Genomic DNA, 112,153 nt, shown 5'->3' on the forward strand with positions numbered 1-112,153 from the left:
TTCCGATCGCGCTCCGAGAAAAACATTCGTCCACCTCCGAAAGCGCGTCCGGGCCTCCTCGGGCAAGCCCAGCAGCTCCGAGATCATGGTCAACGGAAGCGGAAGGGCGAAATCCTCAATAATATCGGGCTTCAATTTTGCGCGCATCCGATCGACGAGATCCTCAGCCAGCACTTCGGCGCGGTTTCGTAACTGCTCGATGCGTGCACGACTAAACGCCTTGTTGATCAGGACCCGCAGCCTTCGATGTGCGGGGTCGTCCAGGTCCAGCATGTTTTCTGACAGCGTCCTAAGGCTCGCTGGTGTCCACCACGGAACAGACTTGGGCGAGCTCAGCCCTGCATTGCGCGGGTTCTTGACGAACCTGTCGCTGTCTTGCAGGCACAAGACTACGTTATCGTAACGTGTAATCAGCCACGCTCGCTTCAGGACGGGTACGCGAACTTCGAAGACCGGCGCCTCGCCGCGAAGAAACGCATAGAGCGGAAACGGGTCACGCTTGTGGGCGGCTGAGTAGATATCGACTTTTCGGGGGTCATTCATGGCGCTTAAAATCGGCAGGTCGTAGATGCTTAGTTCTTCCAGCCGTGCTACCAGTTCCCAGCACCCCTAGATACAAACCAAAGCAAGAATGTATTGCGTCGCAGTGCCCGTTCAACGATGAACGGTACGGGTCATTCGCGTCGTTTTGGCCGAACGTCAGCTATTTCCGGCGTAACCCCGCTAACTGACCCAGGGATGAGAATTGAGTGTGGGCGCAAAGGGCCAAGAGGCGACGTAACGCGTCCGGGTCAGCTCGGATCGAGTGGCCGGTCGGGGGACTTGGCTTCGTGCCACCACGCGCAACCTCGATTGGTCCAAGGGCGGCAACGGGAGTCTCTGCAGATGCGGCTGGTGCATTCCTCGCTACGGCACCACGCGGCGCGGTGGCAATAACGATCGTCTATCGACTCTATTTCCCGCGCCGGCGTTGCAAGGTCAATCTCGTTGGGTGATGATTAGTCATCTTTAACACGAACAGGAGCCACCATAAAGATTCAAGTCCGCAGCCTCGCGATGGCTGTTCCTATCGCAGTGGCCGCCACGGCCGAATCGTCTGCTGCGCCGATCAATGGCACGTTGATCAAGGCGGCGGTACCAGCCCGTGACGACGAACATGCGCTATCGAGTGCGGCGGGGCAGTCCACCTATAATGCGTACCGGGGGCTATCCCGTCTATAGTTCGTATTGGGGCTATCCGACCTATAATTCATATTAGGCCATTAGCAGACAAACGCAGGCGCAGCTGGATGTCCGCTAAGTGCAATCTTCCGGTTCGGCTGATTGGTTCAGCACAAGCCGCGCATAACGGCAGCAAAAGAATTGAGGAGAATGCACCATGGACAATCTCAAAACCTACTTGCCTCCGCTCGGACGTTTGTTGATGTCGAGCCTTTTTATCTGGGACGGCATCCGTCAGCTGCGCAGTCCGAGCATCTTCGCGCAGTATTTCGCGAGCGTACACGTGCCGCTACCCGCTATGGCAATTTGGATCTCGGTCATTATCCATCTTCTCGGGGGCATGGCTCTGCTAGTGGGTTTCAAGACTCGGTGGGCAGCTGCTCTACTCGCCCTATTATGTGTTGGCACTGGCTTTGGCGTGCATCTGCCGATCGGAGACCAAGACAACATGATCCATTTCTACAAGAATCTGGTGATGACGGGTGGGTTCCTCTACGTGATAGCCTTCGGGGCTGGTGCCGTCAGCATCGACGGCAAGGCCGGGTAGTGTATTCGCGCTCTTTGCCGTCATGTCGGAGATGGGTCATAGCTTTGATAATCGACCTGAACTCCGTCGTCGGTCAGGGTCATGTCATCGAGCGTAAAGGCGGATGCTGACTTGCTTCCGAGCTTCGACTTCCAATAGGCCGCGATGGACAGGCGTCCCGTTAGGCTTACGTGTTCGCAATCGCATACCAACGTCGAATTTCTACAGCGATTTCAACCTGATTTGCCCTGTCCAGCCTTGCCGCAAAAAACATTCCGCTTCCGCCGTCGGGCAAATCAGCACTATGACTCCGCGCATCTCACCCGAAATGAGGGGCGGATCGCGATCGTCACGAACGTTGCGGTGAGATGCGGTGGACGTGAAGCGTGTGACTGACGAGCACGCGCGTCACGGACGGCGAAGTCGTGTGGTCCTGGCGCCCCGACGCTGGCGCTAAGCTTTTTGCGCGAACAAAATTCGCACGAGAGGCGACGGTGGCAAGAAAGCCCGGTCACCGAGGAGAGCACGAAGTAAGCTGTAAAACCATCGCGCAGGGAATGCTGGAATGCTCCGGCTGTACCTGTGGTCCTACCCCCGTGCTTTTTGTTGCACGGGGCCCACGGGTGCGACCGGCACCCAGCATTCCCTGCGCCCTTGTTCGATTAGAGGGTGGAAAGTAGCGCAAACCTTGGACGCAATGCGCCGCGAGAATGCGGATTCATATCCGCTCATCACACTCCATCGTCATGCCCGCGAAGGCGGGCATCCAGTAACCCGCGGCGTCTGAGCGTAAGCACCACCGCCTCCGGATACTGGATCGTCCGCCTGAGCCTGTCATCGGGCGGCGCTTCGCGCCGACCCGGTGGCGGACGATGACAGCGGAGAAGCTGTTTGACAATTGAATCAGAAACCCCAGGCCATCCCGGCCTTCAGCCGGGACCCGCCCTTCTGCGGGACGACGCCCTAGGTCGTTATTGTGAGCGCCAGCGACTTGTCCGCCGTAGCTCACGAGCGAAGGCGGAAGAAAACCGTTTCTCCGCTTGCTGAGGCATGGATTGCTTCGTGCTAGCTCAGGCTGCGCGCGGACGGATCGAGAATGGCAGTGCTCGTATAACCGGCGATAAGCGCGTAGCCGCTCTGGTTGGGATGCAATGAATCGTTCATCGCGAACGAATTCCAGGTCCCGCCGAAGAGTCCCCAGATGTCGATGAAGGGCACATTGGCGGCGTAAGCGAGCGATTTCATATTGGCCACATAGGCCGCCTGCGTCGGGTAGGACGCATAAACGCCTGCCTCGGATGGAGCGCCGCTCATCAGGATCACGTCGCAGTTCACTGACTTGAGCGCATTGATCACCTTCGTCATGTTGGAGGTGACCGTCGAAAGCGGAATGCGATCGTCCCAATCGTTGATGATGCCGGCCTGGAATATCACCAGGTTCGGCGCTATCGCGGCGATAGCCGGCAACGTATTCCATGGGTAGCTGTCGATCACGAAATCGGCGCTGCCCCAGCGGCAGCCGCCGAGATTATAGACAGACACTTCCTTGATCGCCGAGTTGAAGCATCTCAGGCCGGTCAAATAGACGTCGTTTGCGTCGGCCTTCGGCAGATTGATGGTGTGGTGACCGGGCGTGCAGCTCGCGGTCGCCTTCATGAAGGCGTTAGCACCTGCGCAATCGATCACAGCCAGCGACGGCCCTCCGTCAACATCGATCGTGAAACGCCCGCTTCCCGGCGAGCGAGCGTACCAGACTTCAATGGTGTCTACCGGGTTCGTCGGCGTGAACGAATGTGAAGTCGCGCTTGGCTGGCCGTGGAAAAATCCTCCGCACAGCGTTCCGGAAGCACGTGTATTGCTGACCGCCCAACCGGCACGATGAAGCCGCGCATCGAAGGCATGAAGATCGCCGGCGGCCGCGCTGACATTGTTGTCACCCCATACGCTTGACCAGCTCCCGTTCGGGATCAGTCTTGCCAGTTGCGTTGGCCACGACAAGCTCTTGGCGTTGGAGGCGAGCTCATTGCTGGCGGCACCCTGGCCGGCCACCGTTGAATCGCCGAGGCAGCCGATGATCGCATCGGCCTCTCCGCGCTGTTGCGCCGCCGATGCTCTCTGCCAATTGATCAGGTTGGAGCCGGTAAAATTGTAAAAACCGGTGGGCAGCGGATTGCCGCCGCCGGGCAATACCTCGCCATAGGCCGCCGCCAGCACGCCACTTTGCTTTGGTAGTTGCATATAGGCCGCCAACGCCGCAGCGCCTGCGATGAATTCGCGTCGCCGCATCACGAGCCCCCCTGCATAATTGCAGGGGCTCTCATCAAAAACGCGCGCAGCTTGCCCATTGCCATTCCTGTGTTTGTAGGCAAATGAAAGACGCTGCTATACTTCTTCCGTAAACCTACGGATGTGGTCTTTCGTAGTTCCTACGGTCGGTTTGGGAATTTAGCCTTGGCTTGACCGAGCTAGGCTAGAGCATTTGAAACAATGTCTTCAATCGCTTTCTTCAGCGACTTGGATGGTTTTTCGCACTCCGCTGCGGTCGTCGGTTCGGATGCAGCCCGGAGCGTTGCCTGATGCAGCTCGATGTTCCCGCCGGATTAAGCCCCAACCGTGGGGGCCGATCGGTCGGTGACGCTGCCACGAGGGCGCCGTTTAAGGTCGCTGCGCCGCTGTGGCTGTTCTTGCTGTCCGTGAGCATCATCGTCGCAGCGTGGTGCTGGTTGGCGACCCCGGTCCCACTGGGACATGCGCCTGCCGATCTCGCGAAAAGGCTCGATTGTGTTTCCTACGCGCCATTTCGTGGCCACCAGACGCCGTGGAATTCTTCCGTCGTCATCAGCCCGGACCAGATCGCGCAGGATATCGCCGATCTTGCCAGGATCACCAATTGCATCCGCATCTACTCGGTCGAGAATGGCTTGGACAAGGTGCCGGAGCTCGCGTCAAAGGTGGGGCTGAAGGTGATCCTCGGTGTCTGGATCGGACGTGATCGCCTGAAGAATGCCAGCCTCATCGAAACCGCGGTGTCGCTCGCCAACCAATTTACCGACGTGGTCAGCGCCGTCATCGTCGGCAATGAGGTGCTGCTGCGGGGTGAATTGCCCGAGGCGGGCCTTCGCGAAGCCATTCGCTCCGCCAAAGGCCGTGTCAATGTCCCGGTGAGTTACGCCGACACCTGGGATTTCTGGCTGCGCTACCCGGAGCTCGGCCATGAGGTCGATTTCGTGACGATCCACGTCCTGCCCTATTGGGAGGACGTTCCGCCTCGCGCCGAGGACGCTCCCCTGCACGTGCTCGACGCGCGCAGCAAGGTCGCCCTCGCCTTTCCGGGAAAGGAGATCTTCATCGGCGAGGCCGGCTGGCCGAGCGGAGGACGCATGCGCAACGGTGCGCTGCCATCGCGCATCAATCAGGCGCGCTTCACCTTTGATCTTCTTGACCAGGCCAGTCGGGACAACGTTCGCATCAATTTGTTCGAAGCCTATGATGAGCCATGGAAGCGTCAGTGGGAAGGGACAGTAGGCGCGCATTGGGGCTGGCTCGATGGAGAAAGCCGCCAACTGAAATACCCAGCTGGATCCGCCGTCAGCAACTATCCGTTCTGGAAGATGCAGCTTGGCGCCGGGCTGGGTTTCTGCGTTGTCGTGTTCGCAACGGCATTGTTGACGCGCTGGCGCTCGGCTGCGCCAATGGCAATGCTGCGGTGGCTTGCAGTTGCGGCATCCGCCACCGTCGGCGGAGTCCTGCTAGGTGTGAGCGTCGAGAATGCGCTCTATGAAAGCTACGGCTTTGCCGGACTCATTCGGCAAGGATCGCTGTTGATTGGAGCAACGCTACTGCCGCTCCTATGCACGAACGCCTTGATGGCGGACCGCACACTCCCGGCCTTTGTGGAATTGATCGGACCACGCGAGATGCGAACACGATCCCTGCCGGCCCTGCTGCTCGGCGTTGTGCTTCTTGTCACTATTCTGGTCGCGGCGGAAAGCGCGCAGGGCCTTGTGTTCGATCCGCGTTCGCGCGACTTCCCATTTGCCAGCCTGACCATGGCGGCGGTGCCGATCTGGACGGTGACGCTGCTGAGCCGCCGAAAATTGCCGGTCTGCGCAACGTCCGAGGCGGTATTCGCAGGCCTGTTCGCGGCTGCCGCGCTCTATGTGCTGCTGAGTGAAGGCATTCAAAATTGGCAGTCCTTATGGTCCGCGGCTGCGTTCTTCCTGCTTGGCGGCGCGCTCTGGCGGTCGCGCTCGGCAGTCTTGAGCGGCATATCGGGCACGCCCCGTGCCGCCCAGCTTCTGACGCAAGTTTGATCCGGGAGTATACCGATGTCGTTCGGCAGACTTTCACGGCGTCATTTCGCCAGGCTCGCCGGAGGGGCGGTTCTCGGATTGTCGGCCACGCCGACCCATTCAGCCGATGCCGGCGGGACGCAGCAAGGCTTTCCGGCCGGCTTTCGCTGGGGCACGGCGACCTCGGCCTATCAGATCGAAGGTGCCGTCAACGAAGACGGACGCGGTCCGGCGATCTGGGATCGTTTTGCCCACATGCCTGGGACCATTATCGATCGCAGCAATGCAGATGTCGCGTGCGATCATTATCGTTTGTACAGGGACGACATCCAATTGATGAAGGGGCTGGGAGCCACGGCGTATCGTTTCTCGATCGCGTGGCCGCGAGTGTTCCCGGATGGATTGGGCACGCCAAATCCGAAAGGGCTGGACTTCTACGACCGGCTCATCGACGAACTTCTAGCGAACGGCATCGAGCCATTTGCTACGCTCTATCATTGGGATTTGCCCCAGGCACTGCAGGATCAATCCGGCGGCTGGATGTCTCGCGACACCGCGCGGGCCTTTGCGGATTACGCGGCTTATGTCGCGGAACGCCTGACCGATCGCGTCAGCCACGTCTTCACGATCAACGAATGTTCGAGGCTCGTGCATCTCGGCCATGGTCTTGGGATTGACGCCCCCGGTTTGAAACTGCCGCAAGCCGAGTTGAATCAGGTCCGTCACAACGTCGCGCTGGGGCATGGTCTTTCGGTGCAGGCGATCCGCGCGCGTGGCCGGCCGGGAACCAAGGTCGGACCCGCGGAGAACCTGGTCGTCTGCGTACCCGCAATCGATACACCCGCCAACGTCCGCGCTGCAGAAATGGCGACCCGCGAACTCAACGGCGGCTATCTGACCGTGATGCTCGAAGGACAGTACATCGACGGCTTTCTGGCTCAGGCCGGAAAGGATGCCCCAAAGTACACGGCCGAGGATCTCCGCATCATCTCGTCGCCGATCGATTTTCTCGGGCTGAACATCTACAAGCCCGACCATTACGTTCTGGCGGCCGACAATGAACGCGGCTTCACCTTGGCGCCGTTTCCCGCATCGTTTCCGCACATGGATGCGGATTGGTTGAGGTTCGGGCCCGAGGCGATGTATTGGGCGCCGCGTCACGCGGCGAAGCTGTGGGACCTGCGGTCGATCTATATCACCGAGAACGGGACATCGGCGACAGACGAACCCGCAGCGGACGGCAATGTCCACGACCTGGACCGGGTGATGTACCTTCGCAACTATTTGCAGCAGCTGCAGCGCGCGACATCACAGGGAGTGCCCGTGGCCGGGTACTTCCTGTGGAGCCTGATCGACAATTTTGAATGGGCGGATGGCTACCAGAAAAGATTCGGAATTTACCGCGTCGACTTCAGGACGCAACGCCGCACGCCGAAATTGAGCGCCTCATTCTATCGTGAGGTCATCAAGCAAAACGCGGTCGTCTGATACGGCGTCGTTCAGTGAGGGCTATTGTCCTTCTCGGGGGCATCCCCGTTCAAAACATTTCAAAATATTCGCGATGCTCCCAGTCCGACACTTCGGCCTGGAAGCGTTCGATCTCGGCGTTCTTGATATGCACGTAGTAGTCGACGAACTCGGCGCCGAGCGCCTTGCGGAAGAACGGATCGTCGCTCAGCGCGAACACCGCCTCGCGCAGGCTCTGCGGCAATAGCGCCGCCTTGGCCTCATAAGGCGTGTCGGCCGACGGGCCCGGGTCGAGCTTGCGGTCGATGCCGTCGAGGCCCGACAGGATCTGCGAGGCCATGTAGAGATAGGGGTTGGCGGCCGGCTCCCCGATCCGGTTCTCCAGCCGCGTCGCAGGATCGCCCGCGCCGCCGAGCACACGGATCATCGCGCCGCGATTGTCGCAGCCCCAGATCGCGCGGTCCGGCGCCAGCGAATAGGAGCGGTAGCGCTTGTAGCCGTTGATCGTCGGCGTGGTGAACACGGTCGAGGCGCGCGCATGCTCCAACAGCCCGGCGAGGTAGCAAGACCCGAACGGGCTCAAGGCCTGGTCGGTTTCCTTTGCCATGAACGCATTCTCGCCGCTTGCGCGCGACACCAGCGACTGATGCAGGTGCCAGCCCGAGGCAAAGACGTTCGGCAGCTTCGGCCGGCACATGAAAGTCGCGTGATAGCCATGCCGCCGCGCGATCTGCTTCACCGCCGCTCGGAACAGCACCATGGTGTCGGCAGGCTCGATCCCTGCCGTCGGCTGGAAGGTGAATTCGCACTGGCTCGGGCCGAACTCGACCTCGACCGAGCGCAGCGGCAAGCCGAGCGCGAGGACGTCGCGGCGGATGATCTCCAGCGCCGGCTCCATCTGGTCGTAGCGTTGCTCGGTCAGGTATTGATAGCCGTGCGAGAGCAGGCTGACCGAGGGCGGGCGGCCCGGTTGTCCCGCGTCCTCCGGCGCCATATGCGCGTCGTCGAGCTTGAAGAGATGGAATTCGACCTCGAGCCCGGCAACGAAGTCATAGCCGCGCGCGCCGAGCTGCTCGAGCACCCGGCGATAGAGATTGCGCGTCGCGAACGGCACCGGCCGGCCGTCGTTGAAATAGATGTCGCAGAGCAGCCAGCCCGTCGTGGGCGCCCACGGCAGTATCCGGAACGTGGTGGGGTCGGCCACCATCAATACGTCGGCGGCGCCTTCCATCTCCTTCATGCCGAAGCCGCCGCCGGCGGTGAACACCGGGAACACCGTCTTGTGCGAAGTGTCCTTTGCCAGCATGGTCGTGGTGATGGAGCAGCCGCTTTCGAGCCCGCGCACCGCTTCGCTTGCGATCAGCGTCTTGCCGCGCAGAATCCCGTGCTGGTCCGGAAACGACAGCCTGATGACCTCGAGGTTTTTCTCTTCGACCATGCGGCGGACGCGCGCCGCCGCCTCCTTCTGCTCATCCGACCACAGGCCGTGACGCTGGACAAAGCTCAACGCGTCATTCCCCCTTGCTGAGGCCGCCCGCTCACTCGGCCGCCGAAAGATGCCGCACCTTGCCGGCGATTTCGCTCGGCACCGGCGCGGCCCACGGTGCGCCGCGGCGTCGTTTCACGTCGACTTCCATCCAGTAGAGCTCCCAGCCCTGGGTCGGCCCGATGCCGTCCATGGTCGCGGGGCCCTGGATGCTGCGGGACGTCGCCTTATCGAGGAACAGCATCGGCTTCTCGCCGCCAGAAACCTTTTCGATCTCCTGCCGCAGCAGCCGGCGATACTGCACGATCGCCTTGTCGCTTTGGCCGAGATGCTCCCTGGTGCGGTCCTGGATCGCGCCCATCGATTCCACTGCCCACTGGTCGTGGACGTTGATGTCGTTGCCCATGCCGGTATAGGTCGCGGTCATCTGCTCGTGTGGGTCGAAGCCGTAATCGTTCGACCTGTTCTTGCGCGACTTGTAGTCGGGCAGCTCGTAGAGCTGGAGCCGCTGGTCGCGCATCTTCTTCTTGTCGACCGGCGCCGTGTAGCTGGTGAAGATCGCGTACCAGTAGCAGTTCTCGTCATCGACAGGCACATGCCACTGCGTGATCGTCATCTCCGTGCTCATCGGGATGACGAAGCCGTGCGGGAAAAGCTGGTTGGTCACCCGCACATGCGTGCGCTCTTCGTCGAGTTCGCGCAGCGCGATCAGCCGCAGGCCATATTCGGTGCGCTCGACATTGATGATCGGACGGTCGTATTCGCGCAGGATCTTGGTCATCGGCATCTCGGACCCCGCGGATGCGCCGCGGAACTGTTTGCCATAGGCGGTCGAGGTATCCTCGTCCTCGAAGAAGCGGTGCAGATAGGAGGCGTGCGAGGGATCGATGCCGACTTCGAGCGCCTGCAGCCAGTTGCAGTTCATGTGGCCCTTGAACGCGAAGGTGTGGCTATCGGGCGCCACGAAGCAGTCGATCTCCGGAAAGGCCGGTGGCTCGCCCTCTCCGAGATAGGCCCAGAGGATGCCGCTCTTCTCCACCACGGGATAAGAGCGCTGCCTGATGCCCTTGCAGAACTGCGAGCTCTTCGGCTCGGCCGGTGTCTCCAGGCATTGACCGGTGATGTCGAACAGCCAGCCGTGGAAAGCGCAACGCAGCCCGCCATGTTCCAGCCGGCCGAAGGCGAGATCGGCACCGCGATGCGCGCAATGGCGGTCGATCAGGCCATAACGGCCCTGCTCGTCGCGAAACAGCACGAGGTTCTCGCCAAGCAGCCTGACCGGCCGGATCGGTCGTGGCCCGTCAAGCTCATCCACCAGCGCCGCCGGCTGCCAGTACATCCGCATCAATTTCCCGCAGGGGTCCTTCGGCCCGGTGCGGGTGATCAGGTCGTTCTGCTCCTGGCTCATCATGGCGGCGATCCTCCCTGGACGCTCGGATTTGTTCGCCTATTGAACGAATGGGCGAATTATGACATGGCTTAATGGAGCGGCAAGCACAATTTTTGATCTGCGCCACCGGGACGGGCCTATGCCGAAGCTGAAGCGAGAGGATCGGGAAGAGCGCGCCACCGATTTCGTCGAAAGCCTCGACCGGGGCCTGCGCCTGCTCCAGATCTTCGGCACCATCGCTGGCCCCACCACGCTGAGCGATCTCGCGCGCGCCGCTGATCTGCCGCGCGCCACGGCGCGGCGTATCCTGTTCACGCTGGAGCGCGGCGGGTTCGTTGCCACCGACGGCAGGCTGTTCACGCTCACACCGCATGTGCTGACGCTCGCGGGATCATATCTGCGCTCGAACCAGGTGATCGCAGTGCTGCAGCCGGTGCTCGATCGCATCGCGAGCGCGGCGCAGGAGATCAGCTCGCTTGCCTTGCTTGATGGCGATGACGTGGTGTTCGTCGCGCGCGGCAGCCCGGCGCGGATGTTCTCCAGCGGGCTCGATATCGGCTATCGCCTGCCGGCTTTCTGCACGTCGGTCGGCCGCGCCATGCTCGGCCGCTTCAGCGACGAAGAACTGGCGATACGATTGAAGGCTATGCGCCGCGAGGCCCTGACGCCACAGACGGTGACCGACCCGAAGCGGCTGCTCGCCGCCATCATCGCCGATCGCGAAAAGGGCTTCTCACTTGTGGACCGCGAAGCCGAGCCGCATTTCCGCTCGATCTCGGTGCCGGTCCGCCGCTACGACGACACCATTGTCGCCGCCATCAACATGGGCGCCCATGTCGACCGCGTGCCGACGGAAGAACTGATCGAGCGATTCCTGCCGCTGCTGCGTGAGGGAGCGGAGGATGCAAAGGACAAGCTTCTCTGAGGCGCCTGTTGTCCTGTTACATCGCCACGCTGCGCAATCCGAAATTGCGTGCCTGGTTCTGCAGCACGGGCGTCACCGCTTCGATCAGCCGTGCGGCGGCGGCATCCACGGAAAGTCCGGCGGTATCGACCACGGCGGAAGCACGCGAATAGAGCGGCTCGCGGCTGAGCAAAATGTTGCGCAGTTCCGCCATCGCCGAGCGATCGTCGGCCATCGGCCGCAGGTCGCCTTGGCGGCGCACCCGCGCCATATGCTCCTCCGGCTCGGCCTTCAGCCAGATCGTGTAGAACGACGACAGGATCAGGTCGAAGGTCAGGGGCTCGGAGACGATGCCACCGCCGGTCGCCAGCACCATCAGCTCGTTCCGCGCCAGCAATTGCTTCAGCGCGGCCTGCTCCATGCGCCGGAAACCTTCCAGGCCGTAAAGCGCGATGATCTCGGCGATCGAGAGGCCGTTCTCGCGCTCGACTTCCTTGTTGAGCTCGACAAAGCTCCAGCCGATCCGCTTAGCCAGCATCTTGCCGAGCGTGGATTTGCCGGCGCCGCGCAGCCCGATCAGGGCAATGCCAGAGAATGAGGAGCGCCGCGGCGCGGATGCGCTGCCATCGACGAGGATGTCCTTGGCGTGGGCGATCTGCTCCGGCGTTGCCTTGCGCAGGAGGTCGCGGATCACGGCCCAGTCCGGCGCCGGCTCGGTGGAGGGAATCAGGTCTTCCAGATGCGCGCCCATCGCGTGCGACACCCGGCGCAGCAGCACGATCGAGACATTGCCCTTGCCGCTTTCGAGCTGCGCGATATAGCGTTCCGAAATTCCCGAAACCTTGGCGAGCACTTTCCGCGACATGCCGCGCAACGCGCGCATTGTGCGCACGCGCTGGCCGAGCTGTTCCAGGAAGTCGGTTTCGGGATCGCCTTGGTCTGTCATGTCCCCCCGCAAAGGAGTCGCAGGAAGAATAGTGCCGACGAGGATTGACAGCAAGCCGCTCCGGTGGCCTTCTATGAATTATAATTCTTAAAATCTGGGAGAGACGTCGTGACGCGCATGGGCGTGAGGAGCGGGGCATGAGCGGCACCTCCTACAATGCGGTGACCTGGCTGCTGGACCGCAATGTCGACGAGGGCCGCGGCGACAAGCTCGTGTTCGACGATACGGTCTCGCAACTCACCTATGGTGAGTTGCAGCGACAGACGCGGTGTCTTGGCAATCTGCTGCGCCGGCTCGGCGTCCGCCGCGAGGAGCGTGTGGCGATGATCATGCTCGACACGGTCGATTTCCCGATCGTGTTTTTGGGTGCGATCCGTGCCGGCGTGGTGCCGGTGCCGCTGAACACGCTGCTCACCGCAGATCAATATGCCTATGTGCTCGCCGACTGTCGCGCGCGGGTGCTGTTCATCTCCGAAGCGCTGCTGCCGGTCGTCAAAGACATCGTCGGGCGGATGCCCGACCTCGAGCATGTCGTCATCTCGGGTGCGGACGCGCACGGCCACAAGAAGTTTTCCGAGGAACTGGCGCGCGAGGGCGATGACTTCATGACCGCCGTGACCCATGCGGACGAGCCCGCGTTCTGGCTCTATTCCTCAGGCTCGACCGGCATGCCGAAGGGCGTGCGCCATCTACACTCTAATCTCGCGGCCACGGCGGATACCTACGCCAAGCAGGTGCTCGGCATCCAGGAGAACGACGTTTGCCTGTCCGCGGCAAAGCTGTTCTTTGCTTATGGCCTTGGCAATGCGCTCACTTTCCCGATGTCGGTCGGCGCCAGCACGATCCTCAATTCCGAGCGGCCGACGCCCGCGGTGATGTTCGCGCTGATGAACAGGTATCACCCCACCATCTTCTACGGCGTGCCGACACTGTTCGCCTCGATGCTGAACGATGAGGCGTCGAAGGCGACGCCCGCCGGCAAGCGGCTGCGCATCTGCACCTCCGCCGGCGAGGCGCTGCCGGAATCGGTCGGCAATGCCTGGAAGGCGCGCTTCGGCGTCGACATCCTCGACGGCGTCGGCTCGACCGAGCTATTGCACATCTTCCTGTCGAATGCGCCCGGCGACATCAAATACGGCTCGTCCGGCCGGCCCGTTCCTGGCTACAAGGTGCGCCTCGTCAACGAGGCCTCCGCCGATGTGCCGGATGGCGAAGTCGGTGAACTCCTGGTCGATGCGCCCTCCGCCGGCGAGGGTTACTGGAACCAGCGCAGCAAGAGCCGGCAGACCTTTGAGGGCCACTGGACCCGCACCGGCGACAAATACATCCGCGATGCCGAGGGCCGTTACACCTTCTGTGGCCGTAGCGACGACATGTTCAAGGTCTCCGGCATCTGGGTCTCGCCGTTCGAGGTCGAGAGCGCGCTGATCACCCATCCCGCCGTGCTGGAGGCCGCCGTCGTGCCGGAAGCCGATCGGGAAGGATTGCTCAAGCCGAAGGCCTTCGTGGTGCTTCGCGCGGATGCGAAGATTGATGGCCTGAACGAGGCGCTGAAGGAATACGTCAAGCAGAAGATCGGCCCGTGGAAATATCCGCGCTGGATCGACGTGGTCGAGAGCCTGCCCAAGACCGCGACGGGAAAGATCCAGCGCTTCAAGCTGCGCCAGTGAGCGCGCGCCAATTACGCCGTCATTCCGGGGCGCGCGAAGCGCGAGCTACGATGCGCAATTGCGCATCGGAGAATCTCGAGATTCCGGATCGGCTCGCTTCGCGATCCGTCCGGAATGACTGAGCAGGAACACACTATGGCAAACCTCGCACCATCCGGCTTCCTCCACATCGGCAGCTCCGATCTCGAATACCGCATGATCGGTCCGGCTCCCGACAGCGCGCCGACCATCGTGATGCTGCATGAAGGCCTGGGTTCGGTCGGGCTGTGGGGCGACTTCCCGGAAAGACTTCAGGCCGCAACCGGCGCCGGCGTGTTCGCCTATTCGCGCGCCGGCTATGGCGGCTCGAGCCCGGCGAAGCTGCCGCGGCCGCTCGACTATATGCACATCGAGGCGCAGGAGGTGCTGCCGAAGCTGCTGGATGCCATCGGCTTCCGCTGCGGGCTCCTGGTCGGGCATTCCGACGGCGCGTCGATCGCCGCGATCTATGCCGGCTCGCACCAGGATCATCGTCTGCAGGGTATTGCACTGATCGCGCCGCACTTCATCGTCGAGGACATCTCGGTGAACTCGATCGCGGAAATCAAGACGACCTATGAGACCACGAACCTGAAGGAGAAGCTGGCGCGCTGGCACAAGGACGTCGACAACGCCTTCTACGGCTGGAACGGCGCCTGGCTCGATCCGAAATTCCGCGATTGGGATATTTCCGAATTCCTTGCCTACATCCGCGTGCCCATCGCGATCCTGCAGGGCGAGGCCGATCAGTACGGCACGCTGCGCCAGGTCGAGATCGCCAAGGAGGAGTGCTACTGCCCGGTCGATGTCACGGTCATCCCCGGCGCGGGACATTCGCCGCACCGCGAGGCGCCGGAGGCAACACTCCGGGCAATCGCGGATTTCGCCGAGGCAACCTTACGAACCGATCAGCCGCAGATGGCCTAGATTACTGACCCGCCGAGCGATCTTCACGAACATGAAACAAAGTGCACATTATAACCTTGACAAAGCAGGCGGACCATAGGTAGGGTTCCAGCATTGGAGCAACCCTATGACCGACCTTCTCAAAAACCCGATCTTCCAAGACGAAACCGCCGCCCGCGAATGGCTTGAAGCCCGCGTCTGGGCGAACGGTCGGGTTTGCCCGCATTGCGGCAACGCGGATCAGGAGAAGATCACCAAGCTTGAGGGCAAGGCGCATCGCCCCGGCGTGTACCAGTGCAACGAACCGGACTGCCGCCAGCAGTTCACAGTAACCGTGAATACGGTGTTCGAGCGCTCCAAAATCCCGCTCACGAAGTGGCTCGCCGCGCTGTTCCTGATGACGGCTTCCAAAAAGGGAATTAGCGCCCATCAGGTGCACCGCATGCTCGGTATCAGCTACAAATCGACTTGGTTCATGATGCATCGCCTGCGTGAAGCGATGCGCGTTGGCGGACTGATGCCACCCATGGGCGAAGAAGGCGGCGCGGTAGAAGTTGACGAAACCTACATTGGCCGCCTGCAAGGCGTTAAGAAGAAGCGCGCGGGCGCGGCTCATAAGAACACCGTGCTTTCGCTGCTTGACCGCAAGACCGGCAAGGTCCGCAGCTTCCACGTTGCCAACGCGACCGTGAACGAAGTTGCTCCCATCGTGCGCGCCAACATCTCGAAAGAAGCGCACCTGATGACGGATCAGGCCAAGATTTATCTAAGGCTTGGCGCTGAGTTCTCGCGCCATGATAGCGTCAACCATCAGGAGGACGAATACGTTCGCCGCGATGGTGATACCGTGATCACAACCAACACCATTGAAAGCTACTCAGTGTTCAAGCGCGGCATGCTCGGCACCTACCAGCACTGCGCCGAAAAGCATCTGCATCGCTATCTGGCCGAATTTGATTTCCGCCATAATAACCGCATCGCGCTAGGTGTTGATGATACGGACCGCGCTAACGAACTCGCCAAAGGCATCGTTGGCAAGCGCCTTACCTATCGACGGCCTAACCGCTCCGACATTTAAACTTAACGCCAAACGCTTCCTGCGCTGGAAGCGCAAGCAGCCGAAACCGAAGCCCAAATTCGTCAAATACTGGCGCACCCGCTGAACCTGTTCATAAGTATACAGAACAGGGACGGCGACTCGACTCCAGAATGTGAAGGTTTCACTCTCGGAAGTTGATTCGGACGCCGCCCTTCGCGGGAGCGGCGTCCGATCCTGCAATCAACCTTGGAGCCGGTCGCAGGATGAAGGGTGGTAACAGTCAGGACATTGAGTCCTAACTTTCCTTTAGTCAATACCGGCTCCGTATCACAGAGGAGCCGAAAATGGCTTTCAACTTGTTTATCTCTTACGATCTCGACAAACCGGGTCAGTCCTATGACGCGGTGCATGAACGCATCAAATCACTTGGCCGCTGGTACCACGCTCAGCAATCGTTGTTTTACGTCCATACTGAATTCACCCCCGAGCAAGCCCATCGGCATGTGTTCGCGGTTATGGACCGCAACGATAGGCTGATCGTGGTTGATGCTACTGGGGCTTGGATGTATCCGGCCCCGCCCAGCGATGTCGAAGCCATCAATCGCGTTTGGTTCGAGATGGCATAAGCCGCCTGATCCTATCGATTCAAACATTTGAGCCTCCGAAGCCCGGCTCACTTGCCGGGCTTCTTCTTCGTTCTGCGTTTCTTTGTCGCCGTCTTTTTCGTTACCCGATGCTGCGGCGGGCTCTTCGCGACCACCTTCACGGCACGCTCAAAGCGCTCCATCGCGTCGGGATGAAACTCGATCTCTTTCTCTGACGAGGATTTTGCAATCATGCGCGCGGCGCCTCGGTACCTAAGACCAAAAACCAGGTTCGACATTCCCACGGAAATTACCCAAGAAGTGGGCAACTTGATAGTTCGATGGGCCTATCTTGAGCACTGTCTGCAAACGATTGTCTGGAATCTCGCCCAAGTTATTCAACCAATCGGGCGGCTAGCCATTCGCGAGCCGAGGGCAGAAGAGCGTGTACGCTTAATTAAGGACCTAGCCGAATTGCGAGGCATCGAAATTGACGAAACCGCCGCGAGAGCGATTGCCTCCCAATCGCGGGAACTTGCCCTGCATCGCGACGTTCTTGCCCATGGGCACTGGTTCTACGATGACGAAACCAAAAACTGGTGTGTTGTACTTTCGCGCGGCAAGTGGTCAGACGATGAGCCTCATCATCGCTCCCGCAGCGCGGTGCCCGAGGCTCTAAACGTCACAGACGTTGCTCTTCAAGGTATCGTAAAACAGCTAGAAGCAGTCATAAAACTTGCCGAGTTACTCTCTCAGCAGGTTGAGCAACAGATCGAGCCGCCGCCAGAAGTACCTCCCTCGCAATTTCCTCGTAGGAAACCCAAGCGAGGTCCAAATCCATCACAGCCGAAGCACCCGCGGAAATCATCGCAGGAGTAACCTGAATCTCGGGCGCGCCATCCCCTTGCGGGGCAGCGCTTGGACTAGATGTTGCCATGTGCTTTGTCAAGGTTATAATGTGCAACAAAGTGCATGTTCCCGCGTTTCCAGCTAGACCAATTCAAAAACATGCATTATTGTGCATGTCAAGATAACCAATAACGCACAAGGGTGGCTCATGGCCGGTGAGGATCGCGTGCTCGCAAACGGCGCGACATACATCGATTTTCAGACCGACCCGTCCCGTTATCGGCATTGGAAGCTCGATGTCGACGGCGCGGTCGCGACGCTGACCATGGATGTCGACGAGAATGCCGGCCTGTTCGAAGGCTACCAGCTCAAGCTCAATTCCTACGATCTCGGCGTCGATATCGAACTCGCCGATGCCGTCCAGCGGCTGCGCTTCGAGCATCCCGAGGTGAAGGTCGTCGTGATGCGCTCGGGCAAGAACCGCGTGTTCTGCGCCGGCGCCAACATCCGCATGCTTGCGGGCTCGACCCACGCGCACAAGGTCAATTTCTGCAAATTCACCAACGAGACCCGCAACGGCATCGAGGATTCCTCGGAGAATTCCGGCCAGCGCTTCATCACCGTCGTCAACGGCACCGCGGCCGGCGGCGGCTACGAGCTCGCGCTCGCGACCGACCACATCATCCTCGCCGACGACGGTTCGGCCGCCGTGGCGCTGCCGGAAGTGCCGCTGCTTGCGGTGCTGCCGGGGACCGGCGGGCTGACGCGCGTCGTAGACAAAAGAAAAGTGCGCCGCGACCATGCCGACTTCTTCTGCACCATCGAGGAAGGCATCAAGGGCAAGCGCGCCGTGCAGTGGCGCCTCGTCGACGAGATTGCGCCGAACAGCAAGCTCGAGGGCAAGCTCGCCGAGCGCGTCAAGGAATTCGCCGCCAGATCGACCCGCAACGGCAGCGGCAAGGGCATTGCGCTCTCGCCGCTCAACCGCGTGATCGACGACAACGGCATCCGCTATGGCTTCGTCAGCGTCGATATCGATCGCGCCGCACGGATCGCGACGATCTCGATTCAGGCGCCGGAGGCCGCGCCGCCTGCCGATATCCACGGCCTGATCGCGCAGGGCGCCGCGTTCTGGCCGCTGCAGGTCGCGCGCGAGCTCGATGATGCGATCCTGCATCTGCGCATCAACGAGCTCGAGGTCGCGATGCTGGTCTTCAAGAGCCACGGCGATTCCGCTCATGTCGTGGCCTATGACGACTTCCTCGAGGCCAACAAGGCGCATTGGCTGGTCAACGAAATCAGGCATTATTGGAAGCGCGTTCTGAAGCGCATCGACGTCACCTCGCGCACGCTGGTGACGCTGGTCGAGCCTGGCTCCTGTTTCGTCGGCACGCTCGCCGAACTCGTGTTCGCCGCCGACCGCTCCTACATGCTGATCGGCTCGCGCGACGGCGACAACCGCCCGCCGCCCGCGATCCAGCTCACCGCGATGAATTTTGGTCCCTATCCGATGAGCCACGGGCTCACCCGGCTGCAATCGCGCTTCCAGGCCGATCCGTCCGATCTGGAGCGTGCGCGCCGCGCAATCGGCAAGGCGCTCGATGCGGAGGAGGCTGAAGAACTCGGTCTCGTCACCTTCGCGCTCGACGATATCGACTGGGACGACGAGGTGCGCGTGTTCCTGGAGGAGCGCACCAGCTTCTCGCCCGACGGCCTGACCGGCATGGAAGCGAACCTGCGCTTCGTCGGCCCCGAGACCATGGAATCGAAAATCTTTGCTCGTTTGACCGCCTGGCAGAACTGGATCTTCCAGCGCCCCAATGCGGTCGGCGAGGAGGGCGCGCTGCGCCGCTACGGCACCGGCCAGAAGGCGCAGTTCGATATGACACGGGTTTAGAGCATGATCCGGAAAAGTGGAAACCGGTTTTCCGCAAAGATCATGCTCAAGCAAAAGAGATGAGATCGTGATCCGATTTTCTCTAATCGGATCATGATCGAGACCGGAGGTCCCCATGAACGTCAACATCATGAACGTCGACTACTCGACCAAGATTCCCAACAATGTGAACCTCTCGTCCGACCGCCAGGTCCTGAAGGCGCTCGAGGGCTGGCATCCCGGCTACATGGACTGGTGGAGCGACATGGGGCCAGAAGGCTTCCAGCAGTCGCTGGTCTATTTGCGCACCGCCTATTCGGTCGATCCGCGCGGCTGGGCCAAGTTCGACTATGTCAAGATGCCCGAATATCGCTGGGGCATCCTGCTGGCGCCGGAGGAGGAGAATCGCGTGGTGCCGTTCGGCGCGCATTATGGCGAGCCTGCCTGGCAGGAGGTGCCGGGCGAGCATCGCGCCATGCTGCGGCGGCTGATCGTGATCCAGGGCGACACCGAGCCTGCCTCCGTCGAGCAGCAGCGCCACCTCGGCAAGACCGCGCCCTCGCTCTACGACATGCGCAACCTGTTCCAAGTCAATGTCGAGGAAGGCCGCCATCTCTGGGCGATGGTCTATCTCTTGCAGAAATATTTTGGCCGCGACGGCCGCGAGGAGGCGGATGATTTGTTGCGTCGCCGCTCCGGCGACGTGGATAGTCCGCGCATGCTCGGCGCCTTCAACGAGGCGACGCCGGACTGGCTCTCCTTCTTCATGTTCACCTATTTCACCGACCGCGACGGCAAGATGCAGCTGCATTCGCTGGCGCAGTCAGGATTTGACCCGCTGTCGCGCACCTGCCGCTTCATGCTGACGGAAGAAGCGCACCACATGTTCGTCGGCGAGACCGGCATCAGCCGCGTCGTGCAGCGGACCTGCGAGGCGATGCGTGAAGCCGGCATCGAGGATCCGACCGATATCGCGAAAGTGCGGGCGCTCGGCGTGATCGACCTGCCGACCATCCAGAAGAAGCTGAACCTGCACTATTCGCTGTCGCTCGACCTGTTCGGCTCCGAGGTCTCGACCAACGCAGCCAACGCCTTCAACGCAGGCATCAAGGGGCGCTACAAGGAGACGACGATCGAGGACGATCATCAGCTGCAGAACTCGACCTATCCGGTGCTGAAGCTGATCGACGGCGAACTCAAGCTGGTCGACGAGCCGGCGCTGACCGCGCTCAACATGCGCCTGCGCGACGACTACACCCAGGACTGCGTCAAGGGCATGCTGCGCTGGAACAAGGTGATCTCGACCGCCGGCTACGACTACAAGCTCGCGGTGCCGCATGTTGCCTTCCACCGCGCCATCGGCGAGTTCAAGGACGTCGAGGCGACGCCCGAAGGCATTCTGATCGGCGACGCCACCTGGGAGAAGCGCAAGAACGAATGGCTGCCGTCGACGGAAGACGGCGAGTTCATCGTCTCCCTGATGAAGCCCGTCACCGAGATCGGCAAGTTCGCCTCCTGGATCGCGCCGCCGAAAGTAGGTATCGACAACAAGCCCGGCGATTTCGAGTATGTGAAGATCGAGTCGTGAGGCGTTACTGAGCTGTCATCACCCGCACTGAGCTGTCATCACCCGCGAAGGCGGGTGATCCAGTAATCACCGGCATCTCGAATCTCACAGACGTCACGGCGTACTGGATGCCCCGCCGGAGCCTGTCATCGGGCTCGCCGAAGGCGCGACCCGGTGGCGGGCATGACGTGCTGGTGTGGAGCGGCGACCGCGTGTCCTTGCCCTCAGCTGTCCCACCCGCTGCCCTTGATCCCGGCATTCGCATAGACGATGCCGCCGTCCACCGTGATGGTCGCGCCGACCACATAATCGCCGGCGCGGGAGGCGAGATAGATCGCAGCACCGGCCATGTCCTCGTCGGTGCCGACCCGGCCCAACGGCACGCGCGTCGCCACTTCGTCGGCATGGTCGCGCGCGGCGCGGTTCATGTCGGACTTGAACGGTCCCGGCGCAATTGCGGTGACCGCCACATGGTCCTTGATCAGCTTGACCGCCATCCGCCGCGTCAGGTGGATCAGGCCCGCCTTGCTCGCGGCATAGGAATAGCTCTCCATCGGGTTGACGAAGATGCCGTCGATGGAAGCGATATTGATCACCTTCGCCGGCCGCTCGGCGCTTGCGGCTGCGCGCAACGGCGCGGCCAGCGCCTTGGTCAGGAAGAACGGCGTCTTGATGTTGAGGTTCATCACCTTGTCCCAGCCGCTTTCCGGAAACTCGTCGAAGTCCGCGCCCCACGCGGCTCCCGCATTGTTGACGAGGATGTCGAGCTTCGGTTCGCGCTTCTTGATCTCGGCGGCCAGCATCTCGATGCCGGCGAGACTGGAGATGTCGATCGGCAGCGCGATGCACTCGCCCTCATATTCGGCTGAAAGCTCCTTTGCCGTTTCTTCGCAGGGCCCGGCCTTTCGCGCGGTGATGTAGACTTTGGCCGCGCCTTGGGCGAGGAAGCCCGCGGCGATCATCCTGCCGATGCCGCGCGAGCCACCCGTCACCAGTGCGATGCGGCCCTTGAGCGAAAACAGATCCTTGAACATGCGTCCCTCCAAATGCGTTGCCCGCGGTTGTGAAAGGAGCCTCGAGACGAGTCAACCATCGCGTCGTCCCGGCGAAGGCCGGGACCCATACCGCGAAATCTATCGATGAAGCGATCTGGCAGACGCCTGCGTTACACAACCGCGCCCTGGGGTTATGGGTCCCGGCCTTCGCCGGGACGACGGCTACGACGGCGGAGCTACGCCGCGTCGATGCGGCGGAAGCCGTTCCAGACGGCGGTGGCAGCGCCGGAGGTCAGGACGGGGATCATGCGTGCTTCCTGGTAATTACCATTGAGCGAGACGCGTTGCAGCGCGGTCAGGTGATCGGCGCTTTCCGGGAAGATCATGCCGGGCCGCGTCGTCACCGCTGTCTTGAAGCCTGCGGCCCTGGCGAGCGCGAATTCGCGCTGGCCGGCGGCGATCTTGTCGCCATAGGGATAGGCGAGATGCAGCACCGGCCGCGCCAACGCCGCTTCGATCCGCTCCCGGCTCGCCGTCATCTCGAACGCCGCCATTTCCTCGGGCTGCCGTGCGAGATTGCAATGGGTGACGGTATGCGCGCCGATCGTCACCAGCGGATCGTCGGCGAACGCCTTCAGTTCGTCCCAGGACATGCAGAACTCGCGCGCGATCGTCGTCTCGTCGACATCATGGCGCGCGCACAGCGCCGAGACCTCGCGCTCGACATCGTGCTCGTCCGGCAAGCTGCGCAACCAACCGTGCAGCCGCTCGAAGGCGGCGTGTTTCGCCTCCGCTGTCGAGGTATCGATCGGTGTCATCGTTCCGCCGATCGGCGCCTCGATCGCGGCCACCTTGGAGATCACCTGCTCCAGCGCGATCCACCACAGCCGCCCGGTCCCTGCGGCGAAATCGCTGGCGACATAGACAGTGAACGGCGCGTCGAACTCGCGCATGACAGGCAGTGCATGGTCGCGGTTGTCGCGATACCCGTCATCGAAGGTGAAGCACGCAAAGCGCCGCGCGAAATCGCGTTCGACTATCCGCCGGTGCATTTCGTCCATGGTAACGATGTCGATATCGAGCGAGCGCAGATGCTCCAGCATCGCGCGCAGGAACTCCGGTTCGACTTCGAGGTGATAGTTCGGCTGGAACTCGTCATTGCGGCGAGGCCGGACATGGTGCAGCATGAAGATCGCGCCGACGCCTGCGAAGATTGGTCGCAGCAGGAAATGGGCTCCCGAAAAATACAGCGCTTCGAGTCCGGCGCGGATAACGGTTTTTCTGAGCTGTTTTTTCATCCGCGAAATTGGCCGGCCGGTTGCATTACGGGTCGAAATTAGCGAACCACCGCTGAACAAACGGTTAGCCCTCCCGATTATACGCCGCTCTTCACCAGGCGCAGTATTTCGGGTTTGACAGTCAGCCAAGGGTTTGTTTTCTCTCTGGTTCTGGAGCCAGGACCCCGAATGCACGAACTTTTCAAGTGGAGTCGCAAGTGGTGGCCGGGCGTGATTCCGCTGGTCATCTGTTGGGGTATCGCGGCCTGGACCTCGACCGCAACCGTGGAGGCTGATCTCGCCGCGCGATCAAATGCCGCGCTCAAGGACACCATCCTTGACAAGCGCAGGATCGTGGTCGCCGGCCGGGACGTGACATTTGCGGCGGAAGCCTTCTCGGAGGAGGGCCGTCAGAGCGCGGTGGCCTCCGTTGAGGCGGTGCCTGGCGTGCGCCTTGTCAATGACGAGACGCGGCTCGTTCCCGAAGCAAAGCCATTTGTCTGGTCGGCCGATCGCGACGTCGTGCGGGTGACGCTCACAGGCAGTGCGCCGCTACCGTCGAGCAAGGGCAAGCTCCTCGAAGCCGCGCGCAGCGCGCTTGGTGGCGTGGAAGTTGCCGACCAGATGTCGCTCGCGCGCGGCGCGCCGCCACGCTTTGACAGCGCGGCGCTGCTGCTGCTCGACCAGATCGGCAAGTTGAAGGATGGCAAGATCACGCTGACCGACACCAAGGTCAACCTGTCGGGCATGGCGCGCGAGCTCGGCGGGCGGGAGGCAATTGCGGCGGCGATGCGGAATCTGCCCGAGGGCTATTCGGTTGCAGCCAATGACATCAAGGCGCCGCCTTACATTTTCCAGGCTTACAAGGACCCGGTCGCGGTGACGCTGACGCTCACCGGCAACGTGCCCGACAACAACGTTCACGCCGCACTCGTCGCGGCCGCCGGACGCAAGTTCTTCTCGGAGAAGGTTGTCGACAACCTCAAGGCGAGTGTGGGCGCTCCTTCCAGTTTTGCGAACGCTGTGGTGCCGGCGCTCGGCGCCTTGTCGCGGCTGTCGACCGGCACGCTCGTGGTGACCGATCGTGAGGTGAAGCTGTCGGGCGACGCGTTCTATGACGCCGCCGCCAACCAGATCCGCGCCGGCCTCGGCCGCGATTTTCCGCAAGGCTGGCAGTACAAGGCCGATATTTCGGTGAAGCCGGCCGCGTCCCCGGTGGACGCGACCGTGTGCCAGCAGCTTTTCGCCGAGCTCCTGTCGAAGGCGAGGATTCGGTTTGAATCGGGCAAGGCCGATATCTCCGCGGACTCCGCCGGCCTGCTCGACCGCCTCACCGAGACAGCGCTGCGCTGCCCGAATGCCACCATCGAGATCGCGGGCCACACCGACAGCGACGGCGAGGAGAGCGCCAACCAGGCGCTTTCGGAGCGGCGCGCGGAAGCGGTGATGGACTATCTGGTCAAGGCCGGCCTGCCGGCGACGCGCTTCCAGGCGGTCGGCTATGGCAGTACGCAGCCGCTCGCCGGCAACGACAGCGAGGAAGGCAAGGCGCAGAACCGCCGCATCGATTTCGTGGTGAAGTGATGGCCCATCTGGCGACATTCTTCTGGGGTTGGCTGCTCGCGGCGCTGTTGATCGGCTTTGCGATGGGCTGGATATCGGTGGTGCAGCGCGGGGAGGGCGTGTCACGAAAGCTAGCGCGATGGCTGGCGCTGCTTGCGGTGATCCTGATCGGGCTTGCGCTCGGCCACGTCGTTCCCGGCCGCTTCGGCTATTGGCTCGACCTGTTCCTGATCATGTTCGCGCTCTACCTCGCCGGCTGCTTGGTGGGATCGCGCCTGCGTGACTGGGTGGTGTCGCGCAGCCAGCCCGTCAGGTCAGGCGGCTAGGAGAGGCTACCAAGTTGCGGCTGCCAAACGAGGTTTTCGTGATCCCGATGGCCGCCGCCGGGACGTTCGGTCGCATCGGCGCTGACTGGCCGCGGCGAGCGCCAACGTGTCAAAGCCTTGTCGGATCGACGGGAATGCAGCAAAACTGTGCATCCGCTGTCATGAACTCCCCCTAATGTGTTGAAGATGCGCGTTTTATCGTCGCTAGACGAATTCCACTTCGACCCGAAACGCGCTACGACAGGCGGGAGGGAGCAGCGGAGCGTCGGCGGGGTTCGCCCGGTAGCCGTCGTCGCGGGATCGCAATTCGAGGTCTAGATGCTGGAAGCAATCCGCAGGGCGATCGCGTTTCTGCGCCAGAAGCAGGTCCTGCACAAATTGGGCGTTGCGATCAGCATCACCGTCATCGCGATCGCCTGCTATGTGCTCTATCACATGCTGCGCGGCATCGACACCAACGAGGTGCTCGAGGCCATCAAAGGCACCGAGCCGCGCCAGATCGCCCTGGCGGCGCTGTTCGTGACGGCCGGCTACTTCACGCTGACGTTCTACGACCTGTTCGCGGTACGCGCGATCGGGCACCGCCACGTCCCCTACCGCATCAACGCGCTCGCCGCCTTCACCTCCTATTCGATCGGTCACAATGTCGGCGCCAGCGTCTTCACCGGCGGGGCGGTGCGCTACCGCATCTATTCGGCCTGGGGACTGAACGCGATCGATGTCGCCAAGATCTGTTTCCTGGCCGGGCTGACCTTCTGGCTCGGCAATGCCGCGGTGCTCGGCATCGGGATTGCCTATCATCCGGAAGCCGCCGCTTCGATCGACCAGCTTCCGCCCTGGCTCAATCGCGTCGCGGCGTTCGCCATCATCGTCGCGCTGGTGGCCTATGTGGTCTGGGTCTGGACCCAGCCGCGGGTGGTCGGGCGTGGGCCGTGGACGGTGACGCTGCCGGGCGGGCCGCTGACGCTCTTGCAGATTTGCATCGGCATCGTCGACCTCGGGTTCTGCGCGCTGGCGATGTACGTGCTGGTGCCCGACGAGCCCAACCTCGGCTTCATCGTGGTGGCCGTCATCTTCGTCTCGTCGACGCTGCTGGGCTTTGCCAGCCACTCGCCCGGCGGTCTCGGCGTGTTCGACGCCGCCATGCTGGTCGGCCTCTGGCAGATGGACCGCGAGGATCTGCTCGGTGGCATGCTTTTGTTTCGGATGCTCTACTATATTTCACCCTTTGTCATATCTGTAATCTTGCTGACGCTTCGGGAGGTTATCCTGGGAGCCCGAATCAAGCGCCTGCGCCACTTGGCGGCTGGCCCCGATGCCGAACCGCGACATGAGGCTGTTTATGTCCGCGAGCGCGGAGACACCAGCGCCTGACGCCGTCGCCTGAACAGTCGCCTGAACAGGAAGAAGCCGGCTCAATGGCACTTCACGAATCCTCTTCCTCCTTCTTCTCGCCGTGGCCTGACCGGTTGCGCCATTCGGCTATTGTCCTGCTTGCCGCGGGGCTGGCGCTCAGCGTGCTGGTCGCGTTCGATGAACTCTCGCTGATCCGGGCGCTTGCGGTGTTTCTCTGCATCGCTGCCGCGGCGCTAGTGCCCTGGCGTCTGCACGATCCGGCGGCCTCGCGCGAGGATACCCGTAGCGTCAACCCCGTCGAGGCCGGGGCGGTTGCCGCCCTCGTTGCCGGCATGCCGGACCCGGCGGTGCTGCTCGACCGCGCCGGCCGCGTCATCCATCTCAATGCCGCGGCTGCCCAGCTTGCACCGGCGCTGCGCAAGAACGAGCTGGCCCAGTTCGCGCTGCGCTCGCCGGAGATCATCACCGCGCTGCGCGAGGCGATCGCCACCACCGAGCCGCGGCGCGCCGCCTATCTCGACCATGTCCCGGTCGACCGTTGGATGGAGCTGGTGATCACGCCGGTGCCGGTGCCGACCCTGTTTGGCGGCACCGACAAATGCATGCTGATGACCTTCCACGATCTGACGCCGCTGCGCCGGGTCGAGGAAATGCGCGCCGACTTCGTCGCCAATGCCAGTCATGAATTGCGGACGCCGCTCGCGGCGTTGTCGGGTTTCATCGACACCCTGCAAGGGCCGGCCAGGGACGATCCACGGGCGCGGGAGCGCTTCCTCGGCATCATGCATACCCAGGCCACCCGCATGGCGCGCCTGATCGACGATCTGTTGTCGCTGTCGCGGGTCGAACTCTCGGCCCATGTTCGCCCCGACACCTGCGTCGATCTGATCCCGATCATCCGCCAGGTCGCCGACGGCCTCGAGCCGTTGGCGCGCGAGCGGCAGGTCGTGATCGAGATCGAGTTGCCGGAGACGCCGGTGATGATCGCCGGAGACCGCGAGGAGCTGTTGCGGCTGTTCGAGAACCTGATCGAGAACGCCCTGAAATACGGCGCCTCGGGCGGCAGGGTGATCGTCTCGCTGAAGGAGGCCACCTCCGGCGAGGGCGCCCCGGAGATCCGGATCATGGTGCGGGATTTCGGTCCTGGCATCTCCCCAGAACACCTGCCGCGGCTGACCGAGCGCTTCTACCGGGTCGACGTCGGCGACAGTCGGGCCCAGGGCGGAACCGGGCTCGGATTATCGTTGGTTAAACATATTCTTAACCGTCATCGCGGCCGTCTCTTGATCGAAAGCGTGCCAAAAAACGGCGCTACTTTTACCGCCTGCTTTCCCCAGGTGAAGGCTGCTGCGGCGGCATAAAGTCAAGCAATTTCAATTGCTTGAATATGTCATCCAACTGTCATCCAACCTTTATAAAACGAGCATCGACCGCTCCTAAACGGACCGGCGTGAGCGCGATCGGGCGCATCCGGCGCTTCGCTCACAGGATGGAGACCACCCTATGAATTTCTTTAGGACAATCGTCGCTGCCGGCCTGGTCGCCGTGTCGACGTCGGCCTTCGCAGCCGATATCACAGGGGCGGGTGCGACATTTCCGTTCCCGATCTACTCCAAATGGGCGGACGCCTATAAGAAGGAGACGGGCAACGGCCTGAACTATCAATCGATCGGTTCGGGTGCCGGCATCAAGCAGATCCAGGCCAAGACCGTGACCTTCGGCGCCAGCGACGCTCCGCTCAAGCCCGAGCAGCTCGAAAAGGATGGCCTCGTCCAATGGCCGATGGTCATGGGTGCGATCGTGCCGGTGGTGAACCTCGAAGGCGTGAAGCCGGGCGAGCTCGTGCTGTCGGGCGAAGTGCTCGGCAACATCTATCTCGGCAAGATCACCAAGTGGGACGATCCGGCCATCGCCAAGCTCAATCCGAAGGTTAAGCTGCCGTCGGATGCCATCACCGTGGTCCGCCGGTCCGATGGCTCCGGCACCACCTTCAACTTCACCGACTACCTCTCCAAGGCCAACCCGGATTGGAAGTCCAAGGTCGGCTCGGGCACCGCGGTCGAGTGGCCGGTTGGCGTTGGCGCCAAGGGTAACGAAGGCGTTGCCGGCAACATCAGCCAGACCAAGAACGCGATCGGCTATGTCGAATATGCCTACGCCAAGCAGAACAAGCTGACCTACGCCGCCATGATCAACAAGGTCGGCAAGACCGTGCAACCGACCATGGCAGCCTTCCAGGCAGCCGCCTCCAATGCCGACTGGTCCAAGGCTCCGGGCTACTACGTGATCCTGACCGACCAGCCGGGCGACGCCTCCTGGCCGATCACGGCGGCGACCTTCATCCTGATGCACAAGCAGCCCGCGGACAAGGCGGCTTCGGCCGAAGCCCTCAAGTTCTTCAAGTGGTCTTTCGAGAAGGGCGACAAGGCGGCCGAAGAGCTCGACTACATTCCGATGCCGGAAGCGGTCGTCAAGCTGATCGAAAAGACCTGGGCGTCGGACATCAAGAGCTGAGCCTTGCATCGCGCCCCTCGCGCCCCATCATCTTCCGGGGCGCGAGTACGGCAGGTGATCCCGGAATCCCAAGGGGTTCCGGGTCTGGTCCTCGGACCCAAGAGTGACGCTGGATAAAGTCGTCAGCAAGATCGCTCGGGAAGAAGCGAGCGTTTTTCCGTATCAGGTCAACACAGGGGATTGGCGTGGCAGACATGGCCGTTCAAAGCGACGTATTGGCAGCGGCTGGACCTTACGATCGTGCCAAGGCCCTCAGCGCTTTCAAACTCGGTGACATCACCTTCTACTGGATCACCCGCGCCTGCGCGATTTCGGTGCTCCTGATCCTTGGCGGCATCATTCTTTCACTGATCGCCGGCGCCTGGCCGGCAATCAAGGAATATGGCCTCCCGTTCCTGTGGACGCAGCGCTGGGCGCCCTCGGCCGATCCGCCGGTGCTCGGTGCGCTCGGCCCGGTCTACGGCACGCTGATCACCTCGGTGATCGCAATGATGATCGCCATTCCCGTCGGCATCGGTATCGCCGTGTTCCTCACTGAGCTTTGTCCGCAATGGCTGCGCCGCCCGATCGGCATCGCGATTGAACTCCTGGCCGGCATCCCCTCGATCATCTACGGCATGTGGGGCTTCTTCGTGCTCGGCCCGTTCCTCGCAAACACCTTCCAGCCGTTCATGATCCGGTTGTTCGACGGTGTGCCGGTGCTGGGCGCGGTGTTCGCAGGCCCGCCGTCCTATCTCAGCCTGTTCAATGCCTCGCTGATCCTCGCGATCATGGTGCTGCCTTTCATCACGGCGATTTCGGTCGACGTGTTCAAGACGGTGCCGCCGGTCTTGAAGGAGGCGGCCTACGGGGTCGGTTGCACCACTTGGGAGGTCGTCCGCAATGTCGTGATCCCGTATACCCGCGTCGGCGTGATCGGCGGCATTATGCTGGCGCTCGGCCGCGCCCTCGGCGAAACCATGGCTGTGACCTTCATCATCGGCAACTCGTTCCGCATCTCTTCCTCGATCTTCGCGCCCGGCACCACGATCTCGGCGGCGATCGCGAGTGAATTCGCCGAGAGCGACGGATTGCACCAGTCGGGCCTGATCCTGCTTGGCCTCTTGCTGTTCGTGCTGACGTTCATCGTTCTCGCCTGCGCGCGACTGATGCTGATGCGCCTGGAAAAGAAGGCGGGGAACTAAGCCATGAACCCAATTTACAGGTCCCGTCGCCGCAACGACATCATCATCCGCGGGCTTTGCTTCGCCGCTGCCCTGTTCGGCGTCACTTGGCTGGCGCTGATCCTCTTCACGCTGTTCTACAACGGTCTCGCCGGCCTTACCCTCGACGTCTTCACCAAGAACACGCCTCCGCCCGGCTCCACCGACGGCGGTCTCTGGAACGCGATCGTCGGTTCGGTGATCATGACCTTCATCGGCGTCGGCATCGGCGCGCCGCTCGGTCTGTTTGCCGGCACCTATCTCGCCGAATACGGCAGGCATGACCGGCTCACCTCGGTGATCCGCTTCATCAACGACATCCTCTTGAGCGCGCCGTCGATCATCATAGGCCTGTTCATCTATGGTGCCGTCGTGGTGCCGATGGGCGGCTTCTCCGCGCTGGCCGGCTCGCTGGCGCTGGCGGTGATCGTCATTCCCGTCGTGCTGCGCACCACCGAGGACATGCTGCTGCTCGTCCCCAGCCCGCTGCGAGAGGCGGCTTCCGCACTTGGCCTTCCGCGCTCGCTGGTGATCAAGAGGATCGCCTATCGTGCGGCGCGTTCCGGCCTGATCACGGGTGTGCTGCTGGCGACCGCCCGTGTCGCCGGCGAAACCGCGCCGCTGCTGTTCACCGCGCTGTCCAACCAGTTCTTCAGCCTGGATCTGACAAGGACGATGGCGAACCTGCCGGTGACCATCAACAACTTCGTGCAGAGCCCCTACGAATATTGGAAGCAGCTTGCCTGGAGCGGGGCTCTGCTCATCACCTTGACCGTGCTCGCGCTGAACATCAGCGCGCGCATCCTCGGCGCCGAAAGGAGCGCAAAATGACCGATCTCTCCATATCGACGACCAGCCCGAGCGCGGCCATTCCCCAGAAGTCGCTGCCGGAAGCGGCGCCGAAGGTGACCGCACGCAGCCTCAACTTCTATTACGGCGAGCACCACGCGCTGAAGGACATCAACCTGACGCTCGGCACCAACCGAGTCACCGCCTTCATCGGTCCGTCTGGTTGTGGCAAGTCGACGCTGCTGCGGATCTTCAACCGGATGTACGATCTCTATCCGGGCCAGCGCGCCACCGGCCAACTGATGCTGGACCAGACCAACATCCTCGACCCCAAACTCGACCTGAACCTGCTGCGGGCACGGATCGGAATGGTGTTCCAGAAGCCGACGCCGTTCCCGATGACGATCTATGAGAACATCGCCTTCGGCATCCGCTTGTACGAGAAGATCTCGAAATCCGAAATGGACGGCCGCGTCGAGAAGGCGCTGCGCGGCGGGGCGCTGTGGAACGAGGTCAAGGACAAGCTCAACGCGTCGGGCCTCAGCCTCTCCGGCGGTCAGCAGCAACGTCTTTGCATCGCCCGTACGGTTGCCGTGCGGCCCGAAGTGATCCTGTTCGACGAGCCCTGCTCGGCGCTCGATCCGATCTCGACCGCCAAGGTCGAGGAGCTGATCCAGGAGCTGTCGGAGGACTACACGATCGCGATCGTCACGCATAACATGCAGCAGGCGGCGCGCGTCTCCGACAAGACCGCCTTCATGTATCTGGGCGAACTGATCGAGTTCGACGACACCAGCAAGATATTCACCTCGCCGAGCGATCGACGCACCCAGGACTACATCACCGGCCGGTTCGGCTGAGGAGAGACATCATGGTTTCTGAACATACCGCCAAGGCATTCGATAGCGATCTTCAGGAATTGACTCGCCTCGTCGCGGAAATGGGCGGGCTGGTCGAGCGGATGATTACCGAATCCGTCGATGCGCTGATCCGCCGCGACATCGCGCTCGGCAAGCGTGTCGTCGCGTCGGATATCGAGATCGACAGCCTGCAGCGCGTGATCGAGGAGCGCGCCGTGCTGACGATCGCCCGCCGTCAGCCGATGGCCATCGATCTGCGCGAGATCGTCGGCGCGATGCGGGTGGCGACCGACCTCGAGCGGATCGGCGATCTCGCAAAGAACATCGGCAAGCGGGTCGCTGCGCTCGAGAACGACTTCCAGCCGCTGAAGCTGATCCGCGGCCTGGAGCACATGACCGACCTCGTGCTGTCGCAGGTCAAGTCCGTGCTCGATGCCTATGCCGCGCACGATCTGCCGGCGGCGATGAACGTCTGGAAGGGCGACGAGGAGGTGGACGCGATCTGCACCTCGCTGTTCCGCGAACTCCTCACCTACATGATGGAAGATCCGCGCAATATCTCGTTCTGCATCCACCTGATGTTCTGCGCCAAGAATATCGAGCGGATCGGCGACCACGCCACCAACATTGCGGAGACGGTCTTCTACATGATCGAGGGTCAGCAGATCACCGACAAGCGACCGAAAGGGGACATGACGACGTTCGCCACGACCGTTCCCGGCAACTAGAGCATCATCCGGGAAAGTCGACGCCGGTTTTCCGAAAAGATCCTGCTCAAAACATCAAAGGAAGAGTGGGGTGACGATACAAGAAGAGAGTCATCCCACTATAGGAGAAGCCAAGCCGATGAGCGCACGCATTCTGGTGGTCGAAGACGAAGAAGCGCTGACGACGCTGTTGCGCTACAATCTCGATGCAGAAGGCTATGATGTCGAAACGGTCGCCCGTGGAGACGATGCGGACACAAGGCTCAAGGAACGCATTCCCGACCTTGTGGTGCTCGACTGGATGCTGCCGGGGCTGTCCGGCATCGAGTTGTGCCGCCGTCTGCGGGCGCGGCCCGAGACCAAGCAGCTCCCGATCATCATGCTGACCGCGCGCGGCGAGGAAAGCGAGCGCGTGAGGGGACTGGCAACCGGCGCCGACGACTACATCGTCAAGCCGTTCTCGGTGCCCGAACTGCTTGCGCGGGTGAAGGGCCTGTTGCGCCGGGCAAGTCCGGAGCGGCTTGCCACCGTGCTCACCTATGGTGACATCGAGCTCGACCGCGAGAAGCGTCGCGTCGCGCGTTCGGGCCGGCCCATCGATCTCGGCCCGACCGAATATCGCCTGCTGGAGTTCTTCCTGGAGCATCCGGGCCGCGTGTTCAGCCGCGAGCAATTGCTCGACAGCGTCTGGGGCCGCGACATCTATATCGACGAGCGCACCGTCGACGTCCACATCGGCCGCCTGCGCAAATTGCTCAATCCCGGCCGCGAGCAGGACCCGATTCGCACCGTCCGCGGTGCCGGCTACGCGCTGGACGATCGCTTCGCGAAGGCCGAGCAGTCGTAAGTCCGCGCGCTCATGATCTGAGCTGTCGTCCCGGCTCAAGGCCGGGACGACTTCGTTGAAGCAGCAAATATTGTTACTTGCCGTGTGACGGCTTTACCGTCGGACGGCGACGGTCACCCACCGGCTGGTAGGCGATGCGCGAGTGGTGCGCGCAATAGGGCAGGCCGGGAAGCGCCTTGCCGCCGCAGAAGAAGAACTCCGGGGTCGAGGGATCGCCGACCGGCCAGTGGCAGGTAGCCTCGTTCAATTCGAGCAGCGACAGTCGTTGGCTCATCGGCACCACATTGTCGTAGGCCACGGGGTCCGCTTCCACCTCCACTTCGAAGGCGTGGGCGAGCGCGGTATTGCCGCGCGAGACCGGTCGCGCCACGCGCATCATCGGCTGTGCGGGACGCGCCTTGCGCTGCCGCGGCGCGGCTGCAGCCGGGCTCTTGGCGCGGCCGGACAGGCCCAAACGATGGACCTTGCCGATCACCGCATTGCGGGTCACGTTGCCGAGTTCCGCAGCGATCTGGCTGGCCGAGAGCCCGGCTTCCCAGAGCTTCTTCAACTGCTCGACGCGTTCGTCGGACCAGGTCAATACCGTCATCGCATGTTTCCCTTCGCGTTGCGCCGGCCGATCCTGGGACAGCGCTGCGATGCCAAATCTCAAAAATCCCAGCGGGCAGAATCCCTTAAGGCTCGCCGGACGCGAAAAGCGCGCCCGAACGTGTACGCCGCACACAAAAGACTCTTGGGATCAAAACTGCCGCACGAGATGTCGTACCCGACAGGCAGAACGCTACAATATGGCGTGACTCTGGCGCAAGAGTCCGCGCCTATGCGTCCACATGTTCCGACATTTAGGGATTGCAATCGGGGTTTTCCACCACACCGGAAAGCTACGGATTACCGGTAACTTACAGCGCAGCTTGGCGGCTTCGTGGCGATTGACAGCACCCGCCGCGCGCATAGAATGCCTCCACGTGCCGCCCTGCAAAGGCGGCACGTTTTGTTTTCGCTGGATGAGCCTCGAGCCGCGTGTCGCATCGCTGCACGCCGCCAAGGCTTATCTGAAAGGCTTGTCTGAAACCCCTCAGTGATTGCCATGATCGACAGCGCCACGTCGCATCTGCTTCCCGTTTTTGCTAGGGCCGATCTCGGCTTCGAGCGCGGCGAAGGCTGTTGGCTGATCTCGACCAATGGCGAGCGTTATCTCGACTTCACCTCCGGCGTCGCGGTGAATGCGCTCGGCCATGCCCATCCGCATCTGGTGAAGGCGCTGCAGGACCAGGCGACAAAGCTCTGGCACATGTCGAACCTGTTCAAGAGCCCGGACGGCGAGAAGCTTGCCGCGCGGCTGTGCGAGCAGAGCTTCGCGGACCTCGTGTTCTTCTGCAATTCCGGCGCGGAAGCAATGGAAGGCGTGATCAAGATCGTGCGCCATTATCACTTCTCGAAAGGACATCCGGAACGCTATCGCATCATCACCTTCGAAGGCGCCTTCCACGGCCGCACGCTCGCGACACTCGCCGCGACCGGCGCCGCCAAATACCTCGAGGGTTTCGGCCCGCCGATGGACGGCTTCGACCAGGTGCCGCATGGCGACCTCGACGCAGTGAAACGCGCGATTGGTCCAGAGACTGCCGGCATCCTGATCGAGCCGGTGCAGGGCGAAGGCGGCGTGCGTTCCGCGCCGCCGGTCTTCTTCAAGGCGCTGCGCCAGCTCTGCGACGAGCACGGCCTCCTGCTCGCCTTCGACGAAGTGCAGACCGGCATGGGCCGCACCGGCGATCTTTTCGCCTACAAGCGCGTCGGGGTCACCCCTGATGTGATGTCGCTGGCCAAGGCGCTCGGCGGCGGCTTTCCGATCGGCGCCTTCCTGGCGACGGCGGAAGCCGCGTCCGGCATGACGCCGGGCTCGCACGGCTCGACCTTCGGCGGCAATCCGCTTGCGGTCGCGGCCGCCGGCGCCGTGCTCGATGTGATGCTGGAGCCCGGCTTCTTCGATCGCGTGCAGAAGATGTCGCTCCTGCTCAAGCAGAAGCTTGCCTCTGTGGTCGACCGCTATCCGGCCATTCTCGCCGAAGTGCGGGGCGAGGGGCTTCTGATCGGCGTCAAGGCCGTGGTGCCATCGGGCGACCTCGTCAACGCGCTACGCGAGCAGAAGCTGCTTACGGTCGGCGCCGGCGAGAACGTGGTGCGCTTTCTCGCACCATTGATCGTCAGCGAGGCCGAAATCGAGCACGCCATCGCGTGCCTGGAACGCGCCTGCACCGCGCTCTCCAGCGCCTCCACAAAGAAGGCAGCGGGGCAATGAGCAAGACGCCTCGTCACTTCCTCGACATCAATGAGCTGCCGCTGAAGGAGCTGCGCACCATCCTCGCCGCCGGCGCGGCCATGAAGGCGAAGCTGAAGGCGCATGAGAGGAGCGCGCCGCTCGAGGGCAAGACCCTGGCGATGATCTTCGAGCGCCCCTCCACCCGCACGCGGGTGTCTTTCGACGTCGGCATGCGCCAGCTTGGCGGTGAATCGATCATGCTCACCGGTGCCGAGATGCAGCTCGGCCGTGGCGAGACCATTGCCGATACCGCGCGCGTGCTGTCACGCTATGTCGATGCGATCATGATCCGCATCCTCAACCACGAGGCGCTGTTGGAGCTTGCCGCGCATGCCACCGTCCCCGTGATCAACGGGCTGACGCGCCGCTCGCATCCCTGCCAGGTGATGGCCGACCTGATGACGTTCGAGGAACGTCGCGGTTCGATCGAGGGCAAGACCGTGGCCTGGACCGGTGACGACAACAATGTGCTGGCGTCCTGGGCGCATGCCGCCGAGCGCTTCAAGTTCAGGCTCAACATCGCGACGCCACCGCAGCTCGCGCCGAACAAGGCGATGCGCGACTGGATCAAGGCAACCCAGGCGCCGATCGTGCTTGGCAACGATCCCGAAGCGGCTGTACGTGGCGCCGACTGCGTCGTCACCGACACCTGGGTGTCGATGGGCGACAAGGACGGAGAGCACCGGCACAATGTACTGCGGCCCTATCAGGTCAATGCCAAGTTGATGTCGCTGGCAAAGCCCGATGCACTGTTCATGCATTGCCTGCCCGCGCATCGCGGCGAGGAAGTCACCGACGAGGTGATCGATGGTCCGCAATCGGTGGTGTTCGACGAAGCCGAGAACCGCCTGCATGCGCAAAAGGGTATTCTGGCCTGGTGTTTTGACGCGGCGGCGTAGCGCGTCGTCAACATAGCTGTCGTCCCGGCCAAGCGAAGCGCGAGCCGGGACCCATAACCACCGATGTGAGTTGTTGCATCAGGCTGCGGCCCCAGCCTTTCGCAATATTGACATCAGTGGTTATGGATCCCCGCTTTCGCAGGGATGACAGCTAACAACGATAGATGTGAACCCCTTTCGTTTCGCCTCTCGAGACCCCAGATAAAGCGCCATGGTTTCACAATCTCCCGACATCAAGATCACGGAAACGCCGACCCGCGCACCATCAGCTGTGCCGGTCGACGACGCGGTGCTGCCGTTCGAGATCGATGCGCTCGATCTGCGCGGCCGGCTGACGCGGCTCGGTCCCACCCTCGACGACATCCTGCACAAGCACGATTATCCGCCTGCCGTTGGCAAATTACTCGGCGAGGCGATTGTGCTGACCACGCTGCTCGGTTCATCCCTGAAGTTCGACGGGCGTTTCATCCTGCAGACCCGGACCGACGGCCCGGTCTCATTCCTGATCGTCGACTTCAGGGCGCCGGACCGGCTGCGCGCCTATGCGCGCTACGATGCAGCGCGGCTGCACGAGGGACTCGATTCCGGCGCGCTGCTCGGCAAGGGCCATCTCGCGATGACCATTGACCAGGGTCCGGACATGAGCCGTTACCAGGGCCTGGTCGCGCTCCATGGCGGCAGCCTCGAAGATGCCGCCCATGAATATTTCCTGCGCTCGGAACAGATTCCGACGCGGGTGCGGCTTGCGGTCGGCGAGGAATGGCGCGGCGGCGATGGCGGCAAGCATCGCTGGCGCGCCGGCGGCATGCTGCTGCAGTTCCTGCCGAAGGCGCCGGAGCGCGCGCGGCAAGCCGATCTGCATCCCGGTGATGCGCCCGAGGGCACCGTCGCTCATGAGGTCCCGGAAGACGACGCCTGGGTCGAGGGTCAGTCGCTGATCGGAACGGTCGAAGACGTCGAACTGCTCGACCCCGATCTTTCGGGCGAGCGGCTGTTGTACCGCTTGTTCCACGAGCGCGGCGTGCGTGTGTTCGCGCCTTTGCCGCTGCGCGCGCAATGCTCCTGCTCGCGCGAGGCCGTGTCCTCGATGCTGAAAAGCTTTACGCCGAAGGACCGCGCCGACATGGTGAAGAACGGCAAGGTCGTCGTCACCTGCGAGTTCTGCTCGTCGGTCTACGAATTCACCCCGGATGAAGCGGGGGTGGAATAAACTCTCTCAAATGTGGGGTGGGGCAAAGCGAAGCGTGCCCACCATTTGCGAGCGGAGTGCTGATGGTGGGCACGGCGCGAAGGGCGCCTTTGCCCACCCTACGATTCCTGCAAAATTCCTTTGAAGAGATGGATCACCGGGTCAAGCCCGGTGATGACGAGCAGCACATGCGCTCGTCAATTCAACACCCTTTTCCCGTCCGCCGGGCTGTCGAGCGAAAACGTCGGCACGTCGATCTCGAACCGTTCGCCGCTTTCGCTCACCATCTGGTAGCGCCCGCTCATGAAGCCGGAGGCGGTCGGCAGCGGCACGCCGGAGGTGTATTCGAAGCGCTCGCCCGGCGCGAGCACCGGCTGCTCGCCGACCACGCCTTCGCCGCGCACTTCCTGCTGGCGGCCGGTGGCGTCGGTGATGATCCAGTGCCGGGTGTGCAGTTGCACCGTCTCGGTGCCGGAATTGGTGATGACGATGGTATAGGACCAGAAATATTGCCGGTTCTCGATCGACGAACGTTCCGGCAGGAAGTTCGGCTCGACGGTGACTTCGATATCGCGGGTGGTGGCGCGGTACACTTTTGCAGTCTCCTCAGATCGCATCATAGCCAATAAGTCCGGAGGAACCAATCGTCAGGCCCGGCGAGGAAAGTTTGCTCGGCCGGCATTCTTCATCGCCGTTTGACCATAGTTCCGCTCTAAAGGCGCGAGCGTCCGCGTCAATCCCGTATCTTGTCCGCAACTCGCGAGCGGATATTATCTTTTTCAAGTCGGGGCGGCGCAAAACTTCGCACGGTCATGGTGCCTGATGCCGTCGATTGCCGATCCAATTTCCGGGATGCGTCTTGCTGATGCCAAGGACGCGAGTGCAGCGGCCGCCGCCGCGCCTGCGGTCACGCCGCAGGCCACCTCGGAGCGCGAATTGCGGCTCGACCTGTTCCGCGGGCTCGCGCTATGGCTGATCTTCATCGATCATTTGCCAACGAACATCCTGACTTGGCTCACGATCCGCAACTACGGCTTCTCCGACGCGACCGAGATCTTCATCTTCATCTCCGGCTACACCGCGGCCTTCGTCTATGGCCGCGCGATGCTTCAGGTTGGCGTCGTGGTCGCGACCGCACGCATCCTGCGCCGCGTCTGGCAGATCTACGTCGCGCACGTTTTCCTGTTCACGATCTTCCTTGCGGAAATCTCCTACGTCGCCACCCGCTTCGAGAACCCGCTCTACACCGAAGAGATGGGGATCATGGATTTCCTCAAGCAGCCTGATGTCACCATCGTCCAGGCGCTCTTGCTCCGCTTCCGTCCCGTCAACATGGACGTGCTGCCGCTGTACATCGTGCTGATGCTGTTCCTGCCCTTGATCCTGTGGCTGATGAAATGGCGGACCGACGTGACGCTGGCGCTCTCGGCCGCCCTCTACGTCCTGACCTGGCACTTCGATCTTTATCTCAGCGCCTATCCGAACGGCGTCTGGGCGTTCAATCCGTTTGCCTGGCAATTGCTGTTCGTGTTCGGCGCCTGGTGCGCGCTCGGCGGAGCAAGGAGGATGTCGCGCATCCTGGCCCCTCCGATCACATTCTGGATCTGCATCGCCTATCTGTTCGCGGCGTTCCTGGTCACGCTGTCCTGGTACCTGCCGCAGCTCGGCCACATCGTGCCGCGCCGCATCGAGCAGTGGATGTACCCGATCAACAAGACCGATCTGGACGTCTTGCGGTTTGCTCATTTCCTGGCGCTGGCGGCGATTACAGTTCGCGTCCTCCCGAAGGATTGGCCTGGCCTGAAATCGCCGTGGCTGCGACCTTTGATCCTCTGCGGTCAGCACTCCCTTGAGATATTCTGCCTCGGCGTGTTCCTGGCGTTTGCCGGGCACTTCATCTTGGCCGAGGTGTCCGGCGGCGCCGGGATGCACTTCCTGGTCAGCGTCACCGGGATTGTCATCATGTGCGCCATGGCGTGGGTGATTTCGTGGTACAAACACTCCGCCGACAAAGGCGCCTCGCGATACAAGAGCGCCGGCGGCAATGCCGACTTGGCGGGAGGGGCGGTATGAAGTCCGGCTTCGGGACTGTGCTGGGCCTGACACTGCTGGCCGGCTATCTGGCCGCTGCCCCGGCGCGCGCCGGCGACCCCGAGCAGATCTGCGACGTCCCATCCAATCTGCTATCCACCGAAAGCAAGTTGCCCAAAGTGGCCGAGGCGGTAAGGAGCGGCCAACCCCTGAACGTGCTCGTGGTCGGCAGCCGCTCCTCCACCATTCCCTCCTCGGAAGGAAGCGCCTACCCGGCAAAGTTGCAGGCCGCGCTCAAGGAAAGCCTGCCCTCGACGGCCGTGAACCTGTCCGTGGAAGTGCAGGGTGCCAGGACCACGGAGGACATGGGGGGCGGCCTTGTTAAGCTGGTGGAAGAAAAAAGGCCTACTTTGGTCATCTGGCAGACGGGAACCGTCGATGCTATCCGATCGACCGATCTTGACGATTTTCGTAACGCCGTCGATGCGGGGATTGGTGCGTTGCAGCAGGCGGGAACCGACGTGGTCCTGGTCAATCTTCAGTACAGCCCCCGCACCGAAAGCATGATTTCCGGCTCACCATACCTAGATAATATGCGGGTGTCGGCACAAGAACATGATGTTCCGCTGTTTGATCGTTTCGCCATCATGCATCACTGGAACGATGCCGGCGATTTCGACCTGTTCAGCCCCGCCCATGGCGTCGAACTGGCCAAGCGGGTGCATGCCTGCCTCGGCCGTGCGCTGTCGAAATTCGTGATCGACGCGGCCCATCTCGGACCGGCGCAGCAGAACTAGAGGGAAGCAGCGTTAATGAGTGCCTACCGCCCTTTTTGTCGAAGCACATGGCTGGTCGCAGCTGCCGCCGTCACGGCATCCATGCTCGTGACCTCGCCGCTGCGCGCGCAAGTTGCGCAAGGCGACCACCATGCGGCGCTTTCTGAGGGCGCGAAATCCCACCCCTCATCCGACAAACCATCCGACAAACCGGGACCATCCACGGCGGCTGCGGCCAATATGGCCGGTGCTGCTCAGCATGATGTCGCGCATAGGGGCCTCGCGGGCAAGGCGATCGACAAGGTGAAGGAAGTCGCAAAGTCCGCCGGCGACATTTTCCGTCGCGTCCCCTGCCTGCCGCCGAAGGGCGTATCGAAGACGATGGGCTCGCTGCCTCATGTCGCGAGCAAGCTTGCCGCGGGCCAACCGGTCACGATCGTCGCCTTCGGCTCGTCCTCGACCCAGGGCTATGGCTCGTCGGCGCCGGAATTCACCTATCCGAACCGGCTCGCGGCGCAACTGCACCGGCAATATCCCGGCTCCGACATCCGTGTCGTCAATCGCGGCCGGGGCGGCGAAGACGCGCCCGAAATGATGCGGCGCCTGCAGACCGAGGTGATCGATGTGCATCCGGACCTCGTGATCTGGCAGGTCGGCACCAATGCGGTGTTGCGCGACCTCGACCCCAGCGAGACCGGAAAGATGGTCGAGGACGGCGTGGCGCGCATCCAAGCGGCCGGCGCCGACGTCGTGCTGGTCGATCCCCAATACTCGCCGCGCGTCACCGAGCGCGCCGCCAACGCCAACAAGATCATCCGTCTGCTCAACCGGGTGGCCGAACTCCGCCATGTCAGCATCTTCCCGCGCTTTGAGGTGATGCGCGAGTGGCACGAGAAGCAGTCGATCCCGATCGACAGCTTCGTGATCGCCGATGGACTGCACATGAACGACTGGGGCTATGCCTGCTTCGCCCAGTTACTCGGCGACGACATCATCAAGTCGGTCGGCCAGATCAAGCTCGGCGTCAATGTGCCCGCCGACGTGCGGACGTACAGGCCGATGTGAATCTCACCCTCCCCTGAAAGGGTCGAGACGAGCGAAGCTCGCTCTGGGGGTCGACGCGAATGAAATGAGCGGCGGGGAGGGGTCAAGTCTCTCCGCGAAGACGCTGCCCGTGTTGAGAGAGATGACCCCTCCCCGGATCGCATTCCGCTTCGCTACATGCGATCCGACCCTCCCCTTTCAGGCGAGGGTGAAGGCCATCACACCCTCTCCAGCGCTTGGACAAAATCCTCGATCAGATCATCCGCATGCTCGAGGCCGGCGGAGAAGCGGATGAAGCCTTCGCTGATGCCGAGCTCGGCGCGCGCTTCTGGCGCGAGGCGCTGATGCGTCGTGGTGGCGGGGTGGGTGACGAGACTCTTGGCGTCGCCGAGATTATTGGAGATGCGCGCGATCTTGAGGGCGTTGAGGCAGCGGAACGCGCCGGCCTTGCCGCCCTTCACCTCGAATCCAATCAGGGTCGATCCCGAACGCATCTGCTTTTTCACCGTGGCCGCCTGCGGATGGTCGGTGCGGCCGGGATAGATCAACCGCGTGATCTTCGGATGACTTGCCAGCACATCGGCGATCTTCGCGGCCGTCTCGGTCTGCGCGCGGACACGCACCGCGAGCGTCTCCAGTCCCTTCAGCAATATCCATGCGTTGAACGGCGACATCGACGGCCCGGTCTGGCGCAGGAAATTATGGATGTGCTCGCTGATGAAGGCTTCGGAGGAGAGGATGATGCCGCCGAGGCAGCGCCCCTGGCCGTCGATATGCTTGGTCGCCGAATAGACCACGACGTCGGCGCCGAGCGACAGCGGGCTCTGCCAGATCGGGGTGGCGAACACATTGTCGACGATCAGCCGCGCGCCGCCCTGGTGCGCGATCTCGGCGATCGCGCCGATGTCGAGTACGTCGAGCGTCGGGTTGGTCGGGCTCTCCAGGAAGCAGGTCTTGGTGTTCGGCCGGATCGCCTTTTTCCACTGGTCGAGGTCGAGCCCGTCGACCAGGGTCGACTGGATGCCGTAGCGCGGCAACAGATCCTCCACCACGTAGCGGCACGAGCCGAACATCGCCTTGGAGGCCACCACGTGATCGCCGGCCTTCAGCGGCGCCAGGATCGCGGTCGTCACCGCCGCCATGCCGGTCGCGGTGGCGCGCGCGGATTCCGCGCCTTCAAGCTCGATCATGCGCCGCTCGAACATCGAGATGTCGGGATTGGAGAAGCGCGAATAGAGGAAGCCGGGATCCTCGCCCTTGAACCGCGCCTCGCACTCCTCGGCGGTCGCGTAGACAAACCCTTGGGTCAGGAACAGCGCCTCGGACGTCTCGCCGAATTGTGAACGTAGCGTTCCGGAATGAACCAGCCGGGTTTCAGGACGGTGGCGCGTAGCCGATTTTGACTCAGACATAGGACCTCCAACGTGACCCATCATTTTCGAAAATGGTCACAAAAAAACCGGCCTAAAGAGCCGGGATCGCTGAGGTCCCCGGCCTGTTTAGCGATTTATTTAACGTGGCTGCAAGCCGGCCGGCTCAAATCACCACGGGATAAGTGGTGCTGATATTCGTTCCCGCCCTTTCCGTCAAGCCACGCTTCGGTTAACCGATGAAATCCGATAATTTGGGGCCGCAAATGGCCGTGAACCGTCTTGAGGGATTGCGTCCGTGTCGTTCGTGCTGCAAGACGATGCCAATGGGATCCTGCCCGACCGCATGATCGCGGCGATGGCGGATGCGGGCCTGATCCTGCCGGCCTATCCCTTTGTCGAGAGCCAGATCCAGCCTGCGAGCCTCGACCTTCGCCTCGGCGACATCGCCTATCGCGTGCGCGCGAGCTTCCTCCCCGGTCCGGATGCCACCGTCGCAGAGCGCATCGACGAGCTGAAGCTGCACGAAATCGATCTGTCCGATGATGCGGTACTCGAGACTAACTGCGTCTATATCGTGCCGCTCCTGGAAAGCCTCGCGCTGCCGCCGGAGATCGTAGCCAGCGCGAACCCCAAGAGTTCGACCGGACGGCTCGACGTCTTCACTCGCGTGATCGCTGACGGCACGCGTCGTTTCGACATGATCGGTGCCGGCTATCACGGCCCGCTCTATGCCGAGATCAGCCCCAAGACGTTTCCGATCCTGGTGCGCGAGGGCTCGCGGCTGTCCCAGGTGCGCTTCCGCACCGGCGATGCCATCCTCAACGCCGACGAACTCGACACGCTGCATGCTCTCGAGCGCCTGGTCGATATCGACGATGCCGATCTCACCAATGGCGTTGCGGTCTCGGTTGATCTCTCGGGCGAGAATTCCGGCGGCTTCGTCGGCTATCGTGCCAAGCGCCACACCGGCGTGGTCGATGTCGATCGCCGTGGCGGCTATGCGGTCGATGATTTCTGGGAGCCGATCCGCGCGCGCCCCGACGGCAGCCTGATCCTCGATCCCGGTGAGTTCTATATCCTCGCCTCAAAGGAAGCCGTGCAGGTGCCGCCGGACTACGCCGCCGAGATGGTGCCGTTCGATCCTCTGGTCGGTGAATTCCGCGTGCACTATGCCGGTTTCTTCGATCCCGGCTTCGGCTATGCCGGCGCCGGCGGGCAGGGCGCACGCGCCGTGCTGGAAGTGCGCTCGCGCGAGGTGCCGTTCATCCTCGAGCACGGTCAGATCGTCGGCCGCCTGGTCTACGAGAAAATGCTCGCCCGGCCCGACGCGCTATACGGTCAGCGCATCGGCTCGAACTATCAGGCCCAGGGCCTGAAGCTCTCCAAGCATTTCCGGGTGTGATTGATCGCGCTCATCTGTAGCGCGCTGCGATAACCATGGCAAAACGCCGGGGCATGGCGCCCCGGCGCGCATGACGGGTATAGCCCGGCCGCTCACGCGTTGGCGCCGCCGTCGATGGTAAGTTCAGTGCCATTCATCGAGTGCGCTTGTGGTCCAGCCACGAATGCGACCAGCGCTGCGACGTCCTCCGCGTTGCCGTAGCGGGGGATCGCCATCCGCGCCCGCTGGGCGACCGCCTGCTCGCCTTCAGCGGGATTCATGTCGGTGTCGGTCGAGCCCGGATGCACGATGTTGACCGTGATGCCGCGGCCGCCGAGATCGCGCGCCAGGCCCTTGGTCCAGGCGATCAGCGCGGACTTGCTCATGGAGTAGAGGCTGATGCCGGAATCGGGTACGCGGGTCGCGAGATTGCTGCCGATCGAGATGATACGGCCACCCTCGCCCATGTGCGCTGCGGCTGCCTGCGATCCGACCACCACCGCCCGGACGTTGATCGCGAGCGTCGCGTCGATGTCTTCGAGGCTTAGTTCCTCGATTGGTCCGCCCCTGAGGATGCCGGCATTGTTGACGAGAATATCGAGGCCGCCGAAGGCCTTCGCGGCCTGATCCACGGCTGCTTTGACCGCGGCGGCATCAGCGCTGTCGGCCTTGATCGCAAGTCCCCGTCGGCCCAATCGCTCGATCTCGGCCACCACCGCCTGCGCCTTGTCGGCCGAACGTTCATAGGTGATCGCAACGTTCGCGCCATCGGCCGCGAGCCTTCTTGCGATCGCAGCGCCAATCCCGCGGCTCGCGCCCGTCACCAACGCCCGCTTTCCCTGCAATGCGCTCATGATGTATCTCCATTTATGTGTCGATTGATACAGAAATAGGTCGGTTGCACCGGATGGTCAAGCTGATTATGCATTGAACGACACAGAAATCGGGAGGACGGATGGTTGAACGCGGTCGCCCCAGAGGCTTCGACAAGAATGCGGCGCTGGCGCGCGCCATGGAGGTGTTTTGGGTCAAGGGCTATGAAGGAGCCTCGATGACCGATCTCACCACGGCGATGGGGATCGCTTCGCCGAGCCTTTATGCGGCCTTCGGCTGCAAGGAAGAACTGTTCCGGCAAGCGCTGCAACTCTATAGCGCGACCGAGGGGCCCGAGATCTGGGCTGGCACGGCCACCGCGCATACCGCCTATGAAGCGGTCGAAAGCTATCTCATGCAGACGGCGAGGGCGTTCACGCGACGGAACCGGCCGCTGGGTTGCCTGGTGGTGCTGTCGGCGCTGCATGCGACCGAGCAGTCCGAAACGGTCCGGCGTGAGCTGATTGCGATGCGTGCGCAGAACGTCGAGGATCTGCGGCGGCGTCTGCAGGATGGCGTGGCGTCCGGCGAGATATCAGCAGAGGCCGATCTCGCCGCGATCGCCCGATACTACGTCACCGTGCAACAGGGCATGTCGATCCAGGCGCGCGACGGCGCGACTCGGCGAGAGCTGGAACACGTTGCGCGCGCGGCGCTCGCTGCATGGAGGCCCCTGACCAGCGCGCCCGGCTGACCCGCGGGAAGATTGTCCCCGATGTTCTTCCGCGGTCCCGCGACCTACTTGGCGAGCAGCTCGGTCAAGTCGGTTGAGTTCGGACAGCGCAGCTCATCGATTCGTCGGGCCAGCAGCAACGCGCTCGCCTTCAGCGCCTCCAGCTTTGAAGCCTCGGGATGCTGTCTTTCGAGTTCCGTGATTCGTTCGTTGTACGAGGTAAGCTCACTTTGAAGCCGCTCAATTTCTACCGTGGCATGGCTGGACACCACCGGCGCAGATAGTCTGGTCGCCCGCATAACCATCTCCCCAAGTATGGTCGATGCTTCGTGAACCGAATTCGTGGCGAGACCGAGAAGCGATTTGGGCGAGGATGCGACCTCCGCGGGTAATGTTTGCGTTCGCGTGCAGCGAAGCCACAGTAGGAACTTTGGCCGCTGTGCAGCGCGCCTGGTTGATCCGATCGCTTATTTCGCCGCCGAATGCGTCGCCGGCGTCACGCGCCAGATGGTGTTGCCGAGGTCATCGGCCACCAGCAGCGCGCCGTCCTTGGCCATGCGCACGCCGACAGGACGGCCCTGTGCCTCGCCCTTGTCGTTGAGGAAGCCGGTCAGAATGTCCCGCGGCGGGCCGGAAGGCTTGCCATTGGCGAACGGCACAAAGATCACCTTGTAGCCGGAGCGTGGCTTGCGATTCCACGAGCCGTGCTGGCCGATGAAGGCGCCGCCGGCCATGTCCTGCGGAAAAAGATTCCCAGTGTTGAACGTGAGCCCGAGGGAAGCGGTATGCGCGCCGAGCGCATAATCCGGCACGATCGCCTTTGCGACCAGCTCCGGCCGCTGCGGATCGATGCGGCTGTCGACGTGCTGGCCGAAATAGCTGTAGGGCCAGCCGTAGAAGCCGCCATCCTTCACCGAGGTCATGTAGTCAGGCACCAGATCGTTGCCGATCTCGTCGCGCTCGTTGACGACGACCCAGAGCTCGCCGGTTTGCGGATTCCACGAGGGCCCGTTCGGGTTGCGCAGGCCCGAGGCGAAGACACGCCACTTCCCGCTCTGACGATCGACCTCCAGCACTGCGGCGCGGTTGGCCTCGGCCTCGATGCCGTTCTCGCCGACATTGCTGTTGGAGCCGACGGTCGCATAGAGCTTGCTGCCGTCGGGGCTCGCGGTCAGGTCCTTGGTCCAGTGATGATTGATGGTGCCCGCGGGCAGGTCGGTGAGCTTCACGCCGGCCGCGTCGATCTTGGTGTCTCCCTCATGATAGGGGAAACGCATGATCGCGTCGGAGTTGGCGACGTAGAAATCATTGCCGACCAGCACCATGCCGAATGGGGAGTTCAAGTCTTTCAGGAAAATGCTGCGGGTTTCGGCGACACCATCACCGTCGGCATCGCGCAGCAGCGTAATGCGGTTGGCGCTCGGCACACCGGCGCCGGCCCATTTCTGCGCCTGCCTGTAGACGAAACCCTTGATGCCTTTGCCGTCGTCCGGTTTCGGCGGCGCGTTGCTTTCGGCCACGAGTACATCGCCGTTCGGCAATACATAGATGGTGCGTGGATGATCGAGCCCGGTCGCGAACGCGTTGACCGCCATTCCGTTTCCGGCGGTCGGCTTGGTGCCGGCTGGCCACGGATTCGGCGTGGCGATGCCGATGGTCGGGATCAGCGAATGTTCGGGCGGCGGCAGCGCTGGCGAGGCCCCGTAGCTCTGCGCAACGGTCTTGGTGTCCTCTGGGTCGGAGCAGGCGGAAAGCGACAGCGCCAGCGCGCCGATCGACATTGCCAACAGCAGATTCTTGCGCATGTTGGGCTCCCTGAAAGATGGCCCAAGGACAATGCGGCAGGAGCGCGAACGTTCGTACCGTTTGGCGAGAATTTCGTGGCGCCACTCGTCTGGTGACCGCCAATCACGCAGGGGGCCTCTGCGCCGGACGCACGTGGAATTGACCGCGGCCGTGGTAGGGAAGCACCGCGCCGCGGCAACCAGACCGCGTGCGTGGGAGTGGAAATGCCTGATATTGCGGTTGCCGAGATACCTGTCGACGAGGAAGAGCGCCCGCTGCCGCCGCCGGTGACCGTGCCGGCGCGAAACCGCCTCCTGGACGGGCCGATCCTGCGCACGCTGTTGTGGCTCGCCTGGCCCAACGTGATCGCGCTCTCGGCCGGCACCTGCGTGGTGATCGCGGAGACCTCTTATATCGGCCGGCTCGGCGTGGAATCGCTGGCCGCGATGGCGCTGGTGTTTCCCTGCGTGATCCTGACCATGACCATGTCGGGTGGCGCGATGGGCGGCGGGGTGGCGTCCGCGATCGCGCGGGCGCTCGGCGCCGGCGAGATCGAGCGCGCCTCCACGCTTGCGGCGCATGCGCTTCTGATCGGCATCACCTTCGGGCTCGTCTTCATGCTGGGCATGCTGATCTTCGGTCCGCGCCTTCTGGAATTGCTCGGCGGCCGCGGCAATGTGCTGGCGCAGGCGATTGCCTACAGCCAGATCTTCTTCGGCGGCGCCGTGCTGCCGTGGCTGATGAACACCATGGCGGGCGTGTTGCGCGGCACCGGCAACATGAAGCTGCCGTCGACCATGATCCTTTCCTCCGCGATCTGGCAGATCATTTTGGGCGGCACGCTCGGCCTCGGGCTCGGACCGATCCCGCAATTCGGTATGCGCGGCGTCGCGGCGGGCTCGCTGATCGCCTATTCGATCAGCATTGCCGTGATGGGTTGGTACCTGTTCTCGGGCCGGGCACGTGTCGTGCCGAAGCTGATGGGATTGCGCGTGCAATGGGCGATGTTCATCGACATCCTCAAGGTCGGCGCCATCTCCTGCTTCTCGCCGCTGCAATCGGTTTTGACCATCAGCATCTTCACCCACATGCTGGCGAATTTCGGCACCGCGATCCTTGCCGGCTACGGCATCGGCGCGCGGCTCGAATTCATGCTGACGTCGCTCGCGTTTGCGACCGGCATCGCCTCGGTGCCGATGATTGGCATGGCCGTCGGGGCCGACCGCATTGCGCGGGCGCGGCGGATCGCCTGGACCGCGGGCACGCTGTCGTTCGTCTCGGTCGGCATGATCGGCACCTTCCTCGCCATCTTTCCCGATCTCTGGGTCAACATCTTCACCGATGATCCGGCCGTGCGTCTGGCCAGCCATCAATATCTGTCGACGGCGGCGCCGATGTACGCCTTCATTGGGCTGGCGATGTCGATGTACTTCTCCTCGCAAGGTGCGGCGAAGGTGCTCGGCCCGGTGCTGGCGCAGACCGCGCGCCTGCTGTTCATCGCCGCCGGCGGCTGGTGGCTGTCGACGCATGGGGCGACCGCGCAGAACTTCTTCATGCTCGCAGCCGCCTCGATGGTCGTGCTCGGCGTGCTCTCATGCTTAAGCGTGGTGCTGACGCATTGGGGGCCGAAGCGCGCGCCGATCGCGAAGGTGCGGCCGGCGTTGTCCTGACGCCCCGTCACGAAGGGGCGACCCGGCGGGCCGTGAACTCCACGTTGAGACGCCATGTCGCGCCCTGGTCGGCGGAGACTTCGCCGCGCCAGAGGAAGGAATTCGACGTGATTTGCGAAAAGCTCCAGCGTATCAATTGTCCGTCCGGGCGCGTGCCCAACTGCACGATGTCGTCGCGCTCGGCGCGGCCGATCATCTGCAGGAACGTGCGCGTAACCGGATCGGTCCACTGGATCCGCCAGGCGTCGAGCTCGCCATCGTAGATCCTGAGCGTGGTGCCGTAGGAATTGGCGTTGGCGGTGGCATCGGCCTGGCGCAACGCGCCGCGCGGCGGCACGATCCAGACATCCTGGATCGCGCGTCCCTCCAGCGCCCAGCCGAAGTGCCACTCGCCTTTTCGCTGTCGCTTCGTGCCGTCCTCGGCGATATGGGTGACATCGAGATCCCAGGAGCCGACGAAGCGGCCGTAGAGATCCATCTTGCCGGCGCGGTCGGTTGCAGCACCGTGCGCGCCGAGCGCTTCGAGGAACGGATTCATCACGCCGTTTCCCGCTCGAACTTGTTCCGCATCGCGCTCACGCCGAGGTCCATCTGCGAGGAGATGTAGGGCGCGATATCGTTCGGCAGCACATCGGCGATCCACGTCACGCGGCAGCCGGAGTCGCCGTCGGCAAATACCTGGATCGATGCGCTGTGCTGCTTCAGCCGCTCGCTTGCGACAGCATAGACCAGCCGACGCCTTGCGTCGTCGCAGTCGACCAGCAGCTCACGCGCGACCGTGCCGTTGGCGAAGGTCACGATGCGGGCATCACCGTCGAGCTTGGTGTCGAGCACGAAGCCCGGCACCAGCCGCGTATGCAGCGCGCCGAAATCGCGCAAGGCATCCCAGACCTGGTCGGGACGCGCTTCGACGATGAATTCCTTATGGATGGAAGCCATGGGTGAGTCCTTTGTTCTAATGAAGGTCGCGTAGGGTGGGCAAAGCGCAGCGGGCCCACCGTCACGAGCAGAGTGTTTGATGGTGGGCACGCTTTCGCTTTGCCCACCCTACGGCCGCGCATTGATGAGGGCGGCGTCTCACGTACACACCGCCTCCACATTGTTGCCGTCGGGATCGATCAGGAACGCCGCGTAATAGGTCGGGCTGTAATCCTTGCGATGGCCGGCCGCGCCATTGTCGCGGCCGCCGGCCTTCAATCCTTCGCTGTGGAATTTCTTGATTGCGTCGTGGTCCGGAGCGCGGAACGCGACATGGGCGCCGCTGTTGCTCTTGCCCTTGCGCAGATGCAGCCACAGCGCCGGTTCGCCCTTCGGACCGAAGCCGGCGCCTCCGTCATCGCGCGAGCACAGGACATAGCCGAGCGGGGCAAGCGCTGCGGTGTAGAAATGCACGCTGGCGTCGAGATCGCCGACGCGCAGGCCGATATGGTCGTACATGGTTTTTCTCCAGTGCTTTAAGCGCGCCTGATGACGCGCTGGACTGGAGGAAGGCTAGCTAATGCAGCGCCAGCCGTTCTTGGAAAATCTTGCGGTCGCCGCGCGAAGCTTTCCGGAACGCGTGCGGCGAGACGCCGGCAGCGCGTCGGAACGTGCGCACGAAATTGGAGAGATCGCCGAAGCCGACATCGTAGGCGATCTCGGTGATCGGGCTGTCGTCATCGGCCAGCCGCCGCGCCGCGTGGCGCAGCCGCGATCGCACCAGATATTGATGCGGCGTCACGCCGACGACGTCCGAGAACAGCCTGAGGAAATGGAACGTGCTGATGCCGGCCTGATCCGCCGCATCATCCAGGCCGATATCTCCTTGCGAATGTGCGTCGATCCACAGCGCAGCCTCGACCGCGCGGCGGCGGTCGCGCAGGCTTGCCGTCACCGGCCTCGCCGCGCGGCCCGAGACCACCGCGATGAAGCGGCTGGCCAGGAGGTGGCCGGCCTCGTCGAGGCCGATGTCGCTGTTGCCATCTGCTGCCGTCTGCGCGAGTTCGCCCAGCACCATCAATTCCGGCAGCGGCGGCACCGATCCGATCTGCCAGACCGCGCGGCTGTCGCCGATCGCCTGCACCAGTTCCGGATGCAGGTAGAACGACAGGCAGACGTCGCCGCCGACATGGTCATGGGTGCAGGTGTATTCATCACCGGGATGGCCGACCAGGATTGCGCCGGTCACCAGTTCATGGAAACGGCCGCGGCAATGGCAGCCGAAGCTGCCCTCGCGGACGTAGGAAATCGAGTGCGCATGATATTGTTCAGCAAACGGTTTCTCGCTGGGCACCGCGGTGCAGCGGAACTCGTTCACGGACATGCGCTCACGCTGCAACAGCGGCTTTCGGATCATGCATGAGATTTAGCGACGCGCCCGGGACGGCGCAACGCCCCAAACGGGGCATCCGGAATCCTGGTGTTTCCGTTAAGGAGAACGCGAGAGGCGACTTGGCGAACGCCCCGGTCTCGGCTAATCAGGAGGGGAGCGCGATCCGCGGGCGTAGTTCAATGGTAGAACGGCAGCTTCCCAAGCTGCATACGAGGGTTCGATTCCCTTCGCCCGCTCCAGCCCAGCAAATCTTCATCGGCCGTTATCAGGTCGTCGGTGTCGGCGTGCTCACAGAGGAGCAGGCCGAACGTCTCGCCCAGCGCCGTCCAGCGAGTCGAGGCGCTTGGTGCCCGGCCGCGTCAGGCTGACATGCATAGGCCTCACGCCGCGCCTGACGAGACGCTGGTCCGCGTGGAAGCCGCTCTATTGCAATTGAAACCAAGATCTTCGGGACCCGAAACACTCCCGTAGCGCGACTGCGACCAGATGGCAGGGAAGCAGATCGTGAGGAGTGAACATGAGTCGCCATGTGGGTCAGCGTGCCGTCGTGATCGGGGCTGGAATTGGCGGCTTGTCTGCCGCCGGAGCGCTTTCGTCCTATTTCAGGGAGATCGTCGTTCTCGAGCGCGACACGCTTCCGTCCTCAGCTATCTCGCGTGCAGGCACTCCGCAGGATCGGCATCCCCATCTTCTCTTGGCCGGCGGACTGCAGGCGCTCGGGGACATCTTTCCGGGCTTCGAGAGGGATCTTGCCAATCGCGGCGCTGTTTCAATCAACGTGTTTGGAGACGTCCGGTACGAGCGACCGGACGTCGGCGCTCTGCCGCAGCGTGATTGTGGCGCGTCGATTCTCTGCGCCTCGCGGCCGCTGATCGAGGACGTGCTGCGGCGTAAGGTGGCCGCAATCGCCAACGTCACGTTGCGATCGCAATGTCGCGTGATGGACATCGTGCCGGACGCGATCCTGCCGTCGGTCAGGTACGAGAGCGGTGCAAGAGAGCTTGTCGCAGTCGAGGCGGATCTCGTGGTGGACGCATCCGGTCGCGGTGCGCCGACGCTCGGCTTGTTCGACTCGCTCGGCTGGGAACGGCCGCTCGATACCGTCGTCGGCGTCGACATCAGCTACACGACCGTTGTTGTTCGGCCTGTGGGTACGCCGCCGGATGGGCAAATCCTGGTCACATTGCCCGATCCGCGCACCTCGGTGCTGGCCGGCTTGATAATGCCCATGGAAGGGGGAGGCTGCTTCGTCTCGCTTTCTCAGCACGGCGCGACGGAGCGCCCGGAGACGTGGGAGGACTTTCTCGCTCTCTCGCGCCAACTGAATACGCCGACGATCTACAACGCAATTTGCAAGCTCCCGCCACCCGATGGCTTGAGACACTTCGTATTTGATGAGAGTCGGTGGCGACATTTCGAGCGACTCCAGAAGCTACCGCGCGGGGTTCTGCCGGTGGCCGACGCGCTCTGCCGGTTCAATCCGGTCTACGGGCAGGGCATGTCTGTCGCGGCGCGGCAGGCAAAGCTGTTGTACGGGGTCCTGGATCGCGTGGCCGGCGAGGCGGACCCGATCGCGGCACTCCAAACTGAGTTCATGTCCGAAGTAGGCTCGCTGCTTCAAGCGCCTTGGAACATGGGCGTGAACGCCGATTTCGCTTATCCCGGTACACGGGGGGAACGCCCGGAGCGGTACGAGGAGAGCAGGCAGTTCGAAGCCGCCCTTTTCCGAGCTGTCGTGGCGGATCCGGTGGTCCAGAGGGCGTTCTCGGACGTCCTGCAGCTCATGAAGCCGTTCGATCTTCTTCAGGACGCTGACATCCGGCACCGGATCGAGGCCTATGCCACGGCGGAAGACGCGTGATCGGGCCTCGTGGCACCGCCAATGACCTTTTCACCCGACGTCGAACTTGACGCCCTGCGCCAGTGGCAGTTCGCGCGAGTAGTTGATGGTGTTGGTCGCCCGTCTCATGTAGGCGCGCCAGGCGTCGGATCCGGATTCCCGGCCGCCGCCGGTTTCCTTCTCGCCGCCGAATGCGCCGCCGATTTCCGCGCCCGACGGGCCGATATTGACGTTGGCGATGCCGCAATCCGAGCCGACCGCCGACATGAAGGTCTCTGCCTCCCGGATGTCGGTCGTGAAGATCGACGATGCGAGCCCCTGGGGCACCGCATTATGGCTGGCGATCGCCTCGGCAAGATCGCGGTAGCGCATCACGTACAGGATCGGCGCGAACGTCTCGCGCAGCACCGGACCCATTTGCGAGGGCATCTCGACCAGGGCGGGCGCGACGTAATAGGCGCTAGGGGATTGCTGATCCACACGCGTCCCGCCATGCACTTTGCCGCCGAGCGAGGTTGCTTCATCGAGCGCGCGGCCCATCGCCTCGAAAGCGGCCGCATCGATCAGCGGGCCGACCAGGGTGGCCGGCTCGCGCGGGTCGCCGATGGCAACGGAACGATAGACGCGGCCGAGCCTCGAGACGAAATCATTGGCGATGCTCTCGTGCACGAACAGACGGCGCAGCGAGGTGCAGCGCTGGCCGGCCGTACCCATCGCGGAGAACGCGATGCTCCGCAAGGCGAGATCCTGATCGGCGGAGGGCGTGACGATCGCGGCGTTGTTGCCACCGAGTTCGAGGATCGCCCGGCCGAAGCGCGCGGCGACGCGCGGGCCCACCTGCTTGCCCATCCGCGTCGATCCGGTGGCCGATAGGATGGCGACGTCGGGATGATCGACCAGCACTTCGCCGACGGTGCGGTCGCCCAGGACCAGTTCCGCGAGACCCTGTGGCGCATCGCCGAACCGCGCGAGCGCCCGCTCAACGATCGCCTGCACCGCACACGCAGTGAGCGGCGTTTTCTCCGAGGGCTTCCACACCACGGCGTCGCCGCACACCAGCGCGATCGCTGCGTTCCAGCACCACACGGCAACCGGGAAGTTGAAGGCCGTGATGATGCCACACACGCCGGCCGGATGCCAGGTCTCCATCATCCGATGACCGGGACGTTCGGATGCGATCGTCAATCCATAGAGCTGGCGCGACAGCCCGACGGCGAAGTCGCAGATGTCGATCATTTCCTGCACCTCTCCGAGCCCCTCGGAGAGGATCTTGCCTGTCTCGATCGTCACCAGCCGACCGAGCAGGTCTTTCGAGCCGCGCAGCTCCTCGCCGAGCAGGCGGACCAGTTCGCCCCGGCGCGGGGCCGGAACGGACCGCCAGGTCAGGAAGGCACTGCGCGCGCGGGCAATCGCCGCGCGCATATCCTCGTCGCTTCCAGGCTTGAGGTGCCCGATGACCTGCCCGTCGATCGGCGAGCGGGCGATCAGCCTACTATCGGCGACGAAGGCTGGCGCAGCCTGCAGCTTCGTCAGGAGATCGAGGGCTTCGTTAGCGAGAGCGGAGCGTGGCGTGGAGGTGCTCATGGCGGTTGTCCTCGGATCGGCCGCCAGGCATGCAAGCGCCCGCTCGATCCGCTACCAAGTCCCGCAAGCGCCTGTCCGCGTCAAGTCCATCCACCGCCACGCGAAGAATCTTCGCGCGGCGGTGCTGCGGTTCTAGTGCCAAGCTGTTATGGCCGTGCTTCCAGGATCAGGTTGAACGGCGTTTCGGTGGCGCGCCGGAACCGGGTGAAGCCGGCCTCGCGGGCAATCTCGCGGAGCCTCGCCTCGCCGGCCTGCGCGCCCAAGGCGAGCCCGACCTCCTGATCCAGGGACGCCGGGGTGCAGACCATCGTCGAGGCCGCGTAATAGAGCCGCCCGATCGGGTTGAGATTGTCCTCCAGCCGGTCGTTGGCGAAGGGCTCGACCAGCATGCAGGTGCCGTCATCAGCCATGGTGCTGCGAGTATGCTTGAGCGCGCCGACCGGGTCGCCCATATCGTGCAGGCAATCGAAGAAGCAGACGAGATCGTAGCCGTTGGCCGGGAACGTCTTGGCAGTGTGAGTCTCGAAGCGCACGCGATCGGACAATCCCGCATCCCGTGTCTGCTCGCGTGCGGCCTGGACTGAGCCCTCGTGATAGTCGAACCCGAATAATGTGGATTTGGGGAACGCCTCGGCCATCAGGCGGGTCGATATGCCATGTCCGCAACCGACATCGGCGACCTTCGCACCCCGCTTCAGCTTGTCGACGACGCCCTCCAGCGCGGGCAGCCATTCCTGCACCAGGTGATGCTTATAGCCGGTGCGGAAGAAGCGTGCCGTGCCGCAGAACAGGCATTCGCTGCGCTTGTTCCAGCCGACCCCTTTGCCGGTCTTGAACGCGTCGGAGATCTTCGGCTCGTCGAGGAACGTAGCCGCGATCACGTTGCCGACAGCGCCCAGGAAAACCGGACTGTCGTCGTCGGCCAGCGCCAGGATTTGTTCGGGCAACATCGAGAACTTTCCCGATGCAGTGTCATATTCGACATAGCCCGAGGCCGCTTGCGCCGACAACCACTCGCGAACATATCGTTCTGCAGTGCCTGTCGCTTTCGCCAGCTCCGCGGAGCTCATCGGTCCCTTTTCGGCCAACGCCTTGTAGAGGCCGAGCCTGTCGCCAAGCAGTATCAGCGATGCGTTCATCGCAGCGCCGACGTCGCCGATCATTTTTCCCATGAAAGAGTTCAGGCGATCATTATCAACTTCCATGATATGCCTCCATTGAAATTGTCTTTGACCCAATCTGTCGCTTCTACGCCGCAGAAGCACACCTAGCAGGATACAACACCGCTTCATCGCAGCGTCCCGATGATGGTAAGGCAATTTCGGTGTGGAGAGTGAGGCGTTGCGTCTCACGACAGCGAGATCACCGTCACAAGCGCGCGAGCGATAGCACGAACTTGCTCCGCGCCGGGTCATAATGACGCGCGCCATTCTTTCGTCATGACAGTGCATGGCAGCGAGGCTGACGGATGTTCGTCAGCCACACCGCCATGTACCGTCTCTCATCACGCGCCCTGTGGCACCTGGTCGAGAAAGCCGGTGATGCTCTTGATGCGGCCGTCCTTCAGCACCGCGAAGTCCGTGCCCTTGATCGGGCTGTCGGCGCCATCGGGACCGAGGCCCCAGGAAAAGCGGAGATGGTTGCCGAAACCGTTGGGCTCGCCGATCAATTTGAACTTGAAGGCTGGAAATTTTTCCTGGACGCCTGCTATCAGCGCATCGACACCTTCCTGGCCGTCACCGCTCATCAGCGGATCGACATAGCGTACGTCCGCGGTCCAGTTCTCGGCCAGCATCTCCCGGCGCCGGCTCGGCGTGCGCTCGTTCCACAGTTCGATATAGCGGCTTGCGATCGTCTTATGGTCGGTCATCTTGCTCTCCTTCGCTTGTCGCCGAATGCATCGGCTGCTGCGACTATCGAAGATTTGCGTGAGCTGATCGATTACCTCCGAGGTCATCACCCGCTGCTTGGGAATCGATGGTGGCGAAATCCGATCAGGTGCTGGTCGTTGGTTTCGGGCCAGCACGGATTTCCCTCGCCAGAAGCGCGAAGCGTTCCTGCGGAGAAGATGCTTCGACATAAGGATGGAGCGGGCTGACGATGCGATCAGACGTCTTTAGTTGCCAGATATTGGGATCCAATGATCGCCAAGCTTCTCATAGGATCGCTTCACCGCCGCCCAGGCGGTACGGTGCGCGATCTCCTCTTGCCGGCGATCTCCCGCATGCGCGGCAAAGGAATGGTTGAAGGCTTCGCGGTAGATGTCCTGTGCATGCGGAGGCAGGTGGCCGCGAACCGGAAATGGCAAATCCGCATTCGAGCGATAGGGCATGGATAACTCCTTCGGCCAGCCCGCTCGGGCCGGCGCCGCAATTCCTTGCGCGCGTGCGTTCCTTGCCGAAATGGAGCCGATATAGCAGTCCTGCGTTTGTTTGGTGCTTGATCGAGGTCAAACCTCCGGCCGCTGCCTGCCCGATCATGGCTCCGGCGTGCAAAAGGGGGAGTGAGCGTGAGCGAGAAGCCTAAACCACTGGAAAAGAAGGTGGACGCGGGCACTGATTGGGCGGTGCAGGCGCTGCTATGGCCAATGGCGGCCACCCGATTGGCGCTGGAAGCTTATCTGCATTGGTTCCCTAATGGCGAGCCCGCACTGTCCGATCAGCAGAGCGAGCCGCCCCTGTCCTGGACGACGCCGAATGTGATCGCGCTGCAGCTTGCTTCGATGCGGCTGCGGGATTTTTCACGGAGAGCCACGGGCCAGCCGCTTCTGATCTGCGCGCCCTTTTCGCTGCACAATGCCTTGATCGCCGATTTTGCACCTGGCCATAGCCTGGTGGAAGCGCTGCAACGCGCCGGCTTGGATCGCATTTACGTCACCGACTGGTGCTCGGCCACGCCGGAAATCCGCTATCTCTCGATCGACAGCTATCTGGCCGACCTCAACGTGGCGGTCGATGAAATCGGCACGCCGGTCGATCTCATCGGCTTGTGCCAGGGTGGGTGGCTGTCGTTGGTCTATGCCGCCCGTTTTCCGCACAAGGTGCGGAGGCTCGTGCTTGCCGGTGCGCCGGTCGATGTCTCCGTGCCGTCAGATCTGTCGCGGATGGTGGCTGGGGTTCCTGAGCCAGCGTTCGACGAGCTGGTGCAGCAGGGGAAGGGCATCGTGAGCGGCAAGCACACGCTTCGCTTCTGGAGCATGCCGCTCACCCTGCATGACATCGAAGCGACATTGCAGAGAAATGTCGGCGACGGATCGGAGCAGGGCACGGCACTGGTGGCCCGATTCGAGCGCTGGGATCGCAAGGTGCTGGATCTGCCGGGAACTTTTTACCTCGAGGCGACCAACTGGATCTTCCGCGAGAATCGTATCGCCGACGGACGCTTCATCGCGCTCGGCCGCAGGATTGATCTTGCCGAGGTGAAGGTGCCGGCTTTCCTGCTTGCAGGGGAGAGGGACAATGTTGTGCCGCTCGACCAGGCGCTCGCCACGGCGCGCCTGCTCGGTACGCCGCCGCAATGGCTGGAGCAGGCGTCCGAGCCGTGCGGTCACCTCGGTCTCTTCATGGGGCGCGAGAGCTTGGGCCGTTCGTGGCGCCGGATCGTCCGCTGGCTTCAAGCCGGCGGTGAGGATGTTGCGGCGCTAAGGCCCAAGATTAGAGCATGATCCTGGTGCGTGAAACTGGAAGGAAATTCTTGCGCCGCGCCCGAAAATTCGGACGCGGAGCTTGACGCCAGCTCGCAACGTCAATGCGACATCAGCGTCGGCACGGTCATGCTCTGGAGCATCTCGCGGGTGACGCCGCCGAGCAGCCGTTCCTGCAGGCGCGAATGCCCGTAACCGCCCATCACCAAGAGATCGAGGCTTTCGTCGGCCGCAACGGAGAGGATGGCCGGCTGGATTTCGGAGTGCCCGGCCGGAAAGGCCACAACCCTGGCCGCCATTCCAAGCCGCGCCAGATGCTGGACGAGGCGCTGCGGGCTCGCCTCGTCCGGAATCGAGCCTGGATTGCCGATGGAAATGATCGTGAGCGCCTCAGCGTGGCGCAGGAGCGGCATGGCATCCCGCAGCGCGCGGCCGGCGAGACGGCTTCCGTCCCAGCAAATCCCGATGCGCCGCGCCGCAAATGTGCCGCGGAAGGTATAGGGCATGAACAATACCGGGCCGCCCGACTGGAACAGGACCTCCGGCGGCACGTCGTTGTCGAACGTATCGCGCTCGGGTTCCGGCTGCAGGACGATGGTGAGATCATGAAGCCGCGCGCTGGCACTGGCAATCGCGATCGCCTCGCCCGGTGTCGCGCTCATCGTGCGGCAGGTATACGATATCCCTGCGTGCTTCGCCTGGACCTCGAAAACGCACATCGCTGCCTCTGCGCGCTCGAGCGCGCGCTGCCGGGTCTCTTCGACGATCATGGCGACCGCAGCGCCGCCTGCCGCGGCGATCGGAACATTGGCGGTCTCGTACGCGACCGCCAGCGCGTCAAGGTGGGCACCGTGCGCCATGGTCAGCAGCACGGCACCGTCGATCACTGGCCGAGCCGGACGTTCGGAAGGGATAAGCACCAGCAAGTTCTTGAACATCGTCGTTCTCCCCCACAATTGGTAGCCATCCGCGCAAATTGAACATGGCCATAAGAGCACAGCGGCCGATCGATGAATTGATCCAGGTCAGAGGGCGTCGTCGTCATTTTGACGCATATCAAGGCCGCGTCGGCCGGGCGGTGCACGCTAGAGCTTCAGTTTTGGTCGAATTCAATCAGAACCGACGCTCCAGAAGATCCTTGTCTTGATGCGTTTTCTTCATGCGAACCGGTTCCCACCCTCGGATCAGGTCCGAGGGCATGCTTCGCCCGAAAACGCTCTGGCGACAAAAGCTTGTTGGAGAGAAACAATGCTGGCAACGGATGTCATGCGAACCTGGTTCGCCACCATAAAGCCGAACGCGCCGCTGCTCGATGCCGTCCACCTGCTGCTGGAAACCAACCAGCGTGGCTTGCCGGTGATCGACGATCGGGGATCCCTGGTCGGCATCATCTCGGAGGGTGATTTCCTGCACCGGCCCGAGCTGGGCGTGACGGGCCCCGCAGGGTTCTTGCTGGAGTGGCTGGTCGGAAGAGCGGAGGGTCACGTCATGCGTGAACGGACGCAGGCGTTGCGGGTCGATGCCGTCATGACGCGGAATCCCGTGCGCGTGGATGAAACTGCAACCGTCGACGATATTGTCGCGCGAATGGACGCCCACCAGATCTCGCAGGTGCTGGTGGTCCGCGGCGAGAAAGTCCTTGGACTCGTCGGCCGGACACAGTTGCTTCTCGCGCTCGAACGCTGTTTGAGCCGGCAACACTGACGAAAGCGCAGCCCTTAGGGCTATTCGCACCGTTTCGGCTTGCTCTATGTTGAACATGCCATGCTGCGGCGGATTCCCAAAGCCTCCGCGCGGTGGTACTCGGACCTTATCGCCGCTATCAGGCGGACGCGGATCGGAACCGGCTGGCGGCTGACGGACGTCGCCGCGGCGAAAGGACAAAGCGGACGCCACTCGCGCACCGACGCAGCCCGACAGGAACGGAGGCAATGACCGCGATTAACCAAGCATTGCTCGCCGATATCGGCGGCACCAACGCACGCTTCGCGCTCGTCAGGGGTGGTGAGATCGGCCCCATCGAACACGTCAAGGTCGCCGACTTCCCAACCTCGGCGGATGCCATAACGGCTTTCCTCAGCCGTCATGCAGCCGGCGGCGCCGCTACTGCGGCCATCTTCGGCATCGCGGGGCCAATCGAGAACAACCGCGTCGTGCTGACCAACAGTCCGTGGATGTTCGACGCGGCCGGTCTGCGCCAACAATTCGCCTTCGCGGCCGTGCATCTCCTCAATGATTTCGAGGCGCTGGCCTGGTCGCTGCCGGCATTGGGCGCTTCCGATCTGGTGTCGCTCGGCAGCCGCACTCCGGTCGCCGGCGCTCCCATGCTCGTGGTCGGTCCGGGCACCGGCTTTGGCGCGTCCTGCCTGGTTCCGTCGAGCAACCCGCCCGTGGCTGTTGTCACCGAAGCCGGCCATGCCACCTTGCCGGTGACTTCGGAACGGGAGGAACGGGTGATCGATCGCCTGCGCGGGCGCTTCGGTCATGTCTCGATCGAACGTGCGCTATCCGGGTCCGGCCTGAAGAATCTCTATGATGCCTTGAACGCCATCGACGGCGCCGGCGCGCCCGAGCGCGACGCCGCCTCGATCACGCAGGCCGCACTCGATGGCAGTTGCGGGACGAGCCGGGCGGCGCTCGATATGTTCTGCGCGATGCTCGGCATGGTTTGCGGCAATCTGGCGCTAACCTTCGGCGCGCGCGGCGGCGTCTATATCGCCGGTGGTATCGTGCCTCGTTTCGTCGATCGTCTGGCGGGATCGGATTTTGGCACTTGCTTCACGAGCAAGGGCCGGTTCGAGACCTACCTGCGGGACATTCCGGTCCACATCATCACGAGGCCGGATGTCAGTTTCGTCGGTCTCAAGGCGTTCTTCGAGACGCACGTCACGGCCGCATAGTCTTCGAGAGTCGCAGAGGCCGCGCGCGGCGGATTTACAACATGTGCGCGATGTCGGCCGCGCCCGACGACCGACATCGCCATTCTCGTACGATGCCCGCTTACTTCGCCGCGGTCACCATGATCTCGACATTGTATTGCGGCGCCGCCAGCTTCGCCTCGACGGTGGCGCGCGCCGGCGTGCTTCCCGGCGAGACCCAGCGGTCCCACACGGCGTTCATCTCGGCGAATGTCTTCATGTCGGTGATGTAGATCGTCGTCGTCAGCAGCTTCGATTTGTCGGTGCCGGCCTTTGCCAGATGGCCATCGATGATCGAGAGGATCTCTTCGGTCTGTTTCGTCACGCTTTCACCGGCCGTCTTGTTGGCGACGATGCCGGCCAGGTAAACCGTGTTGCCATGCACGACGACCTGGCTCATCCGCGGCCCGGTTTCAAAACGCTGAATGGTCATGTTGTTCTCCCGTTGATTGGCGGTGACTACCTAGCGCAGGAGTGCGCCATCCGCCACTCCGGTTATCGATTGCCACGGTTGCACTCATCCCACCGCTTTCGCGGCGGCGCGTCCCGCATTTCGTCCCGAGAACAGGCAGCCGCCCAGAAAAGTCCCCTCCAGCGAACGATAGCCGTGCATGCCGCCGCCACCGAAGCCCGCGGCTTCCCCGACGGCGTAGAGTCCCCTGATGATCTGGCCGTCATGGCCGAACACGCGCGAATCGAGATCGGTCTCGAATCCGCCGAGTGTCTTGCGGGTGAGGATATTGAGCTTCACCGCGATCAGTGGTCCGTGCGCGGGATCGAGGATACGATGCGGCGCAGCGGTGCGGATCAGGCGATCGCCGATATATTTGCGCGCATTGTGCAGGTTCATCACCTGCGCATCCTTCACGTAAGCGTTGGCGATCTCCCGGTCGCGCGCCTCGATCTGCATTCGAATGTAATCGAGTTTCAGCAGATTGTCGCCGGAAAGCTGGTTCATCGCCGCGACCAGATCCTCGAGCCTGTCGCGCACGATGAAGTCGACGCCGTTTTTCTTGAACGCTTCCACCGGCGCCGGCGCGCCCTTGTTGGTGGCGCGCTTGATCGTCATGCGCCAGCTCTTGCCGGTGAGGTCAGGATTCTGCTCCGAGCCAGAGAGCGCGAACTCCTTCTTGATGATGCTTTGCGTCAGGATGAACCAGGAATAATCATAGCCAGTGCTCATGATGTATTGCAGTTGCCCGAGCGTGTCGGAGCCCGGAAACAGCGGCGCCGGCAATCGTGTGCCGGTTGCATCGAACCACATCGACGATGGCCCCGGCAGGATGCGGATGCCGTGCTTCGGCCAGATCGGCGACCAGTTCTGGATGCCCTCGACGTAATGCCACATCCGGTCGCGGTTGATCAGCCGCGCACCGATCGCCTCGGTGATGCCGATCATGCGGCCGTCGACATGTTCGGGCACGCCGGAGATCATGCGCTGCGGCGCCTCGCCCAATCGCCTCGGCCAGTTCTGCCGCACCAGGTCATGATTGCCGCCGATGCCGCCGGACGCCACGATCACGGCTTGTGCGCGAAGCGAGAATTCGCCGACCACGTTGCGCGAGGAGCTTTTGCCGCGCTCCACATTGGTCGGCTCGAGGATCGCGCCCGTGACGCCGTCGACGGCGCCGTCCGTCAGTGACAGCGCATCGACGCGATGGCGGAATTTAAAGATCAGCCTGCCGCTATTCTCGGCCTCCCGCGCGCGGCGCGCGAAGGGTTCGACGATGCCGGGCCCGGTGCCCCAGGTGACGTGAAAGCGCGGCACCGAATTGCCATGGCCCATCGCGTCGTAGCCGCCGCGTTCGGCCCAGCCGACGATCGGAAATAGCCGATGGCCTATCGCGCGCAGCCAATCGCGCTTCTCGGTGGCGGCGAACGCGACGTAAGCTTCCGCCCAGCGCCGCGGCCAGTGGTCTTCGTCGCGATTGAAGCCCGCCGCTCCCATCCAATCTTGCAGCGCAAGCTCGTGAGAGTCCTTGATGCCGAGCCGGCGCTGCTCGGGCGAGTCGACCAGGAATAATCCGCCGAACGACCAGAACGCCTGGCCGCCGAGCGATTGTTCCCCTTCCTGCTCGACCACGATGACGCGTTTTCCGGCATCGGCAATCTCTGTGGCGGCAACAAGGCCCGCCAAACCCGCGCCGACCACAATGACGTCTACATCCTCAGCCACTTCTTTCCTCCCGCGAGTTCCCTGTGAATGACACCTGCGCGTTCGTGCGCAGTCAACGGCAATGGAGCCTGCTTGTGGGCGGCCGTCCCGCAAGGACACGGTAAGGTTGTTCCAGTTCGGGACCTTTCATCCGCAAAGTGCAGCGCGCGCGCAACACTGGATTTGAATTTGTTTTGATCGACTAACGACGGCTGGACAAAAATCGAGTCCCGCAACACGCTGGCCAAAGTCTTGCATCACTAAGACCAACAGATTCGATATTCGACTGGGGCAGGCCATGAAGTTGATGACGGGGTTGCTCGCGGCGGTTCTCCTGCTGGCGGGTATGGGGGTTTCGCATGCTGTAGTGCGGATCGCCGACGATCGCGGCGGCAGGATCGGCACCTATGTTGACAGGTATCAAAGCCTTCGCAGTTCCGGCGAAACCGTCATCATCGACGGTCTCTGCGCGTCGGCCTGCACCATCGTTCTCGGTGCGGTTCCGCATGATCGGATCTGCGTCACCTCGCATGCCAATCTCGGTTTCCACGCCGCATGGGATTTCGCCGCCAACGGCCGCGTCGTGACCAATCCCGAAGCGACGCAGATGCTGTATTCGATGTACCCGGCCCCGATCCGCCGCTGGATCGCCTCGCGCGGCGGCCTTACCCCGCGGATGATCTTCCTGCGCGGCAGGGCCCTGCAGGCCATGTTCAGGCCCTGCTACCTCGACGCCCAGGCCTCCGCCAACCGGCCGCGCTAAAGGTTGGCGCTCCCGCTCTCCTTGCGGGAGCGCCGTAGCCCGGGTGGAGCGGAACGCGCAACCCAGGACAACTGCGTCACATTTGCGAGCTGCCCCGGGTTACGCTGGCGCGCTCCACCCGGGCTGCGGTAATCCACGAGGGTCTGAGTCAGACCTCATCCTGAGGGGCCGCGAAGCTGCCGTCTCGCAGGATGAAGCCCCCCGCTAGCGCCACTTGTTTTTTCTCCGCACGATGTGACGGCGCGTCGCAGCATTGCGCTTGCCGGCTGGCGGAACCAGGCTTATTTCAAGCATATGGTTCAGCCGGTTTCTGCCTCGCATGGAATGACCGCGCCGGCCCCGAGACAGGGCAAGGTGGCCTCTGCCATCGCCTGGGGGGCCGCGGGCCTGGGCGCGCTCGTGGTGCTGGGCGCGGGCGCGCTCTGGTTCCATTACGGCACCGCGGTGTTCTTCGAGACCATCGCAGCCGGCGTCTCGGCCTGTTTCTGATCCAACAAGAGGAATTTTTTCATGGATCGGACCACTCGCCCGCTCGTGATCGTAGCCGCCTTCGCCGGCAGCCTGGCGGTTGGGCTCTTGCTGTTGTTCTGGACCATGGGCGGCCTGCGCAGCATGACCGCGCCGTCGGCGATCGGCGGCCCGTTCCAGCTCACCGACCAGGCGGGCCAGACCGTCACCGACAAAAGCCTGAAGGGCAAGCCGACCCTGATCTTCTTCGGTTTCACCCATTGCCCCGACGTCTGCCCGACCTCGCTGTTTGAGATATCCGAAGTGCTGCGGGCCATGGGCAAGGATGCCGACAAGGTGAACGCCTATTTCGTCTCCGTCGATCCGGAGCGCGACACCGCAGCGGCGATGAAGGACTATCTCTCCAGCTTCGACCCGCATTTGAAGGGCCTCACTGGCAATCCTGAAACCATCGCCAAGGTGCTGTCGGCCTACCGCGTCTATGCCAAGAAGGTCCCGCTGAAAGACGGCGACTACACCATGGACCATACCGCGCTGATCTATTTGATGGACCGCGACGGTAAGTTCGTGTCGCCCTTCAACCTGAAGCGCTCGCCGGAAGAGGCCGCGGCCGACCTGAAGCGCTATCTCTAGCTCCCCAATAGGCCCTCGCATCGTGCCCCGTGTGATCTATAAGACGATCTAATTCCGCAACATTTCCGGCCACATGCCCGATCAGATCGCCAAGCTCGACATCTCCCGTGCTATCCGCGCCATGGCCGGATGGCTGGTCGTCGCGGTGCTGGTCGCCTGTAGCGGTGTGGCGATCGCGCAGATCCCACAGCCGCAAACGCCGTCGCCAAAACCGCCTGTCGAAGCCGCCCCGCAGGCGGTGCCCGGTTTCTGGGATCCACGGCGGCGGCCGGAGCGGCCGGATCTGTCGCGCATCACCGTGATCCGCTTCCTGACCGAAACTGATTATCCGCCGTTCAACTTCACAGGCCCCGACGGCAACCCGGCCGGCTTCAATGTCGATCTGGCGCGCGCGATCTGCGACGAGATCAAGGTCACCTGCACCGTCCAGATGCGCCGCTTTGAGACGCTGGTGGATGCGCTCGCCACCAACCGGGGCGACGCCATCATCGCCTCGATGGCGGTGACGCCGCAATTGCGCACAAGGGTGGATTTCTCCGATCCCTATTACCGCGCGCCGGCCCGCTTCGTGTCGCGGCGCGACGCCGTGATGCCGGAAGTGCGGCCGGAATATCTCGAAGGCAAGAAGGTCGGCGTCATCGGCGGCACCGCGCATGAAGCCTATCTGAAGGCGATGTTCACCGACGCCGAGCTCCATACCTATCCCAATGACGACGCGCTCAGGCAGGCGCTTCGCCGGGGCGAGGTCGATTTCATCTTCGGCGACGCGATCTCGCTGGCGTTCTGGATCAACGGCACCGACGCCGCCGAATGCTGCGCCTTCTCCGGCGGCTCCTTCGTCGAGAGCCGTTTTTTCGGTGAGGGCATCGGCATTGCCGTGCGCAAGGGCAACGACCTGCTGCGGCAGGCGTTGAACTGGGCGTTGTTCCGAATCTGGGAAAAAGGCCGCTACACCGACCTGTGGCTGCGCTATTTCTCCGTCAGCCCGTTTTAGGAACGGATTTGTAGGATGGACAAAGCGTAGCGTGCCCACCATCACGAGCGGAGCGTGAAGGTGGCACGGCGCTAAAGTGCGCCTTTGCCCACACTACGCTTCTTCGCCGCCACTTCTCGTCACTGAGTTGGGACCGGCGTGTAAGGCGACTGCGTCCGCCGTAGCTTCAGCGGAGGCGGAAGCAATCCATGCTTCAGCAAGCGGAGAAATGGATTACTTCGCTTCGCTCGCAATGACGGTTATGCTATCAAACCGGCCGTTTTTCTGGCCTCGGAGAAAGTCGTTTAATGTCCGTGATTGACCTCGCCGCAAGCCCGAGCGACCTGCGTGCGCTCGCCGAACAATCCAACGCCTGGCCGTTCGAGCAGGCGAAAGCGATTGTCGCGCGGCTGGAAAAAAATCCGAAGGACGAGGTGCTGTTCGAGACCGGCTATGGCCCGTCCGGCCTGCCCCATATCGGCACCTTCGGTGAGGTGGCGCGCACCACCATGGTGCGCCACGCGTTCCGCGTGCTCACCGAGGACAAGATCAAGACACGCCTGCTCGCCTTCTCCGACGACATGGACGGCCTGCGCAAGGTGCCGGACAATGTCCCGAACAAGGAACTGCTGGAGCAGCACCTCGGCAAGCCGCTGACGAAGGTGCCCGATCCCTTCGGCACCCATCCGAGCTTCGGCGAGCACAACAATGCGCGGCTGCGCGCCTTCCTCGACCAGTTCGGTTTCGACTACGAATTCGTCAGTTCGACCGACTACTACACGTCGGGCCGCTTCGATGCCGCGCTGCTGCGGATGCTGGAGCGGATCGAGAAGGTGATGGCGATCATGCTGCCCTCCCTCCGCGAGGAGCGCGCCGCGAGCTATTCGCCGTTCCTTCCCATCTGCCCGCGCAGCGGGCTCGTGCTCTATGTGCCGGTCACGGCGCATGACGCCAAGGCCGGCACCATCTCCTATGAAGACCCCGAGACGAAGGAGACCGTCACGGTCCCCGTCACCGGCGGCCGCTGCAAACTGCAGTGGAAGCCGGACTGGGCGATGCGCTGGTATGCGCTCGGCGTCGACTATGAGATGGCCGGCAAGGATCTGATCGATTCGGTGAAGCTGTCGGGCAAGATCTGTTCGGCACTCGGCGGCACACCGCCGGAGGGCTTCAACTACGAGCTCTTCCTCGATGAGAAGGGCCAGAAGATCTCGAAGTCGAAGGGCAACGGCCTCACCATAGACGAATGGCTGCGCTACGCCTCGCCGGAATCGCTGTCGCTGTTCATGTACCGCGAACCGAAGGCGGCCAAGCGGCTATACTTCGACGTGATCCCGCGCAATGTCGATGAATATCAGCAGTTCATCGACGCCTTTCCGCGCCAGGAAGCCCGGCAGCAATTGCAGAATCCGGTCTGGCACATCCACTCCGGCCATCCGCCGAAGGTGGACATGCCCGTCACCTTCCAGCTTCTCTTGACGCTGGTGTCCTCGTCGAATGCGGAGAACGCCGAGACGCTGTGGGGCTTCATCGGCCGCTATCGTCCAGGCGTGACGCCAAAGACGCATCCGAAGCTGGATGCGATGGTCGGCTATGCCATCAATTACTACCGCGATTTCGTCGCGCCCGGAAAGCAATTCCGCGAGCCGACCGAGAGCGAGCGCGCGGCGCTGCAGGACCTGCGCGATGCGCTGTCCAATATGCCGGCGGACTCGACCGCGGAGGACATCCAGAACGTGGTCTACGAGATCGGCCGCCGCGAGCCGTTCCTCGATCCCGTGAAGAAGGGCAAGGCCGGCCGGCCCGGCGTCTCGCTCGACTGGTTCAACATGCTCTACCAGGTCCTGCTCGGCCAGGAGAAGGGCCCGCGCTTCGGCTCCTTCGTCGCGGTCTACGGCATCCAGAACGCCGTCAACATGATCGACGGCGCGCTCGCGCGATCTTCGTAGCTTTCTCAATTCGTCATGCGCGGGCTTGACCCGCGCATCTATCCTGCTTCGCAAGACTCTTTTGGTCGATGGGTTGCCGGGTCAAGCCCGGCAATGACGACACTGTTCGTGGCTCACCATCTATCTCGACCGCAGCACGTTGATGCGTAGGGTGGGCAAAGCGCAGCGCGCCCACCATCAAGAGCAGAGCAAGAGGAGGTGGGCACCCAACTTACAGCTCACTTAGACTGACTGCAGCACGTAGCGGCGATTATCCTTCTGCACAGGGCGCGCGTTCATCGGATAGAGCTTTGCGAAGGCCGCGACATCGGCCGCCGCAACCTGGATCGGGTCGGTCAGCACCAGCCATTCGACGGTCTCCGAGCACGGCGGCGTCGTCAATGAACCGGGGTAACGGTAGTAGCCGAGCTTCTTCGGCAACAGCGCGTTCGGATTGATGCTGCTGTCTGCCTTCACCGCCGGCCCTTCCTTGGCCGGCATGGTGGCGACGATCTTGCCAAAGGCCGGATTCGCCTTGCCTTCCGCCATCAGCACCCCGACGACGGCGAGCGCGCCGGAATCGGCGCGATGGACGAAATGCGCCTCCATTGGAAAATTCTTGCCGCCGACCAGATGTTCGCTCGGCCGGTGGAAATGAACCTGCACCAGCTTGTAGGTGGTATCGCCGAGCTTGAGCGTAGAGCCCTCGGCGAAATTGAGCTGAATGGTGTGCCCGTTGTTGACGATGGTGTCCGCGGTCTTGCCCCAAGCAAGCTTCAGCGCCGGCAACTGTGATTTGATGGTTGAGCTAATATCGATGGGCGATTGCTGCGCTCCAACGGCGCACGCCTTGCTGGCAGTGTCGAGCTCGCCCCATTTGGCGGGCCCTGCCTCTCCCTCATAGCCCCAGTGTACACCTTCCGCGGCAAGGCCGGTGGTTGTGCAGAGCGGACAAACGGCCAGTCCGGCCAGTGCCTTCAGTAAATGTCGACGGTCCAAGTGAGCCCCCCAGGGTTTGAAGAAGGGCTCCGCAATATCCGATTCCAGGTAAACGTGAGGTTGCAAATGATGGCGCGTAGCCCCACTCTACAGTTTGCTCGCATCGCGCAGCCCGTCACTGGTCGCGCGCAACAGCGTCAATAGCAGCCCGTTGAGCGGCGTCGCCACGCCATGTCGCTCGCCCACTGCGACGATCGCGCCCGTGAGCGCGTCGGCTTCGAACGGGCGGCCGGCGAGACGATCGAAATACATCGAGGTGCCGGCGTCGGGTGGATAGGTCAAGAGCGTCGCCAGCGTTCGTTCGGCCTCATCCGGCGCCAGGCGAGCGCCATCGGCGCGACCGACGGCAACGGCCTCTTCAAGGATGGCAAGGCAGAGCGCCTTGACGTCTTCGCGCCGGAACACCGCCTGCCGCTGCAGCGTCAGCGCGGTGATCGGATTGGCGACCGCGTTGATCAACAGCTTTCGCCAGGCGCGCGTGGCGAAATCGTCGCTGCGCAGCACCCGCATATCAGTTCCTTCGAGCAAGGCTTCGAACGCCCGCCCGTCCACATCGTCCGTAACCGCAAATTCATATTCGCCTGCACGTCGGAAACGAACGTGGTCCGGCGCCAATCGCTCGCCGTTGTAATAGACAAGAGTGGGAACGATGGTCGCATGCCCGACCAGCGGCGCCAGTCGCTCCCTGTGCCCGATGCCGTTCTGCAGGACCGCGACGCGCGTGCCGGCGTGGCAGAGTCTTGCCAGCCAGGGCGTGCTTGAGGCGGTGTCCTGCGCCTTGGTGCACAACAGCACCCAGTCCACCGGCGTGGCATGCTGCGGATCGGTCAAGGCGCGAAGCGGAACATCGATTGTGCCTTCGGCACGCTCGACCATGAGGCGATCGAGCGGCCGCCTGACGCAGGCGATCACCTCGTGCCGGTCGGCGGCGCGCAGGAGGCCTGCGATGATACCGCCGATGCTTCCAAGCCCGACGACAGCAATGGTCTTGCGATCCGGGTTTTCAGTGCTCGGTGGCATTCGCTGGATACCTTTGACGCTTCTGTAGGACGGCTCCGCTGCCAGGGGAGCGGCTTCCCCTGTTCGGCGCGCCATCCCAAGGAATTGCACTCGGCCAATTCGCCGGCCGTTCTTCGCAATGCATCATCACACAATTGCGGGCTCGAGTGCAAAGGGACCGCCGCCGCCTCAACTAGTTTTCCGAAAGGACTCCAGTACCGTCGCCAGGATCTTCTGACCGCTCTTGCGAACCTTTTTCGGGTCGTCCGAGTGCGGCAGCAAGAGTCCGATCTTGCAGATCATGGCGTCGATCATCCGGCTGAGGAGATCAACGTCCTCAACATCCAGTTCGCCATCGCGCTTCAACGCGCGCAGCGTCGCGATCAGGAGCGCCGTCGGATAGATTTCTTCGATCTCGCGATAGCGTGCGTCTCCTAGCACGGCCTGTGCTTCCTGGATCACGATGCGCGCGTAGTCCTGCTCCTCACAGGCGTCCAGATAGGCTTCGATGCCGGCGCTCAGGCGGTCCCATATCTTGCGCTCGCTCCGCGCCGCCGCTTCGATTCTCGCCGCAGCCTCCTTCTGCATGGCAACCACGACGGCATCGAACAGCGCCTTCTTGTCCTCGAAATGGTGGTAGAACGCGCCGCGCGTCACCCGCGCTGCCCGCGAGATCGCTTCCATTCCCGCGGCCTGAAAGCCGTTCTTTGCAAACGCGTCCCGGCCGGCATCGAGCAGCGCCTGCCTTGTGGCCTCGCTGTACTCTTCCCGACGGCTTTTCGGAGAATTCTTCGCCCGCATCGCGCACAACCTATCGCTTGACCGGCATCTATCAAACATCGTATAACATACATAATGTATGTATTAGACAGTCCGTATGTGTAAAAGGGAGAGGTAGGTAGATGGACGGGAAACGAATGTTCGAGTTGGCCGAGGCGTTGGCCATTGCAAAAAGCCGGCAGGACGTCTCGGCCGCCTTAGCGGTTCTGCATCCGGAGATGGTGCTCGAGACTCCTGCCTTCGGCACCAGGGCGTGCGGCCTGGCCGAGAATGAGCGAATTCTGCAGCGGTTCTTCGAATCCTTTCCCGACTACGACGTGGTCCTCGAAGGCCATGCGAATACCAAGGATACCCTGGTTTGCTGGGGGACAGCCCGGATGACGATGACCGGCGACCGGTTCGGCGTCGTACCGAACGGCCGGCGCGCCGAACTGCCGGTGTTCATCTCGTTCGCCTTCAACGATGACCTGATCCTGCGCGAACGCTTCTTCTTCGACCTCTCGGAGCTCTGCGCGCAGTCCGGGGTCTCTACCGACGCGGTCCGGCGAAAGCTGTTCGGCGAAACGTCGCTGGCGGCCGCGTAGCTCTCGCTCGCCGTACCTCTCACTCCTCCATCCAAGAGGCACAAGACCATGGCAGATCCCCGCCTGAAATCCGTCGGTGAAATCAATACCGCGCACCTTTTCGACATCGTCGTTGATCTCAGCCCGCGACTGAATTTCGGCACGGGGCCCGTCGGCCAGCGCGTGTTGTTCGGCGCGGCCAAGGGTTCGTTCGAGGGCGCCCGCTTGCGCGGCGAAGTGCTGACGGGCGGCGGCGATTGGGCGCTGTTCCGGTCAGACGGCGTCATGGCGCTCGACGTCCGCCTGACCCTGCGGACACATGACGGCGAGTTGATCTGCATGACCTATGGCGGCCGCTTGGCGACGCCGCAGGAGTTGCGCGCCGAGATGGCCGATCCCGCCATGCGCTATCAAGTCGATCCTGCCAAATATTATTTCCGCACCAATCCGCTGTTTGAGACGGGATCAGAGCAATATCTCTGGCTCAACAACGTGGTCTGCGTCGGCAAGGGCTATCTGGTAGAAGGCGCAGTGGCCTACAAGATTTTCGAAGTGCTCTGAGGTCTGCCGTGACCTGACGGACACGTTGTCCGGAGTCTGGCGGCAGGATGTGCCGGGCTTTGTCCTTGCGGAAGCGGCGGGGGCCCTGGCGGCCGTGCTGCTGTTTCGATGGCTGGTGCCAAAAACGCCGTTTCGCCCGGGATTTCCTAGTTGACGCGCAAATCGAGATAGAAGGTGCGCGGCAATTTCAACGGATGCGGTCCTGAACTGGGCTATACTGGTGCCATAATAATCCGAGCCATGCGCCGCCATGCGCGGGAACTCGACAGGCAACAGGGAGGATCAACATGCAGTTCAGGGTTTCAAAGGATACGCTTACCGATCAAAGCGCCGCAGAGTGGCAGGCGCGCGTCGATCTCGCCGCCGCGCACCGGCTCGCTTTCAGCCAGGGCTTTAGCGAGGGCATCTTCAACCATCTGACCTTCGTGGTGCCCGGCCGCAGCGATCGCTACTACCAGATTCCGTTCGGCATGCACTGGTCGGAGGTGACCGCTTCCTGCTTTATGGAAGTCGGCATCGACGATGCCGAGGTCAAGCGCGGCGAGGGTGAGGTCGAGCGCTCCTGCTTTTGCATCCACGCGCCGATCCACAAGGCGCTGCCGCAGGCGAAGGCGGTGTTCCACACCCACATGCCGTTTGCCAGCGCGCTGACCCGGCTCGAGGATCCCCGCATCAAGGAGATCGGACAGACCGAAGTCGGCATGGCCGGCGAGATCGCCTATGACGACGAATATACCGGCCCTGCGCTCGATCCGGCCGAAGGCGCGCGGCTCGCGAAGGTGATCGGCGACAAGACGGTGCTGTTCATGGCCAACCACGGCATCTCGACCGTCGGCGAGACGGTCGCGGAGGCTTATGATCGGCTCTATTACATCGAGCGCGCCGCGCAGGTGCAGATTTACGCGATGTGGACCGGACAGCCGCTGAAGAAGCTGCCTGCTCCCGTGGTCGAAAAGACCATGCGCGATATCGGCGGCACCAGCCTCTACAACGGCCCAAGCCCGGCGCAGCGGCACTTCGATGCGCTGAAGCGCATGCTGGACCGCAAAGAGCCTGATTACGCGACGTAGTTTTCTGTCGTCGCGAGCTTACGGACGCACGGCCGGCGGTGCCTGCAGTGTTGGCGCCGCCGCCGCGAGAATCTCTGCGCGGCTACCGGTCCGCGGCGGATATATTCGCACGTGATTGATCGTCTGTTTGGTCAGTTTGGCGGCCGCCCCGCTCGTGTGCACCTGGCGGTCCCATCCTTCCGTGTACAAGGCGCCCCACGCGCCGAGATCCAGCACAGTGACATACCAATCGATATGGAGCGGGAGCATTGGCCTCCCAAGCAGGTCGGCTACCACGTTGTGGCCCGCGAAGCGGCCCATCGGTCGAGCGAACTGGCAGGACATCACTGAGGCGTGGACGCCGTCCACGAAACTGCAAGCCATGTCGCCGGCGGCAAAAACATTCGTTGCGCCAGCCGCGCGCATGAATTGATCGACGATGACGCGACCATGCCGGTCCCGTTCAACATCCAGCGTCTCGGCCAGCGGACTTGCGCGCATGCCCGCGCACCACACGATTGTCTGCGTGGGAACGGTCTCCCCCGAGCTGAGCGTGATGGCGTTTGCGTCGAGCGCGGTAACCTTCACGTCCAGGCGCGTTTCGACGCCGAGCGCCGAGAGCGCCTCATTGATGACCGGGCGGGCATTGTCTCCGATCGTGACGCCCACTTCGGGGTTGGGGTCCACGAGAATGATGCGTCGATCGCCGGTTACGCCTGCCCGATCGAGCTTGCCCGGCATCTCGGTCGCGACTTCAATCCCGGTAAAACCAGCGCCGACCACGACCACCGTGGAGCGCCCTTCTGATGGCGCCTGCGCGCCCAGCGCTGCGAGGTGTTTATCGAGCCGGACCGCCGCGGCATAGGTATCCACGTCGAAGCCGTTGGCCGCGAGACCGGGAATCGCGGGACGCGTCAGTTCGCTGCCAAGCGCCAGCACCAGCCGCTCGTAAGTCAAAACCTCCCGACTGTCGCTCGTTGCGATGGTCACCTGCTGTTTGACCGGATCAATCGCTTCCACCTCGGCAACCCGATGAGCGACGCCGATAGGGTCTAGCAGCTCGGCAAGCGGGATCGCCGCCTCGCTCAGGTCGACTTCGTAATTGCGAACCCGAATGTTGTGGTAGGGATTGCGGTCGATAACGAGGATCTCGACCTCGGCCGCTTGCCCAATCTCATCGAGCTTGCGCGCAGCACCGATGGCAGCCCAGAGGCCGGCGAACCCCGCACCGAGGACAATAACGCGCGCCATTTCCCCTCCGAGCTCCCTCTCTTCTCCGAGGTCCCTCAGTGAGCTTGTCCTGAACCGACGCGGCAATCAAGCCGGGCGAGCTCAGTCTCCCCTAAGCCGCTGGCCCTCGCTAGTGCTGCCGGCGGCGCGCCGGCCGGCCGGTGATATCCTGAGCACGCTCAATGTTGCGCCAAGCAGCGCGAATCCCGCGCCTGTGAACAGCGCGAGTTGGGTGCCGCTCGTCGGATCGCGATCAAGACACAGCGCGGCGAGCGTTGCGCCGGTCGTCATACCGAGCGCGCGCGCGATGCCTTGCATCCCACTCGCGCCACCCGAACGTTCGCGTGGCGTGGCGGCAATCATGGTGCGATTGTTGGGAGTCTGGAACATGCCGAACCCCGCGCCGCAGAGGAGCATACGCCAGACCACGTCGAGCAGTGCGGGGTGCTCCGAAATCATCGCGAGTGCGCTGAGACCGGTAGCCAGCAGGACCAGGCCGACGCCACACAGCAGGCCCGCCGAATAGCGTTCGACCAAAAGCCCAGCAACTGGTGCTGCAATAGCGATGGCGATTGGCCAGGGCGTGACCATGAGACCGATCTCGACCGCCGAATAGCCGAAACGATTCGCGAAGTAGAAGGGAATCGCGGTGAGCGCCAGCATCTGACTGCAAAAGGAGGTGATCGAGGTCCCGACCGATAGTGCCACCACGGGAATGCGTAGAAGATCGACGGGCAGCAGCGGCGAAACCGTATGTGTCTGCCGGTAGACCAGCAGAACGCAGGCGACAGCCGCGACGAAAAATTCCGCCAGACAGACCGGCAGGGCCGCGCCATGTCCTGCGCTGTCGATGGCGGCGATGCCGAGGCCAAATGTGATGGCGCTGAGGACAGCGCTCGGCCAATCGAACTTGTGCGCTGCGGGCTTCGTGTGCGGCAGAGAGCGTGCGCCCAGCATCAAGATCAAAAGTCCAAGCGGAACGTTGACGGCAAACAAATAGGGCCAGGTAGCGATCGACATGATGCCGGCGGCGACCGTAGGACCGACGGCCGAAGACGTCGCGACCACCATCACATTGAGTCCGAGGCCACGGCCGAGCTGGGCACGCGGATAGATGAAGCGGACAAGCGCCGTATTGACGCTCAGCAAGCCGGCGGCGCCGAAACCCTGCAGGATACGCGCAATGGTGAGCAGCAGCAGCGTGTGCGATAGCGCGCAGATGGCCGACGCTGATGTAAACAGAGCAAGTCCCGCCAGATAGACGCGTCTGTAGCCGACGATCTCGCCGAGCGAAGCGAGTGGAAGCAGCGAAATTGTGATCGCTAATTGATAGCCGTTGATGATCCAGATCGAGAGGGCGGGGCTCGCGTTCAGATCCTTGGCTATGGTCGGGAGCGCGACATTGATGATAGCGCCGTCGATCACAGCCATTACAAGCCCAAGCGCAATCGTCAGGATCGCAGGGTAACGCTGTGCTGAGGGTAGGCCGTCGGCATGTTCAGTCGTGAGGGATGCCGGGAGAATAGCGATTGACCTTGTTGGAACGAATTTACCCTAGATGAGGGCTCCTCGCCAACGTTGCAAACTCGCGAAGGTTCTCATCGCAAGCGTTTGAACGGTCCGGAACGAAGACGCCCGCACGGCGTGATCAGCGATTATCATTGGGGCAACTCTCAGGACCGTGGAACGCTATCACCTTGAACTGACGCACGCGCCCAACGCATCAGACGCCCTTGGCCCGCGGGTCGTCCGCGAAACAACGATGTACCCTATCAGGTCCATTGATGTTGCTCCGCGAGGCGTACAGCCGGCAGCGCGAGGCGGTGGTGCGGAAGAATAGTGTCGCCACTCGAACGATATGTGAGCTATTTTGGAGGCGATGGCATCGCCGAGGAATGGTGGTCGACGATCAGCCAACGCTCGCCGTTCTTGACGTAGGTGAAGCTATATCGCGCAGGCAAGCTCTTCGTCTCGCCATCCTTTGTATAGGAGAAGGTGTAGTAGCCGGTATTGACCGCCGCATTCCCGTACACGCGGATCAGCTGATCGCCGAAGGCGACCTTGAGACCGGGCAGAACTTTGAAGGCAGTCACGAAATAGTCTCGTAGCGCCGCCCGGTCGGATCGTACGGTCGGTGACAGCGTGCCCCAGAGCACGGCATCGTCCGAGTAGAGGGGTAGCACTTTTTCGGGATCGTCTTCGCCAAGAGCCTGCCCCCATGCCAGTGTTGCGGCTGCCACGTCCGCTTTCGGCTCGACCAAAGCGCGAGAGGAAAACGATAATGACACGATGCAGAGCGCAAGTGCTGCGCTCGCAACTTTTGGAGAAGACCGCACGACATCCTCCCTTACGAATACCGGACAGATAAGTGTCCGCTTGAGACGGTCTCTTGCGATTCGTGTGGCTACTGTTTGCGCGGATCGTCAGCTGGATTGATGTAATCGATACCACCTGGGCCGATAAATTGAACTTGAAGTACCCCTTCCTCGCTTCCGGTCCAAGCGTAATGCGGGTGTTTTGCGGGGTACACCCATAACGAGCCTGGCTTCAGGAGATCGCCCTTCTTTTCGAATTTTTCGCCATGGCTACTGCCGACGTCACCGCTTATGATTGTAACAACTTCGGAATAGGGATGAGTATGAGGAGGCATTTGGAAATTAGGTGGAAACTTGATGCGTAAGACGACAACCTCACCTGCTTTCGTGGGATCACCGACCAAAGGGGCAACCTGAACGCCCTTCGGAAAGGCTGGATTATCTTTCCAAACGAGCGTATCGGGCATGACCCGGACCTGAATATTTTGCGCCGCTGCTGGAACAGAGAGCGCAATCAAACCGGTCGCCGTTAGCAGTAATTTTTTCATGCGAATTTCTCACAAGCCGTCTGCAGCAAGAGACGCAAATCGCACTGCGCGGTCAGTGTTGAAACTAGCCTGAAGCTGCGCTGTTGGGTGCGTCAAACGAGGAAAACTACATCATCAGCGACGGGCGAACCACAAGTCAGAGACATTGACTTAATAGCTTACAAAGGGAGGCTGTCGGCTTGGGGTCATTTGCTACGAGGGCGAGCCACCGGCAAACCCGGCCCTGTCCGCTATCCCGCCGAAAGCGGAAGCAAATCTAGTGATTAGCGGATCCGCTACGGATGTGATTCAAGCTTCGAAGTCGTAGCCCTCGAAACCTGGTTCGAGGTATCGGCATCATCAGCGGCGCTGCCCTCATTGCCGCACCCACACGATCCTCGCGATCCACGCCACGTCCTCGGCTGCGAGCGTGCGATCCGCCTCCGCCGGATTGAGCGACTGCAATTCGAGTGTCTTCGCCGTTCGGCGTTTGCACTCCTTCACCAGCATCTCGCCGCCTTTGGTCCGCACCACCACGCGGTCGCCGCGGCGGATCGGGGTTGACGGCGACACCAGGATGACGTCGCCGTCACGGAAGGCCGGCCGCAGCACATCGCCGGAGATCTCGAGCGCGTAGGCGTGCTCGTCGGGAATGCTCGGCAGCGCGACCTCGTCCCAGCCTTTTCGGGTCGGAAAGCCGTTGTCGTCGAAAGCATCGTTTGCCGCCGCCTCGGCAAGGCCGATCAGCGGCACCGAGGGGCCGCCGCCGCGGCCGCCATCGCCAATCAACTGCACGAAGGTGTCGATCGACGTGTTGGTCGCGGCGAGCGCCTTGGCGACCGATTCAGTCGACGGCCAACGCTCGCGGCCGTCGGCGGTGATCCGCTTGGACTTGTTGAAGGTCGTGGGGTCCAGCCCGGCGCGCCGCGCAAGCCCGGATGGCGACATTCCGGCGCGCTCTGCCAGCCGGTCCAGCGCGGCCCAGACCTGGCCGTGGGTCAGCAGGCGCGAATGCTTGGGCGGTCTGGCCATTGGAATTCCGCCGTTCGGATTTAGGAATTATTGCCGGAACCTGCGGCTTTCTGCAAATGTCCCCAATCGGCCCTGCCGTGGCGCTTGAGTTGCGCCCCGGGCGCCGATACGGTCCATGGCTGGCCTGGCCAGCTTCGGGAAAATCCCAACAGACTCAAGCGACAAGCAGGGGACACCGGAGAGGTGCGCACGATCTATAAAATTAGCCCTGCCTCGGCCTGGCGCGAGGCCGAGAGGGCCGGTGTGTACCGGGGTAGTGCCGACGATCTCCGCGACGGTTTCATCCACTTCTCCACCGCATCCCAGGTTGCTGGGACTGCAGCCAAGCATTTCGCAGGCCAGACCGGCCTCTTCCTGATCGCAGTCGATGCCGATGCGCTAGGGGACGCCTTGCGCTGGGAGCCTTCCCGTAACGAAGAATTGTTTCCGCATCTTTATGGCGAACTCGATCTCGGCGCGGTCACCGTGGTCTACGACCTGCCGGCACGCGCCGACGGCACCCATGTGATCCCGGAGCAGCTCTCGTGATCCGCGCTTTCGACGCCGTGTCCCTGCCGCTGCTGCGCTGGCTCGATCCGGAGGACGCCCACCGGCTGGCGATCCAGGGCCTGCGCTTCCTGCCGCCGATCCGCCAGCGGGTCGATGATCCGAAGCTCGCAGTGCGCGCGTTCGGATTGAATTTTCCCAATCCGGTCGGTATGGCGGCGGGCTTCGACAAGAACGCGGAGGCGCCCGACGCGCTGCTCAAGCTCGGCTTCGGCTTTGTCGAGATCGGCTCGGTGACGCCGCTGCCGCAGGCGGGCAACCCGAAGCCGCGGCTGTTCCGGCTCGAGCGGGACGAAGCCATCATCAACCGCATGGGCTTCAACAATGACGGCGCGGCGGTGGTGCTGCGGCGGCTCGCCAGCCGCGCGCATCTGTCCGGCATCGTCGGTGTCAATGTCGGCGCCAACAAGGACTCGGCTGACCGTACCGCTGATTACGTCAAGCTGATCGAGACCTTTGCGCCGGTCGCGAGCTACTTCACCATCAACGTCTCCTCGCCGAATACGCCGGGCCTGCGCAATCTGCAGCAATCGGCGGCGCTTGACGACCTCTTGGCGCGGGTCATCGATACCCGCGAGCGGGTGCGCAAGAATGCCGGCGACTCGCCGGTGCTCTTGAAAATCGCGCCAGATTTGAGTCTCGCCGAGCTCGACGATGTCGTCCACATCGCGCGCTCGCGCCGGGTCGACGGCATGATCGTCGCCAACACCACGCTGGCGCGGCCCTCGACCTTGCGCGAGCAGGCCCGCACCAAAGAGCAGGGCGGTCTCTCGGGCCGGCCGCTGTTCCGCCTGTCGACGCGGATGGTGGCGGAGACTTACGTGCGCGCGGAGGGGGCCTTCCCGTTGATCGGTGTCGGCGGCATCGACTCCGGCGGCGCCGCGCTGACAAAAATCCGCGCCGGCGCCAGCCTGATCCAGCTCTATTCCGCGCTGGTCTATAAGGGTCTCGGCCTTGTCGACGACATCAAGCGCGATCTCTCCTCGACGCTCCTGCGCACCGGCCGCGACTCGCTGTCCGAAATCGTCGGCGCCGACGCCGCCACCATCACGGCCGAGGACTGGCCGGTACGGTAGGTGCCACGCGCTCCGCATCACCTCGGCGTTCTTCACGAACGGGCACCAAAGGCGGTCTACGCCTCCCCCCGCAAGCAAGCGGGAGCGGTGAAGGTTCAGTCCGATCGGATTATGCCCTAACCAAGCGGGTCGTCGCCGACGGGCAGCCTGCAGCGAACGATGGTCCGTCCGTCTTCACGCACCAGCTCGAGCGTGCCGCTCAGCGCGCGGGCCCGTTCCTGCATCCCGGTCAGGCCGCGGCCGAAGACGCAATCCTTGGGAAAGCCTATGCCGTCGTCGGATACCTCCACGACCAGCTCCGTCGCCTTCATCGAAGCCTCCACGGTGACCGAATCGGCGCGGGCATGGCGCAGCACGTTGGTGATGCTCTCCTGGATCACGCGATAGACGGTCTGCGAGAGCAGACCCTCGATCGCATTCAGCCTGCCGTCGATGCGGGAGACGAGTTTGAGTCCCGGTGCCGGCGCGCGGGCATACTGCAACAAGGTCTCGATGCTCCTCTCCAGTCCCAACTCCTGGATGTAGAGCGGTCGCAGCCGGTCGAGGATGCGGCGGTTGGCCTGCTGCAGTGCTTCGACCGATTGCAGGATGCCATCGGCGGACGCGGCAAGCTGCGCGTTGTCCTGCGGGATTGCTTCGTGCAGCGCAACCGTCTTGGCGCGAATCCCGAACAATAGCGGTCCGAGCTCGTCGTGCAGTTCGCGCGCCATGTCGCGTCGCTCGTCGTCCTGCAGCGAGACGATCCGGCGCAGCAAACTTCGATTGTCCTGACTCAGCCGGGAGAGCGTCCGGGCAAGCTCGTTGGCTTCCTCGGCGCTTTGGCGGATCTCCGGCGGGCCGGACGGGGAAATGAGCTGCTCATAGTCGCCCCCGCGCATCCGCGTGAGGCCCGCGCCGAGGTCTTGCACGGGACGCAGCACAGCGCCCGCGTTGACATAGGCGATAGCGGCGGTGAGCAGCGTCAGCGCGACCGCGGAGAACGTGATGGCGACAAAGCCGATCCACTTCTCGAAGATATCGGCGGACAGATCGGGCGAGAAAATGATCTCGCCGACCTGCTTTCCTTCGATCTGGACGGGAAACGATGCGCCCACGTCCGGTATTGTGAGCAGGCTCACGAACCATCGCGGCACCCATCCGATCGGGGTTCGCACGTCGGCCGGCTGCTGCAACGGCTGGCTTGCACCGTCGGGTTGGAAGCGGATGGCTTCGGATGTGCCTAGCGCCTGCGCGAAGGCATCAAGCGTCACCTGCGGATTGGCCGCCGTCCGGAGCGCGCGGTTGAGTGCGTCGGCAACCACCTTGGCTGAACGCGCAGCGGGTGCGCTTTCGTCCGACAGTTGCACCGGCGCGAACAGCCGCAGCGAGATCGCCCCAACCAGGAGCGCGGCCACGAACATGATCCCGAGTGGAAGAAAAAACCGCGTTCGAAGCGAAAACCTTTTCCACATTTGGATAATTCTAATTCGCTCCGGTGGTTTTCCCTTTTCATGGGTTCCCCGGGAACTATGTTCTCGATACAGAATGCAAGTGATGCAAGATACGCCGAAACCGGCCACAAGAATATTGATCGTCGATGACCACCCGGTGGTGTTGTCCGGGTGCCGCTCGCTATTCGCTTCCGACAGCTCAGTCAAGATCGAGGAAGCCGCTGACGCCAAATCGGGTCACCGGGCGTATGTCAGCAAGAAGCCCGATGTTACCGTGATCGACATCAATCTCCCGGATGTTTCCGGCTTCGAACTGATGCGCCGGATTCGTAAGGACGATCCGGAGGCCAAGATCATCATGTTCAGCATGAACGACGATCCGGCCTTCGTCGTCCGCGCGGTGGAAGCGGGTGCTCAGGGTTATGTCTCGAAGACCGATGACCCCAGGGTGTTCGTGAAGGCCGTCCGCAAGGTGGCGGCAGGGGACAATTTCATATCGCCGCATCTTGCCGAGGCAGTGACCTTTTCGGGTGCCGCCATCAAGGCCAATCCGGCCTCGCTGATGTCGCCGCGCGAACTGGAAATCCTGCGGCTGCTCGGCCGGGGCGACAAGATCGGCGAGGTCGCCGCGGCGCTCAACATCTCCTACAAGACCGTCGCCAATACCACTTCGCTTCTGAAGCAGAAGCTAGGCGCCAAGAATCATTCCGACCTGATCCGTATTGCCGTGGAAATGGCGTTAGGCTGACGGAACAGGTCGCGCCCAAGGGCGCGACCGTTCCCATCGCCGTATTCGCCTCTGCCGGGGCAATTAGAAACAGCAGCGCGATGCGGCGATTCCTGATTCCTAATAGGAGCGGCGATAGCGCCAGCCGTAGTGATGCCCGCGCCCGCGATACCGGCCGTAGTGATGCCCGCGGCCACGCCGGTACCCGCGATACCCGTGTCCGTAGCCGCCCCTGACTTGAACGAGTGCGTCGCTCGTCGATGCCATCGGCGCGATGCCGAGCCTTGCGGACGCCGACGCGGTCAGTCCGAACATCGACACGACCAGTGCGGCGCCGATCAACAGAATCCGTTTCATGATCTTCCTTATCCTCCCATTTGACGGAGCGTCGGCCGCATTGCTGATCGCTGCTCCTCTTGCCTTGATGGCGGAGGTAAAAACGGGAGAACCGGCAATGGTTCCCGGCGCGTCGCAGATGATGCCATACGAACGGGTAGAACGGCCCGAGAACGAACGACGGTGCGGCTGTCGTTGCGACGCCAGCATCTCGGATTGGCGCATCTCCGTGCGCTTGACGGTGCGCCGTCGTCAAATCGATCAGCCGACAGCGCCTTGCGGCAATGCCACACAAGAAGCGGTTTCCACTTGGCACGAAAACCCTTTATGGTGGCGTTTCGAGTCCGCGCAGCGCGAGCGCGATAAGTTCCATAATATCAAAGGCTTGGGATAGAGGCTTGGGCCTTTGGAGGGCGGTTTGACACGGTATGTTTCGACCCGGGGAGAGGCCCCGGCTCTTGGTTTCTGTGACGTGATGCTGACCGGGCTGGCCCGCGACGGCGGCCTGTACGTGCCCGAAAGCTGGCCGGTTCTGTCGCGCGAAACCATCGCCGGCTTCTTCGGACGGCCCTATTGGGAAGTCGCGGTCGACATCATCAGGCCGTTCGCCGGCGGGGAGGTTTCCGATCCCGATCTTGGTCGCATGGCCAACGAAGCCTATGCGACGTTCCGCCATCCCGCCGTCGTGCCGCTCGACCAGATCGGCCCGAATCAATTTTTGCTGGAGCTGTTCCACGGCCCGACGCTGGCGTTCAAGGACGTCGCGATGCAACTGATCTCGCGGCTGATGGATCACGTCCTGGCGAAGCGTTCACAGCGCACCACGATCGTGGTCGCGACATCAGGCGATACCGGCGGTGCCGCGGTCGAGGCCTTTGCCAATCTCGAGAACGTCGACCTCGTGGTGCTGTTCCCGCAGGGGCGGATCTCCGACGTGCAGCGGCGGATGATGACGACGACCGGCGCCGCCAACATCCATGCGCTGGCGATCGAAGGCACCTTTGACGATTGCCAGGCAATCGTGAAGGGGCTCTTCAACCATCACGATTTCCGCGATGCCGTGTCGCTGTCCGGCGTGAACTCGATCAACTGGGCGCGGGTCGTGGCGCAGGTGGTCTACTATTTCACCTCGGCGGTCGCGCTCGGCGCGCCGGCCCGGACAGTGGATTTCACGGTGCCGACCGGCAATTTCGGCGATATCTTTGCGGGCTATGTCGCCAAGCGCATGGGCTTGCCGATCCGGTGCTTGCGTATCGCGGCCAATGTCAACGACATCCTGCCGCGCACGCTGAAGACGGGCATCTACGAGGTGCGCGAGGTTCACACCACGACCTCGCCGTCGATGGACATCCAGGTCTCCTCGAATTTCGAGCGGCTGCTGTTCGAGGCAAGCCGGCGCGACGCTGACAGCGTGCGGCGGCTGATGGATTCCTTGAAGCAGTCTGGCCGCTTCGTGTTGCCGGCTGCGATGTTGGCTGCGATCCGCGAGGAGTTCGACGCAGGCAAGGCGGACGAAACCGAGACCGCGGCCGCGATCCGCGCCGCCTGGCGCGAGGCCGGGGACCTCGTCGATCCGCACACTGCGGTGGCGCTGGCGGTCGCCGACCGTGACAGCGCCGATTCGAAGATTCCCAATATCGTGCTGTCGACCGCGCATGCGGCCAAGTTCCCCGATGCGGTCGAGGCCGCTTGCGGGGTCCGGCCGCAATTGCCGGCCTGGCTCGACGGATTGATGACCAAACCCGAACACCTCAAGGTGATGAAAAGCGATCAGGCGGAAGTCGAAAAGTTCGTATTGTCGGTGAGCCGCGCCGCCAAGCAGGGAGTAACCGGATGAGCGTTGAGGTCACCAAGCTGCCGTCCGGATTGACCGTCGTCACCGACACCATGCCGCATCTGGAGACGGCCGCGCTCGGCGTGTGGGCCCGCGTCGGCGGACGCGACGAGAAGTCGAACGAACACGGGATCTCGCACCTGCTCGAACATATGGCGTTCAAAGGCACGACGCGCCGTTCCTCGCGCGAGATCGTTGAGGAGATCGAGGCCGTGGGCGGCGATCTCAACGCCGGCACCTCGACCGAGACCACGGCCTATTACGCGCGCGTGATGAAGGCGGACGTGCCGCTGGCGCTCGACGTGCTCGCAGACATCCTCGCCAATCCCTCCTTCGTTCCCGACGAGCTCGAGCGCGAGAAGAGCGTCATCGTGCAGGAGATCGGCGCTGCGCAGGATACGCCCGATGACGTCGTGTTCGAGCACCTGAACGAGCTCTGCTATCCCGACCAGCCGATGGGCCGCTCGCTACTCGGCACCGCCAAGACGCTGAAGGGGTTCAATCGCGACATGCTGCGTGGCTATCTCGCCACCCACTATCGCGGGCCCGACATGGTGATTGCCGCCGCAGGAGCGGTGGACCACAAGCGGGTCGTCGAGGAGGTTGCGCAAAAATTCGCGAGCTTCGATCCAGCGCCCGCGCCAAAGCCGCTGCCGGCGATGTTTGGCAAGGGCGGTTCCCGCGTCGTTCACCGCGACCTCGAGCAGGCGCATCTGACGCTGGCGCTGGAAGGCGTGCCGCAGACCGACCTGTCGCTGTTCTCGCTGCAGGTGTTCACCAACACGCTCGGCGGCGGGATGTCCTCGCGGCTGTTCCAGGAGGTGCGGGAGAAGCGGGGACTGTGCTACTCGATCTACACCTTCCACGCCCCCTATAGCGACACCGGCTTTTTCGGCCTCTACACCGGCACCGACCCGTCAGATGCGCCGGAGATGATGGAAGTCATCGTGGACGTGATCAATGAGGCCGTGGAGACCCTGACGGAGGCTGAGATCGCCCGCGCCAAGGCGCAGATGAAGGCGGGGCTGTTGATGGCGCTGGAGAGTTGTTCCTCTCGCGCCGAGCAGTTGGCACGCCATGTGCTAGCCTATGGCAGGCCGCTGACGGTGGACGAACTGGTGAGCCGGATCGATTCGGTGAGCGTCGAATCGACCCGTAATGCAGCCCGTGCGCTGCTCTCGCGCAGCCGGCCGGCGGTGGTTGCGCTCGGCAGCGGGAGAGGTCTGGACACGGCGGTGTCTTTTGCGGAAGGATTGACTCGGTCGAAGGCGAAGACGCTCCTGCACTAGGGCATGAAAGATCATGCCCAAATAGATCGACCGGCAGCCCCGACAGCGGGCAGGGGAGTTGACGGGCATGGCCCTGTTTCGTTTGCCATCCAGCGGACCGGCTGCACTGATGCCGCGCGGTCATGGCCTGCTGCTGCGGGCGCCGCAAATGTCCGACTTCCTGCAATGGGTGCAGTTGCGCGAAGCGAGCCGCGCCTATCTCACGCCTTGGGAGCCGATCTGGCCATCCGATGATTTGACCCGGGCGGGCTTCCGCCGCCGCCTGCGTCGCTACGCCGAGGACATCGCCGCCGACCGCTCCTATCCCTTCATCATTTTCCGCGAGGCGGACGGGGTGATGATCGGCGGTATCACGCTTGCCAATGTCCGCCGCGGCATCGTGCAGGCCGGCACCATCGGCTATTGGGTCGGGGAACCCTATGCGCATCGCGGCTACATGACTACGGCACTGCGGGTGCTGTTGCCCTCGCTGTTCGGTGAGCTCAATCTGCACCGCATCGAGGCCGCCTGCATCCCTTCCAACGCGCCCTCGATCCGGGTCCTGGAGAAATGCGGATTCACCCGCGAGGGCCTGGCGCGGCGTTATCTTTGCATCAATGGCATTTGGCAGGATCACCTGCTGTTTGGCCTGTTGCATGAGGATTTCCGGGGCTAGAGCGTCGTCTCCGGGTGCCTTGGGTTCGCCGCCATTGCGCTGCTATAACGCCGCCCGGGAAATGGGATGGCAGGGATTTCGGATGACAAGACATCATGTGATCAGGGCCGCGTTCGCCGCTGTGGTGGCGGCCGCGCTTGGTTGCGGCGCCCTGGCCGCGCCAGCGGCGGCACAGTCATTGACTGACCGCTTCAAGAGCCTGTTCGGCGGCGGCAAGACCGAGGAGCCGGCTGAGAAGCCGCCAGCGCCGGCCGAAGGCCAGAGCAGCGCATCGGACGTCCTCTGTCCGCCGGTGGCGATCCGGTCGGGTGCCTCGACTTACGCGGTGGGGGCGCCCGGCAAGGAGCCGGTCGGCAGTGACCTGCGGTTCCAGGCGACGATCACCCGTACCGCCCGCGAATGCGCGATCAATGGCGGCGAGATCACGGCGCGGATCGGCATCCAGGGCCGGATCATCGTCGGTCCCGCCGGCGCGCCGCCGACCATCCAGGTCCCGCTGCGCGTCGCCGTGGTGCAAGGCGGCGTTTCGGAAAAGACGATCGCGACCAAGGCCTACCAGACCACGGTGACGATGGGCGAATCCGGCAGCGAACCCTTCACGCTGGTGGCCGAGGATCTGACCTATCCGGCGCCGTCGGCCGACGTTGCCGAGAATTACATCTTCTACATCGGCTTCGACCCGCAGGCCCTGAAGCCCGAGCCAAAGCCGAAGGCGGTGAGGAGGAGGTAGCGGCCAACACACCGAAGACCTCATACCCCGCAAAGGCGGGGTATCCAGTAAGCCGCGGCCTCTCGGCTCAATCACAGGCGTCTGTGGAATACTGGATCGCCCGCCTTCGCGGGCGATGACGCGGGAGCAAAAAACAAAAAAGCCGGCGCGATCGTCTCGCGCCGGCTTTTTGATTTGCATTGAAGCCGCTCAGTTCAGCTTGGCGCGAACCTCGGCGATTCCCTTGGCCAGGAGGTCGTCGGCGATGGGGCCCTTGACCGACCGCGACAGGATGGTGGACGCCGCCGTCACGGCAGCATCCGCCGCAGCCGCACGGACATCCGCCAAAGCCTGGGCTTCGGCGAGCGCGATCTTGTTCTCGGCGGTCTTGGTCCGCCGCGCGACAAAATCTTCCATTTTCGCCTTGGTTTCCGCCGCGATGCGTTCGGCGTCCGCCTTGGCGCTCGCGACGATGTCCTCCGCCTCGCGCTCGGCGGTCGTGCGCTTGGCCTTGTATTCGGCGAGCAGCTTTGCGGCCTCTTCCTTCAGACGGCGAGCGTCGTCCAGTTCGGCCTTGATGCGTTCGCTACGGTTGTCCAGCGCCTTCAGCACCGTGCGATGGATGCCGAGATAGGCAAACACCACCATGAGGATGACAAAGGCGATCGCAACCCAGGTTTCCGGTTCGGTGAACATCGAGCTTATCCCTTCAGCGAGGCGTCGACGGCGCTGTTCACCGCAGCGCCATCCGGCGCCAAGCCAGTCAGCCGCTGCACGATCGCAGTCGCCGCATCCGCCGCGATGCCGCGGACATTGCTCATCGCCGCCGCCCGCGTCGCCGTGATGGTTTTCTCGGCGTCGTGGAGCTTGGCTGCGAGTTTGTCCTCCAGCGCCTTGCGCTCGGCTTCGGAGGCCGCGTTCAGCTTCTCGCGGGTCTCGTTGCTGATGGCCTGAGCGCGGGAACGTGCGGCCACCAGGTCGTTCTCATAGGCCTTCAGCGCAGCCTCGGATTCGTCCTTCAGCTTCTGCGCTTCCGCCAGATCGCTCTCGATCATGTTCTGCCGCGCTTCGATAACGCCGCCGACACGCGGCAGCGCAAAGCGCGACACGATGATGTAGAGCGCGACAAAGGCGATAGCCAGCGATACCAGTTGCGAGGCGAAGGTGGACGAATCGAACGGAGGGAAGCCTCCGCCGTGACCGCCATCGGCTTCGGTGTGGGCGCCGGCCTTCTGGCCCGATACTTCGCCATGACTCTCGGCCATGGAGTTCTCCTGTAGCTGTCATGGACGCCGCCCACAGGCGGCGCAAGAGTGTGCCGCTCAGAGCGGAACGAACAGCAAGAGCAACGCGATCAGCAGCGAGAAGATGCCGAGCGCTTCGGTCACGGCGAAGCCGAAGATCAGGTTGCCGAACTGGCCCTGGGCAGCCGACGGATTGCGCACGGCGGCGGCGAGATAGTTGCCGAAAATGACGCCCACGCCGACGCCCGCACCGCCCATGCCGATGCATGCGATGCCCGCGCCGATAAGTTTAGCTGCTGCCGGTTCCATAGTTTACTCCTTGGAGAGAAAGATAGATGTGGGTGGAAATTCCCCGGACCGCTCAGTGTCCCGGATGAATGGCGTCGTTGAGGTAGATGCAGGTCAGGATCGCAAACACATAGGCTTGCAGGAACGCGACCAGCAGTTCGAGGGCGGTCAGGGCGACCGTGAGTGCCAGCGGCATCACGCCGCCTAGCCAGCCGATGGCGCCCAGCGAGACGCCGAGCATTCCGACGAAGCCTGCGAACACCTTCAGCGCGATATGGCCGGCCAGCATGTTGGCGAACAGACGTACGCTGTGTGAGACCGGCCGCAGGAAGAACGACAGGATCTCGATGAACATAACCAGCGGCAGGATGTAGATCGGAACGCCGGACGGCACGAAAATCTTGAAGAACTTCAGTCCGTTCTTGTAGAGGCCGTAGACCAGGACGGTGAAGAACACGAGTAGCGCGAGCGCCGCGGTGACGATGAGGTGGCTCGAAACCGTGAACGTGTAGGGGATGATGCCCACGAGGTTCGAGACGCAGATGAACATGAACAGCGAGAAGATCAGCGGGAAGAACTTCATGCCTTCCGAGCCGGCGGTGCTGCGGATGGTGCTGGCGACGAACTCGTAGGAGATTTCGGCGACCGACTGCAGACGCCCGGGAACCAGTTGCCGACCGCTCGCGAGCATCAGCACCGAGATCACCGCCACCGCCAGCAACATGTAGAACGATGAGTTGGTGAAGGCGATCGTGTGATTGCCGATATGGCCGATCGTGAAGAGGGGTTCGATGTTGAACTGGTGGATCGGATCGATTTTCATCCGCGCGGCTCTTGGTCCCCCGGCTTATGCGCCGGCAATCGAATTACAGATGTCGTGACTTCCGCCAGTGCTCAGCGCTTGCCTGAGGCTACGCCCGCAGACCTCACCACGTTGACCACTCCGGCCGTGAAGCCGAGCAGCAAGAACACGATGAGACCGAACGGCGATGTCGACAGCAGACGGTCGAACCCCCAGCCAATCACCGCCCCGACGACAACGCCCGCAACCAATTCCGAGGACAGGCGGAAACCGAGCGCCATCGCCGAAGCTCTGGCGGCACCGTCTCCGCTTTCAGTACCGGATTGATCAGTCCTGATTTTGCGGCTGTCGCGTATTTTGGACAACCGATGATCCAGACTTCCGAGCCTTGCGGAAAGCGCAGCTTCGTCGGACGACGACTGGTCGCGATTTCCACTTGCGTTGTCGTTTTTGTTTTCCGCCATGCGGCAGACACTAAACGATGCTGCGGTTGATGGAAATTGCGCCGCCACCCTCAAAAGCCGCGCGGACCATACTTACCGGGTCCGATCAAGTCAAGATTGCGTAACGACCAGTTAGTGCATTGATTCGATTGCACTTATTTGGAGATATTCCAGATGTCTGCGACCTGTCATCGCAACGCAACAGCCAGCATTCAGGCCGCGGCGGTCTTGCACCGGTCGGGACGCTCTGTTGGGATGCTTGCATCGTCGTAGGAATCCTGCCCGGCCGGCACGCGATCGTGGCCGACCTGTTCAGCTCGCCGGGGAGTGGGGTGTTTTGGGACCAGGACCGGCTCGACTTGCCGGCCGATGCATTGAAGTCGGGCAGGCCGCCATATACGTCCGATATAGGATAGGCCAACCCTTGCGGGAGCAAGCCGATGTGCCACGCGACGTCATCCTGGAAGATATCTCCGGCCATGGCCGGTGCGGCGTTGAGCTTGATCCTGGGCGGCGCGGCCTTGGCCCAATCCCGACCAGATGCCGAGAATGGTCGTTACGCGCTGTCGAACACCGCGGACGGCGTGCTGCGGCTCGACACGCGGACCGGCACGGTTTCAACCTGCAACAATAATTCGGGCACGGGCTGGGCCTGTTATGCCGTGCCCGACGAACGCGCCGCGATGGACGCGGAAATCGGCCGGCTGCAATCCGAGAACGAAAAGCTCAAGGCCGAGCTCGTGCAGCGCGATTCGAGCACCGCCGGCAAGACCGACGAGGCGCTGCCGAAATCGGATTCGCTGAAGAACGGCGAGCCGAAGGTTGCGGAGGGTGGACGCAAGATCGAAATCCCGTTGCCGAGCGATCAAGACATGGATCGCGTGATGTCGTTCCTCGAACGAGTCTGGCGCCGCCTGGTCGAGATGGCCAGCCGCGTGCAGCGCGACGCGTCGGAGGGGAAGATTTAGTTCGCGGCTTCGTAGGATGGGCTTCGTTCATGACCTCGACCCGATCACTCTCGCGCAGCGCCCCGTCGACTGTCGGCGCCAGTACCATCGTGTCGTCGCTGCTGACGGTGCAGACACCGGGCGTTGGCTTCACCAATCTCACGTCGGAGATCGCTCGTTTCCTGCGCGAGGCGCGCGGGGCCGAGGGGCAAGTGACGCTGTTCATCCGCCATACCTCGGCGTCGCTGACCATCCAGGAGAATGCCGATCCAACCGTGCTCGAGGATCTCCTCACCGTGCTGCGCCGCCTGGCGCCCGAGAGTGGCGGGTGGCGCCATGACACCGAAGGTCCCGACGACATGCCGGCGCACATCAAGACCATGCTGACGTCGACCTCGCTGCAGGTTCCGGTGCTGGATGGCGAGCTTGCACTCGGCACCTGGCAGGCGATCTACCTGATCGAGCATCGCGCCAGGCCGCACCGGCGCGAAATCGTGCTCCAGTTCATTGGCAGCACGAAATAGGATAGCTCAAAGCAAATCGGCCGCGGAGCGATCCGCGGCCGATCGAGCAAGCGTTGGAAGAGCGCTTGGTCTCAGGTCTTGCTGATATCGACGTCCTTGGTCTCCGGCAGGAACAGGAAGCCGACCACCGCGGTGATCGCCGCGAAGATGATCGGGTACCAGAGGCCGGCATAGATGTCGCCGGTGGAGGCCACGATCGCGAACGCGGTCGCGGGCAGCAAGCCGCCGAACCAGCCGTTGCCGATGTGGTAGGGCAGCGACATCGAGGTGTAGCGGATGCGGGTCGGGAACAGTTCGACCAGCATGGCGGCGATCGGGCCGTAGACCATGGTGACGAAGATCACCAGGATGAACAATAGACCGATCACGGCCGCGACCTGCGGACGGAAGATGTCGAAGGGGTGCGCCATCTTCACGATGCCGGTGTCACCCGCCTTCGGATAGCCGGCCGCCTGGATTGCCGCCAGCACCGCCGGATTGGAGGCCTTGGCGTCGGCGTATGGCACTTCCTTGCCATTGACGACGACCTTCACACCGGAACCGGCCAGGCCGTAGGTCGTCGAGTACTTCACCGACGACTGGGCGAGATAGGCGCGTGCGGTGTCGCAAGGTGCGGTGAACACGCGGGTGCCGACCGGGTTGAACAGGTCGCCGCAGCCTGTGCGATCGGCCACCACTTCGACCTTGGCGGCTTCGATCGCCGTTTCCAGTGCCGGGTTGGCGTTGGTGGTGATCATCTTGAAGATCGGGATAAAGGTCAGCGCCGCGATCGCACAGCCGGCGAGGATGATCGGCTTGCGGCCGATCCTGTCGGACAGCGCGCCGAACACGACGAAGAAGCCGGTGCCGAGCAGGAGCGACCAGGCGATCAGGAGGTTCGACGTATAGCCGTCGACCTTCAGGATCGATTGCAGGAAGAACAGCGCGTAGAACTGGCCGGTGTACCAGACAACGCCCTGGCCCATCACGCCGCCGAACAGGGCGAGCAGCACGATCTTGGCATTGGCCCAGTTGGCGAAGGCTTCCGTCAGCGGAGCCTTGGAGCTCTTGCCCTCGTCTTTCATGCGCTGGAACACCGGCGATTCGTTCAGCCGCAGCCGGATCCAGACGGAGATGCCGAGCAGCAGCACCGACACCAGGAACGGAATGCGCCAGCCCCATTCCGCAAAGGCCTGTTCGCCGGTCATACTGCGCGTGAACAGGATCACCAGCAGCGACAGGAACAGGCCGAGCGTGGCTGTGGTCTGGATGAAGGAGGTGTAATAGCCGCGCTTGCCTTGCGGGGAGTGCTCGGCGACATAGGTTGCTGCACCGCCATATTCGCCGCCGAGCGCCAGGCCCTGCAGCAGGCGCAACGCGATCAGGATGATTGGCGCCGCGATGCCGATAGTGGCGGCATTGGGCAACAGACCGACGATGAACGTCGACAGACCCATGATCAGGATGGTCACAAGGAACGTGTATTTGCGGCCGACGATGTCACCGACGCGGCCGAACACGATGGCGCCGAACGGACGCACCAGGAAGCCGGCAGCGAAGGCCAGCAGCGCGAAGATGTCCCGGGTCGCCGGCGGATAGGCGGAGAAGAACTGCGCGCCGATGATGCTGGCCAGCGATCCATATAGATAGAAGTCGTACCACTCGAAGACAGTACCGAGCGAGGAGGCAAGGATGACGAAGCGCTCATCCTTCGTCATTCCGGCGGGGCGCGCCGAAGCTGCAGTCATTGTGGACATCTGGATCATTCCCCCCAAATTATTGCTGCTGGACTCGCCTGCCGAGTTCGGCCGGACGAGCTACGGGCTTGGCAGAAGCGTAACATCGCGGCAAAAGTCGCCCCAATAAGACTTTCGGCCCTCTGCACGACCTTCTGCACGCGAGGAACACGGCGGGCGTGCAGGCTTCGATCTCGACTTCGGCCCGCGTATTGCGGCGCACAAGCGGGCGGATTAACTGCTTCGAGAAACGGTGGAATTACGCGCTTGCACGCAGCCGCCGCTCGGAGGACAAAGGACCAAAAGGGGGCGGCGACCCGCTCACGAGATACCGATGACTGCTGCTGTTCAGACCCATCTTGTCATCGCCGATGACCATCCGCTGTTCCGTGATGCGCTGCGGCAGGCGGTCGCTAGCGTCGTGAGTTCGGCCGTCATTACCGAGGCCGGTTCGTTCGACGAACTCACCAGCTTGCTCGAGAAGGATGCCGACGTCGACCTGATCCTGCTCGACCTGACGATGCCGGGGATCAGCGGCTTCTCCGGCCTGATCTATCTGCGCGCGCAATATCCGGCGATTCCGGTGGTGATCGTGTCCGCCAGCGATGATGCCGGCACGATCCGTCGCTCGCTCGACTTCGGCGCGTCCGGTTTCATCCCAAAGCGGTTCGGCGTCGATACGCTCCGCGATGCCATCATGAGGGTGATGGATGGCGACGTCTGGGTTCCCGCCGATACTGACCTGTCGTCGGCCGACGATCCGGAGATGGCGCGACTGCGTGACCGGCTGGTGACGTTGACGCCGCAGCAGGTGCGTGTCCTGATGATGCTGTCGGAGGGGTTGCTCAACAAGCAGATCGCCTACGAGCTCGGCGTCTCCGAAGCCACCATCAAGGCGCATGTGTCCGCGATCCTGCAAAAGCTCGGCGTCGAAAGCCGCACCCAGGCCGTGATCGCCGCCGCCAAGATCGCCGGTGGCCAATGGCGGCAGGGCACGCCACAGGGGTGATCGTCCGCGCGTCCGCGCGATGCCTGCTACTCCGCCGCCACCATTTGCTGGGTTCGCCACTGTCCGAGCAGCGCCCGCAATGATGCCGGCTTTACTGGCTTGTTGAGCACCGCGATGTTTTCCTCGCGCGCGGCGGCGCGCACGTGGGGGCTGCGGTCGGCGGTGATGAGGATCGCAGGCAGTCCCTCGCCGAAGCGGCGGCGGATGTCGCGGATCGCGGCGACGCCGTTGCCGCGGTCGAGATGGTAGTCGACGAGGAGGCCGGTGAGACGCCGGCCGGCTGCCTCGATCGCACCGATCGCGCTTTCCGGATCGGTTACCGCGATCACCTCGGCCCCCCAGGCGGTCAAGAGCGTCTTCATGCCGTCGAGGATCGCCGGGTCGTTCTCGATGCAGACGATCAGCGCGCCGCTGATCGGGGTCTTGGCGAGCGGCGTTGCGCTGGTCACCGGGCCTGTATGATTGATGGCCTTCGCGACCGGCACGCTCACAGCGAACACCGAGCCGCCGCCGGCATTGGCGTCGAGGGCGATACCATGGTTGAGCACGCGCGCCAGCCGCTCGACGATCGACAGGCCCAGTCCCAGGCCGCGCGCGATCCGTGCGCCCTGCTCGAGGCGGTGGAACTCCTTGAAGATCTCGCGGCGCTTGAGCACGGGAATGCCGACGCCAGTGTCATAGACGCAGAGCTTGAGCGACTGGCCCCGACGTCGGCAGCCCACCAGCACCCGCCCCCGCGGCGTATACTTGATCGCGTTGGAAATGAAGTTCTGCAACAGCCGCCTGAGCAGCGAACGGTCGGACTCGACCGCCAGCGACGATGATACGAAGGTCAGCTCCAATCCCTTTGCGCGCGCGATCGGCGCAAACTCGATTTCGAGCGAACGCATGAGATCGCCGATCTTGAAGCGGCTGATCGACGGCGTCATCGCACCGGCATCGAGCCTGGAAATGTCGAGCAGCGCGCCGAGAATCTCCTCGATCGCTTCCAGGGAGTCGTCGATGTTCTCGACCAGGCGCGAATCCTCGCCGCCCTGCTGGCGCTCCACGAGGCTTGTGACGTAGAGCCGCGCCGCGTTCAGCGGCTGCAGGATGTCGTGGCTGGCGGCCGCGAGAAATCGCGTCTTGGAAATGTTGGCATCCTCGGCGGCGCTCTTGGCCAGTGCCAGCTCGGAATTGAGGCGGGTGAGTTCCTCGGTACGGTCGCGCACGCGCTTCTCCAGCGTCGCATTGGCGCGCTCCAGCGCCTCGGCCGCCTCGAAGCTCGGCGTCACGTCGGAGAAGGTGATGACGAAGCCACCGCCGGGCATCCGGTTGGTGCGCACCTCGATCACCATGTGGCGGTCGGGCAGCCGCTCAAGATAAGGCTCGCCCTCGGTGGTGTAGGCGGCGAGTCGCTTCTCCAGCATGATCTGGGCGTCGCCCGAGTCTTGCGGATTGACCGCGCCCATGAACTCCAGGATGTCAGGCAAGGGGATGCCGAGTTGAACCAGATGCGCCGGCAGCGCCAGCAGCTCGGCGAATTGCCGGTTCGAGCAGATCAGTTGCAGATTGACGTCGAATACCGCGATGCCCTGGCGCACATGGTTGAGCGCGGTCTGCAGGATCTCCCGGTTGAAATGCAGCGCCGCATGGGAATCGTCGAGCAGCTTCAGCGCGGCCTTCGCCGAGACCGTGCGCTTGCGCAGCAGCAGCGACATCACGAGGCGGGAGGAGGCGGCGCCGATCGAGGAAGCGATCAGGCGCTCGGCATGTTGCAGCAATTCGAGCCCGGCGGGCGCCGATGGGTCGAGGCTGCCGCCACGTTCGGCCGCAAATGCCTCGAAGGCGTGACCGGCGCGCTCGGGCCCGAGATATTGCGCCACGGTGTTGCGGATATCCTGCACCGTCACCGTGGTGCGCCAGCGCCGGAAACTCGGCGCGATCGGCGTGAACGTGTGCGGCACGAACAGGTCCGCCTGCAGCCGTTCGATCGAGGTCGGCTGCCGCGCCAGCGAGAACACGAGGTAGGTGAAGATATTCAGCGACAGGCTCCACAGCACCCCGTGCAGCAGCGGCGGCAGGTCGGTGCCGAGCAGCGCCTGCGGCCGCAGTGCCTCGATGCCGAACGGGCCATGCTGCAGCAGCATCAGCCCCGTGGTGCTGCTCTCCAGGAAGCTCGGCAGGAACAACGTGTAGATCCACACGGCGACGCCGACCACCATGCCGGCGATGGCACCGCGCGCAGTCCCCTGCCGCCACAACAGCCCACCGAAGAAGGCGGGCGCGAGCTGTGTGATCGCCGCGAACGACAACAGCCCGATCGCGGCAAGCTGGGTGTTGCCGAGCGCGCGGTAATAGAAATAGGCCATCACCATGATGCCGAAGATCGCGAAGCGGCGCACGCTCAGAAGGAAGTCGCTGAAATCCTTTTGCCCGGCGAGCGTTTCGCGGCTTCGCTGCAGCACCATCGGCAGCACGATGTCGTTGGAGACCATGATCGACAGCGCCACGCATTCCACGATTACCATCGCGGTGCCCGCCGACAGCCCGCCGATGAAGACGGCGCCGCTGAGCAGCGATGCGTTGGCCTCCATCGGCAGCGCCAGCACATACATGTCGCTGTCGACGGCGCCGAACGGGAAGGTGACGAGCCCTGCGATCGCGATCGGGATCACGAACAGGTTGATCGCGACGAGGTAGAGCGGGAACAGCCAGCGCGCGCGTCCGACCTCGTCCTGGCTTGAGTTCTCGACCACGCTGACATGGAACTGACGCGGCAGCAGCATGATGGCGCAGAACGACAATAGCGTGATGGTCAGGAAATTGCCGACCGACGGCACATATTCGATGGCGCGCACCGCCTCCGGCGTCTTCATCGCGCGCTCGATCAGTTCAGTCGGTGAGAACATCCAGAAGGTGACGAAGATGCCTGCGGCGAGGAACGCCACCAACTTGACGATGGACTCGGTTGCGACTGCCAGCATCAGGCCGTGCTGATGCTCGGTGGCGTCGGTCTGCCTTGTGCCGAACAGCACCGCGAATACGGCCATCGCCAGCGTCACCACCAGCGCGATGTCGCCAAGGATCGGGACGGAGGAAAATGCCCTGTCCTCGGTCAGGATCGTTTCCAGCGAGGATGCGATCGCCTTGAGCTGGAGCGCGATATAGGGCACCGAGCCGATGATCGCGATCAGCGCCACGGTGGCGGCCACCGCCTGGCTCTTGCCATAGCGTGCGGCGATGAAGTCAGCGATTGAGGTGATGTTCTGCGACTTGGCAAGGCCGATCACGCGGCGAAGCAGCGGCGTGCACAAGCCGACCATCAGGACCGGGCCGACATAGATCGCGAGGAAGTCGACGCTGGTGCGGGTCGCAAATCCGACCGAGCCGAAGAAGGTCCACGAGGTACAGTAGATCGCCAGCGACAGCGGATAGATCATCATGCCCGCGCGGCCGCGTTGCGCCGGCGGCGAACGGTCTCCGCGGCTGGCGACAAAGAACAGGAACCCGATATAGGCGAACGCGGCGGCGATGACGCCCCAGTCGTGCAGCATCGCTGCTGATCTCCCTTCCCGGCCTCAAAGAGGGCCGTGGTAGGGGAGTATAGCCGTATCGGACGGGCAGCGCACCGTGCGCCGCCGTTCCAATCGCTGATCTAGCGTCGTTAGGGTTATTCCGCCGCCATCGGCTGCTTGCGGAGGGGCAAGCCAAGTCGCTCCCAGACCTGCAGCAGGGCCTCGGCGAGGCCGTCCATCAGGCCGTCGTCGTGGTAGGGGGAGGGCGTGATCCGCAGCCGCTCGGCGCCCTTCGGGACGGTCGGATAGTTGATCGGCTGGATATAGATGCCGTGCTCCTCGAGCAGGATGTCGGTCGCGCGTTTGCATTTTTCGGGGTCGCCGACGAACAGCGGCACGATATGGGTGTCGCTCGACATCACGGGCAGGCCGGCCGCGTTCAGGATCGCCTTGAGGCGGGCAGCGCGGTCCTGGTGGCGCTCGCGCTCCCAGTTCGAGGTCTTCAGGTGGCGGATCGCAGCGGTCGCGGCCGAGCAGATCGCGGGCGGCAGCGCGGTCGTGAAGATGAAGCCCGGCGCATAGGAACGCACGGCATCGATGATCTCGGCCCTGCCGGCGATATAGCCGCCGAGGCAGCCGAACGCCTTCGCCAGCGTGCCTTCGAGCACGTCGATACGGTGCATGACGCCGTCGCGCTCGGCGATACCGCCGCCGCGCGGCCCGTACATGCCGACCGCATGGACCTCATCGACATAGGTCATGGCGCCATAGCGCTCGGCGAGATCGCAGATCTGCGCCAGCGGCGCCACATCGCCGTCCATCGAGTAGAGGCTCTCGCAGGCGATCAGCTTCGGCCGGTCGGGGCCGGCCTCGCGCAGCAGTTCTTCCAGATGCGCAAGGTCGCTGTGGCGGAAGATCTTCCGCTCGCAGCCGCCCTGGCGGATGCCTTCGATCATCGAATTGTGGTTCAGCGCGTCCGACAGGATCAGGCAGTTCGGGATCAGCTTTGCGATCGTCGCGATGCCAGTCTGGTTCGAGACATAGCCCGACGTGAACAAGAGCGCGGCGTCCTTGCCGTGGAGGTCAGCGAGTTCAGCCTCCAACTGCACCAGGGGATGATGGGTGCCGGCGATATTGCGGGTGCCGCCGGCGCCGGTGCCGACGCGGGTCGCAGTCTCGACCATGGCGCCGACGACCTTGGGGTGCTGGCCCATGCCGAGATAGTCGTTGGAGCACCAGATCACGACATTGCGCTGGCCCTTCGGCGAGTGCCAGATCGCGTGCGGGAAGCGGCCCGCGATCCGCTCGAGGTCGGCGAACACGCGATAGCGCCGCTCGTCATGGAGACGGTTGAGGGCGGCGCTGAAAAACTGGCTGTAATCCATGGGCAAACCTGGAGCAGGACCCGGCCGGGGTGGCCACCTCTTTTTTAGAGCTTTTCAATCTCTAATGTCTATGCGCTATCCCACGTTTGAGCATGCGCAAGACATTGGACAGATTGTCCATGGAAGCGCAGCAAATGTTGATGTGGATCAACGACCTAAACCGGTCGCGCGGAATCCGTGCCGAACTTGCAGCGTTGCGCAATCGCACGTCCGTAATTGTCCGGATCACCGGGCCCGTGCGTGGCGTCAGGTGGTGCGGAACCGCAGCACGCCCCCGACCTCCTCGGCCGTCAGCCGGCCCTCGACCAGCATGTAGTTGACGTGGGCGATCAGTTCGCCGGCGGCAAATCCCATCTGGTGCGCATCCAGCACGTGCTTGTGGAACACGACCGGCACCAGCTCCTTGGAGGTTTTCGCGGTCTCCCGGCAGGCTTCGGCGATCAGCCGGCAGCGTTCCTCGTGATGGTCGGCGAGCTGCTTGATCCGCGTCTTGAGGCCGTAGAACGGCACGCCGTGGCCGGGCAGCACCAGCGCGTCATAGGGCAGCGTGGTGGTGAGGCTCGCCAGCGAGGCCAGATATTCGCCGAGCGAGTTCTGTTCCGGCTCGACGGCCCAGACGCTGACATTGGGCGAAATCTTGCTCAGCACCTGGTCGGCGGAGAGGAACAGCTTATCGGCGGCGCAATAGAGCATCACCTGGTCGAGCGCATGCCCGCCGCCGGTGATGACCTTGAAGCGCCGCGCGCCGATTACGACCTCGTCGCCATGCGTGAGGCGGCGGTAGGACGGCGGCAGCACCGAGACCCGCTTCAGATAGTCCTGGCCGCGGCCGAGCAGCTTGTCGGTGAGGTCCTCGTCCATGCCGTGACGGCGGAAGAACAGCCGCTGTGCCTTCAGCCGTTCCTCGGTGCCGCGGTTCTGGTGATAGACCGACTGCAGGTACTCGACCTGCGACATGTGAAGTGCGCAGCCGAACCGCTCGATGATCCAGCCCGCAAGCCCGACATGGTCGGGATGCGAATGGGTCACGATCAGGCGGGTGATCTTCACGCCCTTGAGCGGGCCTTCGAACAGCGCGGTCCAGGCCTCGATCGATTCTTCGTTGCCGAACCCGGAATCGATCATGGTCCAGCCATCACCGTCGGCCAGCAGATAGACGTTCACATGGTTGAGACGGAACGGCAGTTTCAGCCGCACCCAGAGCACGCCCGGCATCACTTCCACGACCTGTTCGGGGCCGGGGTGATTTTCGAAGGGGTATCGCAGTGCCTCCGCCGAGGACTGCACGCTGTCCGTTTTTGAATGCATCGCCTACCCGCTTAGCGGTACCTGCCGCCCGGCGCTAGCTCAAAAAAGCAGACGCCGGTCCCGGATATTGGGCAGGAATATCCGTAGCCCGGATGGAACGAAGCGCAATCCGGGCTACGTTGTTCCCTCTTACGCCGCGCGGATGTTCGACAGGAACGCGTCGATTTCGGCGCGCAGCACCTCGGCCTCACGGCGCAATTCGTTGGAGGCGCTCAGCACGTCGCCGGCTGCGGTGCCGGCTTCCGCCGAGGCACTGCTGACGCCGACGATATTGCTGGAGACCTCGCTGGTGCCGCCGGCCGCGTGCTGGATGTTGCGGGCGATCTCGCGCGTCGCCGCGCCCTGTTCCTCGACCGCGGCAGCGATCGCGGTGGTGACGTCGTTGATCTCGCCGATCGTGTTGCTGATGTTGCGGATCGCGGAGACCGCCGTCGTCGTCACCTCCTGCATGCTGACGATCTGCTGGCGGATCTCGTCGGTCGCTTTCGCAGTCTGGTTGGCGAGGCTCTTTACCTCGGAGGCGACGACGGCAAAGCCGCGGCCGGCTTCGCCGGCACGCGCGGCCTCGATGGTGGCGTTGAGCGCGAGCAGGTTGGTCTGCGAGGCGATGGTCTGGATCAGGTCGACCACCACGCTGATACGCCCTGCGTTCTCGGCGAGACCCTGCATGGTGGTGTCGGTCTGGCCGGCTTCCTCCACCGCCTTGCGCGCGATCTCGGCTGAGGTCACGACCTGGCGTCCGATCTCGGCGATCGAGGACGAGAGCTCCTCGGTGCCTGCGGACACCGTCTGCACGTTCACCGAGGTCTCCTCCGCGGCGGAAGCGACCGTGTTCGCCAGCGCGCTGGACTGGTCGGCGGTCGCCGACATGCCCTGCGCCGTCGACTGCATCGAGTTCGCCGAGTTCTGCAGGCTGTCGAGCGCGCTGCGGACGGTGGATTCGAATTCGACGATGCGGGCCTCCATGCGCGAAGCGCGCTCCGCCTTGGCGATACGGTCCTTGTCCTGTTCGGCCGAGAGCGCGCGGCCCTCGATCATGCTTTCGCGGAACACCGTCAGCGCGTTCGCCATTGCGGCGATCTCGTCGTCCTGGCGGCTCTGATCGATCTCGGTGTCGAGATCGCCGGCCGAAAGTCGCTGCATCGAGTCCTGCAGGCCCTTGAGCCGCTTGAGAATGCTGCGGCCGACATAGAGCCACACGAACAGGATCGAGCCGACCAGGGTGGCGATGCCGAGCGCGAGCATCACCGTGGTCGCAAATGAAATCTCGCGTTGAGCCTGGCTGGCGGAGGTGTCGGTCGCCTTCCGCACGCCATCGACGAGCTGCTGCACGCTGATGCCGAGGCCGACGTTGAGCTTGCGCGTCTCTTCCAGGATGGTCTCGCCGAAGTCGGTGGCGTCCAATTCCTTCTGGCGGACCTTGAACACGCCGGTCTTGCCCTGGCCGAGCGCCTGCAGCGTTGCGGCGGCATCGGCCAGCGCCTTGGTGCCGGGATTCTTCGGCAGCATCTCCAGATTGGATTTCGTCTGCGAGAGCACCTGCTTGAAATCCTTCTCGATCGCTTCCAGCGTGTCGCTGTTGATCGCCGACAGCGCGGCGGCCATGTTGGAGGCCATCAGGTTGCCGCTCGCGATCACATTGCCGAGCTGCTCGACGACACGGGCGGCGCTGCTCGCGTCGTCGGACGACGGCTCCGCGGCGCCGAGGATGGCGTGGAGCTGGCTCTGCGCGTCCATCATCGCCGGTGCCGAGGCGGCGACGAACTCGGTCTGCGCCTTGCGCAGCGTTTCATACTGCTTGTCGTGCAGCGCCGCCGTCTCCAGCCGCTCGCGCGCGGCGGAGCCGAGGCTCTGGATCACGTCATCGATGTTCTTGACGGTCTCGGTGAGCGCGTTCCCAATTGTCTTGTCAGCGCCGAGCTTGATGATCTCGTCGAGCTTCTGCAGCGCCTGCTTCTGCGTTTCCTTCATCTTCGCGGAGCGCTCGTTCAGCGCCTCGTCGGTGCGTGAGGCAAGCAGCGCCGGACCCTGGCTCGCCAGGCTCGCGCTCTGCGCCGACAACTGCAGGCTCGCGGCAAGCCGCGGGATGTCGCGGCCGGAGAGGTCGCTCATGGTCTTGCCGAGCTGTTCGAATACCATGGCGGCGCCCGCGCTGATCACGATCGCCATGCCGGCGATGACAGCGAACGCCGCGAACAGGCTGCCTCTGACGCCCCATCGCGGACGACGGATGCCCTTAAGTTTCAATTTACCGAAGCGGAATCGTAACGCCATCTACCTGCCCCCCGCAGTCACTGTCCTTGAGCCCGAAATCCTCGCGCGGCAGTATCGCGATGGCGGGTTAACAAAATCGGGAACTTGAATGCTGAGCGCTGCAATTTTTGCCGCGCATGGCGGCGTTGAAGCAGCTTTGTTCCGCACGTCGGAATTGATCGCGCGGTGCTTGCATAAATCTCGCCTCTACAACCTATCCAGAATCAAAAAGGCCGGCGGGATGCCGGCCTTTTCAGATCTCTTAGAGCGTTTTCGAGCGAAGTGGGTACCGGTTCGCGTGAAGAAAACGCGTCAAAACAAGAAGCTAGAGCTTCGGCTCTGATTCAATCAGAACCGAAAACGCTCTAGGCCGCGCGATCAGTAGCCTGTGGCCACTGGGCCGCCGAAGCCGCCGAAATTGAAGCGGTAGTTGATGCCGGCCTTCACGGTGTGCTCGTCATTATGGAAGCTGCCGAACAGGACTGGTGCGATGAAGCGGCTGTCGCCGAAATCGTAATATTGATACTCGGCCTTGGCCGACCAGTTGGGCGCGAACATGTATTCGATGCCCCCGCCAACGGTATAGCCATTGCGATGGCTGTCACTCAGCGCGAACCCGACCGGGACGCCGCCGAACCTCAGCGTCTCGTTGTTGTCGGAATAGGCGTAGCCACCCTTCACGTAGACCAGGCCCGGACCCCAGGTCCAGCCGACGCGGCCGGTGATCGAGCCGATCCCGCGCTGGTCGTTATTGTAGACGAAGCCGCCAGGGAACGCCGCGTTGACCTGGTCGCCCCCGAGCCAGGAGTACTGGCCTTCGACGCCGATCAGGAAGTTCGGATGGAATTGCCAGTCGCCGCCCACCTGGACGCCGCCAAGGAAGCGGGTGTTGTCATCGCTGAGCGCGAAGCCGCCAAAGCTGTCGCTGCCGCTGAAGGCGCCGCCGATGTGGCCGCCGATATAGAAGCCGGTCCAATTGTAGATCGGCGCGGCGTAAGCTGGCGGCGGCGCTTTGCTGTAGTAAGGGCGGGCGCCGAAATCGGCACCAAACGCCGGCGCGGCTGCGGCGAGCGCCATGAGGGCAACGGTTGCGAGCAGGATCTTCTTCATTTCATTCCCCGGAGATTCACAAATGAGGCGCTGCGCGCAGCGCCCCCATGGCGCGAGTAAAGACCGCATTTGAATAAAATCATGTCAGCGGGGAATGATCGCGGTTGATAATCCAACCTATTGGCCGGTAATTGTTTTTTGTGCTTAACGGCGGCTTAAGGAAGGGTGAAGGAAGGCTTAATTTGCGGCTGGCTCCGAAAGCCTTGCGGAAGCCATTTCTCAACCAAGCCTGCGCCGGATGTCCTCGCGCATCTGCTCGCGGAATTGAGCCTTGCGTGCCGGCCGCTCCTTCTCCGGGACGTCATAACGGTCGAACACGTTGAACTTCTCGAGGATCGGATAGTGCTCGCTGGCCATCGCCAGCACACGCAGGAGATCGGCGGCTTGCGCGCTCGGTCCCGTCACCTCCCAGCGGCGGACGGTGTTGGCGCCGTCAGGCTCTTTCAGTCCGCACAGCCTGACCATGTCGGCCGCTGTGAGCGGCCGGCCGATGGCCTCGCCGAGATGCTCGCGGAGCTTTTTCAGTTCTGGACCGGTCACGGATTCCCCCATCCATTGGCGCGCACCATTCGGTGATTTGTGAACCAGGTCACACGGCCCACCGCGGAAGCAAGTTATACCGCTCGCCGATTCCTGATGAGGAGGAAATCATGCGCAGCCTGATTGAAAGCCTCACACCCGATGCTCGCCGAATCGACTGGAAGTGGATCGGCGCCATGTTTGCGTTTTATGTGGTGGTCATGGTGATTGCGGCCGGCCTGCTGATGACCCATCGATCCACGAAGGGCTCGGCCTATGAGATGTCGCTGGCCGCGGTTGCCTGCGTGTCCTGCACACTTGTCACCGATTGATCGACTGGATCATGATCCGATGAGACGAAATCGGATTGTGATCTCATCTCTTGTTTGAGCATGACGCGCGGTCGTGCTGTTTGAACTCCCGATGTCGCTACGACAGCAGGCGCCGCAGCAGTCGAACTTATCATCGTCGCGCTTCGTGCAGTTCGCAACTTCTCAAGTCGTCGCGCTGTCACGTGATGAATTGGCGGGCACCGTCGATTGCAATCGTTTTCTGCTCCTTCTCATTACGCAACCCCGCCATGCATCGTTCGCTTTGACAGCGATGTGATTTGCGCCGAAAGAAAGCCCGCATCTCTATAGGTCGAATTGGGGAAGAACAGCGCGCATGAACCTTTTGTAATGCGCGCGTTGGGCTGTTGAAGTTGGCTCAAGCATTTTGGGGGACGCGCTCGTTGCTGTTTCCGATTGTCGATTGTGGAGATCGCGGTCCTCGCGATCATCTCTTTCAGGTGGGGGTGGCTCCGGCCATGAGCAACTCTGATCTGAACCCGCAAGGGTGGGTCTGGTGGCCTGAACGTGAGGATCTGTCGCTCGAGTTCATGCGGTTACTGGCTTCCGCCCAGGAAGGCGGCGCGACTTTTTCGGAGTGCTGGCTCACGACCAGCCGCATCGATTTCACCGGCGACGATTCCTGGCATCGGGAATGGATTGGCGCTGCGGAGGCAAATCGCGAGCGGGCTTCATCCGCGGCCGCACAGGGTCATCCGGCGACCGCGAGGAGCAACTGGCTTCGGGCCATCAATTATTATCTTGCCGCGGCCCATCCGTTTGATCTTTCGCCGGACAAGCGGCGGTCAGCGATCGCATCGATGCGCGAATGCGCCGTGAACTATCTCAACTGCCGCGAGCCCCGCGGCGAGGTCGTCTCGATACCGTGGCTGAACGAGTTCACATTGCAGGGATACTATTTGCCGGCCCGCCCGAGCGGCGACCGTGCGCCGGTGGTCATCTGTATCGGCGAGCCCGGGCATCATAAGGAAGAGTTTCTGTTCAAGCTGGCGCGCCACGCCTCCGAGCGCGGGATGGCGCTGCTTGCGGTGGACGTCCTCGGCGACGGCACAGGCCTGTCGTTCGAAGAAGTGTCGCTCCGCCACAAGCCGCAGCGGGCGATTGCGCCCATCATGGATTATCTCGTGGGGAGGGACGACGTCGACGAGCGACGGATCGCGATCCTTGCCGACGGCTGGAGTTCGTCCTTTGTCGCGCGCGGCATCGCCTTCGATCATCGCTTTGCTGCAGCCGTTTGCGACGGCGGCATTTGGGATCTGCATATGCGGTCATTCCTCAATCCGGAGAACAGGCCGTTCGGCATCGAACCCTGTCCCGAGTTGGAAGCTGATCGCATCCTGAGGAGCATCAGGTGTCCGTTGTTGGTCGCCGCCAGCGAGCGCGGCGGGCTCAGAGCGGACCGAATCGCCGAGCTGACAGATCGGTTGCGGGCGGGACGGCGCGACCGCGACATTACGCTCGAGATCTTTGAGGGCGCGGAGGCCGCAGCAGGCCAGGGACGCTTCGACAATCCAGCCCTCGCCAACGAGTTCATCTTCGATTGGATCGCATCCCGCATCGGAGCGCAGCCTTTATATAATGGGGCGTAGTCTCGAGGCGCGCCGGCGGAGGTCCGGTGACAGGGTCCAGGAAGAGGTCGCGTCGTCCCTGAAGCAGGATCTGGAAAAGCCTTAGAAATCCGCGGCGACCTTCAGGCGCGCCTTCTCCAGCCGCTTCTTGAGGACGGCGAGCTTGTTGGTCAGATCATCCAGCTCGCGCGGGCTGAACTCCGCGAAAATGAACTCGTTCAGGCTTTCCTGCTGCGAGGTCAGGCCCGCGAGCTGCTTGTAGGTCTTGTCGGTCAGCGACATCTTCACGATGCGGGCGTCTTCCTTTGCCGGCCTGCGGCGGACGAAACCCTTCTTCTCGAGAAGCTTCGATTGGGTCGTGACGAACGACGGATCGACATGCAGCATTTTTGACACGGCGTTGACGGGCACGCCGTCGCCCCGATCGAGGTCGGCAAGCGCCACGATCATCATCCATTGCGGCCCACTGATTCCGAACTTCTTGGCCCAGAAGTAGCGAATCTCCTCAAGATGAACGCTGATCGCAGCGATTTCCCAGGCGAATCGCCGAATGACATCCTGATTCTTGGTGGCGGACTCATCCATGGTACCGTCTCTTCCCTTGCCCGTTTCCATAGCGGATGTCGGGCGGAAGCAACACGGTATTCCGTTATGTGCGTCAATTTGCACGGAAAACGGCGCCAAATGCGTCTTCGCCGCCGCCCAGGCCTCAGTTGCAGAAATGACACATCGGAACGTCAATCAATATATGAGTGAGTAAACTAATTTGATTATCTAAATATCGCATGCATAACTTTCATCCGACGGAGGGGGGCTCCCGACCGTCTCGTCTCAGGTGGGTTCGCATAAGTCCACCGGCTTGAGAGATGCGTTGATCCTCAACGTTTTTTCGATGGCAGTCTCATCTGCTTTGCACGGGGGTTCGTGCACAGCACTTACTTGGAGGTTAACAATGAAGGTGGCTAAGAGCCTTATCCTTGGCTCAGCGGCGGCTTTGCTCGCCATGGGCGGGGCGCAGGCGGCCGATCTTCCCGTCAAGGCCAAAGCGGTCGAGTACGTGAAGGTCTGTTCGCTCTATGGCGCCGGTTTCTGGTACATTCCGGGTACCGATACCTGCATGAAGATCGGTGGTTATCTGCGTGTCGATGCCACGTTCAACGGCGGCATCTACGGCGCGCAGGCCTGGAGCGGTGACGCCGGTCAGGGCAACCGCTATCAGAACTACTTCGCCGCCCGCTCCCGTATGGCGCTGACGGTCGATACCCGCACCGCGACGGAATATGGCGTCGTCCGCACCTTCGCTCAGGGCGACTTCCAGTTCTCGACGCTGGGTAACAACACCTACAGCCCGAACTCGATCAACGGTTCGCTCCCGGTTGCAGGTTCCAACCTGCTTGACACTCCCGGCGGCGGCTATGTCGCGGTCGAGTACGTGTTCATCCAGTTCGCGGGCTTCACCTTCGGTAAATCCTCTTCGGCCTTCGCAACGCCGTGGCATGGTTATCCGGGCAACATCTCGTCGAACCTGCTCGGCGGTCATGACACCGTCACCGGCGTGAACAACATCCAGTACACTGCGCAGTTCGGCAACGGCGTGTCGGGCACCATCGGCCTCGATGATCCGACCGTCTTCAACCGCACCTCGGTCTACAACCTCACCACCGCGATCGGAGCGGCCGGCACCACCGGCAACGCCTATGCCGGCGTGCATTCGCCCGACATCGTCGGCAACATCCGCGTCGATCAGGCCTGGGGTCTGTTCCAGATTTCGGCTGCGGCGCATGAAGTCAGCGGCTCCTACAACGTGCTGAACACGACAGGGGCTCCTGCCGGTGGCGTCGGTCTGCCAGGTGCGGCGCCGATCGCCGGCTCGGAACTGTCCGGTCACCCCGACACCAAGTGGGGCGGTGCGGTGATGGCTGCGTTGCAGATCAAGAACATCCCGACCGGTCCCGGCGACGACATCAAGTTGGATGCGACCTATGCCGTCGGCGACACCAAGCAGGTGATCTCGACTTCGGGCACTTCGCCGAACTTTGCGATTTTCGGCGGCAGCAGTGCAGCCTATCAGAGCATCGGCCTCGGTGTGACCACTGACGCCGTCTGGCTGCCGGGCTTCGCGGGCGGCGACGGATCGCTGAAGCTCACCAAGGCGTGGGGTATCCGCGGTGCGTTCAACCACAACTGGGATCCCTACTGGTCGACCAGCGTGTTCGGCAGCTACTCCTCGGTCCGTTACGACGGCACCGTGGGTGACCTGTCGACTGCCAAGGGTGCCTATTGCGCCGCCTTCGCTGCAAGCCATCCGGGTCTTGGCGTGAGCTACACCTGCGATCCGAGCTTCAACGTCTCGCAACTCGGCCTCGTCACCCGCTGGACTCCGGTCAAGAACCTGACGTTCTCGGCTGAAGCGATCTGGCTCCGCCTCGACCAGAAGTATCAGGGCACCTCGACCTTCGGCGGCGGCGCTCCGAAGCCGGTCGCGACCTACGAGTTCAAGGACCAGGATACGGTCAGCTTGCAGATCCGCGCTCAGCGCAACTTCTGATCCGTTCGATCTGAAGCGAATCCAGAATCCCCGGCAGGCAACTGCCGGGGATTTTTCTTTGGGCGAATGGCGAGTGGCGAAAGAGAACAGAGAGGTGTTACGGGAGTGCGCGATGCCGGCCGGCATTCCCTATTCGCGACTCGCTATTCGCCATTCGCTACCTCCGCTGCTCCAGCATAGTGCATGGTCGAAAAAACATGATTTACTCAGGTAATTTTCTAAGGTAGTAAGAAGTCAAGTCGGTGCAGCATGGCCGGCCCGTTAGGTCTCGCTGAGGCATAACCATCTTAATGCTAAACCTCCGAAACCTCCGGCAATGCCCTGCCGGAGGTTTTTCATTTGAGCGACCCCGGCGAGGCTGCACGCTTTCGCCTCGTCTGATTCGGATATCGTCCGCGGCACACCTAGAGCATGGTCCGGAAAAGTGGAAACCGGTCTTCCGAAAAGATCATGCTCAAACAATAGCCTAAAGCGCGATGATGATTCATCCTTATCTCATCGCGCTTTAGGCTCCGATGATCGTGGCACGTTCGCTCGATCAATCCCGTCTTTGCATTATCGCGACGCCGGCTTCGCTGCCACAGCGCCCGGGCGGCGTCTCGCCCCTGGCGGCGCAGAAGCGGGAAAAGGAGCGGTCGTTGAAGTACAGCGTGCCCGCATAGGTATTGCCGACCACCACCCCGTCGAAGACAAAGGAGTAGCCCTCCTGCCGCAGAATCATCCGCGCTCCGTCGCGCCTCCAATGTCCGGAAAGCGTGGCCTGGATCGGCCTGCCGCTTGCGGCATCGCGGCCGTCCTCGCGGTAGCTTCCGTCCGGACTCATGCGCCACGTGTAGACATAGCGCGGGAAGGCCTCGGGAATGATCGCCGTCCAGGCGGCATCGTCCGCTTCAGCGGCGGCATCGCGCGAGAGCACCGGGGCGACCTGCAGGCACCAGAGGAGCGCACACCAGGCTGCGAGTAGGAGAAAGCGGCCGGCCATCATTTGTCCTGAGGTGACTCCTGCCTTGGTTGGAGCGCAACGCACTCCCATCGTTTGTTTCGCCGCTGTAAGTAGCGGAATCAACAGCTTAGCGATTGTCGTCCGGATAGCGGACAAGATAGGCGGATGATGCACAATATATGGACAAAAATCGTGATCTGCTCTAGCAAAGCCGCATGACCATTTCCGTGACCCGCAAACCGACGTTCATTCCGTCTCCCTCCGCGGAGGCAGTGCTGGCCGAGAGTGCCGGCGATGCCGCTTTCGCCACGACGCTGGCCAAGGGGCTGGTGGTGCTCGAGGCCTTCGATCCCCAGGCGACCATGCTCGGCAACATGGAGCTTTCGGCGCGCACGGGGATTCCGAGGCCGACGGTTGCGAGACTGACTCATACGCTCGCCGAACTCGGCTATCTCCGCTACGACCAGGAGCTCGCGAAATACTGCCTCGGCGCGCGGGCGCTGCGCATGGCCCACCCGCTGCTGGCAAGCATGCCGTTTCGCCAGGTGGCGCGGCCGTTGATGCAGGAACTTGCGGAGAGCGTACGCGGCACCGTCTCGATCGGGCTGCTCGACGGAACGGCGATGGTCTATGTCGAGTCCGCGAGATCAGGCGACGTCGGACCGCACGTCCCCGACATCGGCATGCCGATTCCCGTTGTCAGCACGGCGATGGGGCGCGCTGCGGCTGCGACGCTGCCGGCGGCCGACGCCATGCTGCTCGAGAAGCAGATCAAGACTGATAACGCGGACGCGTGGTCCACGCATCGCGACAACTACCGCGCCGGAATTCAGCAATGCGCAGATCAGGGCTTCTGCACCTGCTACGGCGAATACATGCCGTCAATCCACGCGGTCGCCGCGCCGCTGTTTCACGCGCGGCGCTTGAAGCAGTCCTTTGCCATCAATTGTGGAATCCCGGCGTTCCGGTTGCAGCCTGGGCAGCTCGAGGCCGAGATCGGCCCGCGCATCAAGGCTCTCGCCGTCAGCATCCGCTCGCTCGTCAACGAGGCCGAGCCGACCATCGAGTCGCGCGAACAGCCCAGGAAGAAGATCACGAAATGATCCGGAAAACGGCCGCCATGGCCGAAACGAACCTCAGCGGCGGAGCATGAGATGGCTGGACCGCTCGAGGGATTGAAGGTTCTCGACATCGCCACCATCATCGCCGCGCCGCTGGCGGCGACCCTGCTGGCTGACTATGGCGCCGAGGTCCTGAAGATCGAGATGCCGGGGCAGGGCGATGGGCTCAGGTCGTTTCCGCCGTTGAAGGACGGCAAGCCCTTGTGGTGGAAGGCGGCGAACCGCAACAAGAAATTCGCGACTCTGGATCTTCGCACCCCGGAAGGGCTCGCGCTGTTCAAGCAGATGCTGCCACGCTTCGACGTGCTGATCGAGAATTTTCGCCCCGGAACGCTGGATCGCTGGGGACTCTCGAAGGAAGTCCTGTGGTCGATCCAGCCTCGCCTGGTCATTCTGCGCGCCACCGCTTTCGGGCAGGACGGCCCCTATAACGGCAGGCCCGGCTTCGCCCGGATCTTCGAAGCGATGGGCGGGCTGACCTACATCACGGGCGACGCCGACGGCGAGCCCACGCATCCAGGCTATCCGATCGGGGACTCGATCGGCGGACTGTTCGGCGCCGTCGGCGTGCTCGCGGCGCTGTGGAAGAGGGCGCGGGATCCGGATGCTCCGGGCGAAGAGATCGATCTTGCATTGACCGAAGCGGTGTTCCGGCTGCTGGACGTGCTTCCCATCGAGTTCGATCAGCTTGGTTCCGTGCGCGGTCGGATCGGCAATGCCAACGGCTATTCTGCGCCGGCGGCGGTGTTCCGCACCAAGGACGGCCATTGGGTCACGCTTGCAGGCTCGACCAATGCGCTCTATGCGGCGAACTGTCGGGCGATCGGAAGGCCTGACCTGATCGAGGACCCGCGCTTCTCCGGCAACGACCGGCGCGTGAGGCACGCAGGCGAGCTCAACGAGATCTTCGCGGCGTGGTGCGCCGAACATACGCTTCAAGAGGTGCTCGCGACATTCACCGCCGCGCAGGGCACGATCGCACCGATCTATTCGATCGACCAGATCGCGGCGGACCCGCAAGCCAATGCGCGCGAGATGATCGCCCGTGTTCCCGATCGCGACTTCGGCTCGGTGGCGATGGCGAATGTCGTTCCGCGTTTCGCCGTCGATCCAGCGCAGTTGCGCCATTCCGCCGGCGACGTGGGCCAGGACAACCGCGAGATCTATCAGGATTGGCTCGGCCTTTCGGAGCAAGAGATCGAACGGCTCACCCAGGAGAGAGTGATCTGACGGCCGGCCATGCACCGGCGCAGTTCCGAAGGACAACAAGAAACGCGGCGCGAACGTGCAACAAGGAAAGGGAGGCATTCATGGGACTCACACGCCGAACACTGCTGGGCAGCCTTGCCGCCTGCTTCGCTGCGGGCCGCGGTTCGCGGGCGTTCGCACAAGGCGCCTGGCCTTCGCGTCTTGTGCGCTTCATCTCGCCGTACGGAGCCGGCGGCGCCAATGACATTTCGCTGCGCATCCTGACCGAGCAACTCGAGCGTCAACTCGGTCAGCAATGCATCGTCG

At 63.0% G+C, this 112,153-nt stretch carries 111 protein-coding genes, 1 tRNA gene, 1 pseudogene and 1 riboswitch (1 of these 114 cut by a window edge); of the genes and pseudogenes, 64 read left to right on the forward strand and 49 right to left on the reverse strand.

Going from position 1 to position 112,153, the window contains the following annotated elements:
• A partial coding sequence (locus tag J6497_RS00005; RefSeq protein WP_225702179.1) for a cytochrome P450 family protein occupies positions 1–543 on the reverse strand: 543 nt, incomplete at its 3' end.
• Between the two features lie 835 nt (positions 544–1,378).
• Between J6497_RS00005 and J6497_RS00010 the strand changes: the two genes are divergently transcribed.
• Complete coding sequence (locus J6497_RS00010; RefSeq protein WP_225702180.1) at positions 1,379–1,768, forward strand: DoxX family protein; 390 nt, start codon at positions 1,379–1,381, stop codon at positions 1,766–1,768.
• Between the two features lie 1,044 nt (positions 1,769–2,812).
• Here the strand turns inward: J6497_RS00010 and J6497_RS00015 are convergent.
• Positions 2,813–4,033 (reverse strand): SGNH/GDSL hydrolase family protein, encoded by a 1,221-nt coding sequence (locus tag J6497_RS00015; protein WP_225702181.1) that lies wholly within the window; start codon positions 4,031–4,033, stop codon positions 2,813–2,815.
• 290 nt (positions 4,034–4,323) lie between these two features.
• On the opposite strand from J6497_RS00015, the gene J6497_RS00020 reads away from it, so the two are divergent.
• Positions 4,324–6,060 carry a glycoside hydrolase family 17 protein gene (locus tag J6497_RS00020; RefSeq protein ID WP_225702182.1) on the forward strand — a complete coding sequence of 579 codons (1,737 nt, stop codon included), beginning with the start codon at positions 4,324–4,326 and terminating at the stop codon, positions 6,058–6,060.
• A gap of 15 nt (positions 6,061–6,075) precedes the next feature.
• On the forward strand, positions 6,076–7,527 hold the full coding sequence (locus tag J6497_RS00025) for a GH1 family beta-glucosidase (RefSeq protein ID WP_225702183.1): 1,452 nt from the start codon (positions 6,076–6,078) through the stop codon (positions 7,525–7,527).
• Positions 7,528–7,576: 49 nt separating this feature from the next.
• On the opposite strand, the gene J6497_RS00030 is transcribed toward J6497_RS00025, so the two are convergent.
• On the reverse strand, positions 7,577–9,013 hold the full coding sequence (locus J6497_RS00030; RefSeq protein WP_225702184.1) for a glutamine synthetase family protein: 1,437 nt from the start codon (positions 9,011–9,013) through the stop codon (positions 7,577–7,579).
• Positions 9,014–9,044: 31 nt separating this feature from the next.
• Positions 9,045–10,403 carry an aromatic ring-hydroxylating dioxygenase subunit alpha gene (locus J6497_RS00035; RefSeq protein WP_225702185.1) on the reverse strand — a complete coding sequence of 453 codons (1,359 nt, stop codon included), beginning with the start codon at positions 10,401–10,403 and terminating at the stop codon, positions 9,045–9,047.
• 118 nt (positions 10,404–10,521) lie between these two features.
• Between J6497_RS00035 and J6497_RS00040 the strand changes: the two genes are divergently transcribed.
• Positions 10,522–11,307 (forward strand): IclR family transcriptional regulator domain-containing protein, encoded by a 786-nt coding sequence (locus tag J6497_RS00040; protein ID WP_225702186.1) that lies wholly within the window; start codon positions 10,522–10,524, stop codon positions 11,305–11,307.
• A 16-nt stretch (positions 11,308–11,323) separates the two neighbouring features.
• Here J6497_RS00040 and J6497_RS00045 read toward each other — a convergent pair whose 3' ends face one another.
• On the reverse strand, positions 11,324–12,232 hold the full coding sequence (locus tag J6497_RS00045) for a helix-turn-helix transcriptional regulator (RefSeq protein WP_225702187.1): 909 nt from the start codon (positions 12,230–12,232) through the stop codon (positions 11,324–11,326).
• 137 nt (positions 12,233–12,369) lie between these two features.
• Here J6497_RS00045 and J6497_RS00050 point away from each other — a divergent pair, with 137 nt between their 5' ends.
• From J6497_RS00050 to J6497_RS00065, 4 genes are all read left to right on the forward strand, one after another.
• Positions 12,370–13,902: a benzoate-CoA ligase family protein gene (locus tag J6497_RS00050; RefSeq protein ID WP_225702188.1), complete on the forward strand. Its 1,533-nt coding sequence runs from the start codon at positions 12,370–12,372 to the stop codon at positions 13,900–13,902.
• A 135-nt stretch (positions 13,903–14,037) separates the two neighbouring features.
• Complete coding sequence (locus J6497_RS00055) at positions 14,038–14,847, forward strand: alpha/beta fold hydrolase (protein WP_225702189.1); 810 nt, start codon at positions 14,038–14,040, stop codon at positions 14,845–14,847.
• A 106-nt stretch (positions 14,848–14,953) separates the two neighbouring features.
• Positions 14,954–15,904: an IS1595 family transposase gene (locus tag J6497_RS00060; RefSeq protein ID WP_225702190.1), complete on the forward strand. Its 951-nt coding sequence runs from the start codon at positions 14,954–14,956 to the stop codon at positions 15,902–15,904.
• A gap of 305 nt (positions 15,905–16,209) precedes the next feature.
• A complete protein-coding gene (locus J6497_RS00065; protein ID WP_225702191.1) occupies positions 16,210–16,491 on the forward strand; it encodes a hypothetical protein in 282 nt (93 codons plus the stop codon).
• 47 nt (positions 16,492–16,538) lie between these two features.
• Here the strand turns inward: J6497_RS00065 and J6497_RS00070 are convergent, their stop codons facing one another.
• Positions 16,539–16,703 (reverse strand): hypothetical protein, encoded by a 165-nt coding sequence (locus J6497_RS00070; protein WP_225702192.1) that lies wholly within the window; start codon positions 16,701–16,703, stop codon positions 16,539–16,541.
• On the opposite strand from J6497_RS00070, the gene J6497_RS00075 reads away from it, so the two are divergent.
• From J6497_RS00075 to boxB, 3 genes are all read left to right on the forward strand, one after another.
• On the forward strand, positions 16,702–17,328 hold the full coding sequence (locus J6497_RS00075; protein WP_225702193.1) for a hypothetical protein: 627 nt from the start codon (positions 16,702–16,704) through the stop codon (positions 17,326–17,328). The two genes, J6497_RS00070 and J6497_RS00075, sit on opposite strands and share 2 nt — an antisense overlap.
• A 178-nt stretch (positions 17,329–17,506) precedes the next feature.
• Entirely contained in the window at positions 17,507–19,195 is a 1,689-nt protein-coding gene (boxC, locus tag J6497_RS00080) for a 2,3-epoxybenzoyl-CoA dihydrolase (RefSeq protein WP_225702194.1), read from the forward strand.
• A gap of 115 nt (positions 19,196–19,310) precedes the next feature.
• Positions 19,311–20,762, forward strand: coding sequence for a benzoyl-CoA 2,3-epoxidase subunit BoxB (gene boxB, locus J6497_RS00085; RefSeq protein ID WP_225702195.1), 1,452 nt, complete (start codon positions 19,311–19,313; stop codon positions 20,760–20,762).
• A 203-nt stretch (positions 20,763–20,965) separates the two neighbouring features.
• Here boxB and J6497_RS00090 read toward each other — a convergent pair whose 3' ends face one another.
• The gene (locus tag J6497_RS00090) at positions 20,966–21,775 is read right to left on the reverse strand and encodes an SDR family oxidoreductase (RefSeq protein WP_225702196.1); all 810 of its coding nucleotides are present in this window, start codon (positions 21,773–21,775) and stop codon (positions 20,966–20,968) included.
• Between the two features lie 197 nt (positions 21,776–21,972).
• Positions 21,973–23,034, reverse strand: a complete 1,062-nt coding sequence (locus J6497_RS00095; protein WP_225702197.1) for a polysaccharide deacetylase family protein — start codon at positions 23,032–23,034, stop codon at positions 21,973–21,975.
• Between the two features lie 168 nt (positions 23,035–23,202).
• Here J6497_RS00095 and J6497_RS00100 point away from each other — a divergent pair, with 168 nt between their 5' ends.
• The 10 genes from J6497_RS00100 (at position 23,203) to phoB (ending at position 33,177) form a co-directional block, all read left to right on the forward strand.
• The gene (locus J6497_RS00100) at positions 23,203–24,597 is read left to right on the forward strand and encodes an OmpA family protein (RefSeq protein WP_225702198.1); all 1,395 of its coding nucleotides are present in this window, start codon (positions 23,203–23,205) and stop codon (positions 24,595–24,597) included.
• On the forward strand, positions 24,597–24,902 hold the full coding sequence (locus J6497_RS00105) for a hypothetical protein (RefSeq protein ID WP_225702199.1): 306 nt from the start codon (positions 24,597–24,599) through the stop codon (positions 24,900–24,902). The genes J6497_RS00100 and J6497_RS00105 overlap by 1 nt, the downstream gene beginning before the upstream one ends.
• A gap of 318 nt (positions 24,903–25,220) precedes the next feature.
• Positions 25,221–26,276 carry a putative bifunctional lysylphosphatidylglycerol flippase/synthetase gene (locus tag J6497_RS00110; RefSeq protein WP_225702200.1) on the forward strand — a complete coding sequence of 352 codons (1,056 nt, stop codon included), beginning with the start codon at positions 25,221–25,223 and terminating at the stop codon, positions 26,274–26,276.
• Between the two features lie 44 nt (positions 26,277–26,320).
• Entirely contained in the window at positions 26,321–27,619 is a 1,299-nt protein-coding gene (locus J6497_RS00115) for an ATP-binding protein (RefSeq protein WP_225702201.1), read from the forward strand.
• Positions 27,620–27,761: 142 nt separating this feature from the next.
• Positions 27,762–28,772, forward strand: coding sequence for a phosphate ABC transporter substrate-binding protein PstS (pstS, locus tag J6497_RS00120; RefSeq protein ID WP_225702202.1), 1,011 nt, complete (start codon positions 27,762–27,764; stop codon positions 28,770–28,772).
• A 194-nt stretch (positions 28,773–28,966) separates the two neighbouring features.
• Positions 28,967–29,956: a phosphate ABC transporter permease subunit PstC gene (gene pstC / locus J6497_RS00125; RefSeq protein ID WP_225702203.1), complete on the forward strand. Its 990-nt coding sequence runs from the start codon at positions 28,967–28,969 to the stop codon at positions 29,954–29,956.
• 3 nt (positions 29,957–29,959) lie between these two features.
• Positions 29,960–30,805 carry a phosphate ABC transporter permease PstA gene (gene pstA / locus J6497_RS00130; RefSeq protein WP_225702204.1) on the forward strand — a complete coding sequence of 282 codons (846 nt, stop codon included), beginning with the start codon at positions 29,960–29,962 and terminating at the stop codon, positions 30,803–30,805.
• Complete coding sequence (pstB, locus tag J6497_RS00135; protein WP_225702205.1) at positions 30,802–31,623, forward strand: phosphate ABC transporter ATP-binding protein PstB; 822 nt, start codon at positions 30,802–30,804, stop codon at positions 31,621–31,623. Before pstA ends, pstB begins: the two co-directional genes overlap by 4 nt.
• Before the next feature lie 11 nt (positions 31,624–31,634).
• A complete protein-coding gene (gene phoU / locus J6497_RS00140; protein WP_225702206.1) occupies positions 31,635–32,351 on the forward strand; it encodes a phosphate signaling complex protein PhoU in 717 nt (238 codons plus the stop codon).
• 118 nt (positions 32,352–32,469) lie between these two features.
• Positions 32,470–33,177 carry a phosphate regulon transcriptional regulator PhoB gene (phoB, locus tag J6497_RS00145; protein WP_028163454.1) on the forward strand — a complete coding sequence of 236 codons (708 nt, stop codon included), beginning with the start codon at positions 32,470–32,472 and terminating at the stop codon, positions 33,175–33,177.
• Positions 33,178–33,250: 73 nt separating this feature from the next.
• Here phoB and J6497_RS00150 read toward each other — a convergent pair whose 3' ends face one another.
• Positions 33,251–33,766, reverse strand: a complete 516-nt coding sequence (locus J6497_RS00150) for a GcrA family cell cycle regulator (RefSeq protein WP_225702207.1) — start codon at positions 33,764–33,766, stop codon at positions 33,251–33,253.
• A gap of 498 nt (positions 33,767–34,264) precedes the next feature.
• Between J6497_RS00150 and J6497_RS00155 the strand changes: the two genes are divergently transcribed.
• From J6497_RS00155 to J6497_RS00165, 3 genes are all read left to right on the forward strand, one after another.
• Complete coding sequence (locus J6497_RS00155; RefSeq protein WP_225702208.1) at positions 34,265–35,476, forward strand: aspartate aminotransferase family protein; 1,212 nt, start codon at positions 34,265–34,267, stop codon at positions 35,474–35,476.
• Positions 35,473–36,396 (forward strand): ornithine carbamoyltransferase, encoded by a 924-nt coding sequence (argF, locus tag J6497_RS00160; RefSeq protein ID WP_225702209.1) that lies wholly within the window; start codon positions 35,473–35,475, stop codon positions 36,394–36,396. Before J6497_RS00155 ends, argF begins: the two co-directional genes overlap by 4 nt.
• A gap of 211 nt (positions 36,397–36,607) precedes the next feature.
• Positions 36,608–37,606: an Hsp33 family molecular chaperone gene (locus J6497_RS00165; RefSeq protein WP_225702210.1), complete on the forward strand. Its 999-nt coding sequence runs from the start codon at positions 36,608–36,610 to the stop codon at positions 37,604–37,606.
• Between the two features lie 176 nt (positions 37,607–37,782).
• On the opposite strand, the gene apaG is transcribed toward J6497_RS00165, so the two are convergent.
• Positions 37,783–38,178, reverse strand: coding sequence for a Co2+/Mg2+ efflux facilitator ApaG/CorD (apaG, locus tag J6497_RS00170; protein ID WP_225702211.1), 396 nt, complete (start codon positions 38,176–38,178; stop codon positions 37,783–37,785).
• Positions 38,179–38,407: 229 nt separating this feature from the next.
• Between apaG and J6497_RS00175 the strand changes: the two genes are divergently transcribed.
• The 3 genes from J6497_RS00175 to J6497_RS00185 are packed head-to-tail and all read left to right on the forward strand — an operon-like array spanning position 38,408 to position 41,457.
• The gene (locus tag J6497_RS00175; RefSeq protein ID WP_376708138.1) at positions 38,408–39,658 is read left to right on the forward strand and encodes an OpgC domain-containing protein; all 1,251 of its coding nucleotides are present in this window, start codon (positions 38,408–38,410) and stop codon (positions 39,656–39,658) included.
• The gene (locus tag J6497_RS00180; RefSeq protein ID WP_225702212.1) at positions 39,655–40,413 is read left to right on the forward strand and encodes an SGNH/GDSL hydrolase family protein; all 759 of its coding nucleotides are present in this window, start codon (positions 39,655–39,657) and stop codon (positions 40,411–40,413) included. Before J6497_RS00175 ends, J6497_RS00180 begins: the two co-directional genes overlap by 4 nt.
• A gap of 15 nt (positions 40,414–40,428) precedes the next feature.
• Entirely contained in the window at positions 40,429–41,457 is a 1,029-nt protein-coding gene (locus J6497_RS00185; RefSeq protein WP_225702213.1) for an SGNH/GDSL hydrolase family protein, read from the forward strand.
• Between the two features lie 197 nt (positions 41,458–41,654).
• Here J6497_RS00185 and J6497_RS00190 read toward each other — a convergent pair whose 3' ends face one another.
• Entirely contained in the window at positions 41,655–42,848 is a 1,194-nt protein-coding gene (locus J6497_RS00190; protein ID WP_225702214.1) for an O-succinylhomoserine sulfhydrylase, read from the reverse strand.
• A 66-nt stretch (positions 42,849–42,914) separates the two neighbouring features.
• A riboswitch (SAM riboswitch) is annotated at positions 42,915–42,994 on the reverse strand.
• Positions 42,995–43,104: 110 nt separating this feature from the next.
• Between J6497_RS00190 and J6497_RS00195 the strand changes: the two genes are divergently transcribed.
• A complete protein-coding gene (locus tag J6497_RS00195) occupies positions 43,105–44,211 on the forward strand; it encodes a 2'-deoxycytidine 5'-triphosphate deaminase (RefSeq protein WP_225702215.1) in 1,107 nt (368 codons plus the stop codon).
• A gap of 92 nt (positions 44,212–44,303) precedes the next feature.
• Here J6497_RS00195 and J6497_RS00200 read toward each other — a convergent pair whose 3' ends face one another.
• Positions 44,304–45,044 (reverse strand): SDR family NAD(P)-dependent oxidoreductase, encoded by a 741-nt coding sequence (locus J6497_RS00200; protein ID WP_225702216.1) that lies wholly within the window; start codon positions 45,042–45,044, stop codon positions 44,304–44,306.
• Between the two features lie 101 nt (positions 45,045–45,145).
• Here J6497_RS00200 and J6497_RS00205 point away from each other — a divergent pair, with 101 nt between their 5' ends.
• Positions 45,146–45,757: a TetR/AcrR family transcriptional regulator gene (locus J6497_RS00205; RefSeq protein WP_225702217.1), complete on the forward strand. Its 612-nt coding sequence runs from the start codon at positions 45,146–45,148 to the stop codon at positions 45,755–45,757.
• Positions 45,758–45,801: 44 nt separating this feature from the next.
• Here J6497_RS00205 and J6497_RS00210 read toward each other — a convergent pair whose 3' ends face one another.
• The gene (locus tag J6497_RS00210; protein ID WP_225702218.1) at positions 45,802–46,035 is read right to left on the reverse strand and encodes a hypothetical protein; all 234 of its coding nucleotides are present in this window, start codon (positions 46,033–46,035) and stop codon (positions 45,802–45,804) included.
• 168 nt (positions 46,036–46,203) lie between these two features.
• Positions 46,204–47,541, reverse strand: a complete 1,338-nt coding sequence (locus J6497_RS00215) for a PQQ-dependent sugar dehydrogenase (RefSeq protein WP_225702219.1) — start codon at positions 47,539–47,541, stop codon at positions 46,204–46,206.
• 204 nt (positions 47,542–47,745) lie between these two features.
• Between J6497_RS00215 and J6497_RS00220 the strand changes: the two genes are divergently transcribed.
• Positions 47,746–49,191 carry an MATE family efflux transporter gene (locus J6497_RS00220; protein WP_225702220.1) on the forward strand — a complete coding sequence of 482 codons (1,446 nt, stop codon included), beginning with the start codon at positions 47,746–47,748 and terminating at the stop codon, positions 49,189–49,191.
• A 7-nt stretch (positions 49,192–49,198) separates the two neighbouring features.
• Here J6497_RS00220 and J6497_RS00225 read toward each other — a convergent pair whose 3' ends face one another.
• The 4 genes from J6497_RS00225 to J6497_RS00240 all read right to left on the reverse strand — a co-directional run bounded on the left by J6497_RS00225 (position 49,199) and on the right by J6497_RS00240 (position 51,526).
• Positions 49,199–49,729 (reverse strand): hypothetical protein, encoded by a 531-nt coding sequence (locus J6497_RS00225; protein ID WP_225702221.1) that lies wholly within the window; start codon positions 49,727–49,729, stop codon positions 49,199–49,201.
• Positions 49,729–50,130, reverse strand: coding sequence for an SRPBCC family protein (locus tag J6497_RS00230; protein ID WP_225702222.1), 402 nt, complete (start codon positions 50,128–50,130; stop codon positions 49,729–49,731). Before J6497_RS00230 ends, J6497_RS00225 begins: the two co-directional genes overlap by 1 nt.
• A gap of 138 nt (positions 50,131–50,268) precedes the next feature.
• Positions 50,269–50,628: a VOC family protein gene (locus J6497_RS00235; RefSeq protein WP_225702223.1), complete on the reverse strand. Its 360-nt coding sequence runs from the start codon at positions 50,626–50,628 to the stop codon at positions 50,269–50,271.
• A 58-nt stretch (positions 50,629–50,686) separates the two neighbouring features.
• Positions 50,687–51,526 (reverse strand): helix-turn-helix transcriptional regulator, encoded by an 840-nt coding sequence (locus J6497_RS00240; RefSeq protein WP_225702224.1) that lies wholly within the window; start codon positions 51,524–51,526, stop codon positions 50,687–50,689.
• Between the two features lie 141 nt (positions 51,527–51,667).
• Here J6497_RS00240 and J6497_RS00245 point away from each other — a divergent pair.
• Together J6497_RS00245 and J6497_RS00250 are read left to right on the forward strand one after the other, a co-directional pair.
• Positions 51,668–51,741: transfer RNA gene (locus J6497_RS00245), tRNA-Gly, on the forward strand.
• Between the two features lie 455 nt (positions 51,742–52,196).
• Positions 52,197–53,363 carry an NAD(P)/FAD-dependent oxidoreductase gene (locus J6497_RS00250; protein WP_225702225.1) on the forward strand — a complete coding sequence of 389 codons (1,167 nt, stop codon included), beginning with the start codon at positions 52,197–52,199 and terminating at the stop codon, positions 53,361–53,363.
• A gap of 30 nt (positions 53,364–53,393) precedes the next feature.
• Here J6497_RS00250 and amaB read toward each other — a convergent pair whose 3' ends face one another.
• Entirely contained in the window at positions 53,394–54,926 is a 1,533-nt protein-coding gene (gene amaB, locus J6497_RS00255; protein ID WP_225702226.1) for an L-piperidine-6-carboxylate dehydrogenase, read from the reverse strand.
• Here amaB and J6497_RS00260 point away from each other — a divergent pair.
• A complete protein-coding gene (locus J6497_RS00260) occupies positions 54,925–55,062 on the forward strand; it encodes a hypothetical protein (protein WP_225702227.1) in 138 nt (45 codons plus the stop codon). The two genes, amaB and J6497_RS00260, sit on opposite strands and share 2 nt — an antisense overlap.
• Positions 55,063–55,072: 10 nt before the next feature.
• On the opposite strand, the gene J6497_RS00265 is transcribed toward J6497_RS00260, so the two are convergent.
• From J6497_RS00265 to J6497_RS00275, 3 genes are all read right to left on the reverse strand, one after another.
• The gene (locus tag J6497_RS00265) at positions 55,073–56,131 is read right to left on the reverse strand and encodes a class I SAM-dependent methyltransferase (protein ID WP_225702228.1); all 1,059 of its coding nucleotides are present in this window, start codon (positions 56,129–56,131) and stop codon (positions 55,073–55,075) included.
• 299 nt (positions 56,132–56,430) lie between these two features.
• Positions 56,431–56,796 carry a nuclear transport factor 2 family protein gene (locus J6497_RS00270; protein WP_225702229.1) on the reverse strand — a complete coding sequence of 122 codons (366 nt, stop codon included), beginning with the start codon at positions 56,794–56,796 and terminating at the stop codon, positions 56,431–56,433.
• A 246-nt stretch (positions 56,797–57,042) separates the two neighbouring features.
• Positions 57,043–57,258 carry a ChaB family protein gene (locus tag J6497_RS00275; protein ID WP_225702230.1) on the reverse strand — a complete coding sequence of 72 codons (216 nt, stop codon included), beginning with the start codon at positions 57,256–57,258 and terminating at the stop codon, positions 57,043–57,045.
• Positions 57,259–57,513: 255 nt separating this feature from the next.
• On the opposite strand from J6497_RS00275, the gene J6497_RS00280 reads away from it, so the two are divergent.
• Positions 57,514–58,590, forward strand: coding sequence for an alpha/beta fold hydrolase (locus J6497_RS00280; protein WP_225702770.1), 1,077 nt, complete (start codon positions 57,514–57,516; stop codon positions 58,588–58,590).
• Between the two features lie 80 nt (positions 58,591–58,670).
• On the opposite strand, the gene J6497_RS00285 is transcribed toward J6497_RS00280, so the two are convergent.
• On the reverse strand, positions 58,671–59,507 hold the full coding sequence (locus tag J6497_RS00285; RefSeq protein ID WP_225702231.1) for a universal stress protein: 837 nt from the start codon (positions 59,505–59,507) through the stop codon (positions 58,671–58,673).
• 310 nt (positions 59,508–59,817) lie between these two features.
• Between J6497_RS00285 and J6497_RS00290 the strand changes: the two genes are divergently transcribed.
• The 3 genes and pseudogenes from J6497_RS00290 to glk all read left to right on the forward strand — a co-directional run bounded on the left by J6497_RS00290 (position 59,818) and on the right by glk (position 61,469).
• Positions 59,818–60,273, forward strand: a complete 456-nt coding sequence (locus tag J6497_RS00290; RefSeq protein WP_225702232.1) for a CBS domain-containing protein — start codon at positions 59,818–59,820, stop codon at positions 60,271–60,273.
• Between the two features lie 30 nt (positions 60,274–60,303).
• Positions 60,304–60,504: pseudogene (locus J6497_RS00295) on the forward strand (hypothetical protein); the annotation flags it as partial.
• Positions 60,417–61,469: a glucokinase gene (gene glk, locus J6497_RS00300; RefSeq protein WP_283844376.1), complete on the forward strand. Its 1,053-nt coding sequence runs from the start codon at positions 60,417–60,419 to the stop codon at positions 61,467–61,469. The pseudogene J6497_RS00295 and the gene glk, both read left to right, overlap by 88 nt.
• Positions 61,470–61,569: 100 nt before the next feature.
• Here the strand turns inward: glk and J6497_RS00305 are convergent, their stop codons facing one another.
• Together J6497_RS00305 and J6497_RS00310 are read right to left on the reverse strand one after the other, a co-directional pair.
• Complete coding sequence (locus J6497_RS00305; RefSeq protein WP_225702234.1) at positions 61,570–61,920, reverse strand: RidA family protein; 351 nt, start codon at positions 61,918–61,920, stop codon at positions 61,570–61,572.
• Between the two features lie 84 nt (positions 61,921–62,004).
• Complete coding sequence (locus J6497_RS00310) at positions 62,005–63,663, reverse strand: FAD-binding dehydrogenase (RefSeq protein ID WP_225702235.1); 1,659 nt, start codon at positions 63,661–63,663, stop codon at positions 62,005–62,007.
• A 277-nt stretch (positions 63,664–63,940) separates the two neighbouring features.
• Between J6497_RS00310 and J6497_RS00315 the strand changes: the two genes are divergently transcribed.
• From J6497_RS00315 to J6497_RS00330, 5 genes are all read left to right on the forward strand, one after another.
• Complete coding sequence (locus tag J6497_RS00315) at positions 63,941–64,405, forward strand: Clp protease/crotonase-like domain-containing protein (protein WP_225702236.1); 465 nt, start codon at positions 63,941–63,943, stop codon at positions 64,403–64,405.
• Between the two features lie 354 nt (positions 64,406–64,759).
• Complete coding sequence (locus tag J6497_RS41145; protein WP_283844383.1) at positions 64,760–64,894, forward strand: hypothetical protein; 135 nt, start codon at positions 64,760–64,762, stop codon at positions 64,892–64,894.
• Between the two features lie 21 nt (positions 64,895–64,915).
• Complete coding sequence (locus J6497_RS00320) at positions 64,916–65,506, forward strand: SCO family protein (RefSeq protein ID WP_225702237.1); 591 nt, start codon at positions 64,916–64,918, stop codon at positions 65,504–65,506.
• Positions 65,507–65,579: 73 nt separating this feature from the next.
• Positions 65,580–66,500, forward strand: coding sequence for an ABC transporter substrate-binding protein (locus J6497_RS00325; RefSeq protein ID WP_225702238.1), 921 nt, complete (start codon positions 65,580–65,582; stop codon positions 66,498–66,500).
• 287 nt (positions 66,501–66,787) lie between these two features.
• Positions 66,788–68,428, forward strand: coding sequence for a lysine--tRNA ligase (locus J6497_RS00330; protein WP_225702239.1), 1,641 nt, complete (start codon positions 66,788–66,790; stop codon positions 68,426–68,428).
• Between the two features lie 222 nt (positions 68,429–68,650).
• On the opposite strand, the gene J6497_RS00335 is transcribed toward J6497_RS00330, so the two are convergent.
• The 3 genes from J6497_RS00335 to J6497_RS00345 form a co-directional block, all read right to left on the reverse strand.
• Positions 68,651–69,406, reverse strand: coding sequence for a carbonic anhydrase (locus tag J6497_RS00335; protein ID WP_225702240.1), 756 nt, complete (start codon positions 69,404–69,406; stop codon positions 68,651–68,653).
• An 87-nt stretch (positions 69,407–69,493) separates the two neighbouring features.
• Positions 69,494–70,426 (reverse strand): 2-dehydropantoate 2-reductase, encoded by a 933-nt coding sequence (locus J6497_RS00340; protein ID WP_225702241.1) that lies wholly within the window; start codon positions 70,424–70,426, stop codon positions 69,494–69,496.
• A 168-nt stretch (positions 70,427–70,594) separates the two neighbouring features.
• Entirely contained in the window at positions 70,595–71,206 is a 612-nt protein-coding gene (locus J6497_RS00345) for a TetR/AcrR family transcriptional regulator (RefSeq protein WP_225702242.1), read from the reverse strand.
• A gap of 116 nt (positions 71,207–71,322) precedes the next feature.
• Between J6497_RS00345 and J6497_RS00350 the strand changes: the two genes are divergently transcribed.
• The 3 genes from J6497_RS00350 (at position 71,323) to J6497_RS00360 (ending at position 73,379) form a co-directional block, all read left to right on the forward strand.
• Entirely contained in the window at positions 71,323–71,769 is a 447-nt protein-coding gene (locus J6497_RS00350) for an ester cyclase (RefSeq protein WP_225702243.1), read from the forward strand.
• A gap of 48 nt (positions 71,770–71,817) precedes the next feature.
• On the forward strand, positions 71,818–72,309 hold the full coding sequence (locus J6497_RS00355) for a DUF3237 domain-containing protein (RefSeq protein WP_225702244.1): 492 nt from the start codon (positions 71,818–71,820) through the stop codon (positions 72,307–72,309).
• Between the two features lie 287 nt (positions 72,310–72,596).
• Positions 72,597–73,379, forward strand: coding sequence for a class II aldolase/adducin family protein (locus J6497_RS00360; RefSeq protein WP_225702245.1), 783 nt, complete (start codon positions 72,597–72,599; stop codon positions 73,377–73,379).
• Positions 73,380–73,397: 18 nt separating this feature from the next.
• Here J6497_RS00360 and J6497_RS00365 read toward each other — a convergent pair whose 3' ends face one another.
• The 5 genes from J6497_RS00365 to J6497_RS00385 all read right to left on the reverse strand — a co-directional run bounded on the left by J6497_RS00365 (position 73,398) and on the right by J6497_RS00385 (position 78,462).
• A complete protein-coding gene (locus J6497_RS00365; protein WP_225702246.1) occupies positions 73,398–74,609 on the reverse strand; it encodes an NAD(P)/FAD-dependent oxidoreductase in 1,212 nt (403 codons plus the stop codon).
• Between the two features lie 81 nt (positions 74,610–74,690).
• Positions 74,691–76,112, reverse strand: coding sequence for an MFS transporter (locus J6497_RS00370; protein ID WP_225702771.1), 1,422 nt, complete (start codon positions 76,110–76,112; stop codon positions 74,691–74,693).
• A 341-nt stretch (positions 76,113–76,453) separates the two neighbouring features.
• Positions 76,454–76,828 carry an SgcJ/EcaC family oxidoreductase gene (locus tag J6497_RS00375; protein ID WP_312010189.1) on the reverse strand — a complete coding sequence of 125 codons (375 nt, stop codon included), beginning with the start codon at positions 76,826–76,828 and terminating at the stop codon, positions 76,454–76,456.
• Positions 76,829–76,992: 164 nt separating this feature from the next.
• Positions 76,993–77,451 (reverse strand): cupin domain-containing protein, encoded by a 459-nt coding sequence (locus tag J6497_RS00380; protein WP_225702247.1) that lies wholly within the window; start codon positions 77,449–77,451, stop codon positions 76,993–76,995.
• A 354-nt stretch (positions 77,452–77,805) separates the two neighbouring features.
• On the reverse strand, positions 77,806–78,462 hold the full coding sequence (locus tag J6497_RS00385) for a S24 family peptidase (RefSeq protein ID WP_225702248.1): 657 nt from the start codon (positions 78,460–78,462) through the stop codon (positions 77,806–77,808).
• Between the two features lie 183 nt (positions 78,463–78,645).
• On the opposite strand from J6497_RS00385, the gene J6497_RS00390 reads away from it, so the two are divergent.
• Positions 78,646–78,990 carry a DUF952 domain-containing protein gene (locus tag J6497_RS00390; protein ID WP_225702249.1) on the forward strand — a complete coding sequence of 115 codons (345 nt, stop codon included), beginning with the start codon at positions 78,646–78,648 and terminating at the stop codon, positions 78,988–78,990.
• Entirely contained in the window at positions 78,987–80,084 is a 1,098-nt protein-coding gene (locus tag J6497_RS00395) for a quinone-dependent dihydroorotate dehydrogenase (RefSeq protein WP_225702250.1), read from the forward strand. Before J6497_RS00390 ends, J6497_RS00395 begins: the two co-directional genes overlap by 4 nt.
• A 116-nt stretch (positions 80,085–80,200) precedes the next feature.
• Here J6497_RS00395 and J6497_RS00400 read toward each other — a convergent pair whose 3' ends face one another.
• On the reverse strand, positions 80,201–81,484 hold the full coding sequence (locus J6497_RS00400) for a histidine kinase (protein ID WP_312010190.1): 1,284 nt from the start codon (positions 81,482–81,484) through the stop codon (positions 80,201–80,203).
• Between the two features lie 133 nt (positions 81,485–81,617).
• Here J6497_RS00400 and J6497_RS00405 point away from each other — a divergent pair, with 133 nt between their 5' ends.
• Positions 81,618–82,262 (forward strand): response regulator transcription factor, encoded by a 645-nt coding sequence (locus J6497_RS00405; protein ID WP_225702773.1) that lies wholly within the window; start codon positions 81,618–81,620, stop codon positions 82,260–82,262.
• Between the two features lie 99 nt (positions 82,263–82,361).
• On the opposite strand, the gene J6497_RS00410 is transcribed toward J6497_RS00405, so the two are convergent.
• Positions 82,362–82,598, reverse strand: coding sequence for a hypothetical protein (locus J6497_RS00410; protein WP_225702252.1), 237 nt, complete (start codon positions 82,596–82,598; stop codon positions 82,362–82,364).
• Here J6497_RS00410 and J6497_RS00415 point away from each other — a divergent pair.
• From J6497_RS00415 to J6497_RS00435, 5 genes are all read left to right on the forward strand, one after another.
• Complete coding sequence (locus J6497_RS00415; RefSeq protein ID WP_225702253.1) at positions 82,597–82,971, forward strand: hypothetical protein; 375 nt, start codon at positions 82,597–82,599, stop codon at positions 82,969–82,971. The two genes, J6497_RS00410 and J6497_RS00415, sit on opposite strands and share 2 nt — an antisense overlap.
• 24 nt (positions 82,972–82,995) lie before the next feature.
• Positions 82,996–84,414 (forward strand): threonine synthase, encoded by a 1,419-nt coding sequence (gene thrC / locus J6497_RS00420; RefSeq protein ID WP_225702254.1) that lies wholly within the window; start codon positions 82,996–82,998, stop codon positions 84,412–84,414.
• On the forward strand, positions 84,411–85,700 hold the full coding sequence (locus J6497_RS00425) for a M16 family metallopeptidase (RefSeq protein WP_225702255.1): 1,290 nt from the start codon (positions 84,411–84,413) through the stop codon (positions 85,698–85,700). Before thrC ends, J6497_RS00425 begins: the two co-directional genes overlap by 4 nt.
• A 67-nt stretch (positions 85,701–85,767) precedes the next feature.
• The gene (locus J6497_RS00430) at positions 85,768–86,355 is read left to right on the forward strand and encodes a GNAT family N-acetyltransferase (RefSeq protein ID WP_225702256.1); all 588 of its coding nucleotides are present in this window, start codon (positions 85,768–85,770) and stop codon (positions 86,353–86,355) included.
• Positions 86,356–86,437: 82 nt separating this feature from the next.
• On the forward strand, positions 86,438–87,085 hold the full coding sequence (locus J6497_RS00435; protein ID WP_225702257.1) for a hypothetical protein: 648 nt from the start codon (positions 86,438–86,440) through the stop codon (positions 87,083–87,085).
• A 189-nt stretch (positions 87,086–87,274) separates the two neighbouring features.
• Here the strand turns inward: J6497_RS00435 and J6497_RS00440 are convergent, their stop codons facing one another.
• From J6497_RS00440 to J6497_RS00460, 5 genes are all read right to left on the reverse strand, one after another.
• Positions 87,275–87,760 carry a F0F1 ATP synthase subunit B family protein gene (locus J6497_RS00440; RefSeq protein ID WP_225702258.1) on the reverse strand — a complete coding sequence of 162 codons (486 nt, stop codon included), beginning with the start codon at positions 87,758–87,760 and terminating at the stop codon, positions 87,275–87,277.
• A 5-nt stretch (positions 87,761–87,765) separates the two neighbouring features.
• Positions 87,766–88,329 carry a F0F1 ATP synthase subunit B family protein gene (locus J6497_RS00445; RefSeq protein ID WP_225702259.1) on the reverse strand — a complete coding sequence of 188 codons (564 nt, stop codon included), beginning with the start codon at positions 88,327–88,329 and terminating at the stop codon, positions 87,766–87,768.
• A gap of 57 nt (positions 88,330–88,386) precedes the next feature.
• Positions 88,387–88,617, reverse strand: a complete 231-nt coding sequence (locus tag J6497_RS00450; RefSeq protein ID WP_027537362.1) for a F0F1 ATP synthase subunit C — start codon at positions 88,615–88,617, stop codon at positions 88,387–88,389.
• Positions 88,618–88,669: 52 nt separating this feature from the next.
• Entirely contained in the window at positions 88,670–89,419 is a 750-nt protein-coding gene (locus tag J6497_RS00455) for a F0F1 ATP synthase subunit A (RefSeq protein WP_225702260.1), read from the reverse strand.
• 71 nt (positions 89,420–89,490) lie between these two features.
• The gene (locus J6497_RS00460; RefSeq protein ID WP_225702774.1) at positions 89,491–89,862 is read right to left on the reverse strand and encodes an AtpZ/AtpI family protein; all 372 of its coding nucleotides are present in this window, start codon (positions 89,860–89,862) and stop codon (positions 89,491–89,493) included.
• A 419-nt stretch (positions 89,863–90,281) separates the two neighbouring features.
• On the opposite strand from J6497_RS00460, the gene J6497_RS00465 reads away from it, so the two are divergent.
• Both J6497_RS00465 and J6497_RS00470 read left to right on the forward strand, forming a co-directional pair.
• A complete protein-coding gene (locus J6497_RS00465) occupies positions 90,282–90,809 on the forward strand; it encodes a hypothetical protein (protein ID WP_225702261.1) in 528 nt (175 codons plus the stop codon).
• A 29-nt stretch (positions 90,810–90,838) separates the two neighbouring features.
• Positions 90,839–91,312 carry a secondary thiamine-phosphate synthase enzyme YjbQ gene (locus J6497_RS00470; RefSeq protein WP_225702262.1) on the forward strand — a complete coding sequence of 158 codons (474 nt, stop codon included), beginning with the start codon at positions 90,839–90,841 and terminating at the stop codon, positions 91,310–91,312.
• A 71-nt stretch (positions 91,313–91,383) separates the two neighbouring features.
• On the opposite strand, the gene J6497_RS00475 is transcribed toward J6497_RS00470, so the two are convergent.
• Positions 91,384–93,009 carry an MFS transporter gene (locus tag J6497_RS00475; RefSeq protein WP_225702775.1) on the reverse strand — a complete coding sequence of 542 codons (1,626 nt, stop codon included), beginning with the start codon at positions 93,007–93,009 and terminating at the stop codon, positions 91,384–91,386.
• Positions 93,010–93,361: 352 nt separating this feature from the next.
• On the opposite strand from J6497_RS00475, the gene J6497_RS00480 reads away from it, so the two are divergent.
• The gene (locus tag J6497_RS00480) at positions 93,362–94,036 is read left to right on the forward strand and encodes a response regulator (RefSeq protein WP_225702263.1); all 675 of its coding nucleotides are present in this window, start codon (positions 93,362–93,364) and stop codon (positions 94,034–94,036) included.
• 26 nt (positions 94,037–94,062) lie between these two features.
• Here the strand turns inward: J6497_RS00480 and J6497_RS00485 are convergent, their stop codons facing one another.
• The 4 genes from J6497_RS00485 to J6497_RS00500 form a co-directional block, all read right to left on the reverse strand.
• Positions 94,063–97,572, reverse strand: coding sequence for a PAS domain-containing hybrid sensor histidine kinase/response regulator (locus J6497_RS00485; RefSeq protein WP_225702264.1), 3,510 nt, complete (start codon positions 97,570–97,572; stop codon positions 94,063–94,065).
• Positions 97,573–97,688: 116 nt separating this feature from the next.
• Positions 97,689–98,918, reverse strand: coding sequence for a 5-aminolevulinate synthase (gene hemA / locus J6497_RS00490; protein ID WP_225702265.1), 1,230 nt, complete (start codon positions 98,916–98,918; stop codon positions 97,689–97,691).
• A gap of 246 nt (positions 98,919–99,164) precedes the next feature.
• Positions 99,165–100,226, reverse strand: coding sequence for an MBL fold metallo-hydrolase (locus tag J6497_RS00495; RefSeq protein WP_225702266.1), 1,062 nt, complete (start codon positions 100,224–100,226; stop codon positions 99,165–99,167).
• Between the two features lie 129 nt (positions 100,227–100,355).
• Complete coding sequence (locus J6497_RS00500) at positions 100,356–102,500, reverse strand: methyl-accepting chemotaxis protein (protein WP_225702267.1); 2,145 nt, start codon at positions 102,498–102,500, stop codon at positions 100,356–100,358.
• A gap of 88 nt (positions 102,501–102,588) precedes the next feature.
• On the opposite strand from J6497_RS00500, the gene J6497_RS00505 reads away from it, so the two are divergent.
• Entirely contained in the window at positions 102,589–102,822 is a 234-nt protein-coding gene (locus tag J6497_RS00505) for a hypothetical protein (RefSeq protein ID WP_225702268.1), read from the forward strand.
• A gap of 35 nt (positions 102,823–102,857) precedes the next feature.
• Here J6497_RS00505 and J6497_RS00510 read toward each other — a convergent pair whose 3' ends face one another.
• Both J6497_RS00510 and J6497_RS00515 read right to left on the reverse strand, forming a co-directional pair.
• Positions 102,858–103,589, reverse strand: coding sequence for an outer membrane protein (locus J6497_RS00510; RefSeq protein ID WP_225702269.1), 732 nt, complete (start codon positions 103,587–103,589; stop codon positions 102,858–102,860).
• A gap of 219 nt (positions 103,590–103,808) precedes the next feature.
• Entirely contained in the window at positions 103,809–104,129 is a 321-nt protein-coding gene (locus J6497_RS00515; RefSeq protein ID WP_225702270.1) for a hypothetical protein, read from the reverse strand.
• 110 nt (positions 104,130–104,239) lie between these two features.
• On the opposite strand from J6497_RS00515, the gene J6497_RS00520 reads away from it, so the two are divergent.
• The 3 genes from J6497_RS00520 (at position 104,240) to J6497_RS00530 (ending at position 106,047) form a co-directional block, all read left to right on the forward strand.
• Complete coding sequence (locus J6497_RS00520) at positions 104,240–104,440, forward strand: hypothetical protein (RefSeq protein ID WP_225702271.1); 201 nt, start codon at positions 104,240–104,242, stop codon at positions 104,438–104,440.
• Between the two features lie 73 nt (positions 104,441–104,513).
• A complete protein-coding gene (locus J6497_RS00525; RefSeq protein ID WP_225702272.1) occupies positions 104,514–104,717 on the forward strand; it encodes a hypothetical protein in 204 nt (67 codons plus the stop codon).
• Positions 104,718–104,916: 199 nt separating this feature from the next.
• Complete coding sequence (locus J6497_RS00530; RefSeq protein ID WP_225702273.1) at positions 104,917–106,047, forward strand: alpha/beta hydrolase family protein; 1,131 nt, start codon at positions 104,917–104,919, stop codon at positions 106,045–106,047.
• A gap of 81 nt (positions 106,048–106,128) precedes the next feature.
• Here the strand turns inward: J6497_RS00530 and J6497_RS00535 are convergent, their stop codons facing one another.
• Positions 106,129–106,611 carry a MarR family winged helix-turn-helix transcriptional regulator gene (locus tag J6497_RS00535; RefSeq protein ID WP_225702274.1) on the reverse strand — a complete coding sequence of 161 codons (483 nt, stop codon included), beginning with the start codon at positions 106,609–106,611 and terminating at the stop codon, positions 106,129–106,131.
• 367 nt (positions 106,612–106,978) lie between these two features.
• Between J6497_RS00535 and J6497_RS00540 the strand changes: the two genes are divergently transcribed.
• Positions 106,979–108,574 (forward strand): porin, encoded by a 1,596-nt coding sequence (locus tag J6497_RS00540; RefSeq protein ID WP_225702275.1) that lies wholly within the window; start codon positions 106,979–106,981, stop codon positions 108,572–108,574.
• Between the two features lie 538 nt (positions 108,575–109,112).
• On the opposite strand, the gene J6497_RS00545 is transcribed toward J6497_RS00540, so the two are convergent.
• On the reverse strand, positions 109,113–109,556 hold the full coding sequence (locus J6497_RS00545) for a hypothetical protein (protein WP_225702276.1): 444 nt from the start codon (positions 109,554–109,556) through the stop codon (positions 109,113–109,115).
• 176 nt (positions 109,557–109,732) lie between these two features.
• Here J6497_RS00545 and J6497_RS00550 point away from each other — a divergent pair, with 176 nt between their 5' ends.
• From J6497_RS00550 to J6497_RS00560, 3 genes are all read left to right on the forward strand, one after another.
• Positions 109,733–110,620 carry an IclR family transcriptional regulator gene (locus tag J6497_RS00550; RefSeq protein WP_225702277.1) on the forward strand — a complete coding sequence of 296 codons (888 nt, stop codon included), beginning with the start codon at positions 109,733–109,735 and terminating at the stop codon, positions 110,618–110,620.
• A 51-nt stretch (positions 110,621–110,671) separates the two neighbouring features.
• Positions 110,672–111,868, forward strand: a complete 1,197-nt coding sequence (locus J6497_RS00555) for a CaiB/BaiF CoA transferase family protein (RefSeq protein WP_225702278.1) — start codon at positions 110,672–110,674, stop codon at positions 111,866–111,868.
• A gap of 80 nt (positions 111,869–111,948) precedes the next feature.
• Positions 111,949–112,153 carry the beginning of a Bug family tripartite tricarboxylate transporter substrate binding protein gene (locus J6497_RS00560; RefSeq protein ID WP_225702279.1) on the forward strand. It continues 773 nt past the right edge of the window, so 205 of the gene's 978 nt are visible here — the first part of the coding sequence; its start codon is at positions 111,949–111,951; the stop codon falls past the right edge of the window.

It is taken from the genome of Bradyrhizobium cenepequi (assembly GCF_020329485.1).
GTDB classification, from domain to species: domain Bacteria; phylum Pseudomonadota; class Alphaproteobacteria; order Rhizobiales; family Xanthobacteraceae; genus Bradyrhizobium; species Bradyrhizobium cenepequi.

Bases quoted from the DNA above. Each gene is read 5' to 3' on its own strand.
- J6497_RS00405 (WP_225702773.1), top strand. From the start codon at position 81,618: ATGCAAGATACGCCGAAACCGGCCACAAGAATATTGATCGTCGATGAC.
- J6497_RS00290 (WP_225702232.1), top strand. From the start codon at position 59,818: ATGCTGGCAACGGATGTCATGCGAACCTGGTTCGCCACCATAAAGCCG.
- boxC (WP_225702194.1), top strand. From the start codon at position 17,507: ATGGCCGGTGAGGATCGCGTGCTCGCAAACGGCGCGACATACATCGAT.
- phoB (WP_028163454.1), top strand. From the start codon at position 32,470: ATGAGCGCACGCATTCTGGTGGTCGAAGACGAAGAAGCGCTGACGACG.
- J6497_RS00270 (WP_225702229.1), bottom strand. From the start codon at position 56,796: ATGACCGACCATAAGACGATCGCAAGCCGCTATATCGAACTGTGGAAC.
- J6497_RS00445 (WP_225702259.1), bottom strand. From the start codon at position 88,329: ATGGCCGAGAGTCATGGCGAAGTATCGGGCCAGAAGGCCGGCGCCCAC.
- J6497_RS00235 (WP_225702223.1), bottom strand. From the start codon at position 50,628: ATGTACGACCATATCGGCCTGCGCGTCGGCGATCTCGACGCCAGCGTG.
- J6497_RS00050 (WP_225702188.1), top strand. From the start codon at position 12,370: ATGAGCGGCACCTCCTACAATGCGGTGACCTGGCTGCTGGACCGCAAT.
- J6497_RS00280 (WP_225702770.1), top strand. From the start codon at position 57,514: ATGGCGGCCACCCGATTGGCGCTGGAAGCTTATCTGCATTGGTTCCCT.
- J6497_RS00485 (WP_225702264.1), bottom strand. From the start codon at position 97,572: ATGCTGCACGACTGGGGCGTCATCGCCGCCGCGTTCGCCTATATCGGG.
- J6497_RS00510 (WP_225702269.1), bottom strand. From the start codon at position 103,589: ATGAAGAAGATCCTGCTCGCAACCGTTGCCCTCATGGCGCTCGCCGCA.
- J6497_RS00260 (WP_225702227.1), top strand. From the start codon at position 54,925: ATGGCGGTTGTCCTCGGATCGGCCGCCAGGCATGCAAGCGCCCGCTCG.
- J6497_RS00090 (WP_225702196.1), bottom strand. From the start codon at position 21,775: ATGTTCAAGGATCTGTTTTCGCTCAAGGGCCGCATCGCACTGGTGACG.
- pstS (WP_225702202.1), top strand. From the start codon at position 27,762: ATGAATTTCTTTAGGACAATCGTCGCTGCCGGCCTGGTCGCCGTGTCG.
- J6497_RS00400 (WP_312010190.1), bottom strand. From the start codon at position 81,484: ATGTTCGTGGCCGCGCTCCTGGTTGGGGCGATCTCGCTGCGGCTGTTC.
- J6497_RS00070 (WP_225702192.1), bottom strand. From the start codon at position 16,703: ATGATTGCAAAATCCTCGTCAGAGAAAGAGATCGAGTTTCATCCCGAC.
- J6497_RS00415 (WP_225702253.1), top strand. From the start codon at position 82,597: ATGATCTTCCTTATCCTCCCATTTGACGGAGCGTCGGCCGCATTGCTG.
- J6497_RS00065 (WP_225702191.1), top strand. From the start codon at position 16,210: ATGGCTTTCAACTTGTTTATCTCTTACGATCTCGACAAACCGGGTCAG.
- J6497_RS00285 (WP_225702231.1), bottom strand. From the start codon at position 59,507: ATGTTCAAGAACTTGCTGGTGCTTATCCCTTCCGAACGTCCGGCTCGG.
- J6497_RS00055 (WP_225702189.1), top strand. From the start codon at position 14,038: ATGGCAAACCTCGCACCATCCGGCTTCCTCCACATCGGCAGCTCCGAT.
- J6497_RS00320 (WP_225702237.1), top strand. From the start codon at position 64,916: ATGGATCGGACCACTCGCCCGCTCGTGATCGTAGCCGCCTTCGCCGGC.
- pstB (WP_225702205.1), top strand. From the start codon at position 30,802: ATGACCGATCTCTCCATATCGACGACCAGCCCGAGCGCGGCCATTCCC.
- hemA (WP_225702265.1), bottom strand. From the start codon at position 98,918: ATGGATTACAGCCAGTTTTTCAGCGCCGCCCTCAACCGTCTCCATGAC.
- J6497_RS00025 (WP_225702183.1), top strand. From the start codon at position 6,076: ATGTCGTTCGGCAGACTTTCACGGCGTCATTTCGCCAGGCTCGCCGGA.
- J6497_RS00530 (WP_225702273.1), top strand. From the start codon at position 104,917: ATGAGCAACTCTGATCTGAACCCGCAAGGGTGGGTCTGGTGGCCTGAA.
- J6497_RS00155 (WP_225702208.1), top strand. From the start codon at position 34,265: ATGATCGACAGCGCCACGTCGCATCTGCTTCCCGTTTTTGCTAGGGCC.
- J6497_RS00205 (WP_225702217.1), top strand. From the start codon at position 45,146: ATGGTTGAACGCGGTCGCCCCAGAGGCTTCGACAAGAATGCGGCGCTG.
- J6497_RS00550 (WP_225702277.1), top strand. From the start codon at position 109,733: ATGACCATTTCCGTGACCCGCAAACCGACGTTCATTCCGTCTCCCTCC.
- J6497_RS00425 (WP_225702255.1), top strand. From the start codon at position 84,411: ATGAGCGTTGAGGTCACCAAGCTGCCGTCCGGATTGACCGTCGTCACC.
- J6497_RS00435 (WP_225702257.1), top strand. From the start codon at position 86,438: ATGACAAGACATCATGTGATCAGGGCCGCGTTCGCCGCTGTGGTGGCG.
- amaB (WP_225702226.1), bottom strand. From the start codon at position 54,926: ATGAGCACCTCCACGCCACGCTCCGCTCTCGCTAACGAAGCCCTCGAT.
- J6497_RS00095 (WP_225702197.1), bottom strand. From the start codon at position 23,034: ATGAAAAAACAGCTCAGAAAAACCGTTATCCGCGCCGGACTCGAAGCG.
- J6497_RS00410 (WP_225702252.1), bottom strand. From the start codon at position 82,598: ATGAAACGGATTCTGTTGATCGGCGCCGCACTGGTCGTGTCGATGTTC.
- J6497_RS00475 (WP_225702775.1), bottom strand. From the start codon at position 93,009: ATGACGAAGGATGAGCGCTTCGTCATCCTTGCCTCCTCGCTCGGTACT.
- J6497_RS00100 (WP_225702198.1), top strand. From the start codon at position 23,203: ATGCACGAACTTTTCAAGTGGAGTCGCAAGTGGTGGCCGGGCGTGATT.
- J6497_RS00165 (WP_225702210.1), top strand. From the start codon at position 36,608: ATGGTTTCACAATCTCCCGACATCAAGATCACGGAAACGCCGACCCGC.
- J6497_RS00020 (WP_225702182.1), top strand. From the start codon at position 4,324: ATGCAGCTCGATGTTCCCGCCGGATTAAGCCCCAACCGTGGGGGCCGA.
- J6497_RS00110 (WP_225702200.1), top strand. From the start codon at position 25,221: ATGCTGGAAGCAATCCGCAGGGCGATCGCGTTTCTGCGCCAGAAGCAG.
- J6497_RS00380 (WP_225702247.1), bottom strand. From the start codon at position 77,451: ATGAAAAAATTACTGCTAACGGCGACCGGTTTGATTGCGCTCTCTGTT.
- J6497_RS00220 (WP_225702220.1), top strand. From the start codon at position 47,746: ATGCCTGATATTGCGGTTGCCGAGATACCTGTCGACGAGGAAGAGCGC.
- J6497_RS00200 (WP_225702216.1), bottom strand. From the start codon at position 45,044: ATGAGCGCATTGCAGGGAAAGCGGGCGTTGGTGACGGGCGCGAGCCGC.
- J6497_RS00540 (WP_225702275.1), top strand. From the start codon at position 106,979: ATGAAGGTGGCTAAGAGCCTTATCCTTGGCTCAGCGGCGGCTTTGCTC.
- J6497_RS00190 (WP_225702214.1), bottom strand. From the start codon at position 42,848: ATGTCTGAGTCAAAATCGGCTACGCGCCACCGTCCTGAAACCCGGCTG.
- J6497_RS00545 (WP_225702276.1), bottom strand. From the start codon at position 109,556: ATGGCCGGCCGCTTTCTCCTACTCGCAGCCTGGTGTGCGCTCCTCTGG.
- J6497_RS00555 (WP_225702278.1), top strand. From the start codon at position 110,672: ATGGCTGGACCGCTCGAGGGATTGAAGGTTCTCGACATCGCCACCATC.
- J6497_RS00350 (WP_225702243.1), top strand. From the start codon at position 71,323: ATGTTCGAGTTGGCCGAGGCGTTGGCCATTGCAAAAAGCCGGCAGGAC.
- J6497_RS00430 (WP_225702256.1), top strand. From the start codon at position 85,768: ATGGCCCTGTTTCGTTTGCCATCCAGCGGACCGGCTGCACTGATGCCG.
- J6497_RS00180 (WP_225702212.1), top strand. From the start codon at position 39,655: ATGAAGTCCGGCTTCGGGACTGTGCTGGGCCTGACACTGCTGGCCGGC.
- J6497_RS00480 (WP_225702263.1), top strand. From the start codon at position 93,362: ATGACTGCTGCTGTTCAGACCCATCTTGTCATCGCCGATGACCATCCG.
- J6497_RS00520 (WP_225702271.1), top strand. From the start codon at position 104,240: ATGCGCAGCCTGATTGAAAGCCTCACACCCGATGCTCGCCGAATCGAC.
- J6497_RS00365 (WP_225702246.1), bottom strand. From the start codon at position 74,609: ATGGCGCGCGTTATTGTCCTCGGTGCGGGGTTCGCCGGCCTCTGGGCT.
- J6497_RS00315 (WP_225702236.1), top strand. From the start codon at position 63,941: ATGAAGTTGATGACGGGGTTGCTCGCGGCGGTTCTCCTGCTGGCGGGT.
- J6497_RS00150 (WP_225702207.1), bottom strand. From the start codon at position 33,766: ATGACGGTATTGACCTGGTCCGACGAACGCGTCGAGCAGTTGAAGAAG.
- J6497_RS00265 (WP_225702228.1), bottom strand. From the start codon at position 56,131: ATGGAAGTTGATAATGATCGCCTGAACTCTTTCATGGGAAAAATGATC.
- J6497_RS00325 (WP_225702238.1), top strand. From the start codon at position 65,580: ATGCCCGATCAGATCGCCAAGCTCGACATCTCCCGTGCTATCCGCGCC.
- pstA (WP_225702204.1), top strand. From the start codon at position 29,960: ATGAACCCAATTTACAGGTCCCGTCGCCGCAACGACATCATCATCCGC.
- J6497_RS00225 (WP_225702221.1), bottom strand. From the start codon at position 49,729: ATGAATCCGTTCCTCGAAGCGCTCGGCGCGCACGGTGCTGCAACCGAC.
- J6497_RS00355 (WP_225702244.1), top strand. From the start codon at position 71,818: ATGGCAGATCCCCGCCTGAAATCCGTCGGTGAAATCAATACCGCGCAC.
- J6497_RS00455 (WP_225702260.1), bottom strand. From the start codon at position 89,419: ATGAAAATCGATCCGATCCACCAGTTCAACATCGAACCCCTCTTCACG.
- J6497_RS00115 (WP_225702201.1), top strand. From the start codon at position 26,321: ATGGCACTTCACGAATCCTCTTCCTCCTTCTTCTCGCCGTGGCCTGAC.
- J6497_RS00360 (WP_225702245.1), top strand. From the start codon at position 72,597: ATGCAGTTCAGGGTTTCAAAGGATACGCTTACCGATCAAAGCGCCGCA.
- J6497_RS00060 (WP_225702190.1), top strand. From the start codon at position 14,954: ATGACCGACCTTCTCAAAAACCCGATCTTCCAAGACGAAACCGCCGCC.
- J6497_RS00045 (WP_225702187.1), bottom strand. From the start codon at position 12,232: ATGACAGACCAAGGCGATCCCGAAACCGACTTCCTGGAACAGCTCGGC.
- J6497_RS00450 (WP_027537362.1), bottom strand. From the start codon at position 88,617: ATGGAACCGGCAGCAGCTAAACTTATCGGCGCGGGCATCGCATGCATC.
- J6497_RS00440 (WP_225702258.1), bottom strand. From the start codon at position 87,760: ATGTTCACCGAACCGGAAACCTGGGTTGCGATCGCCTTTGTCATCCTC.
- J6497_RS00460 (WP_225702774.1), bottom strand. From the start codon at position 89,862: ATGGCGGAAAACAAAAACGACAACGCAAGTGGAAATCGCGACCAGTCG.
- J6497_RS00240 (WP_225702224.1), bottom strand. From the start codon at position 51,526: ATGATCCGAAAGCCGCTGTTGCAGCGTGAGCGCATGTCCGTGAACGAG.
- J6497_RS00340 (WP_225702241.1), bottom strand. From the start codon at position 70,426: ATGCCACCGAGCACTGAAAACCCGGATCGCAAGACCATTGCTGTCGTC.
- J6497_RS00105 (WP_225702199.1), top strand. From the start codon at position 24,597: ATGGCCCATCTGGCGACATTCTTCTGGGGTTGGCTGCTCGCGGCGCTG.
- J6497_RS00215 (WP_225702219.1), bottom strand. From the start codon at position 47,541: ATGCGCAAGAATCTGCTGTTGGCAATGTCGATCGGCGCGCTGGCGCTG.
- J6497_RS00345 (WP_225702242.1), bottom strand. From the start codon at position 71,206: ATGCGGGCGAAGAATTCTCCGAAAAGCCGTCGGGAAGAGTACAGCGAG.
- J6497_RS00040 (WP_225702186.1), top strand. From the start codon at position 10,522: ATGCCGAAGCTGAAGCGAGAGGATCGGGAAGAGCGCGCCACCGATTTC.
- J6497_RS00465 (WP_225702261.1), top strand. From the start codon at position 90,282: ATGTGCCACGCGACGTCATCCTGGAAGATATCTCCGGCCATGGCCGGT.
- J6497_RS00305 (WP_225702234.1), bottom strand. From the start codon at position 61,920: ATGACCATTCAGCGTTTTGAAACCGGGCCGCGGATGAGCCAGGTCGTC.
- J6497_RS00075 (WP_225702193.1), top strand. From the start codon at position 16,702: ATGCGCGCGGCGCCTCGGTACCTAAGACCAAAAACCAGGTTCGACATT.
- J6497_RS00230 (WP_225702222.1), bottom strand. From the start codon at position 50,130: ATGGCTTCCATCCATAAGGAATTCATCGTCGAAGCGCGTCCCGACCAG.
- argF (WP_225702209.1), top strand. From the start codon at position 35,473: ATGAGCAAGACGCCTCGTCACTTCCTCGACATCAATGAGCTGCCGCTG.
- J6497_RS00275 (WP_225702230.1), bottom strand. From the start codon at position 57,258: ATGCCCTATCGCTCGAATGCGGATTTGCCATTTCCGGTTCGCGGCCAC.
- boxB (WP_225702195.1), top strand. From the start codon at position 19,311: ATGAACGTCAACATCATGAACGTCGACTACTCGACCAAGATTCCCAAC.
- J6497_RS00470 (WP_225702262.1), top strand. From the start codon at position 90,839: ATGACCTCGACCCGATCACTCTCGCGCAGCGCCCCGTCGACTGTCGGC.
- J6497_RS00210 (WP_225702218.1), bottom strand. From the start codon at position 46,035: ATGCGGGCGACCAGACTATCTGCGCCGGTGGTGTCCAGCCATGCCACG.
- pstC (WP_225702203.1), top strand. From the start codon at position 28,967: ATGGCCGTTCAAAGCGACGTATTGGCAGCGGCTGGACCTTACGATCGT.
- J6497_RS00535 (WP_225702274.1), bottom strand. From the start codon at position 106,611: ATGGATGAGTCCGCCACCAAGAATCAGGATGTCATTCGGCGATTCGCC.
- J6497_RS00495 (WP_225702266.1), bottom strand. From the start codon at position 100,226: ATGCATTCAAAAACGGACAGCGTGCAGTCCTCGGCGGAGGCACTGCGA.
- J6497_RS00015 (WP_225702181.1), bottom strand. From the start codon at position 4,033: ATGCGGCGACGCGAATTCATCGCAGGCGCTGCGGCGTTGGCGGCCTAT.
- phoU (WP_225702206.1), top strand. From the start codon at position 31,635: ATGGTTTCTGAACATACCGCCAAGGCATTCGATAGCGATCTTCAGGAA.
- J6497_RS00175 (WP_376708138.1), top strand. From the start codon at position 38,408: ATGCCGTCGATTGCCGATCCAATTTCCGGGATGCGTCTTGCTGATGCC.
- J6497_RS00035 (WP_225702185.1), bottom strand. From the start codon at position 10,403: ATGATGAGCCAGGAGCAGAACGACCTGATCACCCGCACCGGGCCGAAG.
- J6497_RS00505 (WP_225702268.1), top strand. From the start codon at position 102,589: ATGCTGAGCGCTGCAATTTTTGCCGCGCATGGCGGCGTTGAAGCAGCT.
- J6497_RS00385 (WP_225702248.1), bottom strand. From the start codon at position 78,462: ATGGCCAGACCGCCCAAGCATTCGCGCCTGCTGACCCACGGCCAGGTC.
- J6497_RS00185 (WP_225702213.1), top strand. From the start codon at position 40,429: ATGAGTGCCTACCGCCCTTTTTGTCGAAGCACATGGCTGGTCGCAGCT.
- J6497_RS00500 (WP_225702267.1), bottom strand. From the start codon at position 102,500: ATGGCGTTACGATTCCGCTTCGGTAAATTGAAACTTAAGGGCATCCGT.
- J6497_RS00330 (WP_225702239.1), top strand. From the start codon at position 66,788: ATGTCCGTGATTGACCTCGCCGCAAGCCCGAGCGACCTGCGTGCGCTC.
- J6497_RS00010 (WP_225702180.1), top strand. From the start codon at position 1,379: ATGGACAATCTCAAAACCTACTTGCCTCCGCTCGGACGTTTGTTGATG.